Raw genomic sequence first — 115,343 nt, 5'->3', positions numbered from 1 at the left:
CAAAGGAAGACGTGGAAAAGAAAGAGACGGGAAAAGACGGAAATGAGGTCTCCTACCGTTCTTCCTATCATTTCACCACCCCTGACAAATGGAAAAACGATCCTCAAAAACCGATTTATTATAAGGGTGAATACCACTATTACTATCTCTATAACAAAGATTACCCTGATGGTAACGGTACTGAATGGCGTCATGCCGTCTCGAAAGATCTTGTCCACTGGAAGGATGAAGGTGTAGCCATTCCGAAGTATACCAATGATAACGGTGATCCCTGGTCCGGCTCAGTGGTCATAGACCGTGAGAATAAAGCTGGTTTCGGGAAAGATGCCTTCATCGCCATCGTGACCCAGCCGTCCAAAGAAACCGGCGCGCAGGAGCAGTATCTCTGGTATAGCACGGACGGAGGGAAAACGTTCAAGAATCACAGTGAAGACCCAGTCCTTGAGAATCCGGGAGTAGAGGATTTCCGCGATCCGAAGGTCGTATGGGATGATGAGCGGGATAAATGGGTGATGCTCATGGCGGAAGGAGCAAAGGTAGGATTCTATGAATCCGAAAACCTGAAGGACTGGTCATTCACCGGGGATTTTCAAACGGAGGACCTCGGTGTCCTTGAGTGTCCAGATCTCTTCCGGATGCGGACGGAGGACGGAATGGAGAAATGGGTTCTCGGAGTCAGTGCCAACGGGGAATCCGTCGGTAAACCGAATACGTACGCTTACTGGTCAGGTGAATTCAATGGTGATACATTCGAAGCCGACGAGGAAGAACCGAAGTGGCTTGATTACGGATTCGATTGGTACGGGGCCGTGACATTCGAAGACGGCGAGGCAGAAGACAAGATGGAGAAGCGCTATGCACTTGCGTGGATGAACAAATGGTCGTACGCGAACAACACCCCTAACATCGAGCATGATGATTTCAACGGGACGGACTCCATTGTCAGAGAAATCCGCCTGGAAGGGGATGACGAAGAGGGTTATACCCTTGTGTCCAACCCTGTTCCGGCCCTGGATGATCTGGTCACCTCTACAGAAGAAATCGGGGATATGACAGTGGAGGACGGGCGAGAGTCGCTTGACTCACTCGGCGAAACGTTCCGTCTTGAAGCCGACATTTCCTGGGAAGAGGCGGAGCGTATCGGAATGCGTGTCAGAGAATCGGAGGACAATGAACGCCATGTCGACGTCGGCTTCTCCCCTCGGGATGGCTATTCATTCGTCAACCGTTCCAAGACCGATCAACCGGATGAAGAAGGGGATTTCCTTGAGAGCAAAGCGCCCTACAAGCCCTTTGACCAAAAAGTCCATATGACGATCCTTGTGGATAAGACGAGTGTCGAACTCTTCATGGACAATGGCAGGACCGTGCATACGAATCTAGTATTCCCACGCCCCGATGATCAAGGGATTTCCTTATTTGTCGAAGGTGGAAGCGCCGCGTTTGAAAATGTGAAGATCGATCACTTGGGAGAAACAGAAGAGTAAACGAAGCAACACGCACTCATCCGGTGCGTGTTGTTTTTTACGTTTATAGCTGGATGCCCATTAGTACATTATCCACATACCGGCCGTCGTCGAACTTATACTGTCTGATTTCCCGGCCTTCTTCCACAAATCCGGCTTTTTTGTAGGAGGCGATGGCCCGTTCATTGGTAGCGAAGACACCGAGACAGATCTTTTCGATCTCCTCTTGATCCCTCGCCCAACTGATAAGATGCTGAAGCATGCGTGAACCGAGTCCCCGGTCGCGGTAGTCGGGCAGGATGCCGATACCGAATGACCCGTTATGCCTCATGCGCTTCATCCGGCTGCGGTTGAAGAACAGAAAGGCCACGACCTTTCCTTCGGCTTCCGCTACGAAGGTCATTCCGCCAGCTTCGGCCCGGTCGGCCATCTCCTTTACCTGTCCCGCGTGATCGAGGCTGAACTCCTCATCTGTGGTCAGAAAATATTCCTGCTCTGAAATCGTGTTGCGGCGGATGGCGATGATTGCCTCTGCATCTGATTCTGTTGCTTGTCTGATGATCATGATTGTCCTCCTGTGTGTATGTACTATTCCCGGATTCTTGGTGTTGAACAATGAGGCTGCCGGTGTTGGAAATATCTACATCTTTTATTTTGCCATGAAGAGATGAAACAGAAAACAATCATTTTTACTACTTTTAGTGGTATTGTGGGAATCGTCCACCTTGTTTTTCCCACAAAGGTAGGATAGCATTTTCCCAATAGCATAATTTTCAGGGGTGTAGCATGAATAGAGTCAATCACGGGAAAGAATCATTGCCTGAGAAGGTGTATCATCATCTGCTTCAACAAATTTTTAACGGCGTCATCAAAGCAGGCGAGAAAATCATAGAAGAGGATGTCGCCAGGGATCTTGGTACGAGCAGGGCTCCTGTCAGGGAGGCGCTATACCTATTGAAGGTAGACGGCATCGCCGAGCGTATCCCCAGGATCGGGACGATCGTAAAGGATTTCAGTGATAAGGAAATCATCGAATACAACGACGCCGTGATCGGACTGCTTCAATCGGCCATCGAACAGTCACAGCCCAAATGGGATGACACCAACCGCCACAGGCTTCAGGTTTTAGGCGACGAGGCCGACGAGGCTTGCAGGCTGGAAGACGTGCAGTTGTATCAATCGAGAGTGGAACAGCTGATTACCCACGTGTTCATTGTTTCGGATAATAAAGCGTTGATGCGCTTTTACAAAGAAGCCAACCATATCCTGATGGTCTTTGCCCAGGTTAAGTGGACCCGGGAGACGATGAAGAACTTCAATCGAGAGCTGAACGTGTTTACGTCATCCTTGGTTGAAGGGAAGTTCGATGATGCGAAGAAAGCAGTGAAGGTGACCCTTGATCAGGGAGTGATCTGATGACTGGGCACAATCAATATGGGATGGGAAGCAGGTAGGTAGCCTGCTTCTTTGTGTTGTGATGAAGAGTGTGGTTAAAAAGGCTTCCTGCAAAAATATAGTAAATTTGGCGGAGTTAAATTGTCGACAATTTGCATTTTTAGGCGTAAAATATAAGAGTATTACAAATTGTCGACAATACAGGAGGGGTTTTGATGTCAGAGTTAAAAGGTCAAGTTGTCGTAGTTACAGGGGGAGCAAGTGGAATCGGGAAGGAAGCTGCCCTTCAGTTATCCGGGAAAGGCGCATCCATTGTTGTCGCTGACTTTAACGAAAGCGGTGCAAAAGAAGTAGCCGAGCAGATCAATCAAGCGGGAGGAAATGCCGCTCATTATAAAGTAGATGTTTCAAAAGGTGAAGAAATCAAGGCGCTGATCGATTGGACTGCTGAGAAATTCGGCACATTCAACGGAATCTTCAACAATGCCGGTATCGGGTTGGTGAAACCATTCCTTGAAATGGACCCTGAATCGTATCACCGCGTCATCGATGTGGATCAGCACAGCGTTTATTATGGCATGTACTATGGCGCCAGGAAAATGGTGGAGTTGGGTACGACCGGAACGATCGTTAACACGGCATCCATTTATGGAACAGCTGCTGCGGTCGGAAGCTTCAACTACAACGCGGCAAAAGCGGCTGTCGTCATGATGTCCAAATCGGGAGCCCTCGAGCTTGCTGAACACGGCATCCGCGTGGTTGGTGTGGCACCTGGATTCATTGATACACCGATCCTTGGTGATGATCAGGATGCAAAAGATTATCTGGCCGGACAGCATATGCGCGGAGAGTTGATCAAGCCGGAGAAAGTGGCGAGCGTCGTCACCTTCTTATTCACGGATGCGGCCAGCGCCATTAACGGACAAACCATCCCGGTAGAAGATGGGTTCCTGAGCTATAAAATCCGATAAAATATGAAAAGACCGGAAGAAGGCGCACCTTCTTCCGGTCTTTTTGCGTTTAATGATGATGTCCGCTGCCTCCGCTTTGCTGTGGAGCGTTCCCGTTCAGGGCCTCGATATCTGCTTTTGACAGTTCACCGACGGCAAGGGGTTTGGTCGGCATGATGGTGGAGCCGTTACTGCCGGCGTGGACCTTTACATAATACAGCCCTTCTTCCTTCAAGTCTGTCTTGAAGGTATAGAGGCCTTTTCCTTCGTTCTCCGCTTCTTCCATCCCTTGCCGGAAGCTGCCGTCTGCCTTCCATACTTCCACATGGACGAAATTGGCGTTCTCCACTTTTTCCCCGTCCTGGGTGAGGACGATCTTGATCGGTTCCTTACTGGTATAAGGGTCTGGCAGGGACACATCCGCCTCAAGAGGGGATTCCTGCTTGTACAGGTCGGCTGCATCCTCTTTAGGGGCACATGCCCCCAATAGGATGAGGATCAGGGTAAAAGGTAGTAGTTTCAACAGGTATCTCATAGGTCGTCTCCTTTCTTATGCCGCTCCAAGGAATTCTTTTACTTTCGGGAGCCTTCTGATGATAAGCCAGTCCAGGAGCCAGACGACGATGAGACTCAACCCTACCAGCGGGAAGATGATCCCGAGTGCGATCATGACGGCGAGGAACGCCCTGAACCTCCAGATGCTTGGTCCCTTCGGTGCGCCCATCTCATGCTTCGGCTTCCGCTTCAGCCACAGATAGAATCCGCTCACGACCACAAGGATGATTCCAAGGCAGATGAGAAGGCTGAGAATCTGATTAAAGATCCCAAACTGTGTCCCTTTGTGCAGGGTGATGCCGAGTGCCACGGCTTTTCCGACAGGACCGTAATGGTCATACCTGTAATCGGCAAGGACCGCACCGGAATACCGATCGATATGGATCGTCAATTCATCCTGCGCCCTGGCAGGAAATGCCGAAAGGGTATACACGCCTGTCGGGTCCTGAGGGATGTACACCGTGTAGCTCGGATCAATATCCTGATTGTTGGCGATGTAGACTACGTCGTTGATGGAGAGGGGAGTGTATCCTTCAAGGGCCGATTTGGGAACGTCCAGGTTTTCTGCGCCCCATGGTACTTCAGCGATTTCCTTCGTTTTCACTTCTGATTGAGGTGCACTTCCCGTCCAGACCGATGGAGGGTAGCCTGCGCCTGAATTGGTGACGGCATTCTGGAAGTTCGTCCCCCAGAATCCTGACCACGGCAGTCCCGTCAGGATCAGGAACAGCATCCCTGCTGTGATCCAGAACGCAGGGACGGCATGAAGGTCACGGCGGAAGATTTTCTTCCCTTTATTGAACCGCGGGAACAATACCCCTGACAGTTTGTCCTTTTTGCGCGGGAACCAGAGAAAGAGTCCCGTTACGATGAGGACGACCGCCCAGCAGGCAGCAAGCTCCACGATCCGGTCGCCGAGTGTACCGGCCATTAATTCTCCATGGATCTCTTCAATTTTGTTCATGATCCGGTCGTCAGCCTTCAGTTCACCGAGGGATTTGCCTGTATAGGGGTCGATGAACACGGTTGATGAGCCTTCTTCCGTACTGATGCCCACTTCGCTGGAGCGATCGGCGCTTTCTCCTGGTCTATAAGAAGTGACGGTTGCATCGGGATGAAGCTTTTTCACTTCTTCGATCTGTTCGGCAGGTGCAATCTTGTCTCCTTGGGGCTGGACATCATAGTACTGGTTGTACAGCACAGCTTCGATCTGCGGTTTGAAAAGGTAAATCGAGCCGGTCACCGCCAGGATGAACAGGAAGGGGGCAAAGATGAGCCCTGCGTAAAAATGCCACCTCCAGATCGTTTGATAGGGAGATTTTTTAGGTTGGTTTTTCATAAATAGACTCCTTCTTAAGGGTGACAGCAGTCATGTCCTTGCATTGTATTCGAAATGGCTTGGATGGCCTCTTCAAATGTGTGCAGGGTACCGCCGAATCCAGTTTGGAATTTTTCTGCGTGCATGAGTGAACCGAAGGCGATGACCTGAGGCTGACAGCAATTCAGGTTCACTTCGGCACGGATGAGGAACGTAGCGGTCTTGGCGCTGATTGTGGCATCGGTCAGAAAATCACGGCACAGGATCTGAACGACCTCATCGCGGATGTCGTTGAAGCGAAGAAGTCCGCAATGTGGACAACAGGTTTGTTCGACACGGTGACTCGTCTTCACGAGCTGGACGGAGTACCTCGTTCCGATCGACTTCATGCAAAGGCTGCATCCGTTTAGGGGTAGCTCATGGCTCGAGGCGATGCCGTTTGACGTCTTTTGGACACTCCCTTCATCGACAAGGGGCTTGATGTCCCGGTAGACCGTCATCTCGGAGACACCGAGGCGTTCGCTGATATCCGATACCTTCAAGGTTTCTTCCTCTTCAAGCCAAGTCAGGATTTGTTGGCGGCGTTCAATGGGAAGCATGGGATCACTCCTTTTTTCATTCATAGTGTAAGAGTATGGGAGAAAGGGGCGGGGAACAAGGAGAAGATTGATGAAAAATGTGAAAATATGTTGACGTGTAACAAAGAAGACAAACAAACTTCTTTTTTTCCACACAAAGAAGAGCGGTACACGTTTATACACCGCTCTTCTTCCATTGGATCATCGCTTGAGTGATATATTTGGCCGGCCATGAGGAAAGCATGGCGAAGATCGATGTATCATTCAGCCCCATGCGCCTGATCTTGCTGGTGGCCTCTCCCTTTAACATTTGAACAAGCAGGTGGATGGGAATGTCTTTCGAACCGGGAGTGCCATTAATCTCTTCCGTCATTCCACGGGTGAGCTCATACCCTTTGACCTCTACCATCACATCATCCGGTGATGGGCGGTATTCCTGCGCTTTTTCTTCAAGATAGGAAAGGTGGTCTTCCAGTGTCTGCTGAAGATCTTCTCCTTCCAAGCTCATCTTAAGCAGTGAAATATCAGGAATATGGACACGGGACAGGCTCATTACATCCGGTTCCACATAGGTATCAGGCAAGCTACATTCCTTTAAGGTCTGATAGATGGAAAGGATGGGATGGGAGGCTGCACGTCCCCGAAGTTGTTCTTCAAGATCCCATGCCCGTTCGATCATGCCCTCAAAAGGTGTTAACGCTGCCTTAAGGTCTTGGAGGCGGCGGATTGCGTTCACGATGTCTTTTGTTTTTTCAGCCATGGCATTGAACTGCCTTTCGATGGTGGCGATGCGTTTACGCGCCTGCTCCATATTGACCTCGTTCGGCAGGGTCACACGGTCTGTTTCCGGAGAATAGTCGATTGTGTAGTTGCACTCATGACAGGTACAGGAGAGGACGCCTTCCTTTGCTTTCAGGACAAGCTCTTTCTCATGAGCGCACATGTCCCAGCGCCAATGGGGAGGAACGCTTCTATAGGGGCGAAGGACGATCTCCACCCGGTGTCTCCAGAAGGCCACATCCTCTGGTGAATTCAACAGGCCGAGAAGGGAAGAGGTATTAAGGACTTCCACTGCCTGAACGACGTCCTGTTTAGTACGTGCCAACCGGTTGAAAGGATGCCGGGAATAGGCCGACCGGATCGACTCCAGCCACTCGTTCTTCTCCCGCTGCTGAAGGATGGCGGCGAACGAGTAGTCAGTCATCACACGTTGCACATGATCGCCCAGCTCTTGAGCAGAAAGGGTTTCATATTCTACGGTATAAAAGGATTCCTTTTCTATGGGCAGCCCCCGCTGGTCGGAGTGCTTCTTCCACAGGAAGGATTCAGGTCTGATGAGGTGGGGATAAAGCTCTTCCTTCCGATAGATCGGGACGGGAAGGCGTGTACCGTTGGTGTCGGGGAAGAAAGCCTGTATGGCATGTCCCTCTTCGATGATCCCATCCACCGCGTGTTGAAGGCGGCTCAGGAGCCCCCGCTGCTTCTTGTGTCCGATGGACCTGACTTCGGGGAACTTCCTGCCAACGGGAATAATGAGGAGGGAGGGATAGTCAGTCAATTCAACATATCTCATAATGGGTCACCTCGTCTTAGTCTGTATTCCACATTATAATTTCCTGCCTTGCTGGAAGCGAATGTGCATGTGCAAAAAAAGAGCAGTCCCTTCTCCAGGACTGCTCTCCTCTTATGCTTCTTCTGCAAATAGACGTGCGATTTCCACGATCACATTCACGGATTTCTCCATATTGTCCACAGAAATGAATTCGAATTTCCCATGGAAGTTCTCTCCGCCTGTGAAGATATTCGGGGTCGGGAGTCCCATGTAGGAAAGCTGGGAACCGTCTGTCCCGCCGCGGATCGGTTCGACGATCGGGACGATGCCGTGGTTGGTCATGGCTTTATATGCCGTATCGACAATGAATTTCACGGGCTCGATCTTCTCGCGCATATTGTAATACTGATCTTTCATGGAGAGGGAAACGCGCTCTTGCCCGTATGTTTCCTGAAGTTCTTTCACGATGGAGGTCATAAGCTCCTTCCGCTCGGTGAATGTCTCACGGTCGAAATCACGGATGATATACGTGAGGGTCGTCTTCTCCACATCGCCCTCGAAGGAGAGGAGGTGGAAGAAGCCTTCATACCCTTCCGTATATTCAGGCGCTTCTTCTCGAGGCAGTCTGCTTTGGAGCTCCATGGCGATCTTCATGGAGTTGACCATCTTGCCTTTGGCCGTTCCTGGATGGATGTTCGTCCCGTTGATGGTGATGACGGCACCTGCCGCGCTGAAGCTTTCGTATTGGAGCTCACCGAGTGGGCCTCCGTCGACGGTATAGGCATACTGCGCATCGAATCGCTCCACATCGAATTGATGAGGGCCGCGTCCGATTTCTTCATCCGGTGTAAAGGCGACACGGATCCGTCCGTGCTCGATGTCAGGATGTTTCACGAGGTAGTCCATGGCGGTCATGATCTCGGCAATGCCCGCTTTATTATCGGCACCAAGGAGCGTCGTCCCATCCGTTGTGATCAAGGTATGGCCATGATAGTTTCCGAGGTTCGGAAATTCATGGGGTGATAGCGTGACGCCTCGGTCCTCATTCAGGACGATCTCGCCTCCGTCATATTCTTCATGAATCTGCGGATTGACATTCTTCCCGGTGAAGTCCGTCGCCGTATCCACATGCGCCAGGAATCCGATTGTTGGTACATCCTTTTTCGTATTGGCTGGCAGGGTGGCCATCACATATCCAAAGTCGTCCATGGAGGCATCGCTCAACCCGATCGACTTCAACTCTTCAACAAGCTGCTTCCCGAGTTCGAGCTGTCCGGGAGTGGAGGGGCAAGATTCATTTTGTTCGTTGGACTGGGTATCCATTTTCACATAAGACGTAAAGCGTTCAATGATTTCCTGCTTCAATGTTCATTTCCCCTTTCGATTATATACTCCTACCATTATATCAAACTGTGTCCTTTGAAGCGGGGAAGGAGTCTTCCGTTATATGTCTCCTTTTCTATTATTCCATAAAGTGTTAGAATTTTCTGCATCGGGGTGATGCGGGAGGGATGCAGATATGGAGAACAGATGGCCCCTCGAGCGGAAGATCATGGTGCTGGTCTGTACGCTGATCACGATCATCATGCTGATGGTGACGGTGGTGTATATGTATTTTGAGCGCAAGCAGGCACAGGACATCGTCGGCCAGCAGGCTCTTACAACGGCGATGACCGTATCGGAAATCCCTGAAGTGAAGAAAGTACTGATTACAAATGGGAACGCTTCACACATGCGGGAGATCGTTGAAGAAATACGGAAAAAATCCGGTGCTGAGTTTATCGTTGTCGGCGACATCGACGGGATCCGCTACAGCCATCCGATCCAGGAGAAGATTGGAAAGGTCATGGTCGGCGGGGATAACGACGAGGCTCTGGTGAACGGGAACAGTTATGTGTCTATGGCTGAAGGGTCAATCGGGGAATCGGTACGGGGCAAGACACCCGTCTACAGCGACGCGGGCGACATCATCGGGATCGTATCTGTCGGATTCCTGCTCTCAAAGGTCGATTCCACCTACCAGGAGGGCTTGATCGGGATTCTCTTATGGCTACTCTTTATCTTCATCATGGGTGTGGGAGGAAGCCTGATTCTCACTCGTAATATACGGAAGGACACCTTCGGACTCGAGCCGTATCAGATTGCCCGGATCTATAAGGAGAGGGGGGCGGTGCTGGAAGCAATTAGTGAAGGCGTGATTGCCACGGATCAATTCGGCAGGGTCACATTAATCAATCAATCGGCGAAAGATATATTGGGAGTGACAGAGGATGACATCGGCCGTCCGATCCAAGAAGTCCTTCCCGATTCTGATATTGCTCATGTATTGGGTCGTGAAGAAGCTGAAGGCCAATTTGAGACGGTCTACCAAGACCATCAGCTGGTTGTCCGGTATAAGCGTGTAGGGGAAGACGGCCGGTACGGGGGAAAGGTTGCGAGTTTCCAGAGACGCTCGGAGATACAGGAGCTGATCAGCACCCTTTCGGAGGTTCAGCAGTACTCACATGACCTCAGGGCACAGACCCACGAGTATACGAATAAATTGTATGCCATCTCGGGATGGTTGCAGCTTGGCAGGATAAACAAAGCGCTTAATTTCATACATGAAGAGACCGGCCAACAGAAAACATACGAACGGGTATTATTCGAGCAGATCCATGATCCGACAATTCAGGCCATCCTGATTGGCAAGCTGTCCAAAGCGTCCGAGAAGAAAATCAACTTCATCTTGGATGAGACCAGCTCCATAGAGTATGAGTGGCCGCAAAAGGCCGCATCCCCCCTCGTCACCATCATTGGGAACATCATTGATAATGCCTTTGAGGCAGTATCCGGTCAGGCACATCCAGAGGTGCAGGTCTATACAACAGATATGGCGGATGATCTGATCATCGAAGTGACGGATAACGGCAAGGGCATTCCTCCAGATCTATTGGAGCGGATCCATGAACAAGGTTTCTCTACCAAAGTAGGAAAGGACAGGGGATTTGGAATGGCGCTTGTTCAAGCATCGTTGCGAGAGCTCAATGGGAGCCTGGAGGTTTCTTCCGATGAACGGGAAGGAACCATTGTCACGATATATATTCCAAAAGGAGGTGGTGCCCGGTGAAAATTGTGATTGCAGAAGATGATTATCGTGTAGCGGATATTCATCAACAGTTTTTGGAGCGGGTCGGTGGAGTGGAAGTCCTCGCTTCAGCTTCAACAGCGGCCGAAACCCTGCACCTGGTGGGCAACCTCAAGCCTGATCTGCTCCTTCTCGATGTATACATGCCTGATAGCCTTGGAATCCATATCATTGGCGCCCTTAGAGAAGCATGTCCGGGTCTTCAAATCATTCTGATTACGGCTGCTACGGACCGGATGGTTCTTGAAAATGCGCTGAATCAAGGCGTCATTGATTATCTGATCAAGCCGATAGAACTGGAACGGTTATCGGTGGCCATTGCAAAAGCCCTCCATACGCGCAAGGTTCTTGAAGGGGGAGGGGAAGTGGATCAGACTCTAATTGACCGTCTGTTCCGGGTGGATGTCAAGCCGGAACCGGCCGATCTTCCGAAGGGAATCGACCAGCTGACCTTGGAAAAAGTGAAGGAGCTTCTGGGACAACAGGAGGAGGGGGTGACGGCAGAGGCACTGGGTCAATTGTTTGGGGCCTCACGAACGACGTCTCGGCGGTATCTGGAGTATCTGATTTCAATCGGGGAAGCGAAAGCAGAATTGGTATATGGGATTGTAGGTAGGCCAGAGAGGAAATACAAACGAAAATAAAAAAGCGGTTTTGAAAAGGATCATTCTTTTTCAAAACCGCTTTTTCTGTGAACTTTATGAACAAAAAACCCAGAAAGGAATCAAAAAACTTTAAATTGTAAACGGTTACAACTTTGTGAACACCCAGTAGAATGAATAAAAAATGGCAAGGAGGCGCTAGTGTTGCGAAAACGATTGATTATTCTACTTATGTTTTGCCTCATTTTAATGACAGGATGTTCCCTTCCGGTGCAAAAAGGTTCTGTTAACGCAGATGGACAATGGGAGCCCGACCGTTCCATTGAAGTGATTGCTCCTGCCGGTGCAGGTGGCGGTTGGGACACGACGGCCAGAATGATTGCCAAAAGCATTGAAGATGAAAATCTGGCCAATAACAGTTTTGGTGTGGTGAATAAGCCTGGTGGCGGCGGAGCGGTTGCCTGGTCCTATATTCATAAGCGGAATGATCCCCATAATATATTCATCAGTTCCCCGCCCCTTCACTTTGTTGCTTTGAATGGTCAATCTCCTTATGGATATGAGGATTTCACCCCGATTGCCAATCTGATTGCCGATTACGGAGCTTTCGCAGTAAGGGCGGATGCCAAGTGGGACACATTGGATGAGTTGTTTGAGGATATGAGGAAAGATCCTGAGAGCGTAACTGTTGTCGGTATCTCCTCACCTGGAAGCATGGACCATGTCCAGTTCATCATGTTTGCCCAGGCGGCCGGTGTGGATATTACTAAAATCCGATACGTGTCCGATCAGGACGGAGGATCGATGACTGCCGTCTTGAATGGAAGCGTGGACGTTGTATCCACCGGTGTGTCCGATGCCATGGATCAGGCCAGGGCCGAGAAGCTGAAGATTCTGGCGGTAACGTCGCCTGAGAGGCTTTCCGGGGACGATTTCCTTGAAACCTTGCCCACAGCAAAGGAACAGGGGATTGATGCTGAATTTATCGTATGGCGTGGATTGTTCGGTCCTCCTGATATGACCGATGAACAAATCGCTTACTATGAAAACATTGCAAAGGGTGTATCGGATTCCAAATCCTTTGATGAGGTAAGGAAGACGTATGGATGGGATGAACAATATATGGGAAGCGAAGACTTCAAACGCTTCCTGGATGAACAAGCAGAAGATCTGGCCAATGTTCTGAATGAACTTGGTTTTAAGAGAGATTAGGGGGTGCCGATAAAATGAAGTTGACGGTGAATAAAAGTATTTCCTTGGTGTTGATCCTGGTTTCGGCCATCTATCTGATCATGGCCTTCACTCTTCCTGAATACCCATTCGTGCCGGTCGATGCTGATCTGATTCCAAAGATGCTGGGCTTTTGCCTCCTGATCCTCGGGGTATGTTTCTTCTTCAGCAAGGATATCGACACAGACGAACAGAAGGCAAAGCGCGTCATTCCGAGGAAAGAGGTCCTTATGCTTCTCGCCGTGATGGGGTTGATCCTCATCTACATCACGTTCTTGGAAGTTGCAGGATTTATCCTGATGACAACCGCTTTTATCATTGTATGTTCAAGGCTACTGGGGTACCGGAAGTGGGTGACAAGCATTGTCACAGCGGTTCTTTTTTCTGGCTGTGCCTATGGCCTCTTTAACTACGCATTATCGATCCGACTGCCGGCAGGCATCCTGCCACTTTAAATAATGATAGATTGGAAGGAGTGGGAATATGGGTTCTTTTGACGGAATACTTCAAGGCTTTCAAGTAGCCTTCAGTCTACAGGGTATCCTGTTTGTATTTATCGGAGTCCTGATCGGGACCATTATCGGGATGATTCCTGGTCTGGGACCAATCAGTGCCATTGCAATCATGATCCCTGTGACATACGGGATGGATCCGACCATTGCCCTCGTCATGATGGCGGGAGTGTACTACGGATCGATGTATGGAGGATCGACGTCATCCATCCTCTTGAATGCCCCGGGGGTAGCGGGGACCGTGGCTGCGGCCTTCGATGGCTACCCTATGGCACAGCAAGGGAAGGCTGGTAAGGCGCTGGCAATCTCGGCCATCTGTTCATTCGTAGGTGGTACGGTCAGTGTTATTTTGTTGATGCTTTTTGCCCCTATGCTGGCAAGTGTCGCCATCATATTCGGACCGCCGGAGTATTTTGCCCTCATGTTGCTTGGGCTGACGGCCATTGCGAGTCTTTCGGAAGGGTCAACACTCAAGGCGCTTACGTCGGCTGTCCTAGGCTTCATGGTCGTGACCATCGGGATTGATTCCCAAACGGGGACGAGTCGTTTCACCATGGGCAACGTCAACCTCCTGGACGGAATCGACTTCCTCGTTATCGCTCTTGGAATCTTTGCCCTCGCTGAGGTATGTTTCCTGATCCTCAATCGTAATATGAAGATGAATGACTTTAAAAATATCGGAAGTTTGAAATTATCCAAATCGGATTTTAAGGAAATGAAGGGTCCAATGACGAGGCAATCGTTCATTGGCTTCCTGCTCGGCGTCCTTCCGGGGGCAGGTGCCACCATTTCGTCCTTTGTCGCCTATATTTCCGAGAAGAAGATGGCGAAGAAGCCTGAAGAGTTCGGGAAGGGCTCCATTAAAGGGCTTGCTGCTCCGGAAACGGCCAATAATGCCGCTACGAGCGGTGCTTTCGTTCCCCTCCTGAGTCTTGGGATTCCAGGGTCGGGTACGACAGCCGTCATGCTGGGGGCTTTCCTTGTGCTCGGGGTGCAACCGGGTCCCCTACTCATGACGGAGAATCCGACGATCTTCTGGGGAGTCATCGCCAGTATGTATATTGGAAATGTATTCCTTTTGATATTGAACCTGCCGTTGATCCCTTATTTCGTCAAAATCTTGGCGGTGCCGCGTCCGTTGTTGATCACCCTAGTCATCATATCCAGTCTTGTGGGGGTATACGCGGTTAGCTTCAGTACATTTGATCTGTATCTGCTCGTCATATTCGGGATCCTGGGGTATCTCATGCGGATTTTCGCCTTCCCGGCAGCACCGTTCATCCTCGCCTTTATTCTGGGAGGCATGATGGAACAGGCTCTGAGGCAGTCACTGACCATATCGGGGGGGAGCTGGAGTATTTTCTATACAAGCCCGCTTGCCGTCTCCCTCTTCGTCATTACGCTACTTGCCCTGATCATTCCTGCCTGGAGACAGCGTGTCAGAAAGCAAAAAGAAGATACGACCATCAATATGTAATGAAAAAAGAGCTCCTTCCAAAATGGAGGGGGCTCTTTCCTGCTTCGTCACTCTTCAGATAATGTATAGTTCACCCGTGCGAACATATTATTCACTTCCTGCCTCGTTTGATCGTAGAGAGCCTTGAATTCTTCTTTATCCTGCTCGGGCTTTTCATAGAGTCCCAGTTTTCCCCACAGGGCGTGGACAGTGCGGATGCTCTCGTACAACTCATAATCCAATGGCGTCTGCGGAGAAGGGAAAACCAGCATAGGATCACCAATTCGCTTGAACTCTGCCTGAGCCGTCTTGAATTGTTCCGTGTCGTACTCATCCTGTTCGATGGCATACTGGAGATAGTTCATGGGAACTGACAGCAGGATGGTCATCTGAATGATGCCCCGTTCCATATTGGTTGCTTCCTCCCATGATCTGTATTCAATTCCTTCCTTTCCTTGAAGCTGAACGGGGGGATGATCGATGAAAAGCTGATAGGCGATTTCAATCTCTTTGGGATCCTGAAGTTTATAGGACAGATTTTCGGAAAGATCAATGAAGGTATCGCTGTAGTTCATCACATTATCCACTTTACCCGTGCGCATGATGCTTTTGGGATCCTCATCCAGGTCGAATCGGATCAAATTATTCTCATCTGTGAAGTCCCGGGCAAGCTCCTTATCGGTGTGCACATATTTAAAATTGCCATCTTCACCATAAGGGGACTCCATAGGGACTGTCGGGATTTTCAACTCTTCCGGGGTCAGCTCGTCGAAGGTCTTCATCGGCTGCTCTTGCTCCGGCTCATCCGTCTCCGCTGTTGAAGCGCTTGCTTCCTTTTCATTTGTAGCCTTCTCCGTTTCTGAAACATTTGCCTTTTTTTCATCGGATGCAGCTTCAGTCTTTGAAGCTGTCTCTTTCTTTTCACCCAATCCGCAGGCGGTCAGCAACACGCATGCCACCAGGATCACCATCCATTTCTTCACCATCGAATTCCCTCCTGTTTTCTTGATCCTCCAGGACCCTGTTAATATGGAATATAGTGTAAAAAACCAACATCTTTCCTTTTATACCCAGATTCCCAAAAAGAAAACGCTGTGGAAGAGGTGGGATATATAAAACTAGTAAAAAGGATTGACATCCTTAAGGACCTGTGGCAAAATAAAGTAACCGTTTACAACTAACGATATAAAAACAGGATTGTTACTGCTTCGGGCAGGCAAAACCTAAATTTGCTGGTTACCTTTTGAGGTGACGTGTGGGCAGATTTGGGTTATTTTTGTTTCAGGGAATATGGATGGACGGGGCGAAGAGATATGGAGATTAGTAAAGTCATCAATAATAATGTGGTCCTGACCCACGACGATCAAGGGAAAGAACTGGTGGTCATGGGACGGGGACTGGCCTTCAAGAAGCGGCCGGGCGATCAGGTGGATACCGGACTGGTGGAGAAGACCTTCGTACTTGAGGGAGAAGGCGTATCTGCCAAACTTGCAGAGCTTTTGGCAGACGTGTCGGAGAAGTATCTCGTACTCTCTGAGAAAATCATGACGATGGCTGCGATGAAGCTCGGGGTCAAGCTGGATGACTATCTGTATGTCGCCTTGACCGACCATTTGAGCTTTGCCATCACCCGCTACAAGCAAGGAATCAAGCTTCAGAATGCTCTTGCATGGGAGATCAAGAAGTACTACCGGAAAGAATACCAAACCGCACTTGAGGCACTGACGATCATCGAGGAAGAGACAGGGATCATGATGGATGAGAATGAGGCTGCGTCCATTGCCATGCACCTTGTGAACAGTCAAGTGTCTGGTAAAGGGCTTGAATCCATCTCCAAAGTCGTGACGACGGTCAACGATATTTTGACCATCGTCAAGTATCACTTCAATGTGACACTCGATGAAGAATCCATGAATTACGAGCGCTTTCTCACCCATCTCCGCTTCTTTGCATGGAGGCTCATGAAAAAGGAGCAGATCGTCGAGGAGCAGAATGACGACTTTTTCTATCAGCAGGTCGAGCGTCAATATCCACAGGCATTCGAGTGCTCAGGGAAGATTGCCGTCTACATCCAGAAGGAGCTCCACTGGGTATTATCAAAAGACGAACGCATATACCTCACACTTCATATCCATCGCGTGACATCACGTCATGCGATGCAGCATAGTCCAAGAGGATAGTTACTGATCAAGCAGGCTAAACCTAGGTGACAGCAAGGGAAAAACATTGTTTTTTCTTTGCCGTTGTCTAGGTTTTTCTTTTTAAAAAATCAATGCCTTTAAATAAAGGAGGTTTTACAATGGATTTCGCAAAAACAGCAGAACTGATCATCCGCCATATCGGCGGGGAACAAAATGTCGCCTCGCTCGTGCATTGTGCCACAAGGCTCAGGTTCAAACTGAATCAGCGTGAAAAAGCAGACAAAAAGGCCATTATGGCACTTGATGGTGTAGTCACCGTCATGGAAAGCGGCGGGCAATTCCAAGTAGTCATCGGAAATGACGTCTCCCACGTCTACCGTGAGATCGGGAAACAAACATCCCTCCTATCGGATACGTCTTCAAAACAGACGGACGGAGAAGGGGATAAAGGATCCGCAGTCGGCAGAGTCATCGATATCATTGCCGGAATCTTCACACCGCTTCTTGGCATCATGGCCGGCGCAGGTGTTCTGAAGGGGGTCCTTCAGATTTTGACGAGCACCGGGGTGATGACTCCGGATAATACGACGTATATCATTCTATATGCTGCAGCGGACAGCTTATTTTACTTCTTGCCTGTGTTGTTAGCGTTTACAGCCGCGAGGAAATTTGATGCGAACCCATTCATTGCCGCTACGATTGCCGGGGCGTTGATCTATCCGTCCATCATTGAACTGGCCAACGGGAACGTTGAAACCACGTTCTTCGGCATCCCTGTCGTGATGATGAAATACTCATCAACCGTCATCCCAATCATCCTGGCGGTCCTCGTCATGGGGTATTTCGAGCGATTCCTTAACCGCAGGATCCATCAGTCCGTGCGTACATTCATTACGCCATTTGTCTTGTTGGTTACGATCCTGCCGTTGACGCTTCTCGCCTTTGGACCGTTCGGTGTGTATGTGGGGAATGGAATTGCAGCAGGCATCCTCTATGTATTCTCACTGAGCCCGATCATTGCCGGTGTCATTGTCGCCATGTCCTGGCAGGTACTTGTCATCTTCGGTGTTCACTGGGGGATCATTCCGATCTTCATCAACAATATCACCGTACAAGGCTATGATAACGTCAAGCCTGTAACCGCTCCGGCTATCTTTGCACAAGCAGGGGCAGCCCTTGGTGTCATGCTGAAGACGAAGAACAAAAAACTGAAGGCCCTCTCTGGTTCGACTGCGATCACCGGTCTATTCGGGATCACGGAACCAATCGTATACGGTGTCACCCTGCCGCTGAAAAAGCCATTCATCATGGCCACGATCAGTGCAGGTGTCGGGGGAGCCATCGTCGGCTATTCTCAAAGCGCCGCCATCGCTACGGGCCCTCCGGGATTATTGACCCTCCCGATCTTCTATGGCGAAGGCTTCATCGGTTTGATCATTGGAATCTCTGTATCCTTTATCTTGTCCATTGCCCTTACGTATATTGTCGGCTTTAAAGATCCCGTGGAAGAAGGGACGGACCAGGAAGTTTCTACTGATCAACACGTCACGCCATCTTCCACTATCGGCGCCGTCAGCCCGCTGACAGGCATCGTGATGCCCCTGTCTGACGTCAAAGATGCCGCCTTCTCTACAGAAGCCCTTGGAAAAGGAGTTGCCATCCTTCCGACAGAAGGCAAGCTGTACTCTCCGGTCACGGGTGTGATTGGCACCTTGTTTCCATCGAAGCACGCCGTCGGGATTGTAGGAGACGATGGAGCAGAGATCCTCGTCCATGTGGGTCTCAACACCGTCCAGCTGAATGGTGAGCATTTCACCGCACATATCTCCCAGGGGGACCGCGTCGAAGCGGGTCAGCTCCTTGTGGAATTCGATGTGAAGGCGATCCAGGAAGCCGGGTATGACCTGTCCACGCCGATCGTCGTGACCAATACGAATGAATTCATAGACGTCCTCTCAGAAGAACCGGGGGACATCAAAGCAGGAGAACGCCTGCTATCTTATATGAAAGAAAAGGAGCGAGTATCATGACAACGACTACATTTCCAAAGTCCTTCCTTTGGGGAGGGGCCATTGCAGCAAACCAGGCAGAAGGAGGATACCGCGAAGGCGGGAAGGGGTTGACCAACGTCGACCTCCTTCCACGCGGTGAAGAGAGATTCTCCTATATGAAGGGGAATATCCCACACCTGGAACTTCAAGATGACCTTTACTATCCGTCACATGAAGCCATCGATTTTTATCATCGCTACAAAGAAGATATCAAGCTGTTTGCCGAGATGGGCTTTACATGCCTTCGGGTTTCTGTATCATGGGCAAGGATCTTCCCGAACGGGAACGACGCTGAGCCGAATGAAGAAGGATTGACATTCTATGAAAACCTCTTCGCAGAGCTCAAAGCGAACGGAATCGAACCCGTTGTAACCATCGCCCATTTCGATGTGCCTGTCCATCTGATTGAAACGTTCGGAAGCTGGAAGGGCCGTGAGCTCGTCGGATTCTACGAAACGTATGCCCGCACTCTTTTCAATCGTTTTAAAGGAACCGTGAAATATTGGATGACGTTCAATGAAATCAATATGCTTTTCCATCTGCCTTTCCTTGGGGCAGGAATCGTGTTCAAAGAAGGTGAAAACCGGGATCAGGTCCTCTATCAGGCTGCTCATCATCAGCTTGTCGCCAGTGCCCTTGCCGTGAAGGCACTCCATGAGATCGATCCGGAGGCACAGATCGGGTGCATGCTGGCCGCAGGTGTCACGTATCCTTACTCCTGTAATCCGGAAGATATCTGGGCGGGAATCGAACGGGATCGCGAATCCTACTTCTTCATCGACGTTCAGTCCCGTGGAGCGTATCCGGGCTATGCGAAGCGCTTCTTCCGGGAGCAGGAGTGGGATCTCCAGATGGAAGAAGGAGATGAAGACATTCTTAAGGCTCATACGGTGGATTACATCGGATTCAGCTATTACTCCAGCCGCACGATCAGCCGTGATCCTGAAATCCTCGGGAAGATGACAGCAGGCAATGTGTTCCCTTCGGTCAAAAATCCTCATTTGAAAACATCGGAATGGGGATGGACCATCGATCCAAAAGGGATCCGGATTACGGCCAATCAATTGTATGATCGCTATCAAAAACCATTATTCGTCGTGGAAAACGGCCTCGGGGCCATCGACGAGCCCGGCGCAGATGGGGAAATCAACGATGCCTATCGAATCGATTATCTCTCAGCCCATCTCCGTGAGCTGAACGAAGCGATTAAGGACGGAGTACAATTGCTGGGCTACACATGCTGGGGACCGATTGATATCGTCAGCGCGTCAAGTGGCGAAATGAAAAAGCGATATGGCTATATCCATGTGGACAAAGACAACGAAGGCAATGGCACCCTCAACCGTTCTAAGAAGGCCAGCTTCGACTGGTACAGACAGGTGATCGAGACGAATGGAGCGGCATTGGAGAACGAAACCGTCAAAAGTTGAGCGGTTAATTTCCCTCATCCCATTGACAACAGGAGCTAAATCCTGAATAATTATTATATTGAGAAAATTAAATAGCGATATTCCTTATTAAGAGTGGTGGAGGGACTGGCCCTGTGAAACCCGGCAACCGCTGTTCAAACTTGAACAGAATGGTGCTAAATCCTTGAACGAGATTCGTTCGGAGATGAGGAAGAGACGAGAATCATCAGGCTCTTCCTTTTACCGGGAAGGGCCTTTTTATATGAAGAAAGGGAGAGGATTCAGATGACACACGTACAGACAAAAGGTAAGAAAGCAATAAAAGCCCCGTTCCGGGCAGATCAGGTGGGCAGCCTGCTGAGGTCGGAAAGAATCAAGGAAGCACGCGAACGGAGATTGAATGGAGAGCTATCCGCAGCTGAACTCCGACGAATCGAGGATGAAGAAATCATCCGCATCGTCGACAAGCAAAAGGAAATCGGCCTCCAAGTCGTGACCGATGGTGAATTCAGGAGGGCGTGGTGGCACTTCGACTTCCTTGAAGGTCTGGATGGCGTCGAAGGATATGAATCGGACCAGGGCATCAAGTTCCATAACACGACGACCAAGGCACGTGGCATCAAAGTGACGGGGAAAGTGGACTTCACGGATCATCCGATGCTGAAAGACTACGAATTCCTTCATGGCATTGCAGGCGATCACACAGCCAAGATGACGATTCCAAGTCCGAATATGCTTTTCTTCAGAGGCAAGATTGAAACTGACGTATACGGAGATGACTTGGAGGCATTCCATCGGGATGTAGCCGAAGCCTACAAAAAGGCAATCCGTGCTTTCTACGATGCAGGCTGCCGCTATCTGCAGCTCGACGATACGGCATGGTCGGTATTCTTCTCCGAACAGGGACATGAGCAGATCAAGGCATTTGGCCGCGAACCCGACGAACTCAGGGAATCCTTCGCCCGTACCATCAATGAGGCTGTGAAGGATCGCCCAGAGGACCTTGTCGTGACCATGCATATTTGCAGGGGGAATTTCAAATCGACATGGGCAGCTGAAGGCGGATATGAAGCGGCTGCCGAAACCATTTTCGGCGGGCTCGACCTCGACGGGCTATTCCTGGAGTTCGATGATGAGCGTTCCGGAGGCTTCGAACCGCTACGCTATGTGAAGAATCCGAATCTCCAGATCGTCCTCGGTCTTGTGACGTCGAAACATGGAGAGCTCGAGGCAACGGAAGACGTCGAGGCACGGATACAGGAAGCTGCGCGCTATGTGGACATCAACCAGCTCTGTATCAGTCCCCAATGTGGATTCGCCTCAACAGAAGAAGGAAATCTGTTGACGGAAGCAGAACAATGGAAGAAGCTGCAACACGTGATCACCATTGCCGATCGTGTGTGGGAATGAGATTTCCATTCAACCAGTAATCAATTAGGAGAGGGTTTCATTGCGGATACAGTATGCTCTCTTTATCCTCCTGGCCGCCATGCTGTGGGGAACAAATGGGACGGTACAGGCATTGGCACCGGAAGGCGTTCATCCGATTGCCATCGGAGCAGTGCGTCTGGCCATAGGAGGCTTATTTCTCCTTCTATTATCCTTGGGGAAAATACATTGGAGAGGGTGGCCTGTGAAAGGAACCGTGGCGGCCGCTCTTTGCATGGCACTTTACCAGCCTTTCTTTTTCTCGGCAGTCAGTATGACAGGGATTGCAATCGGGACCGTCATCGCCATCGGAAGCGCCCCGGTCATAGCAGGACTCCTTGAATGGGGGATAAAAAGGAAGGTCCCCCAAGCATCCTGGTGGGCCTCCACCGCCCTGGCCATCGCAGGCTGCATCCTTCTGTTCACGAATAGAGGGTCGGTCGTTGCCGACCCGCGCGGCATCCTCCTCGCACTGGGGGCGGGGGCTTCATTTGCCGGGTACACCATGATCAGCGGAACCCTTGTCAATAGAAGGGAAACACTTCCCGTGGTCGCTATCGTGTTCATGCTGAGTGCAATCTTCCTCACGCCCTTCCTCTTCCTCTATGATCTATCGTGGCTTATGGAGGTAAGGGGAGCCGGGGTCGCCCTGCACCTCGGGGTCGTGGCAACAGGACTTGCCTATCTTCTCTTTGCACGTGGACTGGTGAAGGTGCCTGCCTCAACCGCCGTGACGCTCTCCCTCGCCGAACCCCTCACCGCCACCATGCTCGGGGTCTTTCTGATCGGCGAATCCCTTGATGCCCTGTCATGGTTGGGCGTCGGTCTCCTCCTTCTAGGGATTGTGCTATTAGTGTGGGGACAGAGAGGGAAATCAGATCTAGATAAAGGACAAGTGAGATCAGCTTAGGCTGGTCTTTTTTTGAGGAGAAATGTGTATTGTAAGTAAGGTAATGCAAATTTCGGAGCGACTCTAAGTCAGTGAATAAAAAATATACATTAATGTTTATAATTGGAATTATTGTGGAATGTATGTAATGAAAAGGTGCTATTTTTGGTAAATTCTAACTTTTAGCTTGAGGCTCCTGCTACAATGCTTATAAAGAGTAGTGCATACATAAAAGGAGTGGGGATATGAGAAAGAAACTATTGATTATTGGCTTTATGGTTCTAATTATTATTGTATTAGGAGGTTGGTTTTTTATGAAAATGGCAGAACGTCCTACTGCTTTAAAAGATTCGTTGACAGCAAGTCATTTAGATAAGGAATCTAGAACGAGTGACGGATTTTTTAGATATACATCGAAGAAAAACGAATATTCTATGTTGTTTCCTGAAGAATTTGCAATTGAAGGAGGAACGTTTCAAGAAAAGAAAGGGTTTGAATCTTGGAACATGTCACCTAAAAGTAACGACAAAGAAGCACTACAGCGCTCCATAAAAATTTTATACACCAGTAGCGACAGTATTACTGATGCTTTTTTTGAACGTTATAGTTTTGAGGGAAAGTATGAAACAATTAATAAAAAGGGATTAAATGGAAAAGAAGTATATATTGGCTATGTTAACAACTACTTCGATAAAGATGCAAAATTAATTAAACGGGACCCGGCAAAGTATGGACCAAGTTTAGTGGTTAGCTTGATTAGAAATCCCAGCACAGGTGAGACAATAAAAGTTCATTCTTTAACGGTTTGTCCTGAAAATTCTTCGTGTGAAAAAGTAAGTCTGCAATCTGAAAAAAAATTCATATTACGGATAGCAAAAAGTATTAAATTCTAGAACATAAGGAGTGAAATTTATGGGTAATAGTTCATTTCTTGATGAAGATACTAGAAATAATTTATTGAAAATGGAAAATAAGGATGGTTTATCTAATGAGAATGTAATTGATATTATTACACATGGTAAGGGGGAATTAGATAACGGAGTTACAGTTAATGTATATAATCAAAATGATTTTAGTATTGGTAGTGTGTCCGGCTTAAATGTATCGGCGGTACATATCCTAGATATAAACGAAAACGTTAACGAGGTGTATTACTTTTTTAGGGGGACTGAGCCATCTAATTTTAATGATGTTTGGACAGATGTGGCAGGAATCGCTGTTGGTTCTAATACGGAACAATTAGAAGACTCAGTGAAATTCAAAGAAAATGTAAATAAAGTTATAGAAATTGATTCGGAGAAGGTTCTTCCAAAAAATTATGCAGATGCGTACTCTTTAGGAGTGAACAATGCATCTGGATTGATATTGATTAGTAAGGATTTTGAAGATTTAAGAGGTTTCAATGGTGCTCCCACTAACGCTTACCATTTAGCTGAAGCTGATTCATTGTTCAAAAGCTATTTAGTGGGAAAAGGATATTCTGATGCTAAAAAAATCCCTCCACAAAAAATGTCCCAATACATCTATGATTACTATGGTGAAGAAGTACATAAAATTATTAACTACCGACAAAAAGGTGAACCACTCTATGCTCAATCCTTTCCCGGAAAGATGTATCTTGGTAAAGTGGTAACGTTTGGAGAAGATTCTGGTGTAGATGATTTTGTAGACGTAGGAAGCTATCCTTATGAACCTGGTGTAATGAACCTTCCCCTTTTATATGATGAAATAAGTTATAACGGGAGAATAGAACGCTGGCTAAATGATCTTGGAGGAATAGATGAAAGAAACGGTGGCATTAAAGGTGTAGAAGAGTTAGGACAGTCCCCATTTAAATTGTTCGTGGAAGCAAGTAATACACAAACAGGGAAAGAAATGATCTTTAGCCCATTTAAAACTTTTCGAGATGTGATTTTTAGCCCGGGAGTTTGGAAGCAAACTAGTTCTATCAAAGACGCATGGGGGCAAATGGACCTTCATTCTTTGGAGATCGTTTTAAGTTCTTATGATAAAGAGAAAAGTAAAGCTAGGGTACGATATGTTAGGCTCGACCCAGTATCTAATAAACAAATTACGCTTGAACCTGAAACACTCTATCAATTTCTAAATCGCTGCGAGTTAGGTCTTACAGATAAAAAAGAAGTTCTAAATAACTTGAAAAATTATGAGAGTAATATAATGACTGAATTATACACTAAAGAACAGTCGGAAATAATAAAAAAAATTGATGCGAAGAGTGCCTCTCCACAAGCTTTTTTAATAGAAACAAATAATCAATATGGGTTCTGGGGGAAGCTTGGGAAAGATAGGGAAGCTAGGAGCGTTACATTTGATGAAGACTTCTCTCTTTTAGATGGAAGAATAAAAACCCCAATAATAGAATTGATTTCTTTATTTGAGGTAGAGATAAGTGAAATGGAAAACTTCCTTGAAAAGTTTAAAGAAACATATATAAAGATGTTTGAAAAAGATGAAGAGCTCTCAAAATATATAAATGTAATTAAATCTTAAAAGATGGAGGTGATACTTTCTTGCCGAGTGTAAAAGGGAAATATAAATTTAATTTTGATGAGAATGCATTTGGTGAAGAGTGTAAACATAGACTTTCTTCTATTAAGGAAGAGAATGAAGAAGCTACTAATACATTTTGTGGGTCTTCTCAAATTTTAAATAGCATGGAAGGAGCGTATATTGATTCAATAATTGAAGTTCTTGAGGAAGTAAATCGTAAAACAGAGGACAATTTAATAATGTATAACATCTACCAATTCACTCATGTAGATTCATTTGTTCGGTTTATTGAAGATGAGTATGAGCGCTCATATACAATTTACTATTCTGAAGTCGATTCATAAACTTAGAAGAAGCTACACTACAGTGGCCTTTAGGCCTTTTTTTAATCCACTCATACAACATAAATAAGAAAATATTAAAAGTTTTTTTAAAAAAAGTGATCCAAATACAAAACCCTCTCGTTATCTTAGTGTAAATATAAAAAACCAGGATAAAAGGAGAGGAATACATTGAAAAAATCAAAGCTTATGAAAAAAATCGCAGCACCTGTACTTGGGCTATCCCTACTGGCTGCACCGACAGCAAGTTTCGCAGCAGAGCAACCGACAGCCGTCACTCCGGCATCAGACTTGCGCTCCACTCTTGATCAACTTCTATCAGAGCACTTTGTGCTAGCGGTTGACGCAATGGTAAAAGATTATAACGACGCACCGGACGAAAAACAAGCCATGAAGGCACTGGATGACAACGCCAAGGATATGACGCCTGCGATCGAATCCATCTACGGTGAAGAAGGAGCGAAGGAATTCGAACGAATCTTCCGCGGACATAATGCTTACTCAGAAGACTTTGTAAAAGCCGCTCAATCTGGTGATGAAGATGCGAGAATGGCCGCTGAAAAAGAAGTGGATGAATTCGTAGAAGAGTTCTCGACTTTCCTTAGCACAGCAACGGAAGACAATCTTCCTAAAGATGCAGCCGCTGAAGTCCTGAAGGCACATGAAGAAGATGTCCTTAACGCATTTGATGCATATGTAGAAGAAGACTACAAAGGCTACTTCTCTTCATTCCGCGAAGGATATGACCGTATGTTCGACATCAGTAAAGCTCTTTCAACAGCAATCGTGACGCAAATGCCTGATAAATTCGAAGGGTCAAAAGCCGATTCTGCAGCTGCAGACCTTCGTTCTACATTGAACAATCTGGCAGCAGAGCACTTTGCCCTTGCAACAATGGGAATGCAAAAAGGCGTTGACGGAGCAGCTGACTATGACTTCGCCAACTGGGCTGAAGATGAGCACACAAAAGACTTCAAAGCAGCCATTGCTTCCATCTACGGAGATGAAGGTGCAGCACAATTCGAAAAGATCTGGACTGGCGAGCACATCAATGCCCAATCTGATCTAGTAGCAGCTGTATTGGCTGATGATAAAGAAAAAGAAGCAGCAGCTCGTGAAAGCCTGAGCATGTTCTCTGAAGACTTCGGTAACTTCCTTGGAACAGCAACAGAAGGAAATCTACCTGCTGAAGATGCCATCGCAGCAGTAAAAGGCCACGAAGAGCAAGTATTGAAAGCATTCGATGACTACTTAGCTGAAGACTACGATGCAAGCACTGCAGACTTCCGTGAAGGATATGCGTACATGTTCGGAGTAGGTAAAGCGCTTGGAGATGCCATCGTGAAACAAAACCCTGATATGTTCGCAGGTTCCGATATGCCATCTGCTATGCCTAACACAGGTATGGGTGGAGCTGCACAAGACTCTAATGCACCAATCATGGCTTGGACAGCAGGAATCACTGCTCTACTAGCAGCTGGAGTATTCCTTATCCGCAAAAAAGTATCAAACCAACAATAATTAAATGAAGAGAGAAGGGCTTTACCGCTCTTCTCTTTTTCCTACTAGAGGTGAGAAGATGAAAAAGAGACTATTGATCGTATTGACTGTCATGCTCCTCAGCATCATAAGCTTCCAGGTATTCGCCCAGGAAAATACCACACCTCAGCAGACGTCAGAGAAAAAACAGGTGAAAGCTGAGAAAGAGACAAAGCAAAAGACGAGACCGATTGGCCACAAAGGGGAAGAATTTGTTCTTCTTGACTCTTTACAGAAGAAGAAAGCCGAGCTGGAAGAACAATTAAAGGTTCAAGAAGAGGGAATTACTCCCGTAAGGATCCAAATCCCGAGCATGGATATCGATACCAAGGTGATCCCTGTCGGATTGAAGGAATCCGGTGAAATGGATGTTCCGGAGTCTACAGAAGTGACCGGATGGTATGACCGCGGTCCAAAGCCGGGCGGGAAAGGAAGTTCCGTCGTGGCAGGGCATGTCGACAGTAAAAAAGGTCCCGCCATCTTCTTTTATCTGAAGAACATCGAGGTCGGGGAAACGATTACCCTTACCGACGAAAACGGTAATGAGCGCACGTTCAAAGTAAAATCAAAAGAGAGCTACCCTTATAATGATGCACCAATCGAAAAGATTTTCGGTTCATCGGATAAACGGAAGCTCAATGTCATCACCTGTACCGGTACGTTCGATCACGATAAGCATGAGTATCCAGATCGGTTGGTCGTGTACACAGAGCTGATCAGTGAAAAGCAGAAGCAGGAGGAAAAAACGCCTGAGGCGCCGACCGACGTCACCCAGGAATCCAATGTAATCAATTGGCACGCCGTCCGTGCAGACGACGTCATCGGCTACCGCGTCTATAAAAAATCTGCTTCTGAAGAAGAGTACACCCACGTAGCCAGCATTTCTGCCCATGAACGGAAAAGCTTCTTCGATGAGAATCATGAAGAGGGTGACTCTTATTACGTCACCACCGTCAACATCCAGGAAAACGAATCCAAGCCATCTGAGAAGGTTCCTGGGGAATAACGGATAGAAATATAAAAAAAACCATAAGAGAAAAGCGGCCGATTACTAGAGTGAATCTCAAGTAATCGGCCATTTTTTGTGTAGATAGTATATTGGCTTTGGTGTTTAGCATATAGGGTGGAGCACATATCAGGACCGTTCCTTTTCGCTGCAGGCGCTTGCTTTCCGCGGGGAGGAAGTCGAGCTTCCTCGGCTGCGCCTGCGGGATCTCGACCTTTCCTCCTTTCCCGCAGGAGTCAAGCGCCTTTCGCTCCAATCCACTTTGTGATTCTAATTTTGTTGTGCATGTACCAGGGTTGAAATGAGAAAGCCCCTATATTGGTTGTGTTTGCTTACACAACCAATATAGGGGCATCAAGAACTGATCTTTATATTCTTTAGGTAGTGGATCTTCTCTTTTTCTTTTCGAATTAGCTCAATAACCTACCGATTTCAGTGCTTCGCTCATCGGATATCTTCTCCCAACTTCGTCTTCTTCAGATCTGGAACAGCCAGACTACAATCGGTCCGATGACGGAGCCGAGGAGGGCGCTCAGGGTCATGGAGACAGAGCTCATGGAGACGGAAAGCTCACCGTATTCCATGGCCTTTGAGGTGCCAAGGGCATGGGATGCACTTCCGAGGGCGATGCCCTGTCCCATTTTGCTTCGGATCCGTACCCATTTGAGGATCATCGGTCCGAGGATGACGCCTGAGAATCCGGCCACCATGACGAAGACGACGGTCATGGCCGGTACGCCGCCGATCCCTGAGGCGATCTGAATCGCTACAGGAGTCGTGATCGATTTAGGGATGATGGAGAGGATCAGATCATGATCCATCCCAAGGATCCGTGCGAACAGGAATCCACTCATCATGCCAGTGAGAAGGCCTGCCAAGACTCCTCCGATGATGGTCAGGCTGTACTTCAGGATGACGTCCCTCTGCTTATAGAGTGGATAGGCGAGTGCCACGACACCCGGGCCGAGCAGGGAATGAATCCACTGTCCACCGACCATGTAGTCTTCGTAAGGAATATGGAAGCCGACAAGGAGACCGACCACCATGATCGTGGAGGTCAAAACGGGGATCAGAACGGGAAGGGAGAAGCGTTTATAAATTCCCGCCATGACGATGTAGATCCCCACGGTTGCCGCAATGCTTACGATTGTGAGCAGGAATTGCTGCATCGTTTTTCCTCCTTCCGTTTTGATCTTTTCTCAAGGAGCTGGCTCGCATGTCCGGCTACAGCGATGGTCACGACGGTACTGACGATGACAATCAAGAATAAGGCGGCCCCGGTTGGTGATACAAGGCCTGGGTAATTCATGACGCCCGCCATTGCGGGAATGAATAATAGTGGAAGGATGGACAGGAGGAAGCTTGCTCCGTCTTCTACGACCACAACCGGGACGACTTTGATTGCAAGGCACAGAAGGAGAAGGAGCAGACCGACGATGCTCCCTGCAATCGGAAGGTCCAATGCCTGTTGAATCCAACCTCCTGCAAAGGAAAACACATATAAAATTCCGACTTGTAAAATAATGCGGAGTACTTTCATAACGTCGCTGTTAAAACAGCTTTGAACCCTTCTTTCACGTAAGTTTTCGGTAAGAAAACGCTTTACAAATCAGCGAATTGCTTGTACGATACAATTAATATATTTGTATTATACAAGCATTTGATCATTTGTCAACGAATCTGTCAGCTTTCATACCGAAAAGGAGCGAAAATATATGGATGAATTAAACCCTCTAGAGCGTGTTGAATATGAATTGACGACCTTTATCAGAAGAGCCGTCTACCTCGATCAGTCTGAACGGAAGATCGGGTTCCTGGAGCGTGCTTCCTATCTGCTCCTTCGCCAGCTCGATGAATTCGGGCCATCACGGGTCAAAGACCTCGCCGATACCTTCAAGCTTGATATTTCCACGTTATCCCGACAGGCAGGTGGGTTGGAGACGAAAGGACTCATCCAGCGCTTCTCCGATCCAGGTGACGGCCGCGTCAGGATGTTCAAGATCACGGAGCTCGGCAAAGAGAAGCTCGAAGCAGATAAGCGATTGAGGCTGGAGCGCTACAATGAATGGATGGACGGATGGAGTGAAGAGGAACGGGCGCTTTTCGGTGAATTCCTTACCAGGTTGAACAGGGGATTTGTTGATTGAGGCCTAAACATGAGAAAATAGGGGTACAGAATATAGGTCTGCCATCACAGAAAGGTACGAGTGAACATGAAAAAAACAGAGAAATTGTTTTTGGATTATGCAAGTGATCACGATCTGAACCCCTCGGAAGAAGAAATCCTCTCGTTTCTGATCGAATCACATGATAAAGGAGAACAGCTCAGCATCCGGAGGGCGGCGGATCAGCTGTTCGTCTCCACCACCTCCATCATCCGCCTGTGTAAGAAGCTCGGATTCAGCGGTTATAGCGAATTTATCTTCAACCTGGGCTTGAAAGTGAAAAATATGCAGGATCCCGGTCCCGCCACCAGCCTTCACGATCCCCTCGTCAGGAAAAAAGAAGAGTTTCTTTCAAATGCCCGTTGGACCCTTGATTCCATCGGGGAAGACAGCATCAAACAATTCCTCGATGAACTGAAGCAGCACAACCTCATCTACTTCTATGGAGCCGGATTCTCCACCCTGTTCTCCAATTACCTGGCAAAGAAGCTTGAGCTTTATGGTTACTATGTGTCCAACACGTCCACCAGTGACAGCAGGGCGATTTTCTTCAATAACATCCAGCGCTACAACCTCTTGATCATCTTCTCACGATCCGGGGAGACGGCCAAGGTCATTGAAAAGGTGCAGATCGCCAAGGACAAAGGCCTTAAGACCGTCCTCTTCACGGGGAATCGTCAAAGCACGACGGCTGCCCTTGCCGATATCGTCTTCCCCGTCTTCGACCCCACAATCGAGTCACAGCAGGAATTCCAGGTGACATCCTATGAGTCCAATATGTTCATGCTGATCGACATCCTCCTGAGCCTCGCCATTGAGCAGGGAATCATTGAAGAATATTAGATGTAACATGTTACATCTTTTGTTCACACTGTACAGATTCCCTGTAATCCCTTACATGAGCCGGTTATCCGCGCTATACTTTGGATGTAAATGATAGCGTTTACTTCACAGGAAAGGAAGGCTGCACATGAGAAGAGTCGTCAATGGTCTTCAAACATTCGGAAAATCATTATTTGCACCGATCTTAATCCTACCGATCATCGGTCTGTTCATTGCTTTCGGAAATGTGTTCGGGAATGGAAATCTTGCAGAATATGTACCGTTCCTTGCACATCCCTATATACAAAACTTCGGGACATTCATCTCGTCCTCAGCCGTATCGATCCTTCAGAATCTGGCGCTGATCTTCGCTGTCGGGATCCCCATCGGTCTTGCGCGGAAGGATAAGGGATATGCCGCTCTAACAGGGCTTGTCACCTTCGTGATCTTCATCAATGCCATGCACCAGGTATTGAAGATCTCAGGCAATCTTGTACCTGCTGAAGAGATGCAACTTGCGGGACAAGCCATGGTCCTGAACGTACAAGTCCTTGAAATGGGCGTGTTCGCCGGTATCCTGATCGGGGCCCTTGTAGGAATCCTTCACAACAAATACTGTAACACGGAATTCAAGGGTGTCCTCTCCATATACTCCGGACATCGCTTCGTCGCCATCCTGGCAATACCGAGTGCTATGATCCTCGGCTTCCTAGCCGCTGAATTTTGGCCATATGTCCAAAACGGGATCACGGCCATGGCCGGAGGGATCAAGAGCCTTGGGGACGTCGGTTTCTTGATTTATGGATTCCTTGAGAGGATCCTCATCCCAACGGGTCTCCACCACTTGGTTTATACGCCATTCCTTTACACGGAGCTAGGCGGAACGTCGACAGTGGCAGGGGAAGTCGTCTACGGGGCACGGAACATCTACTTTGCGGAAATGGCCGATGCCGGCACGAAGGTGCTGAGCAGCACGGTGAACTGGGATGCCAGGGGACTTGCAAAAATGTTCGGTCTCATGGGTGCGGCCCTTGCCATGTATGTAACGGCGAACAAGGACAAAAAGAAAATGGCCAAGGCCATCCTGCTTCCGGCAGCCGTCACGTCCTTCCTTCTCGGGGTGACAGAGCCGCTTGAGTTCGCCTTCTTATTCACGGCTCCGATCCTGTTCGTCGTCCATGCTGTCCTGACAGGAGCGGGCATGATGCTCCTGAATGTATTTGGGGTCCATGCCATCGGGGCAAACGGCATCATCGACTTCCTGCTCTACAATCTGCCCCTCGGTACGACCAAGTCGAACTGGCCGATGTTCATCCTCGTCGGACTGCTCATGTTTGCCGTGTACTTCGTCGTCTTCCGCTTCTTGATTCTGAAGCTTAATTTGAAGACACCGGGTCGCGAAGAAGAGACAGAGGCTCCGGTAGAGGAGAAGAGCGCTGGCACTGCTTCCCCTGGAACCGCAGCACCCCTTGGGGAAACGATCGTTGCCGCCCTTGGAGGCAGTGAAAACATTGAAAACGTCGACAACTGTTATACCCGGCTTCGCCTTGTCGTGAAGGATCCGGGAGCGGTCGATGAGCAGAAGCTAAAAGAAACCGGCTCTAAAGGAGTCATCAAGTCAGGTAATAACGTACAGGTAGTCTATGGTCTGAACGTGAAATCCGTACGGGATCAAGTCGATCAAAATCTAGGAGGAATGCAGCTATGAAAACATATAAACTAGCAATTGCAGGTGGAGGAAGCACATATACGCCAGGGATTGTAAGGAGTCTGATGGATCGTCTGGAGGACCTTCCGCTTGAGGAAATCAGATTTTACGATATTGATGGCGAGCGACAATCGAAGGTCGTCGTGGCAGCAACAGCCGTGATCCGTGAATACTCCGATTCCATCAAAGTCCTTGATACGACTGATCCAGAGACGGCCTTCACGGACGTGGACTTCGTTTTCGCCCAAATGCGGGTCGGGAAATATGCTATGAGGGAACTAGATGAAAAGATCCCCCTCTCCCATGACGTGGTAGGACAAGAAACATGCGGACCGGGTGGACTGGCGTACGGTCTGCGAACGATCTTCCCGATGGTGGAGCTGATCGATTTTGTTGAGCAGTATGCGAAGAAGGACTGTTGGATCGTGAACTACTCGAATCCGGCTTCGATTGTCGCTGAAGGGGTAAGGAAGCTGCGTCCTGATGCTCGCGTCCTCAATATCTGTGATATGCCTGTCGCCACCATGAGGAATATGAGTGCGATCCTCGGGGTTGAACGGGATGAGCTGAAAGTGGACTACTTCGGGTTGAATCACTTCGGCTGGTTCACCAGGGTGGAAGTGGACGGCGTCGACCGCCTTCCTGAGCTGAGGAAGCATGTGAGTGATCATGGCCTCCTGACGGAAGACGTATCGAAGATCGACTATCGACATGCGGATGCGTCATGGATTAAGACGTTCAAGAACATCAAGCCGATCATGGACTTCTTCCCGGATTATCTGCCGAATCCATACCTTCAATATTATCTGCTGCCGGAATACATCGTGGAGAATTCCAATAAGGAATACACCCGCGCCAATGAAGTCATGGATGGACGCGAGAAATCACTGTTTGAAACCGTCAGGAAGTATGAAGAGACGGGAGTCCTTGAAGACGCGTTCCATGTGGGCGTTCACGGCATCTTCATCGTGGATGTGACGGTCTCCCTTGCGAAAAACCTGGGAGAACGCCATCTCGTCATGGTAGAGAACAACGGGACGATCCCGAATCTGCCTGCTGATGCCATGATCGAAGTGCCTGCCTCCATCACGAGTGATGGTCCGGTACCGGAATATGTAGGAGAAATCCCTTATTTCCATAAAGCCATGATCGACCAGCAGCTTGCCTCTGAAAAGATCCTGGTGGAAGCCATCACAGAAGGATCCTATGAAAAGGCACTGCAGGCCTTCACCCTTAATAAAACGATTCCTTCAGCCATAGTGGCGAAAAAGATCCTCGATGATCTTATCGAAGCGAATCAAGCGTACTGGCCGACCCTGAACAAATCGTTCTCTGAAGGTGTATTGGTTTAATTCAATAGAAAAAGCGCATGCCGCGGGCATGCGCTTTTTTTGCTTACAAGGCTAGATTCGTATTCCAGCTCACCTTTCTTAAAGGACTGTTGGGAGCTGTCAGAACCCTTGTCAGCGTGAACTGCTGACTTTTCATGAAGGTTACTGTGGTTTCTTCGTTTTCTTTATTGAATTCTGCTCCTGCCGAGTGGGAGATCAAGTAATCGCTCCAGTTAGGGAAGTCCTTCTGAGCCTTTCTACCGGCTTGAAGGGCGTACTCATCCGAATCGTCGAGTGAGATGAACCCCATGCGAAACGCATTTTGAGCAAACATCACACAGAATCCATAATCTGCACCTGCAATGCTACTGCTGTTCAACTTGTGCAGGTACCGGTTTACGACCTTGAACTGGTTCCGGGTCTTTTCGTCTTCGAGGGAAGAGACCCAATGCTCCCTGTCAGCGTCTGACATAAATAAAAGGATGTTCCTTATACGATTGAAATCCTTGCGCAATCCTTCCTCAAGAAACCAGGTCAGTGTGGCATGGGCCGACTCAGTATCCACGATCCCCCAATACTCGAGGATTTTTTTGGCCTGGGAGTATGGAAGTTTACGGGGTTTGTAATGGAGTATGCCATAGTAAGATTGATCTCCAGTATAGTTCAAGGAAGCCATTGTATCGATAAACCGCTGTTGGTCTTTATTCATGGAAATCTCTCCTTTCTAAGCCACCAATGACCGTCTGATGCGATTCCACTGCTTGAAGATCTGTATCAGAGCCAAGAGAAGGATCGCTGTCCAGATCAGGGTCCAGATAATGGTTGACGTAGGCTGTCTGTATTCAGAGCCCATGCTGAAAATGGTCACCAATGTAAACGCAACACGATTCATATGGATCTCTTCAGCCAAATTGCCGAGCTGATGCCAGCTTACGAATAAGAATATATAGGAAAAGATCAGCTTCCATCTGAATTGGTTCCATAAGAACACTTTGAATTTCTTGCCGGGGGAGTACATATATAATTCCGCTTTGATATCTTTCATGGAGGCATTGAACTTCCCAGGATCCTCCCGCATGATCCGGTGGATGTTCGCCAGGTACACAAGGACTTCAGAATCTCCAATAGGATTGATGTGCTTGACCTTTTTAAATACCCTGCGGGCTTCCACAAGCTTTTTCTGCTTGAATAAGACCTTCCCGTAAAGGTTCAAGAAGTCCGTGTTTTCCGGTTCCAACTCTATCAGATAAGCAAGGACGGCGGCGGATTCCTCATAGGCGCCACCTTCGTAGAGGGCACGCGTCGAGGATAGCTGGGCATCCAGGTCATCGGGATCGAGCTTCGTTACTTCCACGAGGTGAGGAAGAGCGTGCTTCACCCGTCCTTGGTGGAGATGAAGCTGCCCGAGGAGCTTATGGACATCGGGATGACGGTCAAAGAGTGAAAGCGCCGTTTTCGCGTGTGCTTCAGATGCTTCGAAGTCTCCTTTGAACCATTCATCGTAAGCAGACTCAAGGGCATGGAAGAAGGCCTCATGATCCATTTCCTCACCGATGGTCCAGTCATAGCGTAGAGCCGGAAAATAGCCGATGCGCCGCTCATAGAAGCGGTAGAAATGTTCGGCGTCCTCCTCATCAAGTGAATGGTTTCCTTCCTTCAGCATCTGCTGCCAGCCGAACTGATTTTCAAGGAGGAGCCAGATCCTCTTCGGAAGGAGACAGTGATGCCAGATGAAAAAGAACATTTCTTCGCTCACCCGCTGTTGAAGCTCCATATTCCATAGTACATCTTGATCAAGGAGATCCATCCAGCGCCCCTCATCGAGCCTTGCTTCAAAGTCGACGTACAGGGCCTCGACCTGATCAAGGAGCAAAGCAACGTCACTCAAAGGCTCATGAAGGGAGCCGATGTGATCGGGGAAGGGACTGGTGGCAGGGACATACTCTTCGTCTTCTGTGATTGCTTCTTCCGGGATGTCCATTTCCATTTCCGCTTCGTCCGTTGTCGCGAAGGCTGCTTCCTTTTCCGCGCGTTTTTGCTGTTTCACCATCTTGGTGATGCTGTCATAGGCTTCCCTCAGGTTCTGATACCCTTCAGGATCGTCTTCAGGGTGATGATTCTTTAACTGCCTGGAGTAGGCTTTCTTTATGACGGAGAGGTCATCCGTCGGTTCGATGCCGAGCATTTCCCACTGTGTCATAGATTATTCCAGCTTTCGAATTGGTCTAGTGCTTCTTTGAATTCAGCCGATGCGCGCTTGATGAGTTGATCATCCTGGGTTCCAAGGGACATTTCGAACTGTTCGATGGCTCTTGCAATCACACTTCGTTTGTCTCCGAGTGCCTCCTCATAGAGGCGTTCTCCGCGGGCGACCAGGAGTCTGTTCTCCGTCCGCTCACGGGGGTGGATCTTGATGGTGGCAAGCTGCTCCATCCGTTCCTGCATTTCCTTATCGGACAGGCCGCTGTCGCTTTGTGCGATGATCATATTCTTCTTTTCCCCGGTACTGAGGATGGTCACCTCCACCTCGAGAAGACCGTTCACATCATACGTATAGCGCACGTCTACTTCTTCCTTTCCGGCAGGTCCGGGTGGGATATCGACTTTCAGTGAGCCCAACTTCAAATTGTTCTCCACCATGCGGCTTTCCCCTTGATAGACTTCAAGGGTGATCGTCTTTTGCTGATCTGCGATCGGGGCCAATCGTTCCACACGGCTGACCGGAATCGGGGTGTTCCTCTCGATGATGGGGAAGAAATGACCGTCGGAATACTGATCGTAGCCGACCTGTTTGGAAATCGCCGTTCCGAGGGAAAACGGACATACATCTGTCAGGATCAGTTCCTGGACGGCTTCGTTCCGCTCTTTCAGGGCTACTTGCACGGCCGTACCGAGAGCGACAGCTTCATCGGGGTGGATGGTCAGGAACGGGAGCTTGCCAAACATCTTGCTCACGGTCGATTTGATGATCGGCATCCTGGTGGCTCCACCGATGAGGATGATGGCGTCAATCTCATCCACCATGAGGTCCGCATCGCGAAGGGCCCGTTCGATCGGTTTTCGGAGCTTCAGCATGAGGGGCTGGCAAAGCTTCTCGAATCGCTTCCGACCCACTTCCATTTCCCGCACCCGTCCGTTCGCCTTGAGGGTCATGGTACATGACTGACCATTCCCTGATAGTGCTTTCTTGCATTCCTCCGCCTGTTTAAAGAGGAGGGAGAGTTTCTGGGAATCGAGTTCTTCCGCCTTGAGACCTTCCGATTGCAGAAAGGCATTCATGAGGATGGACGTGAAGTCCTCTCCGCCTAGGAAGTTATCGCCGGCTACCGACTTCACTTCCATAACCCCTTCGAACAGCTCGAGGATCGAAACGTCAAAGGTCCCTCCCCCAAGGTCGAAGACGAGGAATTTCGTATCTTCCTCCTCCTTGTGGAACCCGTAGGCGATGGCAGCGGCCGTCGGTTCACTGATTAGGCGTTCTACCTTCAGCCCCGCCATTTCCGCTGCCTGTTTTGTTGCTTTTCTTTGTTTATCATTGAAATATGCCGGTACGCTGATGACGGCTTTGGAAACATCCTCACCAAGATGACTCTCCGCGTCCCGCTTCAGCGATTGGAGGACGAAGGAAGATAATTCAACAGGGGAAAGGGTGTACGACCCAAGCCTGTAAGTCTTTTGTGTACCCATATGGCGTTTGAATGCGGCCACGGTCTCTTGAGGGTGTGTGATCAGTCGCTCCTCCGCCACCTGGCCAACGAGTATTTCTCCTGATTCATCCACACTGATGATGGAAGGGGTCAAATGGCTCCCCAGTACGTTTGGAATAAGTGCGGGACCGTCCTCGGTCCAGTAGGATACCAGACTATTGGACGTGCCCAAGTCAATGCCGATCGTCGTCATAGTTCTCTCTCCTTTTTCAGTCAGATCAGTGCCGGTCACTGATCATTTTTTGATCGTCGGGATTGGCATACCCCTTAAATGGAAAAGATGGGACGTGTATACCACTAAATAGTTTACTAGAATAACAATTGTTATGGATGAATCATATGACCTTTGTTCGATTAGGACAAAAGAATTATTTTACAATTAATAACAGGGATTTATACCCTTAATGACCCAGGTGTAAACCATTGTTTTGGGAATTTTCAAAGAAATAAGACTGGTTCCTATTTCGCGATGAAGTGAATGCAAAACAATAAAAAGAGAAAGGGATATAGAACAACCAATTGACTTTATTTCCTTAATTGGATATAGTTGGGTTACTACTTGGTAATGCAAAGTAGTGATTATATGCCCAACTACCTTGCATTACAACATACGGAGGTCCGCAATGGTATACCACTGGATAAAATGGAGATGGAAAGTCAGGATGAAGGATCAGTATCGGAGCCGATTTCTCACACCCTATCTGAGTTGGAAATGGCTATTGGCATGGGGCATCATGAAGGCAGTACTACTCTATGCTACAAGTTATGTGACAATGGGGCAAGTGATCATTAATGGGAAGTTCGATATTGGTTCAAATGTGTTTTATGCGGTGATGGATCATCTTATAAAAGCGATGAGGGAAGATCCTCATCTCATCTGGTCAGTCCTTTTCTTCATTATCTTCCTGAATGCAATCGTGTCCGGCAAGTCGACTGCCAAAAAGCAAAAGCAGTCTCTTGACGGTGAATGGCTACAGGTGAATTTGAAGCTCACTTTATCCCGGGCCAGGACAATGGTCGAGTCAGAGTTGCTACTCTGGGAATCCAAGAAATTTTTAATGGTCTACATACCGATCATGGCTGCCGTTCAGAGTTATTTTCCGGCCCCAGTGATCACCATGGTGCTTGCATGGCTCTTCTACATATTATTCGGATTTCTTGCTGCGTCTTACTATGGACTGGCTCTCAGTCGTCAAGCCACTAAACCATCATTCTTCATAAGGATGACATGTCAGCTTGCCATGCGGATTGCCTTTTTGGTCTTATCCGTACAGTTTGCCAGGAAGCTTGTCCCGTGGGTGGAGCAATTCCCCCTTACATCAAAGACCGTCGAGAAAGAGACCTACTTTGGGTGGCTGGATACGGGTAGTGCCTCCATCGTTTCGATGACTTCGTCGATTTCGATGGTATTCAACTGGCGTTTTTGGCCACATAACCTGCTTGCCGAGCTGGCAACGGGAAATGGAGGGCTTCCCTTCCTCACTGGGTTGTTGGTGGCAGGAGTGCTTCTCTATCTTCCCACCCGGTATCATTCAGATACAAAAAGAAGCTGGTATCCGTTCACTTTTTATGAAAAATGGATATCATTCCTCCTGATATGGTCGGGAGGAAAAGGGCATCTCCAGTTCATGACCCGGAACGATCTTCGTTCAACTTTTTTCCTTTCAAGGTTTCCCATTATCTTGGGTCCGTTTTCCTTTTGGATCTTTATGGGCCTCATATGGGGGTTTCTTGACGGCATCGATTACGGGAGCAAGATGTTCCATATGGTTCTCTCTTTTTATACTTTTTATTTCGTTTATTTTTATACCCAAGCCAGCTTTTCAGCGCTAAATGGCATCCATGCCATGGATGGTGTAGGAAAGAGAGTCCAATCCCATCTGCATCCCGATCAAGGGATTTGGCCCATCCTGCGCTTAAGGCTCCATCTCTTCCTTGTGATGACGGTCCCGCTACTGGTTGTCGGTGATGTCATCATGATTACGTTGGTCAAACCCGGAGTCACAGAGTCTATCATTCTCTTTCTCTCACATTTATGCGCTTGTATGCTATTCAGCTTGATCATGTACCTGCCATCTGTTCTGACTCCTCACTTTCACTATCCTTCCCTCGAAGAGCTTGAGGACTATCCGGATCAGGAGAAGATCCGGAATATGGCTAACGGAGCAGTTGTCGGTGTCATGATCCCGATGGTGTTCATGCTACCATGCGCCTTTTATCTTACAGATAGTCTTTCTTACCGGTCGTATCTCTGGGTGATCGGACCGGGGCTCCTATTGCTTATGGTTCTGTTTATCTTCGTCTTGTTATTCGCTATGCATAGACGCCTAACACGCATGACCCACCTTGATCAATTGAACCTCTAGGAGGAATGGAAATGAACGAACGTATCCAGCTCAGGAATATGACAAAAACCATCGGGGACAAGGCCATCATACGCGATGTCGGATTCTCGGTCTCCAGGGGAGAAATCGTCGCTTTCCTTGGTCAGAATGGAGCAGGGAAAACAACGACCCTTAAAGTTGCCGCAGGGCTTTACAAAGCAGATAAAGGAGAAATTTCCATCGATGGTACATCCGTATTCATACCTGATGATCCGCTTCTGTATGAAGAGCTGACGGTCCGGGAATATGTACAGATGATGAAGGAGCTCCACCGGGTGAACGCACTCCCGGATCACATAGCTTTCCGGTTGCAAGAAGAACTAGATAAGAAGATCAAAGAGTTGTCCCTCGGTAATAAGAAGAAGGTGGCCCTGTACGCTGCCCTTATCCCGAAGCCGAATGTACTGCTCCTTGATGAGTTCATCTCCGGTATCGATCCTTTGAACATGAGGCTGGTTAAGGATCTTCTGAGGGTGTATGCCGCCGAGGGCAATGCCATCTTGTTATCCACGCATCAACTCAGTGTCGCCCAGGAATTCTGTGACTCCTGCGTCCTTATTCAAGATGGAAGGATTCTCGGTGAAAAGGTACCGCTTAAAACCATTTCTGAGACCCATTCTAGCTTGGAAGATTACTTTATCCATATGATGCAGGAGGAGGTCAATTCATGAAGAAGAAACACCTATTCTTATCAAGCCTTTTGTTCGTCTTGTTTGCCGTTATTCCCCTCGCTTTCTCACTCTTTCAAGGGAATATGAAGGATTCGGTCATCATCTCGCTCATTCTGATCGCGGTCCTGGGTGTGACATTGACCGATTACCTTAAAAATAATAGGGCTTGATAACAAATTGGCAAACAGATGGAGAAGGAGCCGCCATCTCAAGCTAAATCCGGTTAATGATCGAGTGACCGGATTTTCAGGCTTTTTCTGTGAATAAGGCTGCATATAGGTTTTAACTACCCAATTCATGTGGTATAACCTTTAAATAATGTAAATAATTTGAATTTAGGGTATGGGAGAAATGAGGGATACATATGAAAAAGCTGCTCTTGATCCTCGGCTTATCGGCTATCATCACGTCTGGATGTCAGACGTATGAAGAACGTGTCAAGGAGTATACAGAAAAAGAACTCAGCGAAAAGTACGGAGAAGAGTTTGAGATGACATCGATGAAAAAGGATTACGGCATGGGATCTACGCTGATCATCGTATTGATGGCGATTTTCGGTGATACCCGCCTTCTTGAATTCCAATCGAAGGAGGATGATTTCACTTTCACAGGTAGCATCGAGTCCAGGTTGAAGAACTTTGAAGATGAGTATATTCGTGATAAACACGAATACTTAAGTGAAAACGATCAAGAGTACAAAGGATGGATGACCGATCTGGAAGGTGAAGGAATTGATTATCTCGAGGTGGTCGAGGAGACGCATCTTGAAGATCGACTTGGTAGTGAGGAGCCGGTCATTACTTATCGTGCTTCAACCGATGTCGACGAGTTTAATGCAGATAAGGTGGTAAGCCTGTTGAATTCCATGAGAGAGAAAATGGCTCCGGTCCCAACTAAAGCCGTCCTCCAACTGGAAGAAGGACAAAACAAACACCTTTTCGGTCCTTTCGGATCAGGGGATGAAGCTTCGTTCTCCGAAGAGGTGAATAACTACTTTAAGTTCAAAGAAGACGAAAGTAAGTTGGATTTAAATGAAGAGTTATATGAACTGGTTAAATCCTTATCGTATCAATATAAACCGAGGCTGGTTATGGCGAAGGCGGAACATGTAGATTTTCTGGAAGAGTCAGGAAGTGTCAATCCCTATTATTACATAGAAATGGCAACGGATTCTCCATCAGCAGCCCTTCCCGTCATTCAATACCTACAGGAGAATGGGTATGGGGCATATCCGATTTCGTCCACAAACATGTTTAACTTGGAAGAAGCACCACCATGCACTGTTGAAGATGTGAAAGCCCGTGAAGATTTCGATCGATGTTTTCCACCTGAAGAGGAATGAATGATCACAAAAGGCCTGTATGAACCTCCCCAAAAAAGTAAATTCTAAATAATACGGGGAGGTGAATGATATGGCACAAGATGTACTATGCGAAGTCAGTAACTGCCGCTACAATAAAGAAGGCAAACGCTGTTCGGCTGATCAGATCTTTGTGGTGAGTCACAGAGGAAATGAAGCCCATGACAGCAAGGAAACCGACTGTAAGACGTTCGAACCGGGTATGTAATGACCGAAAGCAAGGCAACCATGGGGTTGTCTTGTTTTTTAGTATTGATAATTATTCTCAATCTTATTCGTCTTCAAAAAATAAATCCGCCCGTCTTTTTAAGACGATGCGGATTTTTGTTTGTACCAATCATAGAATTCACCGGCTTCTTCCCTGGACACCCCGTAAAGCTCGCTGACGTGGGTGGGATCGGCCCTGTTGGTGAAGGAAAGAGTGGCAATCCCGAATCGGCGCTGTAGCCATGAGTGGGTGACGGTTGCCTGTTGGATCCTCCGTTTATGGGTTACAAAGGTTTCTGTTGTGAGGGCGCCGCTCCGGATCTGGATCAGGTCCCCGTGACGGATGTAGCTGGTAAAGGCGTAGTCGAATACCCTCAGAATGACAGCCAATATAAAGAGTATGGCCGATATCCATAGGAAGGCCGGTTTGAAAATGAGGAAGCCTGCAATGGACAGGACGGTCACATAATAGGGCCTGAGAAGCTTAGCCCAAAGGACCTGTCGTGGAAAGCGACCCATTTGTTCTTGGATCTCATAGTGGGGAAGCATGTCCTGGATGATCCGATAAGCTTCATGCTTCGGGAGGAATGGATAGAGTGAACTTGTTTCCTCGCTTTCAAGCTCAGATGATCCGGCGCTGATCAGCTTCACCGATGCCAGCCCCAGAAGACGCTTCAGGAGCGATTGTTCTACCACGACGGCCTGTACGTTCCGCTTCGGGATAGAGAAGTGGGTCACGTTTGCCACTCCTTTTTCGATGTAGATCTTGTCATGATCGTCGCTAATCGTGAACTTCCCGTATTTCAAATAGACCCTGACATAGCCGATGACCGATGAAATGAGAAGGGCAATGACAAAAAGAATGATCAGCATCCACCAGTGGAGGACCAGGTAATCCCAAGCTCCTTCCGCCCCGTCTTCTAGATTGAAGAACACGGCAAGGTTCGAATAAGCGGCACTTAGGAGCGGGAAGATCGCAAGAAAGCTCAAGGATGTAAAGGAGGCCCGTATCAGGTCTTTTTTCTTTGACTGGAAGCGCACTGTGCGCACGGCTTCAGCCTCAAAGATTTCATCCCCTTCCTCGCGTCCGGTCTCGCGCTGCTGCAATCCGATCAGGGAAAGGATCCGTTCTTTTTCTTCTTGGGTGATTACGGGAAACTCTATCTCCCCGTGATCACCGGAAGTCCCGGTCTCAAGTTTCAACGATGTGAGACCGAACCATTTGTGGACAAATGTCGTGTTGGAGGTCTGGTTATGAACGCGGTCCAGTCCTGCTGTCCTCTTTGTTTTCACCCATACCCCTTCATGAAGAACAATCGTCCTCTCGGTCACTTCGTAGCCGTGAAATCTCCATTTTAAGAAGATATTCACGATGGCCAAGACCGACCAGGCAATGAGGATGTATCTTCCCCATACTACCCACCCAGAAGTGGATTGGGCTTTCAGGACGAATAAGAAGAAGTAGATGAAGAACACGCCCTTTACAAAAGACACAAGCTCCACAACAAGAAAGGCAGGGTGGAACCGCTGGAAACCGCTCATATGGCTTCCTCCTCCTCATCCCGGACTTTCGCGTAGGTGGCGATGACGGCCTTCAGCCGCTCTGCTTCAGCCTGCGGGATGGCAGGGATCGTATGATTTGATGTGGTGGTCCCCACCTCTAAATCGTACAGCCCATATTTGCGTAAGAAAGGTCCCTGCTCCGTTCGTACATATTCGACTTTCTCCATGGGAATGACCACATGCTTCGTATTCCACTTCCCGTTCTTGAGCTGGATGAACTCTTCATCGATCCGGTAGCGCCAATGGCGCTGGACGAAAACTGGTTCCAGGAGAATGGAGTACAGGGCGGATAGGATCAGGAGTCCTCCCAAAATGTACAGGACAGGACTCACCCATCCATACCAGTGGAAATAATCCGTGCAGTACAGTAGCACTGCAATGATGATCAGTGCAATAGCATGCCCGATGGTATTGGTCAGCCGCCACATCTGGACGGCATCTTTTGATATCGTTTCGGTTGGTTCTTCAATATGTATGTACATTCCGTCTTTCACCTCTCCTGTTATACGGATAGATGGAATGAATGGTTTCAGGTTCATCCCATAATAATATTTCACATAAAAGGTTTAACTTTCCTTTAGAAGTGATATTTAACATGTAGTTCAAACTATTGAAGACTAAATGCTCAAGCATCGGCCCACTGATAAAAAAGAATCAGTTTCATTACGAAATAAAGTAAATGTAAGGATGTAGTCAGAAAGCCTTGCATTCTTATCAAGCATGCCCGGTGTAAGAAACAGTGGAAGGTAATCTCCTTCCAATCAACGGAATTTTTGAGACTAATAACCTAGGTGGAAGACATCCAAAAATAAACAAATGCTATCATAACAGTATTTTACCAATCATGCTATAGTTGAAAAGATTGGAATTTTTAGTGGTTGTGTCCCTGATGATCCAGGGATAAGCCATGATGACGCCAAAGCACCCTGGCCAAAGGGGAAATTGGCAGAAGCGAATCTTTAATTAATTGATTGCTGTCTCGCGTTCATGGATGAAGCGGAAGAAGCCATTGATTTCTTAAATAACCAAAACAATCTTGAGAGGATGGATCAGCGTGAAAAAATTAATCATCATGCTCGTGGCTTTATCATTCATCGTGATGGGCTGCAGCCAGAGCACGTCTTCTGACGAAAAGTCGGAGAAAAAAGAAAGCACTCAAACAGAGAAGAAGGAAGACAGCAAAAAAGAAGAAGCTACTAAAGACGAAAGCAAGGAAGAAACCGATAAAGAGGATACAGCAAAGAAAGAAGAGCCGAAAAAAGACCTCTCCGATGCTGAGAAACAGGAAGCCCTCATTACGTATATCAACGATGATGTACGGAAAATTGCCGATTATGAAACCGAGGCTGTTGTAGCTCTTCAAGGTGTATCAGGAGAGAACTATACAAACGATGAAGATATGTACGAAGTCTTGACCAAAGAGGTTATCCCGACTTATGAAAAAGCAGTGGACACGGCTGAAAACATTGAAAGCCCGTTTGATGAACTTGAGCCTATGACGGCTAAATTGAAAGATATTGTGGCCACTTACCATGAGGCCCTCATGCTCCAGAAAGAAGGGATCGAAAAGCAGGACGTTTCCTTGATTGAAGATTCCAATGCGAAGGCGCAGGAATACCTTCTGGCAGCACAGGAATATCATATGGCCATGAGCGATTTGGCAAAAAAATATGATGTGGATTACCAACCTGACAATCAACAGTTTTCTAACTGATTGTGACGCAGAAGCCCCTTCCCCAGGCGGAAGGGGCTTTTTTGCTCTTTGGATGACGAGGTGACAATGATGAAACGAGCGATTGCGATGATGGTGGCTGTTTGTCTCATGTCCTTTTTTCCTTATCAGTTAGGGCTGCCTTTTCCAAGCTCTTATCTTCCGGTCTTCTTTTTCATTAACGGGCTATGTGCTCTGTGGTCTGTTTATAATCAACTCGTGGTGATCGCTTTCTATGAATATCGGATTCATGACTATAAAGATACCTTTTTTCAAACAGTCCTGAAATTTGTCCTATGGCCGGGCATGATCCTGAATCACCACGTCCAGCTCGTGCTCTGTCGGCTTCCGTTTGTCGTCAATTAAGCATTGGGCATCTTATATGCATTGGTGTTGTTCATACTCAGTATGTTGGTATCATTCGTATTTGAAGGGTGAAGGAGGGGATGAGATGAAAAAGCTGACGCTCAGTGCATCAGACTTTGCATCGTTATTGAAAGAAGGAGGATACGGGCGACAATGGAAAAATGTAAAAAAGCAATACGGATTGAACGAGCTCCCTCCGGCATTAGGAAGTGATTTTTCTGATCGGGTCATATCATGTATCGGAAAAAGCAGCATGTCTATCTTTTATCATGCGGAAGAACGGAGGGGCATGGCTCTTCATGCTTCATCGGGGAAAGAGGCACTTGTGGAATGGGTTGAAGGTGATCAATACACCTTCTGGTTCCAACCTTACCATGAGGGTATGGAGGAGCTGTTCAAGGATTTCTTTGCCCTGCAGGAGGAACGGGAAGCTGTGCAGGTGGAGGAAGTGAAAATCCAGAAGTGGCTGATCTATGAGGATTCATTCGAAGAAGATGAATGGAATGAGCTTTTGGAAGAAGAAGGGGTTTCTGAAGAAGAACGAAAAACCGTGAGAGAGTTCAAGGAAAAAGGATACGGGGCCCCGAATGTGATGACAACCATCTTTCCGGATAGGCTGACTTCTTACCGGGAGGAAGCATTTATTGCAGGGGAAGGGTACGTATGGCTTCTTGACCCTGAGACGGTAGAGGACTCTTTCTTCCTGGGATTGAAGAAGATCGGGGTTGCAGAGTATGTGGAGCGGCTGGTCCTTCAGGCAAAAGAAGTCCTATCACCGCATACAGCGGAAGTGAAAAAGTTCTCGATTAAGCGCGGGATGATGTTCCAATTGAAGGGGCAGATACCGCTGCTTGTAGTGGTGGCCATCCTATGTATGAATATGCAGGTATGGGAAGCGGATGGCTGGCTAGAAATCGCAGTCATGGTGATTTTTTATGGATTTTTCCTGGGGTATCCTGCCTGTCTTAGACCCCGAAGATTGTTCTATATATAAACGAGAAAGAGGCAGGGACAACCTGTTTTAGTCATAGTAAAACCCGAAAACATTTGCATGCGATACGGCAAATGTTTTCGGGTTTTTAATTTGTTTCATGACAGGGAGTCCCTGATGACTTTCTGGTAATAGAGGACGGACAGGATGCCAAACATGGAATAAAGAACGGCATACACACCCATGACGATCAAGGTCGGAGCCCAAAAGTCATTCCCGAAGAAGAACCAGCCCGACTTGACGGCAAAGTAGCTGTGAAGGAGCCCGATCATGAGGGGGATTCCAAAATTGAACAGCTGTTTGAATTGAATCCCTCGGAGAAGATCTCCACGGGTATAGCCAAGCTTGCGCAGGATCGTGTAATTTGGTTTCTCATCTTCGCTTTCATCCATCTGCTTAAAGTAGAGGATACAGCCTGATGTGACAAGGAAGGCAAGTCCAAGGAACGCAACACAGAACATGGCGATCCCCATGTTGGACCGTTGTTGTTCTTTGCTGTTGAGTTGAGAGATGGACTGGGTGGTTTCCTGATTAAACGTTTGATTGAATAGCTTATTGGCATCTTTCAACTGGGACGTTTCTTTCACATCCAACCCTAGATATAGACTGGTTTCCTTTTGAATGGAATGATCCAGATCGTTTTTTAGCTGGGTGAATACCGTATCATCAACGATTCCAATGGGGAAACCTCCCCCTGTGAACTTCCAGGAAACATAGAAATCATCCTCCATGCTCAGGTAGTCCTCTTGGACCTTTGTCTGCTTCCCTTTATAGAGGATCGTGCCCGAATCCTTCATAGGAATAAAGCGGCTGAGCATATCACTGTAGCCCGTCAGGATCGTTTCGCCAGGAGAGAGATTCACTCCCTTCACGTCCTTATCGCTGATCACAGCCATCTGGGTATTACGGGTATCCATCTGGAACCCTTCGTTTTCTTTCTGCTTCATGATGGCAGACAAATCAGCGTTTACCTGGATGACCTCGATCTTCGTGACATCGTACGGAATTTCTTTCTGCTTCAGCGCCTCCTCAAAGATCTTCAGTTTGTTTTCATCTTGAAGGGCAAAGTGGTTCGGCGTCTGGCTGATCGCGGTTTTATCGGCTGAATAATACGAGATATACGTCAGCGATAAGAGACCGATGGCAAGGGCCGATACCGTGGTGATGACGGTAAGGAGCAGGGAGTTGGACTTCATACGGAACATGATCGATGAGAGGGACAGCACCTGATTGATGCTGAGGTAGCCTCCTTGCTGTTTCCTGATCACGTTAAAGATGAAGCTGACAGACCCTTTATAAAAGAAATAGGTTCCAATGATGACAGACCCAAGGATGAACGCCATGGCCATGAATAATTCGGTCATGGAGGTGAAGTCGCCTCCGAAGAGCCTGGTAGATACATAGTAACCCGCCGCTATAAGTCCGATTCCACAAAGCCCCATGAAGACTTCCCAAATCGACATGCCCTTCATTGAATTCTCCGTTGATGACTTCACGTTGAATAAGGCCAGGATCGATTGTTTTTTGATAAAGAAGGCATTCATCATCATTATGAGAAGATAGATGCCGATGAATACAATGATCGTCTGGAGAAGTGCGTCTCCGGAGAAGCGGAGCTCTGCAGTTGAAGACACCCCGGTCACCTTGAAAAGGACCATCAGGATCAACTTTGAGAAGGAGAATCCGGCAAAGATCCCGATCACCATCGAACCGAAGTAAAGGATGGCGTTTTCTACGGTCAACAGCTTGAAGATCCGGTTCTTAGTCATCCCGATGAGCTGGAACAGCCCGATTTCCTTGCTCCTTCTCTTGATGAAAATGGTATTCGCATAAAGCAGAAAGACTGCCACGATGATCACCAGAAGATAGGATGAAACCTTGATGGCGGCTGCGCCCTTCACGTCCCCCTTTGTTTGATCGAGTGCCGGGTCGAACTGCAGCGTCACGAAGGCAAAATACAGGGCGACACCGAATACAAGGGCAAATACATAGAGATAGTAGTTCTTGATGTTCTTCTTCAGATTCTTCAGGATCAGCGAATTAACGTTCATGCTGTACCCCGCTCAGGAGGCCCTGGGTCTTCATGATATCCTGGAAGAAGGCTTGTCGCTCCTGGAGGCCCTTATTCAACTGGGTATAGATCTGCCCGTCTTTGATGAAAATCACCCGGCTGCAGTAGCTTGCCGCCACTGGATCGTGGGTGACCATTACGATGGTTGACTTCAGCTTTTCGTTCAGGTCGCTCAGCTTGTTCAAAAGATCGGATGCCGATTTGGAATCCAGGGCTCCTGTCGGTTCATCGGCGAAGATGATGCTCGGGTCATGGATGAAGGCCCGTGCGGCCGACGTGCGCTGTTTTTGCCCGCCTGAAATCTGATTCGGATACTTGTTCTTTAATTCGTTGATCCCAAGCTGTGAGGCGAGAGCAGAGAATTTTTGATCGGCCACCTTTCTTGGTGTCTTGGTGATGGAGAGGGGAAGCATGATGTTTTCCTTTACGGTCAAGGTATCGAGAAGGTTATAGTCCTGGAAGATGAAGCCCAAATGATTCTTGCGGAACTCGGCCAGCTGCTTCTCTTTCATACGGGTCATTTCGTTGCCTTCGATCTTAATGGATCCTTCTGTTACGTTATCGATGGAGGACAGTACGTTCAACAGTGTCGTCTTACCTGAACCCGATGCCCCCATTATGCTGACGAACTCACCTTTTTCAATCGTGAGATCGATCCCCTTCAAAACCTCTTGTTTATTGAATTTGTTCCCATAGCTTTTATGCAATTTGACGGCTTCCAGTATGCTCATTAGTCAAAACTCCTTTGCGTTGGTTGATAATTTCATTATAGGAAGCATGGAGTTCCGTTTCCTTTCATTCAGCGAACAAAATAGAAAAGCATGTGACAATGTTGTCACATGCCCATCACATGGTGAATCTCATTGCGATCCGGGAAGATCAGGGTAAAGGTCGATCCTTCACCTGGAGTGGAGTCGACTTCAATTTTGATCAGGAGGGAATCGGTGATGACCTTCGTCAAGTAGAGCCCCATGCCGGTGGAGGCAGAATGGTTATGGTGGACCGTCGATGTGAACCCTTTATCGAAGATCCGAGGCAGATCTTGAGGCTCAATTCCTCTGCCCTTGTCCCTGATAGACAAGGACATTTGATCGCCGGCAGTGCCAGTGATCTCGATGTCTGTTGCTTCACTGTATTTGACGGCGTTGGTGAGGAGTTGCCTGAATACGAACGAAAGCCATTTGGAGTCGCTTAGCACTTCGGTGGAGGCAAGGTCGATATCGAAACCGATCCCTTTCTGTATGCACCAAGACTGCAACGTCTTAATTTCTTGATAGAGGAGGTCTTCTACATCAATCTTCTCAATATAAAGGTCATTCTCCATGATATCCATGCGCTTCTGATGGAGTTGCTGGTCAAGCAGCAGATGAATCCTCAACCACTCATATTTCAAAGGGGCCTTGAGAGCATCGTTCTCCATGCGTTCCATGATGAGATGCATCGCTGTAAGAGGCGTCTTGACCTCATGGATCCAGGCGAGAAGGTCATCCTTTTCCTGATCGAGACGCCTCCTGTTTTCCGACGCGGCCTCTTTCAGGCTTTGACCCTGCTCAGTGAGGATGGTGTAGAGGATATGCTCAAAAGGAGAGTCCGGTTCCGGGACCCCGCTGATCGTGAAATTCCGGCTCCATTCCTCCAATCCCTTATAAAAACGGGTCTCCCTCTGATAGCGGAAGAAAAGGAACCCGAGGAAGAAAAGAGAGGACAGGAAGGAAACATAGAGAACGGAGGCTACCGGTATGTCTGCATCGAGAAAGGCGATCCCGAGATAGAAAAACTGGAGGAAGATGAACATGAGGATCCAGCTTTTCCTCTCCCACAGGAATGCCCTGATCATGAAAGCTCTCCTTCCACGGCCATATATCCCTGCCCCACCTTTGTCAGGATGTTTTGCCCCAGGCCGATCTCATCCAGGCGTTTCCGCAGGCGGTTCACATTCACCGTCAGGGTATTGTCACTGATGAATCGCTTATCGTCCCACAGCTTGTTGATCAGCTCATCCCGGGTGACGATCCGGTTTTTATGCTCGATCAGGAGCTTCAGGATGAACATTTCATTTTTCGTCAGCTCGATTTCCCCTTCATCGTTGTCCACGGTATTCCGCTCATAATCGACCTTTGCCCCGCACCAGGTCTTCAGATTGACCACCTCGGCATTATAGTTGTAGACCCTCCTGAGCGTTGCCTGCACCTTTGCCACCAGTACATCAAAGTGGAAAGGCTTCTGGATGAAGTCATCGGCCCCTAGCTGCATCGACATCACCATATCCATCGGATGGTCCCGTGAAGACAGGAAGAGGATCGGTACATTGGAGTGGGAACGGATCATCCGGCACCAGTGGAAACCATCGAACTTCGGCAGCTGGATATCAATGATCACCAAGTCCGGCTGAACCGCTGCGAATTCCTCCATCACCAGACTGAAATCCTTCACACCGTGGACTTCATACGACCATTGAGTCAATCGGTCACGGATCTCATTGAATAAACTTGTATCATCTTCGATCAAAAGCAATGTAAACAATTAAACCACCACAATACTGTTTTTTAAAAATTTTACCGAATAATGAAAGGTTTTACCAGATATATCAGCCATTTTATATAGGAATCCTAGAGTATGGAAAGGAGTGAAAAGCCTGTGAAGAATTTGGTCCCCCATCCTTTGAACCAAAAAGTTTAACAATTTCTGAAAATTGCGGTTTATAAAAGTAAATATCAGGATATATAGTAAGTACTTGTAACCGTTAGGGGCTGAGTGTGGCATCATTTCCCGACGTCCAAACCGGTGTCTGTCGATATCTGTCGTTTCGACGGGTCTGAAAGACCTAATCGACAAAGCATGACATTACATTATTCCTAAGGAAACAGAGATTTTAATAGTTATAAAGTTTCCTTTTCTGAGTAAAATCTGTGTTTTTATGTAAGATTGTAATACTATGTTAGATGAAGTTGTCAGTAAAAGGAATCTATTCTTTGTTATGGGTATTCAGACTTTATATAGATGATTACCAACTAAAAACGTTATAAGGGAGAGGAAATTACATGTCAGGAAGAATTCGCGTAACCCCAGCAGAATTGGATGGTATGTCAGGCCGTTATTCAAACGAAAAAGGTAAACTAGAAAGCCAAATCGGCGATCTTGATGGAATGATCCGTGAACTTGAATCAATGTGGGAAGGTGAATCAAGCCGTGCCTTCAGTGATCAATATGAGCGACTTCGCCCGTCCTTCGTTGAAATGCAGGAATTGCTAGGAGATATCTCACTGCAACTCAGAAATACTGCAAGAGCCATAGAAGATGCAGACAATCAAATCGCCAGCCAAATTCGTGGATAATCATTTCCGACGACATTTCAATCAAGGAGCGCTTAACGTGTTGAGGCGCTCCTTCTTTATGAGGTGAATGAACGATGTACATAGAAATCACCGTCGATCTCAATCGATATCAGAAGGGGAAGGTCCTTGACCTTCGTCTCTCCAATTACCATACGGTCAAGAAGCTCATCGACCTCGTATGGCAGTCCCAAAAGCTCACCTCGGAACCAAGGGAAGGGTACTGGATCAGGATTTCCAATAAGGACCTGGTCATTTCAGGAAACGCCCGCCTGAATGAAGCCGGGATTCTCTCGGGTGACCGGGTTGAAATTTTATAAAGGAGATCAATGACCATGGCCGAAACGAAACGGACGTACCTAGAAGAAAAGCTTGATATTGTTGTGAACCGGACTGACGACGTCATCACGTTCGTGTTTCAAAATGAAAAAATCAAACTGGATCATGTCAGAGAAATCATGTTTCTTAAAGACCTGGATCCGACCATTCAAAAAGAAATCAGGATGGAAAATGATGAACTTAGCATTTCCCACACCATCCCTGCCTCATATATTGCCTCTGACAAGCTGAATATCGGTGAGAAGGAAAGGCTGATAACGGCACTCCAACTTGTCCATAGGGTGCAGCAGCACCGACTCTCAAGGATTCATTTAGTAGTAAGCCCGGGGAATATTGTTTTCGACCAGGGATTGAGCCCTCACTTCCTGCATTACGGAGTAAAAGAAAGCCTGCCTCCATATGAAAAGGACGGAGACACCCTGTTCAAGGAAACGAAGGCAATGGCTGCCTTCATCTCAGAGCCGAAACTATCATTCGATGACTATATCAAATTCAGTGAAACGATCAAACTTTCCGAAGTGACACGGGCCATCATGGAAACCGCCACCTTCGAAGAACTGGAAGACGTGCTGAATAAGAGTATCCTGGATGCGAAGGAAGTGGCTGCTTCCTACATGTCCATCAGTAAAAAGAAGTGGAAGACCAACCGTTATATCCTGCTGGGTGTATCCATACTATTGGTTCCAGCCATCATCTATTCAATCTATTCATTCTTCTTCATCAACCCGAAGCAGGAGAGCATTGTTTCCGCTCAGGAAAATTTCTTACTGAACAAGTACAGTGATGTTGTCACGGAATTGGAGCCTTATGAGATTGATGATATTCCAAAGGTGGCCCAGTACCAGCTGGCCCTCTCCTATATTGTGAATGAATCCCTGTCAGAGGATCAGAAGGAGAATGTCAGGAATACGATCTCCCTCCAGTCCGATCCCATGTACTACGAGTACTGGATCAACATAGGGCGCGGAAAGGCGAAGGAAGCCCTTGATACAGCCCGTTTCCTCGAAGATAGGGATTTGATCCTGTTTGGCCTGCTTAAGTATCGTGAACAGGTAAAATCCGATAGCGAACTGGATAGTGAAGAAAGACAACAAAAGCTGAACGATATTGAAAGTGAAATCAATGAGTATGAGGAAGAAATGAAGAAGCTTGAGGAAGAAAAAGCGGCTGAAGAAGAGCAGGCGAAGGAAGCTGAGGCTGCTCCTCAGGAAGAACAGGATGCCGGACAGCAAGAAAAAGAGGCACCTAAAGCGGATAATCAGAAAAAAGAAGACCAGAAAAAAGATCAGCAGAAGAAAGATGATAAAAAAACAGACTGAGTGGGTGATTGAATGTATGCCCTGTGGATTTTATATAAAGAACAGTATCAATATTACAGAATCAATACGGACAGGGAAACGGTAACGATCGGGCGCAATCTCACAGATTCTGTGACCCTGTCTTCACTCCCGGCCGAGTGGGAAACGCTGTCTATTGAAAAGCTCGGCTCATCGTTCCGGATCAAAGGAGATCTGGAAGAGGATATCAAGCCCGGAAAGGAATGGACGTGCCAAGCTGGTAGTGAGAAACTTTCCATTCTCATAGCCCCGCTCACGGAAGAAGACAATGTGTACTTCATAGGTCATTTGGAAGAGATGTTCTTAGGTTCCCGAAAGGGTGCACATATCTCAATCCCTCATCACGAGGGAGAATGGTACAGGGGTGAGAACGGACGATGGATACTGCATCCAGACTCCGGATCGTATTATTTGAACGGGGAGCGGATTAGAAAAAAAACGGAGATACGCACGGGAGATATGATTTTCACCCCCTATGTGACCATCACCCTGTTGGAGGATGATCTCATTTCTATCCACGGAGTAGGGGAGATGGAGATTCATTTGCCCGAGTCCCGGCGTCCACTGTCCGAGATGAAGAAGAAGTATCCAAATTATCGTCGTACACCACGGATGGTCTATGACCTCCCGGAAGAAAAAGTACAGCTGTCGTTCCCGAGTCAGGAATCCGATGACTCGGGCCGAAGCTTGTGGATCATCATCCTGCCGCCCCTTGTCATGCTTGTTGTGATGGGCTTCATTGCCCTTGTCATTCCCAGGGGGATCTTCATCATCATCTCGCTTGTCATGTTCACCACGACATTGATTACGTCCACCGTTCAGTTCTTCAAGGATAAATCAACTAGGAAAAAGGCAAAAGAAAAGCGGGAGCGCGTATACACGAGCTATTTGAAAAACAAACGGCAGGAGCTTCAGGATCTCGCTGAGAAGCAGACCGATGTGCTCCGATTCCATTATCCGTCATATGAACGGATCAAGTATCTGACGGAAGAGCTCTCGGACCGTTTGTGGGAAAGGACCCTGGACAGCCCGGATTTCCTTGAATTCCGCCTTGGTACAGGGAAGGTTCCTGCAAGTTATACCATTTCATTGAGCTCAAGCGATATGGCCAACAGGGAAATGGATGATCTCTTGGAGCAATCTCAGAAAATGAAAGATGTCTACAGTGAAATCGACCACCTACCGGTCAAAGCGGAACTCAGTCTTGGGGCAATCGGCTTGATCGGAAAGGAAGCTGTCTACAAGAACGAAATTCATCAGATGGTTGGTCAACTTGCGTTTTTCCATAGCTATCACGATCTTCGCTTCGTGTTCATTTTTGACGAAGAAGAATATAACGAGTGGGAATGGATGAAGTATCTTCCCCACTTCCAACTCCCGCAATCCTATGCAAAAGGATTCATTTATAACGAAAAGACCCGTGATCAGATCCTGTCTTCCATCTATGAAGTGCTGAGGGAGCGGGATATAGATGATGACGCCAAGGAAAAGGTGATTTATTCACCCAACTATGTGTTCATCGTCACGAACCATCAGCTGATTTCCGACCATGTGATCCTTCAGTATCTTGAAGGGGAATATGCCCATCTCGGGATGTCCGTCATTTTCGCGGCGGAAGCAAAGGAGAGCCTGTCGGAAAATATCCATACCCTTGTCCGGTACATCAATGATCAGCAGGGTGATATCCTGATTCAAAAGAAGAAAGCGGTCAAGATCCCGTTCCGATTGGATGCTTACGACCGGGAAGGCAATGAGCGTTATGCCCGCATGCTAAGGACGCTGAACCATCAGATCGGGATGACCAATTCAATCCCGACCAGTGTATCGTTCCTGAGTATGCTCGGAACGAACGATGTTCAGCAACTTCCGATCAAGGAAAACTGGCTGACAAGGGAATCGGCCAAGTCACTCGCCGTACCGGTGGGACTGAAAGGAAAGGAAGACCTTGTGGAGTTGAATCTTCACGAAAAAGCCCATGGTCCCCACGGACTCCTTGCAGGGACTACGGGTTCAGGGAAAAGTGAGTTCCTGCAAACCTATATCCTTTCACTGGCGGTCCATTTCCACCCTCACGAAGTAGCCTTCCTCCTCATCGACTATAAGGGGGGAGGAATGGCGCAACCGTTCAAGGATATCCCGCATTTGTTGGGGACCATCACCAATATCGAAGGAAGCAAGAACTTCAGTAACCGGGCCCTTGCTTCCATCAAAAGCGAGCTGAAGCGGCGCCAGCGCCTGTTCGACCGCTATGAAGTCAACCATATCAATGATTACACCCGTTTATATAAGCAAGGGAAAACCGAAGTGCCACTTCCGCATCTCTTCCTCATTTCCGATGAGTTTGCAGAGTTGAAAAGCGAAGAACCTGACTTCATCAAAGAGCTGGTCTCCGCTGCCCGTATCGGGCGGAGCCTTGGTGTCCACTTGATCCTGGCGACTCAAAAACCTGGCGGCGTCATCGATAACCAGATCTGGAGTAATGCCCGGTTCAGGGTGGCACTGAAAGTGCAGAACTCGGAAGATAGTCGGGAAATCCTTAAAAATTCCGATGCGGCTGCCATTACCGTGACAGGCCGTGGTTATCTCCAAGTCGGAAACAATGAAGTGTACGATTTATTCCAATCGGCATGGAGCGGCGCCCCGTACCAGGAGGATTCCTTTGAAGCGGAAGATGAAGTGGCCATCGTGACCGACCTTGGTCTGATTCCACTCTCCGAGGTATCATCAAGCCCGGGCGGTCAAAAAGATGTCCAAACAGAGATCGATGCCGTCGTGGATCGCATCGAAGAAATGCAGGCCACGATGAAAATCGAGAAACTCCAGAGCCCTTGGCTCCCGCCATTGGCTGATCGATTGTACCTGCCAAGGGGGACTTCGCCAAAAGAAAACCAAGTGTTCCTGGCAACGATCGATGAACCGGAGAAACAAAGTCAATCGCCTTACTGGTATACAGTGGTCGAGGACGGCAATGTTGGCATCTTCGGATCATCCGGCTACGGGAAGACGCAAACGGCCATCACGCTCCTCATGGGGATGGCCAGGAGCCTGACCCCGGAAGAGGTTCATTATTATCTCCTCGACTTCGGCAATGGGGGCCTTCTTCCATTGAAACAGCTTCCGCACACGGCCGATTACTTCCTTATCGATCAAGAGAGGAAGATTGAAAAGTTCGTGTCGATCCTGGATGAAGAAATGGCCCACCGAAAACGCTTATTCCAGCAAAAAGAGGTAAGCTCCATCAAGATGTACAACACGGTCAGCGAAGAGAAGCTACCCCTCCTCTTCGTGACCATTGATAATTATGACATCGTCAAAGATGAAATGATGGACTTTGAAATACAGATGAATCAGCTGGCCAGGGACGGGCAATCCCTCGGGGTTTATATGCTTCTTACAGCGACCCGGGTGAACTCCGTCCGTCAATCACTGATGAATAACCTGAAGACGAAGATTGCTCACTATCTGATGGACCAAACGGAAACCCAGACCCTGGTAGGGCGCGTCGACTTCGAACCGGAAGCCATTCCGGGCCGTGCCATCGTCAAAAAGGACACGGCCTTCTTCTCCCAGATCTTCCTCCCTTCAGAAGGGAAGGACGACTATGAGCAATTGAACCGATTAAAAGAAGACGTACAGTTCCTCCGGGAGAAATATTCCGGTATGACCCTTCCAGATCCGGTTCCGATGCTTCCGACAGAGCTGACCATGGTCAATTTCACACAGTATACAGACCAAACCCAGCGGCAAGGACTGTTGCCTGTCGGCTTGAACGAAGAGACGGTCAAGCCGGTCTACGTCAATTTCCAGAAGACCAAACACTGCCTCGTCCTTGGACAAGCCCAAAAAGGGAAGACGAACGTCTTGAAGGTGATGGCCAATACGATCCTTCAACAGGATACGGAACATCTGGCTATTTTCGATTCCATCGACAGGGGTCTTATCCACATGATGAAAGAGGACAAGGTGGTTTATATGGAAAACCGCGAGCATATCGATATTTGGCTGACAAAAGCCGAAGAGATCTTCGCTGCAAGGGAAGAACAATACAACCAGTCCATCACCGACGGAAACTCCCTTCCTCAATTCCCGCCAATCTATCTCATGGCGGATGGGTATGGAAGATTCCTTCAGAATGTGGATACCAAGCTGCAGGATCGCATCGTCAAATGCATGAAGAACTACTCCCACCTGGGCTTTTATATCATCATGAGCGGCAGCAATAACGAGCTGTCCAAAGGGTATGACGCACTCACGACCGAGTTGAAGCAGATCAGGCAGGCCATCGTACTGATGAAGAAGTCCGAGCAGACCCTTTATACGCTCAGCTACGACCGTAAGGAACCCGAGATACAACCGGGCTTCGGCTATTATGTCGAAAACAGTAAGGAAATCAAATTACAAATACCACTCATGGTAACAGAAAGGAAAGTACTCGCATGACACAGAAAGTAAGCATGGTCAAACTTTTGGTAGCCATTTTAATGATCCTGGCCACACCGTTACTCTTCTTTCGTTCTGTCGGTGATAACCCCCTGAAGGTAGAGAAGAATGCCACCCAATCGATTGCCATCGTCAATGAAGATGCGGGTACGGAAGTGGAGGGGGAATCCCTGCAGTTCGGGGGTGACGTCACATCATTACTCGGTGATGATTCTTCCTACGAATGGACGGTCGTCGGAAGGAGTGCGGGGGAGAACGGCCTCGAAACATCGAAGTACGATGCAGTGGTCTACATCCCCTCCGACTTTTCCGAAAAGATCATGACCTATGATGAAGAACGCCCGGTCAAAACAAACCTGAACTTCAAAGTGCAAACCCAACTGAACTCAGTGAATAAAGAAAAGGTTCTCCGTGAAATCGAAACGGCCAGTAAAAAAGTGAACAACAAAATGTCCACCCTATACTGGAACTACGTGTCTGCGGATATGGAGAACGTCAGGGATGAATTCGATCAAATCCTTGAAAAGGAGCAAACGTTCCAGCAAACGATGCTCGCTTTCTACAAGCCGTCGTCTAAGGATCTTGCCGGCCAGATCGAACAGCAACAAAACATGCTTCTCGGCCTCCAGGAGTCCATCAAGCAGGCAGACAGCCGTGTGCCTGAACAGGAAAATACCCTTGAGTCATTCCAGAATAGGCTGACTCAATTCGTTGAGTATGTCGACCAATACCGGGAATACCAGGATAATCAAAAGCAGCTCCTTGCCGAGGTGCAATCCCAGTCGGTACAAATGATCGACGAATCCACTCAAAACGCCCAGCCGATGTATATGAAGCAAAAAGAGCTGTTCGGACAGCAGGGCAGCCAAATCGATAACGGCATGGAGCAGCTGAATGCCAAAATGAAAGACAATCAGAATGCGTTTGCTGCGCTGAAGGAGAATCGAATGGCAGAGGTCGACCGCCAAGTACAAGACTTCTACAGCTTCCAGAACCGAGTATTGGATTATTACCAGCAACTGCAGGATACAAGGAAATTGGATAATCTGCAGGGTACGATCCAGGAATGGAACAATAAAATTTCCTCCGGGGACGGAGTAATCTTTGATCCACCAGTAAAGCCAGAAATGCCAGAGGAATCCGAGGGTGAGAATGAAAACCCGGGCAATCCAGGAAACCCTGATGCACCTGGTGAAGACAACGGTGAAACCCCAGAGGAAGGAGATGGACCGGGTAAACCGGGAGATTCTGCACCTTTACCGCCTGACTTGAATCCGGAGATTGTAGAGCTTAATGAGATTTCCGCAGGGATGACAGCCATTCAAGGAATACTTACCGGGGAGGAATTACCTACTCCTGAACAGTTGACCGAAACGGTAAAAAATCTGACGTCACTCAGTGAGCGCCTGGCCGGCGTGAAGTCAAGCCTCGACCAAAAGAACACGAACACAGAAAATCCCCTTCAGAAAGAAGTGGATAAACTTCTTAAGGAAGTAGAGGCTCTAACAAATCAGAACAGCGGTCTCGGTGAGCGTATCAAAGAGCTCGAAGCAAGGGTGACCGGACTGCTAGCAGATAAAGAAGCGTTGAAAAAGCATATCGAAGAACTGAACGAGAACAATGACATTCTGACGAAGCAACTGGAAATGTTCTCGGACAACATCATGAATATCGTCGGAGAGATTGATGCCAAGGAAGCATCCATTCTTCAGTCACCGGCACTTTCCTCCAAGCGAAAAGAAGATCTTGGCGGCTATTTCGCAAGGGACATCAATAATTATAAGCTCATGGACTTGATCAAATACTATGCGTACTTGGATCAGTATGAAGCTGTATTGAATGGGATGCTCAAGGAAAATGGAGTGAAGAAGACCGTACTGGATGATGAAGATGTACGAAAAGAAGTCATGGGGATCCTTTCTGTAACGGATGGAGAAAAAGCCATGTGGGAAGACATGAATACGAATAGGCTTCTTACAACCCAGGATGGACTCAATACACTTCAGGACTCCTTCACCGTCTTCATGGCAGAGTATAATGAAACGCTCAATAATAACCAAAAACAACTCACAGAAAACCTGAACGCCATCAGCCAGGATGCCGGGAAAGTGCTTCAGCGCATCCAACAGCCTGACCAAACCGCTCCGGCTCCGAATAATGGGGCATCAGGCACGGAAGTTGTTGGAAATCAGCAGCAGGTTGTGAGTGAAGTCAAGATGATCCATTCGTTCCTGACGAATGTGCAGGATAATCAAAGTACGATTGTATCCTATACGACGGATCTGCAATCCAATGTCGCCAACGTGCAAAATGATGCCGATACGCTGAACAATAAGTGGGCGACGAATGTCGCATCGACACAAATGGTGCGGGATGATGTATTCAGCATCCTTGGAAATGCATTTGTGGACGGACAATCCAATGGATACGTATATGACTTCCTGACTAATCCATTGAAGGTGAGCGGAGATGTTCCTCAGGAGAAGAAGGACAGCGTGATTCCTCCGGTCGTCATCCTGTTCATCATCCTGATCTCGAGCCTTATGATCGGCTATACAAGCTATTACTTCCAGCGTGTACCGCTCTGGCTCCAGGGAGTGCTGTTCCTCCTGCTGAATTTGATTGTAGGATTCCTGATCAGTCTTTACGGACTTGATATCTATTCCCTCGGAGAATCGCGCGAAGTGGAGTGGACGGTCTTCACCATCCTGCTCCTGCTAACAGGTTCAGGACTTGTCCGGATGGGCTTTGTCACTCATCGCCTCTTGGGCTGGTTCATCTCAGTCGCGATCGTTGCTCTGTTTGTCACGCCGCTTCTCGCTCTTTCAACGCCGAACTTCAGCTTTAAAGATCCGATGTCGACGGTGTATCTATCGATTCAATACGGCACGGATTCCAAGTTCGGACAGGCCGCTCTCATCATGGGCCTCATCCTGGCAGCGCTTGTCGTTCTACAAGTGCTCCTGGGGCGCAATAAGGGCCATGGAGGGGACGCCAAGGGTAATGAAGCCTATGAAGGTTAAAATCCTTCTGGTGGCCATTCTCGCGAGCCTCTTCATTATGGGGGCTCCGGTACAGGCCAATACGGATATCGAAGACCTCGTCCCGAATGATTATCAGGACAATAAGTTCCGGAAAAATACAGACCTGATCCATGAAAGGAATCTGTATAACAACGAACGAAGCAATATTCCTGAAGAGCAAAAGGGATTGACCTTTGATGGCACCGGGAGTGATACATCGGAAGAAAGATTGGAAGCCCTCTTTCAGGGGACGGAAAAAGATACGAATACCATCAAGGCAAAAGCCGATAATCTCAAGCTCTTCAGTGAAACTGAAACGGCCAAATTGGGCTCGTTGGAAGAGCAGGGTGAGAATTCATCCTCTCTTTCTCTTCTCATCATCATTTTTGCAGGGATTTGTATCGTGCTCCTCATTGTGGTGATGATCGCCTGGGCACGTACAGGTCAGAACGTGAAAAAAGCGTAGTCGAATATGAAAAAGCCGGGAATCGAACCACGATTCCCGGCTTTTTCACTTTTTCGTGCTATTCAGCTCTTTCTTCACTCATAAAAGCATGTGTATTCCCTTCAGAATCCCTGAAAAAACACATCCACGTTTCAACACCATCCATCTTGGACACCACATGTGGTTCCCCGGAGACTTCCACACCTTTATTCCTTAACTCCAAATAAGCTGTACGTGTACTCTCCACATTGAAATAAACAACGGAGCTAGGATGGTCGTATTCCTGCTTCTCCGGCAAGGTGAGGAGGATCCTAACGTCGCCTGATTGCAGGAAGGCCATTGTATTCGTATGGAAGAGAAGCGGGAGCCCCAGGGTTCCCTGGTAAAAGGCTGTCGCTCTCTCGATATTTTTGACGGGTATCCCGACTTGTCCGACTGAATTGATCATGATATGTCCACCTTTCATGTGTTTCTCACATCGTAATTGATTTTTGCACCCGGTTCTTATCAAAAATCACCTTTTTTAAAATATTGCCTGGGTGATAATCCCGTATGCTGCCTAAAAGAACGGCTGAAGGATGCCGAATTTGTAAACCCGAGATCATATGCCATCTCCGTGTAGGATGTAGAGGATTCTTTCAGAAGGCGTTTGGCACTTTCCATTCGGTACAATAACAGGTGCTGTTTTGGCGTGACTCCGAACAATTGCCTGTAGGTTCTCAGCAAGTGATTGGCAGAGAGGCAGGCAATCCTTGAAATGTCCTCTAGGGTAATGGCTGTTTGGCAGTAGGCACGTATGTATTCGTTGGCCAGGATGAGCCTTTTGAATAGTTCTTCACGGGTCGACCGCTTTAAAGAAGATAATCGTTCCAGCTCTTGAGGAATAGTGGTTTGATCGGCCAGGATGGCTTCCATGACGGGATAAAAAGACTCTTCAAGTTCTCTTTCGCGATGGGTATGCTTCATCAGCTTAAGCATCTTCTCAAAATGAGGCCCGAGACGATAGGTCTTTTCAAAAAATCCATCACCTCCGACCGGTTTGAAAGGATCTGTGAGCAATTGGTCCTGTGAGGCTTCCAGGCTCCGAGACACTTCTGAAGTAAAGCCTGATCGGAAGAAGAGGCAGAAGGATTCAACAGGCTCCTTTTCCTCGATATGTAGGGAATATTCGCCCTCATTCACGAGAAGATATCGGTTTCCTTCTACGCTGTAGAAGCCGCCGTTCGCTTCATAGAGAGCCCGTCCTCCTCGGAAGGTTTTAATGGACATCTGTCCCGTTCCTTCCCAATGAAAATCCTTCCCCCACGCATGAAGTACATAGTTTCGATTCATGATCCTCACCTCTTCCATCATTATACAATAATGATTGCTCCAAAGAATGAAAAATGCGCCCCTTCATAGGACGCTACGCGGTATTATTTTTCTTCTTTTCGCATGGTGAAGACCTTCTTGTCCACTTCCAGGGCATTCAGGACGCGGGGGAAGCCTGTGTATGGAATCAAATGGATGATGGCTTCTACAATTTCCTTTGCCGTCAGTCCGGATGCCTTAAATTGCTTCCCGAGCATTCATCCTTCCTCATAATGGTGCACTCCTGACGCTTCTGGCAGTCACTGGGGTCACGCATAAGGAAACCTATAAAGACGGATTCATCGTAGGGGTGTCATTCCTACAATCGCCGTCATCGTTGCCATCATCATTTAGAACAGACTGTAAGTATTGGCCAAAAGGAAAAATGGGTAAAAGAAAACAGATATCTAACCTATAAGGAGTGTTTGAATCATGGTAAACGACAAAGTAGTAGTCATCACAGGATCAGCAAGTGGAATTGGATACGAGATTGGTAAAACCTTCGCCGAAAATGGAAGTAAAGTCGTATTGACCGACCTCAACGAAGATTGTGTCAAAGCTTCAGCGCATGAATTGAAAGATCTTGGATATGAAGCTCTCGGTTTGAAAGCAGATGTCACCAGTGAAGAAGACATTAAGAATATGATCCAGGCAGCGCATAAAGAATATTGTCGCATCGACGTTCTCATCAACAATGCCGGTCTTCAACACGTATCCCCAATTGAAGAATTCCCGACAGAGAAATTCGAGTTGATGATCAAAATCATGCTGACAGCGCCATTTGTCGCTATTAAACACGTTCTTCCCATCATGAAAGAGCAGAAGTTCGGACGCATCCTCAATATCTCTTCCATCAATGGATTGATCGGATTTGCAGGTAAAGCAGCCTATAATAGTGCCAAACACGGTGTCATCGGGCTTACGAAAGTAGCGGCTCTTGAATCCGCAGCTGATGGTGTAACCGTCAATTCGATCTGTCCGGGATATGTGGACACACCCCTCGTTCGTGGACAAATGAAGGATATTGCAAACTCTAGAAATGTACCAGTAGAAAAAGTCCTTGAAGAAGTCATCTATCCTCTCGTTCCACAAAAACGGTTGTTGGATGTAAAAGAAATCGCTGATTACGCTATGTTCCTATCTAGCGATCAAGCAAAAAGTGTAACAGGCCAAGCCGTTGTCATCGATGGTGGATATACAGCTCAATAATTCAAAAGAAGGCCGTCGTAAAAGGTTTGCACCCTTTTCGGCGGGCTTTTTTTGTTGACTTGATGTAGATGATTTTCTAGGTCGACTATTCACCATACTGAATCTTTACTACACTGGTGTGAGGTTGTGAAAAATGGGAGGAATTAAATTGAGGATTGTATACTCAGGGACGTTAAAAACATCGCATATTCCCTTTCTAGTAAATGTGATACCAGGGGAGGGGAGTGGGGAACTGCTCTCCTTACAGGAATCTGTCCGAACTGCACTGAAGGAACCTGCCATACTTCAGCCTCTCTCTGAAGAGGAGTTCGACCATATTCTGGCTGGAAACGGGTTGATTTTTGGGGTCTAAGTCGAAGGTGAGCTCGTTGGAGCAAGAGCGGTCATATTTTCTGCCATCGATGAAGATCACTTGGGCAATGATGTGGGGATTCCACGTTCGGAATGGCCAAAAGTAGTGTATCAGGAGATCTCTCTTGTATCTGAGAATGTACGCGGCAATGGATTGAAGAAACTCCTAGGCCAACTGATCATGGAAGAACTGAAGAGCCGGACGGATGAATTTAAGTATGTCTGCTGTACCGTTGCCCTATATAATATTCCAAGTTTAAAAGATAAATTTAATCAGGGACTGGCCATTGGCGACCTTAAACAAAAATACGGAGGCAATTGGCGATACATCTTCTTCAAGAATCTCAAGGAGGAGTTTGAAATTCTTCTTCCTTTTAAGGAAGTATCCATGAAGAAATTCAAGGAACAACAGGATCTGCTAAAAGCAGGGTGGAGGGGGGTCTCTTTAACCGAAGATCATGGGGAATGGAAATTGATTTTCGGTAAAAACAAGAACGGATAACCCTTCCATTTTAATGAAAAAAACACCCTTAGATCACATGTAAACAAAAAAGTTTACATGTTTACAAAAATGTACACGGTTGTATTCAAAAATGTATACAAGTATACAAAGAAGTACACAATTTGATTTGAAAGCATGTGTACAAAAAACGTATACAACGAGACAAAATTGTAAACAAGTACAGGATGCTTCTTCCAAAATTAAAGATAGAAAGTAGGATTGACCGCGCTCTTTCTATCCATTACTCTGAAAGTAAGAGTTCTAATTTTACAAATTCTTACTCGGGAAAGGATGGCTAGTATGACAACGACTCGTATTGCCGCTATTGATGTAGGTAACGACTCTCTTAAAGGTGTATTCGGAAAATTGGAAGCAGAAGTAAACATCCCTAATGTCATTGCAAGGGATATTGAAGATCGTCCCATCATCGGGATTGAAGAGCTGGACGCTCAAAGTCCACTAGACGGTATACATATCCGTGTCCACTCCCCTACTCTCAAAGATAACAATGCAATCTATCGTGTAGGAAATCTTGCAACAAAAAGCACGAACTCTACAGAACTCGATCCAGGAAGCAGCAAATCGGAAGAAGATCAAACGCTCGTCATGCTCTTCGCTTCCCTTGCATTGGATGCAGCTGGACACGATGGATTTAAAAAGAATAATAAAGTAATTGAAGCAAATTATACCCTTGGTACCGGACTTCCGCTTCGTGAAGTAAAGGAAGGGAAGGATGTTGGATACCGTTCAAAACTTCTTGGGTCTGTCCATCAGGTAGAATTCCTTGTGACACCTCAATATCAGGGTGTGAAGGTCAATATACGCTTTGATGAAGTGAAGGTCTATCCGGAAGGTTTCGCGGCGTTCATTAATTTGGTAATGGATAACAACGGGAACATCATTAATAAAGAACTGATCGATAAGCGCATCCTGATTCAGGATATCGGAGGTCTCTCGACTGATATCGCCGTCATTAAAGACCGTAAAGTCGACGATGACAAAGCCCAAGGATTTAATCTAGGGGTCTCTGAGTCACTCGAATTGATCAGGGAAGAAATCCGTTCCCGTCACGGCGTGGAGCTTGACAGCAGACGCGACGTCGTAGAAATCATAACGAAGAAAAGCGACCGCAATCACATTATGGTGAAGGGAAGCAGGACAAGTGTCCACGATATAGTGGATCGCATCATGCTTGAACTGGCCAAAAAGCAATATCGCCATCTCAGAAATATGTGGCAAAAGAATTCTCAAACCGAAATATGCTATTTCATCGGGGGCGGTTCAAGTGTCCTGAAGGAATATATCAAGACGTTGAACAACAATCTTGATGGCTATAACATCGACTTTTTCGAGGATGAAAAAGAGAGTATCTGGATGATGGTCCATGCCTACTACAAGCTCATCTCTGACTATGTAAGAAAGAGTGAAAAAGCCGATAAAGTGAAAGAAGAACAAAAACTGGCGAAATCAAAATAGGGTGATGATATGAACGGAAAAGGGATGTCGAGAGGGCAACCAATTACTTTCAGGATTCCTTCAGATACTCCGGATCACATATTGAAACATCTTCAGAAGCTCAAAGAAACGGAGAGGCGCAATTTCTCCAGTCGTATCGCTGAGCTCGTTGTTAACGGCGTGAACGAGAACCTCTCCAAACAGCGGGAAGCCATCACGATTCCCTTGCCGAAGGGGCTTGATAAGTCTCAACGAGATTGGTTGAAACATGAGCATTCGGAGGCGCTGCTTGGCAGCATTGTGTACCAGTTGCTGTCGAATCCTGTTAGAACAGCTTCATTACTCGCATCCTTGAACAGCAGTTCCCTCAATATAGACGAGGCGCTCTATCTTCAAGAAGAGGCGGCTGGTGCCACCTTCGAACCTGTGGAAGAAGATGCCTCGGTTGAGGAATTCAATCCTCCTCCATCGGATGAAGATCTTGATCAATTCGACTGGGAAAGTGCGATGAAACCTGAGGAACCGGTAGCGGATGAATCTGAAGAAGAGAGTCTCGACGATCTTCTGGGTGATTTCTTATCACAAATGAATAAATGAAAGAAGGCTGCATCCTTTTGGGTGCAGCCTTTTTTCTTTAGATCAAACGATTTACTGATAGAGGCATTCTACGAAGATGAACCCATTCAATGAGCAGGAAATTTGATTGTTGATATTTGTAACGTATTTGTAATATAACTGTCTGAACGCATGAAAGTGCGAGTATTCGCAAGGGTTTGTAAGCCTTGGAATATTACATGTCGACTGGATTCGTCAAAAGATGCATCTGAAATAGTCTTTACCCATTATTTTCTGGTTTAGGGGTAGATGATATGGAGGTAAACATCGACTAAATTGAATAGATACTTGAGCATGACGAATTGGAGGGTCAGTTTGAATGAGCATTCAAAAGAGCACAGACAGTTCGAGCCTGGCAGAGGTGATCGACCGGATATTGGATAAAGGCATTGTCATCGATGCATTTGCAAGAGTATCCCTGGTCGGGATAGAGATCCTCACCGTGGAGGCCAGGGTGGTCATCGCTAGTGTGGATACGTGGCTTCGATATGCAGAAGCAGTGGGCCTCCTGCGGGATGAAGTCGAAAAAGAAGGAATCGGGAACCGGACCTCATCGAATGAATCATTCAGCGTGTAAAGCAGTATATGAAATACAACAAAATACGACGAGAAAAGAGGATGGGCATGGCAAGTAACAAACAATCAGAAGAAAAGAAGCAGACAGAATCTACAGAAGAAAACACGAACGGATCAATGCAATATGCCATCATCGGCGGAGTGGTCGGAGCCGGACTTGGATTGCTCTCGAATCCGGGTACGACGAAAAAGATGGCAGCAAGCCTTGGGAAATCTGAACTGATGAAGGCAGCTACAAAGGAACTAAGAAGGACGGCCCAGGAGTTCGTCACAGAACAGGCGATGATCTCCCTCAGACAAACAGCTTCGGGCTACTTCAGCAAAATGGACAGTGGGGTTCTGTCCCCACTGAAGAATAAGCTGACTGAAAAGAAGGACTCGGGTGAAAACGAATCCCAAAACGACGAAATCAAGCAGATCAAAGAAGATAATCAGGATTTGAATGAACGCCTCGAACGAATTGAAGAAATGTTGAATAAACTTGTCGACTCCAAGAAATAGTAGGTGATCCCGTGGGGAATCCCATTAAAAAAGCAGCGACAAAAACGGCGAAAAAAGCCTATGAACATGCTCCGGAATCCGTAAAGGATAAGCTCAAGGACAAGGCCAAGGAAAAAGCGGTCGAAAAAGTGGAAGAAACCGTCCAATCCAAAGCAAAGAAAGCATCCGGAAAGCTCAAGGACGCCAAGGAGAAGAACGCTGATAAAGTCCATGGCAAAGCAGATAATGCAGAAGACAAGGTGCAGGATGTCCTGTTATCTGTACGTGAAAAATTAAAGAAGGCCAAGGAAGCGGGCGAAGCATTTCAGGAAAAGATGTCTTCTTCGGATGACCGGGGTGGAAAGGGCGCCAAGAACTTAAAAGGCGTCAGTAGCATCAAAAGCTCGCAGTCTATCAAGAGCTCTACGGATATCAAAAGCTCGGAAAACATCAAATCGTCCAAGGATATTAAAACCATTACTTCATAAGGAGGAATTTAGGTATGGCGATTCAAAAAAGTACGGATAGTTCCAGTTTGGCAGAGGTCATTGACCGCATTTTGGATAAGGGGATCGTAATTGACGCATTCGCGAGGGTTTCGGTTGTTGGGATAGAGATCTTGACCATCGAGGCGAGAGTCGTGATAGCGAGTGTAGATACGTGGTTGCGTTACGCAGAAGCTGTCGGGTTGCTCCGTGATGAAGTACAGGAAGAAGGATTGGCAACGCAGTCCAATGAACGGAACTCACAGTTCAGCATCTAACCTATTTCACCTGATGCAGTCAGGCGTTCAAGCTGGGAGGACATTATGGAAATCACTGAAATCATGAAAAGTGTAAAAGGATTCTTCGAAGAACATGTAGCTCCGGTCCATAAGGTTACATCTGTTGAAATGACGGAAGATGAGGGCTGGAGGCTCACAGTGGAAGTAGTCGAAGAGAAAGAATATATGAAACGATACGCAAAAGATGAAATGCTCGGAACGTATGATGTCCTCCTCAATCAAGACAAGGAGGTCATCTCCTTCAAACGGAAGGACGTCAGGTACAGGAGTGCCATCGGGCAGGAAATGTAGATTCGGGAGGAATGGGTAGTGACGGTTTTAACCCAGAAGATCCAAAAAGGCAGCAAATCGTATGTCCAAGATGAAGGGACCACCGACTTGATCAGCCGCTCAATGAGTTATTTGAAGCTTGGTTATCCTGTCCATTTCACGGGGCCATCCGGTACAGGGAAGACGTCCCTCGCCCTCACGCTGGCAAAGAAAAGAAGGCGTCCGGTCATGCTGATGCATGGAAATCACGAACTGAACAACAGTGATCTTATCGGTGATTTCATTGGTTATTCAAGCAAACAGACAGTGGATAACTACGTCAGATCTGTTTATAAGAAAGATGAACAGGTCACAGAGAACTGGAGGGACGGTCGTCTCCTGGAAGCTGTCAAAAATGGATATACGCTTGTATACGATGAATTCACCCGTTCCGAACCGACAACGAATAATCTTTTCCTCTCCATATTGGAAGAAGGGATCATTCCACTCTACGGTTCGAAACGGACGGAGCCATTCATCAGGGTTCATCCTGAATTCCGGATGATCTTCACAAGCAACCCATCTGAGTATGCAGGCGTATACAAAACACAGGATGCCCTTCTGGACCGTTTGATCACGATCCCGATCGGTTTCAAGACCAGTGAGGAAGAAGCACATATCGTTTCTGAGAAAGTGGATCTTGTGCTTTCAGAAGCTCGTGAGATTACGGAATTGATTGCAGAGCTTCGCAGTCATTGCCGCGATGGACTCGGCGGGCCAAGCCTGCGCGCCTCCCTGATGATCGCACGGATCGCACTGGAACAGGACATTCCCATACAAGGGGAAGATCAGGATTTTCAGCGCCTTTGTTTGGATATTACGACCCATTCACTGAGCCGCAGTATTGAATCCGATCACCCTGAAGAAGAAGCGAAGAAAATCGTATTGGAAGCTTGCAAGAACATGACGTCAAAGGAGAATTCAGATGAGTGAAGAAACAGGGATTTATATCTTTTGTGCCATCGGGCATGAAGGGGAAATGGATTTAGGCAAAGTGGAACTGGAAGGGGAAGATCGGGACACCTTCCTGATTTCCTATAAAGATGCATCCATGGTGGCAGCAGAGGTCCCTCAGAAAATCTATCATCCCAAACGGGAGAACCTCATGATGCATCAACAAGTCATCTCCAGGGTGATGGAACAGAGTGACACGGTCGTTCCCATCAGCTTTGGGAACGTATTCCGATCTAAGGAAGACGTGGAGGCCCTCCTTGAAAACCTTTATCCGCAGTTTGAAACGTTATTCCCTGCCATTAAAGGAAAAATCGAGATTGGCTTAAAAGTCATCGGGAAATCTGAGTGGCTGGAATCAGTCGTAAAAGAATCTCCCGGTGTCGAAAAAATGTCGACATCACTGAAAGGGAAATCTGAATCTGCTGGGTACTATGAACGCATTCAGCTTGGTGGGATGGCTCAAAAAGTATTCCAGAACCTTCAGACAGAGGTGAAATCAGACATTTTTGCTCCTCTCCAGGAAGCAGCTGAATCGGCAAAAGCCAATGATCCATCAAGTGAGCGTATGCTTCTGAATGCAGCCTTCTTGATTGACCGGGGTAAAGAAAAGGAATTCGATGAATTGGTCAACAAGGCACATGAGGCCTGGAAGGATAAAGCGGATTTCAATTACAGCGGTCCATGGCCAGCCTATAACTTCGTCAATATCAGATTGAAGGTGGAGGAAGCCTAATGCTTCACAAACTTGTATCGGCACCCTTGAATCTCGTCATAAAGGTCGGTGAGAAAATCAAGGAAGAAGCAGATAAAGAGCTCTACGACCTGCCGACCATCCAGCAAAAGCTGATTCAGTTACAGATGATGTTCGAACTCGGAGAGATTTCTGAAGAAGCCTTTCAAGTTAAAGAAGATGAACTTCTGATGCGATATGAAATAGCGAAAACAAAGGAAATGGAACAATGGGAAGATTTAACCAAGAAGAAAGGAGGTTAGCTCGTATGCTCTACTTGTACGCATTGGTCCCTTCAAGTGAAGTGGAGGTTGAGCCCGTCCCGACCATGAAGGGATTCGACGGGGAACATGATATTTATGCGTTGGATATAAAGGGGATTACAGCCATCGTATGTGGCCTACCCGATGAAGAGTACTCAGAATCGGTCCTCCAGGACAAGATTGAAAACGACATGGAGTGGCTGCAGGATAAGGCGTTCCATCATCACGAAACGGTTTTGATGATGTCGAAGCGTTATACCATCATTCCCCTGAAGTTCTGCACGATCTACAAGCATGAAGACAGTTTGAAAGAAAAAGTAGGGAAGCATCTTTCCTCTCTGAAGGACGCATTCACGGATTTAGAAGGCAAGGAAGAATGGAATGTAAAAATCTATTGTGACGATAAACGCCTTAAGGAAACAATCAGTCATCCCTCCATCACGGAGAAGTGGGAGGAAATCAAACAGCTCCCTAAGGGAAGACAGTTTTTCGAAAAAAAGAAAATGCAACAGCTTGAAAATAAAGTGATTGAAAATGAAAAGAACCGTATGTGCGAGGAGTTTCATGAACGGCTGAAATCATACGCAACCGAGGGAACGGTGAAAAAAAACTGGGGTAAGGATGTTACTGGCCGAGCTGAACAGATGGCTTGGAATAGCGTCTACTTCCTTCCAAAAGAGGGAGTCGATCGGTTCGTTGATGAAATCAAACAGTCTGAAAGCAAGTGGAAGGAAGCGGGCTGGACATTCGAAGCAACAGGTCCCTGGCCACCCTATCATTTTTCAAGTTTCTCATAGAATGGGGATGAGCATATGACCGTCAGGGAATCAATCGAGAATAAGGATGTCGCTCTGATCGACATTTTGGATATCATTTTGGACAAAGGTGTTGCCATCAAAGGGGATTTGGTCATCTCGATCGCAGGAGTGGACCTTGTATACCTTGATCTCCGCGTGCTGATCTCTTCAGTGGAAACGCTGGTTCAACATAAAAATGGAACGCGTAAAACCATATCTTCAGAACAATTGGAACACGAAAGGAAGGGATTGATCCATGCAACCGGCCAGCCAGACAAGTGGACGGATTAACTTCGACCCCGATAAGGCAGAGCAAGGCTTGGCACAGCTAGTGTTGACGGTTGTGGAGCTTCTCAGGCAAATCGTTGAAAGGCATGCCATGCGCAGGGTGGAAGGCGGCACACTGACCGATCAGCAAATTGAAGATCTCGGAGTCGCGTTGATGAACCTGGAAGGAAAAATGGAAGAACTGAAGGAAGTATTCGGTCTTGATGCAGAGGATCTGAACATCGATCTTGGACCATTAGGAAGCCTGATGTAAGAGAGGAGGAGACATGATGGAACATTCCATGCAATCAAGCACCATCGTGGATGTGTTAGAGAAAGTCCTTGATAAAGGTGTGGTCATCGCTGGTGATATCACCGTAGGAATTGCAGATGTGGAGCTATTGACCATCAAGATCCGACTTATCGTAGCGTCCGTTGATAAAGCGAAAGAAATCGGGATGGACTGGTGGGAAAACGATCCTTACCTAAGTTCCAAAGCCGAAAATCAGCAGGCAAAAGCCCTTGAAGAAGAAAACCGGAAGTTAAACGAACGATTGGAATCTCTGGAAAAGCAGCTTAGCAGTTCGAATCGTCTCAACCAAGTGTAATAAGGGCAAGCAGAAATCATCATCTAACTTTTTTTCGTAGTTGAAAGAACCGATTTGATTATCGGATAAACCATAAAATGATTAATATATTGGAGGGAACTATAATGGCAGAAAAAAACACTGAATTAGAAAACACGACTCAATCAAAGAAAGAAGAAGAGAAAAAGACACGTAAGAGCGGCCCTATTACACGTACTGTGGCCGGAAGCCTCCTTGGAGCTACAGTAGGATACTTGGCAACACCTGAAAATGGTAAAAAGCTTCTTAGCAAGATCGATCAAGAGAAGCTTAAGAGCAAAGGGTTGGAAATTGGGAACTCTGCAAAAGAAACATCAAGAAAAGCTGTTGTATCATTGAAGCAATCAACCGCCAATCTGTTCAAGCGTGATCAAACTGATGAAGAACAGGAAGATCAAGAAGAAGTGAATGAAAGCGGGGAAGGGTCAGATTATGAAGCTCTGAAAGAAGAAAACAACACTCTTCAAAATCGCCTTCAACAGCTTGAGGAAAAATTGAATCAACTGACTCAATCAAGCGAAGAAGATGATGAGGAGGAAGAAGACGACGAGGAAGAGGACGAAAAGGAAGAAGCAAAGTCCGATAAGAAAAGCAAAGCGGCTAAAGATGCGGATGAGGACGAAGAGGAAGACGATGAGGAAGATGATGAAGAAGAAGATGACGAGGATGAGGAACCATCCAGTAAGAAAAAATCAACTAAATCCAAGTCATCTAAGGCAAAGAAAGGTTCAACAAAGAAATCTTCTTCAAAGTCTAAAAAGAAATCTTCCAAAAAAGATGATGACGATGATACAACGCTATCAAGTGATGACGACACACTTTCATGATTGGCTACAATTGACCGACTATGACAGAAGGAAAGGAGCGGTGACCGGATGAGTGGGCATACAGATAAGGATAGCATCCTGGAGTTTTTCGCAATTGCTGCCAATAAGCATGATTTCTCCCTAGATATATCTTTGAACCTTAAGGGAGCAGTGGTGACGGGTACCATGATCTCTGCCACCGAGTATTTCTCGTCGTTAAGCGAGGCGTTCGAGGAGGGAAGTGAAGTAGCCCAGAAAGTGAGTGAAGAACTTTCTGGCGCCGGAGAAGCGGTTGAAGAAAATCAGCCGTCAGAAGCGAATTTCATTCACCTTAAAAACGCCAAGATCTACTGTGGTGACAGCAAACCCACCCCTTCCAAAGGGAAAATCCTCTGGCGTGGAAAGTTATCCGAAATCGATGGATTCTTCCTTGGGAAAATCTCAGAGTCAAAAAGTAAGTAAACCCCAGGGTATGGAAGGTTTTTCATACAGGTTTCCTCCATACCCAATGCGGGTAAATGGTAAGTATAAAGGAGGTTACATGAATGAAACGACTCGTTAAAAACGTGATTAAATGGGCTCCAGTCGTGTATCCTGTAGTAAGAAAGATCATGAACGAACGAAAAGCCAAGAAGACCAAAGCAGCCTGATCGGGGCTGCTTTTTATTATGTTTCGAAAGCTCTCTGGACATCACCATTTTATTAAAGAAGATGCACTTTATCTATTCCCTTACTGCATGTAAGTGGGGATTCGAACGAAAGGAGCAATCATTATTTTCTCTACACCCCGCAAAAGAAGCGAGATGGTTTTTTTCCATACTGATTGAATAAAGATTTAAGTATGTACCAACGATATCTACAATCAATAATAAAGAGTGAATTGGAGCGGAAGGGACTTGACTCCTGCGGAAAAGGAGGGAAGCTCGAGACCCCGGAAGCGTAGCTGAGGAGGCTCGACTACCTCCCCGCGGAAAGCAAGTCCCTGCAGCGGAAAGGAACGGTCTGCCTCTTCTCTACACCCCCGCATAGAGAAGCAAGATGACTTTTTTATACTGATTGATTAAAGACATAAGTACATTCCAACAAATATCAACGACCAAAAATAAAGAGTGGATTTGAGTGAAAGGAACTTGAATCCTGAGGAAAAGGAGGGAAGTTCGAGACCCCGGAAGCGCAGCTGAGGAGGCTCGACTGCCTCCCCTCGGAAAGCAAGACCCTGCAGCGGAAAGCAACGGTCTGCTTCTATCATAACCTCGCATGTAAATCGAGATGCTACATACTCACCATGTATATACTCAACAAAAAAACGCGATCAGAATATTCTCTGACCGCGTTTTGCTCAGGGATTTAAACCCCTTTATTAGTGTGCTGCTCTTCTAGTGGAGCGTAAGATGATGCTCAAAATAAATACGAAGATGATGGCTCCCAACAATGCTGGGATGATAGCCATTCCTCCTACGACAGGTCCAAGGCTTCCAAGTAGCTTTCCACCAATCCATGCTCCGATGATTCCTGCGATGATGTTCCCGATGATTCCGCCTGGTACATTTTTACCTAGAATTAGTCCTGCCAGCCAACCGATGATGCCTCCGACAATCAAGAAAATAATTAGTCCCATGTTTGTCTCTCCTTTATGATGTATTATTGGTATTACTTTATATATTCCCCATTTAGAAGGGTTTAAACCCTAATACGTGGTGACTTGGAATACTTTTTGAAGGACATACATGATGTATTTGAAGATTGGTAATTTATCTTGATATTTCTTGTACTCGACGGTATACGTTCCGTTTTCGTTATTCCAGATGCGCTGGAAGTAGTCATCCACATCTGTCATGAGACGGCTGTCCGGGGCTCCTGTGAAAAGAATGTTTTCTTCAAGATTATAGTCATCTAGGTTTCTTGACGTATAGTTGCTTGAGCCTCCAATGACGGTCGAGTTGTCTTTTCCTTTTACATAAATGAACTTGGTGTGATACTGCTCTTTGTTGGTGTTGTACCAGCGGATGGTGATATGCTCGTTATCCAACTTGTTCAGTTCTGATGCGACGGGGAGGTTTGGCAATCCGATTTTCTCCTGTCCAAACGCATTCTGGTTCGGGTCCAGGACGATGTGCAAGTCCACCTTTCGATCTGCTGCGTTTTCGATGGCATCGATGATGTCACGATCTGCTAGATAGAACATGCCGATCCAAACCTCGTCTCCTTCCTTCGCCTTATCGAGTGCCTTCACGACATTGGTCTGGACCTTTCTCTCTGTAAGGATCTGGGCTTTTACTTCTTTACCTCCCGATGATTGTGACGGGTTTATAAGGTCATCCACTTCCTTATCAGAAGGGAACGCCTTCATATCTCCCCCAGAGAAAGCAGCGACGGCTTTTTCGGCCTTGATCATATCTTTGAGGATATCCCCTTTCACCCTGAAGGCGATATTGGAATGGAATCCGCTAGCGTCGTGAGGATTGGCGCTGAGGACCATGCCTTCCTTCTCGCTGATCACCACTTTTCGGTGATTCGCTTTCACGTTCAGCAGTTTGAGGTACGATCGTGCCGTTACTTCAGGAGCAGATGGGGCCATGGGATTCGGCAACCACCCGTTTCCTTTTTGTCCGAACCATTGAATCCCGGCTCTCCATACGCCTGAATACAGGAGATTCGGGTCCCGGAGTCGATCCAAATCAGTGAAGATTACTTCGGCACCGAGCTCTTTCAAAGGTTCGAGCTGATCGGGCGTATGGGAACCGTATGTGGTATTGACATCATCGCTGATGAAGACGACTTTGAGATCGGGTTTTTCTTTCATGCGTTCCTGGATCGTCTTTGATAGCTCTTCGCTGATCTTAGGGTAATTCCGGTCGTTTTTCGTGTAGCCGTTGAAGAGGAATAGATCGAGTATGAGGAAATCTTCTGCTTCACTAACGGTTTTGTTGACTTCGTCAAATATGGAATGATCGTATTCTTCCTTTCCATCCTTTTGATAGGTGAGGTCATAGATGAACTCGACATCTTCTTCGGGAATGGAATGGATATCGCCTGCATATGAAACACCGTCAGGCAGAGGTTTGGTGCGCTGATAAAACATGATGGATGATAAAAGGATGACAATCGCAAGACCGATCACCCATCGTTTCTTTTTGTACCACGGGCGTTTTTTCAAATGGACTCCCCTATTCTATATATAATGTCCTTCCTACTATACCCACAAAGGTAAGAAGGGAATCCAGGCTTTGTCATTTTATTCAGTACGTGTCCTACCGATAGAAAAAAGCCCTGCGCTTGTGGGCGCAGGGCTTTGAGGATCAAACGGCTTTCTTTAATTGACGATGATAGAACATGAGGATCAGGAAAGATAGGATCATGGCGATGATGAGGACAAGGAACGTATTCCTGAACGCATCGACACCATAATTCACTCCGCCCATTTCTACGATCAGGCCACCAATGACCGAACCGGAAGCACTGCCGACGTAGTGGAGGAGCTGTTTCATACCCATTCCGGATCCGACAAGATCCCTGTTCACCACGCGGGAGACTTCGTTTGTGGTACTCGAAGAGAGACTGGAGAACCCGAAGCTCGTGAACATATAGGCGAGCATGATCATGTATTCGTTGATCGGTGACAGGAAGAAGAACAGGATGGTCGAAATGAGGAGAAGGCAGTGGGCCATCACCATCACCCGCATGTTCCCGTACTTGTCGATCAGTCTGCCCACATAGATGGCAGCAACTGCCGAGAGCATGGCACCAGGGAAGATGATCAGTCCCATGGTGGTCGGATTTTTATCGAAAATGCTTTTAAGCATCAGGGGCATGACGAGCAGGATGGCAAAATGCGTAACGAACCCCATATAGCTCATGTATAAGATCTTCCTGTATCCTTTATCCCGGATCAATTTTGGCTGGATGAAAGGAAGTTCGACTTTATGGATCCTGATCCACAGGGCCGCAAAGAATACTAGTGCTACGGCGAGATGGATCCAGTTGAATCCGGAAATGAAGAGGAGGAAGAATGTGACACCCACTCCCGTCATGATGGCTCCCCATATGTCGAATGCACCTTTTCGGATTGTTTCGGCTGGCAACATTTTATAAAGGACGGGAATCATGACGATCACGAGGAGCGTAACCAGGAAAAGATAATTCCAGTTAAGATAATCGGTGATGACTCCTCCTACTACAGGCCCCAGTCCGAATCCGAGGGAAGATGCCGAAGCAATCATGGCCAGGGCACGTCCACGCACGGCCATTGGAATGAATCTGCTGGCAAAGACCATGGACAAGCCTGGAATGGCTGCGGCTCCGGCTGCCTGGAACAAGCGGGATAGCAGCAACCATAAGAAAGAATTGGCAAAGAATCCTGAAAGGGAACCCAATCCGAACACAATGATCCCGATGATGATCAAGCGTCTGATCGGAAGATAGTCAGACAGACGCGTATACGTAATCGTCCCGATCGCCAAGACGATGGAATAGCCCGATACGATCCACGCACCCTCTGAAGGCTTCAGGGAAAACTCATGCAGGATATTCGGAAGGGCGACATTGAACATGGTTGTGTTCATGACGACCAGCCATATGGTCAGGCTGAGGAATGCAACCGTCTTTGTGTAAGAAGGAGCGGTCTTGGTCGGTTGTTCAGTCTTGATAAGACCACCTCCGTAGTTGATTTTGTTTAGACACTCGAAGTAATATACCACAAAACCAACTTGTCTGAAAACCTTTTGCTTTCACGAAGGGAAATGCACTGTAAGGAATGAGGGTGGGTGGTGAGGACTCCGGGGTTCACCCGGAAAATCCTTCAGTAGGAGAGGCCGATGGATGCGTTGAAATACGCATCGTGGTCGAGGCTTTCCAGCAGGAAATGGGCAACGTCCGCCCTGGATATTTTCTTTCCGCCTTCGGGTATGGAGGCGGGATGGGTGCGGTATTCCCCTGTGAAAGGCCCGTTGATCAGTTGCATGGGACGGGCAATGGTATAGCGAAATCCACTATCCTTGATTAGGGAAACGGCTTCTCGGTGATCCTTCAGCACGTTCCGTAGAATGAATTGGGCCAACTTACCTTGGAACCCTGTTATTTCATGGTCAATGCCTGCAGAGGCGACATAATGGACGGATCTCGCTCCTTGAAGCTGCATGCCTGAGAGGATATGACCCGTCATGGTGCTGAGCTGGGTGGTCTTTCCGAGCCCAGAGGCCCCTAGGCAAGAGATGACCGCATCTTGTCCCTGCAGCGCTGCATGGACAGCCTGTCTATCTGTGGCATCTCCCTGGATGAACGGTGAATGGTCAGGAAGTTTGGCGGGATCCCGCACAAATGCTGTCAGATCCAATCCCCGTTCCTTTGCCTGCTTCACCACTTCTGTTCCAGTGGAACCCGTAGCGCCGAAGACGATGATTTTCATTTTGTTTCCCTCCTTCTTTAAGAATATTGTATAGTATGGGGGAAGAGAATGACGAATCTGAACGGGGGATGAATATGTCCAAGCGTGCAATTAAAGGCATAAACGTCGATGAAGAAACAAGATGCGATCATTACCATACAGAAAAGGATATTATCGCTATTAAATTCAAATGCTGTGACACCTATTATCCATGTCACAAATGCCATGATGAAGTAGCTGACCATGAGCCCGTATTATGGGGACGTGAAGAGTGGAACGAGAAGGCCGTCCTTTGTGGAAAGTGTCGATCGGAATTGAGCATCCTCCAGTATATGAACTGTCAGTCCTCCTGCCCTCATTGTCATGCTTCATTCAATCCGGGCTGCAGCAATCATTATCATTTATATTTCGAAGGGTAGGGATTCCGGTGGAAAAAGCAACATTTGCAGGAGGATGCTTCTGGTGCTTGGTCGAGCCTTTTGATCAATTAGAGGGGATTGAATCCGTTACTTCAGGTTATATCGGAGGAGAAGGTGATTCACCGTCCTATAAAGAAGTCGTGAGGGGCGAAAGCGGACATGTGGAGGCGGTCGAAATCCTCTTTGATCCCTCTCTTTTCTCGTACGAACGCCTTCTGGATGTGTATTGGAAGCAGATCGATCCCACAGATGCTGAAGGGCAGTTCAATGATCGGGGTACACCCTATCGAACGGTAATCTTTTATCACTCCGAGGAACAGCATGCCGCAGCAGTGAAATCCCGTGATGAGCTTCAACGAAGCGGGAAGTTCTCGAAACCGATTGTAACAGAAATCCTTCCTGCTCCTGTCTTTTACAAAGCGGAGGAGTACCACCAAGATTTCTATAAAAAAAATATGTTCCGTTATGCCCTTTATAAACGGGGGTCTGGAAGGGACGGGTTTATAAAGGAACATTGGCCGGAAGACCGTTCTTATCTGAAAGAAACGCTCACTCCCATGCAATACCGTGTCACACAGGAAAATGGAACGGAACCTCCTTATGAAAATGAGTACTGGGCTAACAAGGAAGAGGGCATCTATGTCGATATCGTCTCAGGGGAGCCTTTGTTCACCTCGAGGGATCAGTATGACAGTGGTTGCGGATGGCCGAGCTTTACAAAACCTGTCATGAAGGCGAGTGTCACGGAACGATATGACCTCAGTCATCGTTCGACACGTATGGAAGTCCGCAGCAGGGAAGCCAACTCCCATCTTGGTCACGTGTTCACCGACGGACCAGGACCTGACGGGGTGAGGTACTGCATCAATTCAGCAGCTCTCCGGTTCATCCCGAAAGATTTGCTTGAGGAAGAAGGGTATGGGGATTTCAAAATCTTATTTAATTGAAAAGGGACCGCCTGAGCGGTCCCTTTTCAATTAGTTTTGTCATATCCTGCGATAAATATTTCCCGGGTCATAGATTATTCATCAATCGATGGAAGCGGCTTTTGGGCTGGTCCTTCAATGACTGTACCTTCAGGAGAAAAACGCGATCCGTGACAAGGGCAATCCCATGTCAGATCCCCCTGGTTCCATGCGGTCTCGCAGCCTAAGTGGGTACAGGTGTTATCTACGAGATGGAGTTTGCCGTCGGTGTCACGATATCCGCCGCATTTCTTCCCTTCATGCCAGACCACACCTCCTTCTCCGCTCTTCAAATCCCCTGAAGACTTGAATGGAATCTGAAGTTTTCCTTTTACAAGATGCTTGGCCACATCGGCATTCTGCGAGATGAAATGTTTGATGCTTGGATCGGCGACAAATCGTGAAGGGGCGTAGAGGTCGGCGTAAATATTATGATTCCCGAGTATCAAATCGGACAGGATCATTCCCGATAAGGTCCCAGTCGTCATCCCCCATTTTTTGAATCCAGTGGCTACGAATATGGTTGGGTGCTTCGGCGAGAGAGTCCCGATATAAGGAACTTTATCAACTGAAATCAAGTCCTGGGCCGACCACCTGTGAAGGGTTTCCATATCCCCGAACACCGATTGTCCGCATTTCTCCAAAGCTTCATAGTGTTCCCGGGTGTCTTTGCCCTGCCCGGCTTTATGGTTCTCTCCTCCGATGAGGATCAGTTCTCCACCTTCTTGGACGACCGAGCGGAAGGATCGAGAAGGATCCTCCGCATTGATATACATGCCACCAGGGAACTTTTTCTCCGATTTGATTCCGATGATATAGGAACGCTCTGCATACATCTTGGTGAAGTATAGCCCCATTCCATCAAAGAAAGGGAAGTGGGTGCAGATCGCAATCTTCTCACATTCAAGATGGAAGCCGTTCGCCGTCATGACCTTTGTTATCGTGTCGTCTTCGATGGTCTCGGCAGGGGTTTGTTCGAATACTTGACCGCCAAGGCCTATAAAGGATTCCAAAAGATGCTTGAAGAATTTCAAAGGGTGGAATTCGGCTTGCCCTTTCATCATGATGGCCTGCTTGATGGGAATATCGAGGGGGATGGTTTCCACCAGTTCTCCGTCGATTCCAAGTTCGAGATACGCTTCGTATTCTTTTTGTACCTTTTGAAGGTATTCATTCGTTTCGGCATAGACATAGGCATCCTGTTCCCTGAGATCGCAGTCGAGTCCTTTCCCTATCTCTTTGATCCAGTTCAATGCCTTCATGTTTGATTCATAATAGTGCCTTGCGTATTCTGTACCAAAATGTTGCATCAGTTCATCGTATACCAGTCCATGCTGCGCGGTGATCTTGGCTGTCGTGTGACCGGTTGTCCCATTCAATACTCGGTCTGCTTCGATCAGTGCGACCTTCTTTCCACCTTTGGCAAGGAAATAAGCAGTGGTGATTCCGGCGATGCCACCACCGACCACGACCGCATCCACTTTCAGGTTCCGGTCAAGCTTCGGATACGACTGGAGATGAGTGTCCTTCCTCCAGTAAGGTTCCGGATGCTGAAAATTCATGAATTCACGCTCCTTTTCATTACGTCCCTATCATGATGGCCAAACTGGTTGGAAAACATAAGTCGTTGGGAGAGCAAAATAAAAAAACCGCCCTTTAGGGGCGGTCGAGTGTATCATGAATTGGTTTTTCCGTATTTTTCAGCTGCGTCCACCGTCTGCTTCAACAGCATAGAGATTGTCACGGGGCCGACACCACCAGGGACGGGTGTAATGGCGGATGCTTTTGCATAGCAGCTTTCATAATCGATGTCGCCCACATTTCCGGGGTTGTATCCGGCGTCGAGGACAATGGCTCCCTCTTTCAACCAATCTCCTTGAATGAAGTTTGGCTTGCCTACTGCTGCTACGACGATGTCTGCATCAGCAACGAGGGCGGGGAGGTTCTCTGTATAGGAATGACACGTGGTGACCGTGGCGTTCCGGTTCAATAGCATCATGGAGACAGGCTTACCCAGGATCGGACTCCTACCTACCACTACAGCGTGCTTTCCTTGAGGGTCTACATTGTAGTAATCGATGATTTCCATGATCGCTGCCGGGGTGCAGGACGGGAATTCACCAAAGCCCAATGCGTTTTGGCCAAAGCCGTGGCTGGTTACACCGTCTACATCCTTTTCAATGGAGATGCGTTCAAAAGCAGCTCGCTCATCGATTTGGGACGGGACAGGGTGCTGAAGAAGGATGCCGTGGACCGTAGCATCATCATTGAGTCCATCAAGGACGTCCAATAACTCCTCTGTCGTCGTTTCGGACGGTAGATGTATCTTTCTTGATTCCATGCCGATTTTCGCGCAGGCATTCCCCTTCATCTTCACATATGTGGCGGAGGACGGGTCGTCTCCTACCAGTACCGTGACGAGACATGGAGTAACCCCTTCTTCTTTCAATGCTTCAACACGTATTTTTAATTGTTCCTTTACGTCTGTTGCGACTTTGCTTCCGTTTAAGATCAATGGTTCCATTGCGATCCCTCCTGAATGTTTTAAGGCTGTTATCGTGTAGCTCATGGATATGGCCCAATCATTATGCCCAGGCGAACGGCAAATGGGTATATGAATGCAGCTCCCTTGTGGTCATTTCCACATTTTCGCCAGTCACTGCTTGATAGATGCAAAACGATTATAACACGAATATAAAATAAGAATCTAGTCGTATCGTTCGGTTTTGGGAGATTCCTATTTGGGAAATGAAGGCATAGAGGAGAAAACGTATTCAAAACTTCTTCGCCGAATGTGAATTCCCCCTCGCCAAAAACATATATCCCACAAACCCAATCGGCATGGTGAAATTTCTTTGAAGGTGAATATGTGGTAAAGTGGGTGCATTATGAAAGAGAGAAAGAGTGATAGAAAATGAAAAGGGAACGGATGACCCGTTGGGGATTTTTCTTTGTCGGGTTGATCATCATGGCGTTCGGCATTACGTTGACCATTAAAGGGAAGGATCTTGGCATCGGTCCATGGGACGTCCTTCATTATGGGCTCTTCCTGAATGCCGGTTTTAGCATCGGAGCCTGGTCGATCATTGCGGGTATCGTCATCCTCTCCTTCACCGGGATCATGACAAAGTCAATACCGAAGCTGGGGGCATTCATCAATATGCTCCTTGTGGGGATTTTTATAGACATCTTCAACTATCTTCTTCCTGACCCTTCGTCTTTATGGATACAGGCAGGTGTACTATGTATCGGGATCATCATCATGGGTATCGGGATCGGCATTTATGTAGCTGCTGGACTTGGGGCAGGCCCCAGGGACAGCCTTATGCTCTTAATCGTGGATAAGACCGGCTGGCGCGTCCAGTGGGTGAGGAACGGCATGGAACTGGTCGTATTGATTGCAGGCTGGCTGCTTGGCGGCCCCGTCGGGATCGGTACGATCGTGATCGCCCTCGGTGTCGGACAGGTGGTTGGAATGTCCTTGCCTATGAGCAGGAATTGGGTAGAGGCAACGATTGCACGTCAGCGAGAGGATGCACCTCTTGCAGGATAGCTCGAGTAGGATGAGGAGGAACCGGGGTGAGGGAGCTTGTGACAAACTGTGCAGCATGCGGTGGCACCATTTATTGTGAAAACGGCTTTTATAAAGGTGATGAGGAGCTCGGATTATGTCTGGAGTGTTCTAACAATGTGAGAACATATACCGAAGCCCTCCTCCTGCACTTCAAAGAGATGGGGACGGAAGAAAATCGTGAATCGATGGAAGCGTATATGCGGAATCAGTTTTCGTTCTATGGCATCAGGACTCCCGAGCGCAATGCTGCTCTCAAGGACTTTGTCAAACAGTATGGTGATCCTCCTCTGGAAGAGCTGCCTTCTGTCACGAAATTGCTTTGGGACGGACCGGAGCGGGAGTGTCAGTATGCCGCTCTCTCCCTCCTTTCCAGGCAGGTCAAGAAGCTGACCCTTGACCATCTACCGCTCCTTGAAGAGCTCATCGTCAAAAAGTCCTGGTGGGATACGATTGATGGCATCGCCCCGAACCTTGTAGGATCCATTTTCCTGAAACATGGAGGTGGAGGATATCCTGAACGGTGGATCATATCAGATAATATATGGCTGAACCGGTCGGCAATCCTTTATCAGTTGAAATATAAGGATAAGACCGAAGAGGACCGACTATTCGGCTATATCAGGAAAAAACAAGATTCCAAGGAATTCTTCATCCAAAAAGCGATCGGCTGGGCTCTCCGGGAGTACTCGAAGACAAACCCGACGGCGGTGGAGGATTTTATAGAAAACGAAGATCTCGCACCGCTCAGTGAGCGCGAGGGAATGAAGCATATCAACAGAAACAGGGGGTAAGGAAACATGAACTGGAATGATTGCATCGAGAGAACGAATACCCACTCGGTTAAATGGTCGTATCCACAGGAGGATGTCATACCGATGTGCATAGCAGATATGGATTTTCAGGTTTCCCCTTCCATCGTGGAGGCGCTGCAAAAGAAAGCTGCTCATGGAATTTATGGGTATACCACCTTCAGTGACCGGTACTTCAACTCGATTATCGACTGGTGGGACAAGCAGTATGGCATCAAGATCCAGAAGGAATGGATTTCATTCAGTCCTGGTATCATTCCGGGTATCAACGTCCTTCTCTCGGTCCTTACAGAGCCAGGGGATGCCGTCATCCTGCAGGATCCCGTGTACTATCCGTTCTACAGCACGATTGAGGTACATGGATGCACGGTGCTGAAGAATACGCTTCTCTATGAAAATGGTCGCTATGAGATGGACTTTGATGACTTGGAGAAAAAAGCGCGTTCCTCAAAAGCAAAGGTTCTGATCCTCTGCAGTCCCCATAATCCTGTCGGCAGGGTGTGGACAAAAGAAGAGCTTGAGCGGGTGGCGTCGATTGCGAAAGAACATGATCTGTGGATCATTTCAGATGAAATGCATGGCGACCTCGTGTTCGAGGGACATCGGCATCTTCCCTTTATCCAGGCAGATCCTTCCGTGAGGGACCGTACCATCGTCTGCTCAGCCCCGAGCAAAACGTTTAACATTGCCGGTCTTCAGACGTCCATTCTCATGATCCCGAATAAGGAATTGCAGCAGCGTTATCAAGAGAAGCTTACATCCTTCGGGCTGATGCGTCCCAATGTATTCGGGATCGAAGGGACGATCGCTGCCTATGAGGAAGGGACTCCATGGCTTGAAGAACTCCTGATGGTATTGGAGGATAACAAAGAGTATGTATTGAATTACATCAAGGAATACATGCCTGAACTTCAGGCGATTCAGTCGGAAGCCACCCACCTGATCTGGATCGACTGTCAGAAACTCGGTATGAGCGGAGAAGAGCTTTGTACCTTCTTCCTGGAGAAGGCTCGAGTGAAATTCGATGAAGGATTCAAATTCGGAGAGACCGGCATTTCGTTCATCCGAATGAACATTGCCTGTCCCAAGGAGCGCATCGATATGGCGTTGCGGCGGATGAATGAAGCTTTGCTTGAGCATAGAATAAGAAAACAGTCTTAATAAGGCTGTTTTTTTGTTTTGTCCTGTAATCCTAACATCAACCGACAGATATCCCCATTTTCAATTAATTGTTGCAGTTGAGAATGAAATATCGTCGAGGGGATGGGTGTAAAGACCTGGATTTAAGCGTGTCAACTTATGAGGATCATCGAACTATGTCGAAAGTATAGGGAGTATGGTTCGTTACTAGGTGGGATAGTCGAAAATGTCATAAATAACGAAGGAAGAGAAGAAACTTCCGGCTTATATATTCTGAAAATTTAGTGTGTTATGATTATTTCGCTTATATTATAACTATTCTCATAGAGAGGGGATTATGTATTTGAAAACTAAATTGTTTTCCATTCTTTCGACCGGTGCTTTGGCACTGGGGCTGTTGGCACCATTTTCACAGGAGGTCTCGGCTGAGTCCACTCCGACAACGGCCAACTGGAATACCGAGCGATATGGTGATCGCATTGATATCGATGGTCATCTCGAGTCACTGTCTGAAAATGAAAATTTCCTGAATAAGGCTGAGGGTAAGCTGAAAAAACAGGTGAAAGAGTTCAAGTTTGATCAAAAAGGGGAAGTAAAGGCTCAAAGCAATAAACAGACGAATGAATTTACATACGACGGAGGCACAAAGCTGTTCCTTGATCGGGATCTGGAATTTAAACAATTCACCCTGAGAAGTGTAGGGGACAACGTGGAGATCTGGGTGGCGAATGATCTGGCCTTCCCTGAAGGAGATCCCCGTCCTCCTCACGTGGTCACTCAGGAGCAGGTAGATAAGCTGAAGGATGAGTTCGATTCGAACATCTATCCGACTGCAACGGATTTCTTCGGCATGCCGGATGAGCTGGATGGATCGAATGCAACCGTCCCAGGAATGGTAGGACTGCCGGATAACTATTACGAAGGCAGCGACAAGGTGATCATGCTCGTCGACAATATCAAGGATGACGGCTACTACGATCCTAGCTATCCGTTCTTCGTGGCAGGATTCTTCTGGCAGACCCTTGAAAACTATACGGACCGGAACATCATCACGATTGATACGAACAGCTGGGAAACCAGGCTCGAGAATACGTTCTTCGGTACGACCATCCATGAGCTTCAGCATTTGATCCATGCCGATAATGACCCGGCTGAAGAGACATGGCTGAATGAAGGGATGTCCACATTCTCCGAGTTCCTTGGTGGGTACGGATCCAATGAGGGTTCTGTGAACTTCTATCTTGATCACCCTGAAAACTCCCTCGTGAACTGGGATGAACACCGCAGTACGGCAACAGGGCCAGAAACGATCGCGGACTATGGTCAGGTCTATCTCTTCACCCTCTATATGTACGATAAGTATGGGCAAGAATTCATCAGGGATCTTGCCACTGACGAAAAGCATGGAATTGAAAGTGTCGATCACATGCTGAAAGAATATGGAGCGAAGGAAGACTTCACCACCCTCTATCAACACTTTATTACGGCCCTCGCCATTGATGACGGATCTGGAGGGAAGTATGATTTCGACAGCATCGATCTGAGGGATCTTCCGGTCGACAGTAAAGGCACGAAGCGAGGCAAGACCGTCGACTATGAAAAAGCACTCGAGTATGAAAAAGAAGGGGTCCCTGCATGGGGAGGGGACTTCAAAGAGCTTGATTTCAAAGGAAAGGTCGACACGATCAATTTTGATGGAGTGGACTTCCTTCCGGTCAACTGGAAAAGCGTTGATGATCCCAAAGGGTCGGGCAACAAAGTCCTATGGGCTAATGAAGGCGACGAACTGGACAGTGCCATCGTATTAGAAGCAGATCTATCAAAAGTGGGCAAAGCCACTCTCACCTTCGACAACTTCATCGATATTGAAGAAGCATGGGATTACGCCATGGTCCAAGTTTCTGAAGATAATGGGAAGACCTGGACATCCCTTGAAAATGAAAATACCCGTTCGGATGTCGATGGGCAGGGATATCCTAAGATTAAAGATAATGTCCCGGGCTTCACTGGTCACTATGAAGACTGGAAAAAAGAAACCTTTGATTTGAGCCAATACGCCGGTAAGGACATCCTGATCTCCTTCCGCTATCTGACGGACTGGGGTTACAATGACTCAGGCTGGTTCATTGATAATATTGAGATCCCGGAAATCGGATTCAAGCAGGACGGATCCAATCTGGATGTATTCAAATCGAAAGCGGAAATCCTTGGAGAGTACGTGGAATATACGGTCACATTCATCAATGAGAGACAGGTAGGCAACAAAAAGAACCCGAAAACCAAGTATAAAGTCATTCAGGTCGACCCGTTCAATGTGACGGAAACCAATGCCTTGAAGCTTCGACAACTCTTCAAGGATGGAAGTAACTATATGATTACTTCCTATGCAGCTCCACCACACGATAAAAACCCGGTCGATTTCACGTATGAAGTCAAACTGAAGGATAAGAAAAAACCGAAGAAAAAGCATTGATCTTCATGAAGCGGGCCTTAGGGCCAGCTTCTTTTTTTATAGGAATCAATTTGATTGGCCAACCGCATACTAGAGACATCATCAGACACAGAGAATCAACCATTTCCGCAAGAATTATTTTGTCCATCACGGAGAAACATGTTAAACTAATCTGTGTGAAATAGTACGAAAAACGCTAACATTATACCGGCGACTGTCTTTCTCGAGTGTACAATTGTCTATAAAACGCTTACATAAACAAGGAGGTCACAAAGATGACAAGTAAAACCCTGGACCATTTCTTACAGGACAATCTGCAGGATCTAAAATCAAAAGGTCTCTATAATGAAATCGATCCGTTGGAAGGGGCAAACGGACCCGTCATTACGATTAAAGGCAAGGAGCTTGTGAATCTCTCTTCCAATAATTATCTAGGACTTGCAACAGATGAGCGCTTGAAAAAGGTGGCCATTGAAGCGGTGAAAGAATATGGTGTCGGAGCAGGTGCTGTCCGGACAATCAACGGAACACTTGACCTTCACGTGAAACTGGAAGAAAAGCTTGCTGAATTCAAGGGAACCGAAGCGGCCATCGCGTATCAATCGGGCTTCAATTGCAATATGGCAGCCATTTCTGCGGTCATGGATAAACATGATGCCATTCTTTCCGATGAATTGAACCATGCGTCCATCATCGACGGATGCCGTCTGTCCCGTGCCAAGATCATCCGATTCAACCACTCGGATATGGAAGATTTGCGTGCAAAGGCGAAGGAAGCCAAAGAATCAGGTCTTTACGCGAAAATCATGATCATCACAGATGGGGTCTTCTCTATGGATGGAGACGTATGCAAGCTACCTGAAATCGTCGAAATCGCAGAGGAATTCGATATCATGACCTATGTGGATGATGCCCATGGTTCCGGTGTTCTTGGTAAAGGTGCCGGTACGGTGAAGCATTTCGGTCTCTCTCATAAAGTCGATTTCCAAATGGGTACGCTGTCTAAAGCCATCGGGGTAGTAGGTGGCTATGTGGCTGGTACTCAAAATCTGATCGACTGGTTGAAGGTGCGATCCCGCCCGTTCTTATTCTCCACTTCCCTGACACCTGCGGATGTGACTGCGTGTACGGAAGCGCTGGACTTGTTGATGAACAGTACGGAACTGCAGGACAAAATGTGGGAAAATAGTGCCTACCTCAAGGAAAAACTTTCAGGGCTTGGCTTTGATATCGGGAAATCTGAAACGCCGATCACTCCTGTCATCATCGGTGATGAGCAGGCTACCCAAAATTTCAGTAAGCGCCTGTATGAAGAAGGGGTTTATGCGAAGTCCATCGTATTCCCTACAGTGCCCCGCGGAACGGGTCGGGTACGGAATATGCCATCGGCAGCCCATACGAAAGAGATGCTTGATCAAGCGGTCGAAGCATATGAAAAAGTCGGAAAAGAGCTGGGAATCCTTTAATTCCCTTATCATCAACGATATACAGGAGGAACTAAGATGAAGAAGATTCTTGTCACCGGTGCGTTGGGACAGATTGGCTCGGAACTTACGACCCGTCTCCGCGAGGTTTACGGCGCGGATCACGTATTGGCAACAGATATCAGGGAGACCGACAGTCCAGTCGTGACCGGAGGACCCTTCGCCCAGCTGGATGTAACCGATGAAAAGCGCATGTTCGAGCTAGCCAAGACGAACAAGGTTGATACCATCATCCATCTTGCCGCTCTTTTGTCGGCTACAGCTGAAGCTAAGCCGCTTCTTGCATGGAACTTGAATATGGGAGGACTCGTCAATGCCCTCGAAACGGCCAGGGAATTGGATTGTCAATTCTTCACCCCAAGCTCGATCGGAGCATTCGGTCCAAGTACCCCTAAAAAGGCGACACCGCAGGATACCATCATGCGACCGACGACGATGTACGGGGTGAATAAAGTGTCCGGTGAATTATTGTCGGATTATTATTTCACGAAATTCGGTGTGGACACCAGGGGTCTGCGGTTCCCTGGATTGATTTCATACGAAACGCTTCCAGGTGGGGGAACGACGGATTATGCAGTAGAAATCTACTATGAAGCCATCAAGCAGAATCGTTATACTTCCTATATCGGTGAGGGCACCTTCATGGATATGATGTATATGCCGGACGCCCTAGATGCCATTATCAATTTGATGGAGGCGGATGGATCGAAGCTCATCCACCGCAATTCTTTCAACGTGAGTGCCATGAGTGCAGCGCCTGAGCATTTTGAGAAAGCGATACAGGTTCACCAGCCTGACTTCAAGATTGACTATCAGGTCGATCCCGTCAGGCAGGCCATTGCCGAAAGCTGGCCGGATGCCATCGATTCTTCTGCTGCAGTGGAAGAGTGGGGATTCAGCTGTTCGTACGACCTTTCGAAGATGACAGCCAATATGCTCCATAAGCTAAAGGCCGAAAAAAGAATATAAGAAAATGAAAACCGCTCCGATATGAATAGGGAGCGGTTTTTTTTCGACATATTATGGGAGATGTGGTATATGTAATATAGCCCTTACTCTCTATTTAATACCTAAATATGGAAAAATAAGTGAATATAGGCACTAATTGTGCTAAAATTCAGAAGTATAAGTAGAGAACATGCTTTAAAGCAGGGGGAATGAGAAGTGAAAGAAAAGCTGAAGGTATGGGGTATTCCGATGACATTGGTCATCCTCATAATAGGAGGGATGTTCCTCCATCAGTTGCTGAAGGTGAAAGAGCCTCCTCAGAAGGATTGGAGCCGTTCGGTATACCTTGATCAATCATTTAAGGATAGACCGCAATTGTTCAATGGAAGCGGGGATCTCTTCATCTCCAGTGGAGGAAAGATCCATGGGCTAACCGTTAAGGAAGGACTCCAGGTCGAGGAGAAACAGTCACTCGATGTCGATGTTTCCGGTAGCAACCCTTATTGGACCGATGGCAAGAAGGTCATCTACTATGAGGGTGAGGAACTACTATCACATGAAGGCGGGAAGGTTTCCATCCTCTCAGAAGGAGTCACAGGCATTGAGACGAATACTAGCAGTGTGTATTATTGGACGGGTGGCACACTCTACAAAATGGATCCTCTCTCAATGGATGCCAGGAAGATTCATTCATTTAGGCAGGAGATCGATGGAGTAACCATCGGAAAAGATGGGGATGCCCTTGTTCAGACCAAGGCAGATGATACGCATGTGCAATTCCACTATATTGATAGAGAGCAACGTGTAAGTGCTCCTTTCCTGCTTCTGGAGAAGAATTCAAGCAAGCAGGTTGAAAATGCGACGTATGAAATATCAGAAGGTCAACTAACGTTATTCTACAGTGAAACAGCACACTCACAAGGACAATTGACTACGGCGACATACAAGGTCAAGCTACCTGTGGACGAGGTGGGAGATGAGCTTCAAAAGGCGGAAAAAGTCCGATTCGTCAATGCAGACAACGGGCTTGATCTGGAGTCTCCGGGCGATATTCAATTGGCGGAGATCGATGGGGAAGTCACATTGTTGCTTACTGCTGAGGGGCAGGAGATCGGGGATTTCAACGCAATCGCCTTATATAAGGCCGTTCCGAATGAAGATGGCTCTTATCAGGCGTTGCGCCTGAACACCACGAGACATTTGACCCAATCACCTCTTCCATTATTAGACAATGAAGTGGTTTGGTTCAATTACAATGGTGGTACATATGAACTATATGGGACCTCGCAGAATGACGAGGTCATCAAATCGAGTCTGCACTGGACGAAAGCATCCGTAAAAGAAGCTTTACTCAATGGGACTCTTATGCTATTTTCAAGTTTGGTAACGGGACTGACCTCATTCTATTGGGTGCTTCCTTCTTTATTTATCCTGATCCTCTTGAATATCTTCAAACCGAATGTATTTGAGAGGGAAGGCATCAGCATGGCGGAATATGTCACCATTTTGATCTTCTTGATCATGCCGTTCACCTATACAGGAAAGGCGATGGGGGATTATTTTCATCAAGTCGCACCGGGCTTCTTGAGCTTCAACGGCAGTGGCTATGCAGTGATGATCGTAATCAGCTTACTGACGGCCCTTGTATGGAAGTTTGGAAGAAATGAGGAGTGGGGTCCGTTTGCCGGAGTGTTTTACTTCATGGGAACCTACATCCTTCTATATATATCACTTATCGGACCGTATATGTTCAATCTATTCTAAGGTGAAAGGAGAGGAAGGCACGTGCGCTCATATGACATTTCTTATATCATTATGCGACTGGTCCTGTCAGCCGTGCTGTTCCTCTCCGCTATGATCATGGTGTTTGTTCTTGAGGGGGTGGCCCTTTTGATCGCCATTCCCGTAGTTGCGAGCATCGGTTTAAGTTTACTCTATCAGTCTATCAAGAAAGCCCTTACGTTTTCTTCTGTCCACGAGACCCTCCTGGAGGAAGAGAATCAACTTTCCACCCTCCTTCACTCCCTGCCGGACTTTGTATCGTTCAAAGATGGAGAGGGAAGATGGATGAAAGTGAACCAGTTTGGGAGGGAGCTCTATAACCTGGAAGGCATCGATTATATCGGAAAGACCGACAAGGAGCTGGGAGAGCTGGTCCCCTTCTTCAAAGACGCCTTTGATTTCTGTATTGAATCGGATGAAAGGGCCTGGGGTGAAAAAGGGACCCGCTGCGAAGAGAGCTTTGTCCTGCCTTCCGGTGAGCATAAGACATTTGATGTCATCAAGGTCCCCTTGTTCCATTCATCCGGGGAGAGGAAGGGCCTTGTCATCATCGGCCGGGATATTACCCAGCAAAAGGTGGCAGAAGAGATGCTTCTTCGAAATGAAAAACTGTCTGTCGTGGGTGAACTGGCAGCCGGGATCGCTCATGAAATCCGTAATCCACTTACAAGCATAAAAGGATTCATTCAGCTTTTGGAGGAAAACGAACATGTTTCAGACCGTTACTTAACCATCATGAGCACCGAGATGGACCGCATCAATCAGATTGTCGGAGAGCTACTCATTTTGTCGAAGCCGCATCTGAGGGAATCACGTCCGTTCGATATAAGGGAAGTGTTGGACTACGTCGGCAAAGTAATGGGACATGAGGCACTGATGAAAGGGATCAATCTGAAAGTGGACCTGCCCCAGGAGCCTATTGAGATCATCGGGGACAGGAACCAATGCATACAAGTCGTGATCAACATCACGAAGAATGCCATCGAGGCCATGGAAGAGGGCCTCATCAGCATCAAAGCCCACTGCTTGGAAGAAGAAATATTGATCACCATACAGGATCAGGGAGCGGGCATTCCTGCAGACAGGCTGGAACGACTGGGAGAACCGTTTTTCACCCTCAAGGAAAAAGGTATGGGCCTTGGACTCACCATCAGTCAGAAAATTATCGAAGGTCATAAAGGAAGTTTAAAGATCGAATCAGAATTGGGGGAAGGGACCCGTGTCACGATCGGGTTCCCCATCCATGCACGCCTGCCGTCAGCACCATGATGGCAGGCTTTTCAATTCTTTTAAAGGAGGATGACGATGAAGATGATCGAAGCAGTCATTTTCGATATGGACGGGGTCCTGACGGATACAATGCCCCTTTATTACGAAGCAACCAGGGCTACCCTTCTTCCATTCGGTATCGACTATACATGGGAGCAGAATGATCGAATGAAGGGAATCAGCAGGCGGGAGACCATCCGAACCGTTTGGGAGGAAGCGGGAAGGAAGATTGAAGAGGACTTGGAAATCCGACTCGCGGAGGAGAGGAATCGACGCTACCTGCAACTGATGGACAGCCTGACGCCTGATCATGTCCTCCCTGGTATGGAATCATTCCTGAAGGAACTAAAGGAGAATGGAATCCGGATGGCTGTTGCCTCTTCCAGCCGGAACGCACCGGAGGTACTGAAGAAAACCGGTCTTTCTTGGGCATTTGAATACACCATCGATCCACTTTCCCTTACCAGGGGGAAGCCGGATCCCGAGATTTTCCTGAAGGCGCGGGAGGTGCTGGGAGTCGAAGAAAGGAGGTGTGTCGGGATCGAGGACGGGGAGGCTGGATTAAGAGGCCTTCTTGAGACAGGGATGTTCACGGTAGGGGTCGGAAGCGATCCCTTCATGAGAAATGCAGACTGGTCGATTGCTTTCACTGGGGACCTGACGCTGGAGGCACTGCAGGAACAATATTACAAATGGTGCGTGACGTAAGGAAGACGCGTGCACTGGCACTCACCACATCATAAAAAGGAGTACCCGGTTCGTTCCGGGTACTCCTTTCGTATAAGTCAGAATAACAGGTGGGCAATTCCGACAATGATGAGTAGAGTCAAAATCGTCCGTTGCAGGAAGATGACCACGAGATCCCAGAAGGAAACAGGGATTTTCGATCCAAGGAGGAGTCCTCCGACTTCTGATAGGTAGATCAGCTGAGTGACGGACAGGCAGGCGATGATGAATCGGGTCATATCGCTCTCGATGCCCGCACCGAAAATCGTAGGAAGGAACATATCCGCAAATCCGACCAGGATCGTCTTCGAAGCCTCTGCTGCTTCAGGGATTTGAAGGAGATCGAGTACCGGGATGAAGGGGATACCGATCCATTCGAAGAACTTTGTGTTCTCCGCTACGATGAGTGCCGTCGTTCCAATGGCCATGACGATCGGTGCTACGCCCATCCACATATCCAATACATTCTTCATGCCATCAGTGATGAATTTTGACACACTGTTGTTCTTCTTTGCTTGAAGGACAGCCTGCTCATAGCCATAGCCTGCACGGGTATAGCCCTCAGGAATGGTCTCCGCTGTGTCCTTCCCTTCCTGATCGTTGAAATACGTATCAGGCTTGCGGGACAAAGGCGGGATACGCGGCAGGATGATTGCCGCGACGAGTCCGGAGAACGTCACCGTAAGATAGAATGGGAAGAAGAATTCACTCAGGTTGACCGTTGAAATGACTACTAGACAGAAGGTGATGGATACAACGGAAAACGTCGTCCCGATGACAGCTGCTTCCCGCTTCGTATAAAAACCCTCCTCGTACTGCTTGCTGGTCAGCAGGACCCCGATGGTCCCGTCGCCAAGCCATGAAGCCAGACAGTCGATGGAGGAGCGGCCAGGCAGATTGAAGATCGGCCTCATGACCTTCGTCAGGATGGAGCCGAAAAACTCAAGAAGACCAAAATTCAAGAGTAATGGTAGAAGGAGTCCTGCGAATAAAAAGACACAGAACAAGATGGAAATCAGCCCGTCCGCGCTCAGGAGCAGTCCCCCAGTGTCTTCTGACCATATCCACTCCGGCCCTAATTGGAAAAGGGTCATGACAGCATAGATACCGCCGACGACCCTGATCACGAACCAGACGGGCGTCACATTGAACAGCGTTTTGAAAAATGGTGAGTCCATGATAATCACCGGTTTGAAAACCTTCGTGATGAACGTCCCGATGATCGTCAAGGAGATAAGGATCGTCATGACATATGGGATTACGGGGCTAATTGCACCGAGTAGTCCATTCGATAAGACGGCAATCGGGATCGTCACTTCACCATTGACCGGTAAAGGAACTATAAATAATAAAATTCCCAACAAGGAGGGAATGATAAAACGTAACTGTTGTCCGAGTGTAAATCGTTGTTGCGAATTCATAGGTTCACCTCAAAAAAGTAATGACGAAAAATGAAACATTATTCATTCTAATGCATACATATTTAATTGTCCATACTCTACTGCAAACTGGTTAACAATAGATGCCTTTGATTATCTTCCCAAAAAAATTCGCGGATAAACAACCTTTGTAGAAATCCTATGCTCAATCCCCTATTTTATATGGTAAGCGCTCGCAAAAATAGTTTACCTCATAGTTCTTTCAATTCAACTCTTTTTCAAAACACATTCAAAAGTCCTCCTGTAAGCCGATAAAAAAAGTAGTAAAAGGAAATATATTATATTTTTCTGGTAAATAGGTTTAATGGGGATTATTAGGGGTAAAGGGAACCCATAACCAGGTTAGTCAGGGGTGTAGTAGATGCAATCACTAACATTACTTACTGAAGAGCAATTAACCAATGCCCACCGAATGGCACAAAAAGAAGGACTGGAAGAAGAATTCATCGAGATGTTGGAAGTGGAGCTATTGAGAAGAAGAGAGAGTGAAATGTAATTTTCACCGAACCTCGTAAATGATAGGTAAAAGGCTGCTCACCAAATGAGAACAGCCTTTTTTGTGTGTAATTATAAAATCAGGAGTCCGACTGAAATGACGACACCGCTCACAATCAAAATCAGAACGCAAAAGCCCATGATATCCTTCGCTTTAAGTCCGGCGATGGCTAGAGCCGGCAGGGCCCAGAACGGCTGGATGAGGTTCGTCCAGGCATCACCCCACGCCACAGCCATGGCCGTCTTGGGAATTGAAGCATTGAGGGCCTGTGCGGCATCAAGCATGATGGGTGCTTGTACGGCCCACTGGCCGCCTCCAGAAGGGATAAAGAAATTGACAATCCCTGCTGAAAGGAAGGCAAAGAAATAAAAGGTTGTCTCATTTGCAATGGAAACGAAAACTTCGGACACGAGGACGGCGAGTCCCGAAGCCCCCATCATGCCCATGATCCCCGCATAGAACGGGAACTGGATAACGATGCCGCTTGCCCCTTTGATAGCTTCCTGAACGGAATTCAGGTAGCTTTTAGGGGTCCCGTGGAAGAGTATGCCAAGGAACAGGAAGAGGAAATTGACAATATCCAAGTTCAACGCGAAGCCGTTATTGATGAAATAGTAGACGATGAACCCTATTCCAAGAAGGGATATAATGACCGAAAGGATTGAGCTGTTCTCCAAGCGTTCAGCGGGAGTAGGGTCGACCACTTCCGCGGTGGCTGCAGATTCATTGAACAAGGATGGATCAACGGAAACGGTATCTTCCTTTGAGGGCATGAGCAGCCTGTTAGCGATGGGGAGAATGATGAAGAGGGCAATGACTATAAAGATATTGAAGGCCGCAAACATCGTTTCACTTGTTGGGATCACGCCCACCTTATCTTCGAATGGATGTCCCGCTGTCGCAATCGATAAAGGGATGGAACCGGAAAATCCTCCGTGCCACACGACAAATCCCGAATAAGCACTCGCGATGAGAAGGCGGTAATCAACCCCTTTGACCCGTTTAGCCAATTCCTTTGCAAATAGGGCACCGATGACCAGGCCGAACCCCCAGTTGATCCAGCTCGCTGCGAGAGAGATGAGGGTAACGATTATGATGGAAGATCCGGGTGATTTTGCCAGGGAAGCAAGAAAGCCCAGCAGTCTTTTGAATAAAGGACTGCTTGCCAGAACATACCCTGTTACAAGCACAAGCACCATTTGCATGGAAAAGGCAAGGAGCCCCCAAAAGCCTTCACCCCAATATTGAACCATGTCGACGGGTGAACTCTTTGTGAAAATGATTCCCGAAGCAAAAACAAAGAGGGTAAGGATGATGACGAATAAGAACGGATCTGGTAGGTAGCGTTGCATAATTCGGTTCGATAGGGCTGTGAGTTTCTTCAATGAATGTCCTCCTTTAGGCTATTAGATAGTTGGTGTCCTTACTTAGTTCTATAAAAGGTTTGAAAACCCTTTCATTTAAAGGGATATTCTTGAAGTGGAGTGGTGCAAACTAATAAATGATAGCGGTTCATGATACAATGACCTAATTAAGAATATTTTCCTGAAAGAAAGGTGTCTGACCAATGATTACAAGCATAGCAAGCGATATGGATGGAACATTATTGAATGAAAAACAAGAAATCAGCGAAGGGAACAAAGAAGCGATCCTGAAAGCCCAACAAGCTGGGATCGAAGTGATTGTGGCAACAGGCCGCTCTTACGAAGAAGCCTCCTATGTTGTGAAAGAGGCAGGGATCGACTGCGATATCATCTGTGCCAATGGAGCCGAGGTCCGGGATGCTGATGGGGAAATCGTCTATCAAGCGGGCATCGAGGATGATCGTTCGAGGCAAATCGCGGCAGAACTGAACGAGCTCGGTATCTATTTCGAGGTGTATACGAATCAGGGTACATATACAGAAGATTATGAGAAGGGGATCGATCTCATCATCGACATCTTCAAGACATCGAATCCCGACGTATCAGAAGCACAGGTGAGGCAGGCTGCGAAGGAAAGGTACGACGAAGGTCGCATCAATGTCGTGGAGGATTATGAAGTCCTTTTCGAAGATTCGGAGCATCTTGTCTTCAAATTCCTCGTATTCTCCAAAGATCGGGAAAAGCTTCAGCAGGCCCAATCTGTGCTGGCAGAACTGAAGGATCTTGCCGTCAGCTCTTCAGGTAAGAACAATCTTGAGATCAATAGCATCCACGCACAAAAAGGGGTAGCCCTTGAAAAAGTATTATCATCAAAAGGGTTGAATGTGAAAGACGCCATGGCCATAGGGGATAATTTGAACGACCTGTCCATGATGAAGGTTGTGGGTCGTCCGGTCGCCATGGGGAATGGCCTCCCTGAAGTGAAGGAATTCTGTTCCCACGTGACGGCTACTAACCGTGAAGATGGTGTGGCAAAAGCAATCCTGGCCGCGATGGAGCAGTCGGAACAGGACTGAAATGAAGAAAAACAGGCTATACTGGTGAAAAATCATAAAGGGAGCTGAATGCATGAAACATCCATTCATATGGATCATCTTCAGCTTGGTCCTGATAGCGGGATGTGCCGATCAGGAGGAAAAACAGCAGGAAGAACATGCATCAGTCGAAAAACCAAGCGTTGAATATGAAGTCGTAGCCGATTCGCTCTCCATTCCATGGTCCATCGACCAAGACGGAGAGACGCTATATGTAACCGAGAGGACAGGTTCTATCGTAGAAGTACGGGACGGGAAGAAAGATAAGATTGACGTTTCCTTGGAAAAACCGTTATCGGACAACCCTGAAGCAGGTCTGTTGGGCTTTGTCCTTCACCCGGATTTTGCTCAAAATCAGCAAGCGTATGCCTATTACACCTATGATGACAGCGGAACTCCTTATAACAGTGTCATCCTTCTTGAAAGGCAGAATCAATCTTGGAACGAGAAAAACGTCCTTTTAGACCGGATTCCGAGCGGCCAGTTCCATCATGGGGGGCGTCTTGAAATCGGACCGGATGAGAAGCTTTACATCACCACAGGAGATGCCACAAATGACGAGAAGGCTCAAGATCCCGAATACCTTGGTGGGAAAATTTTGAGGATGAATCTCGACGGAAGCACTCCGGACGACAATCCTTCCGATAGCTATCTGTATAGTTATGGTCATCGGAATCCCCAGGGCTTGGCCTGGGATGGTGAGACCCTGTATGCGACGGAGCATGGACCGAAAGGCTATGATGAAGTCAATCGGATTGAAAAAGGGGCCAACTACGGCTGGCCGGATGTAACGGGTGACGAAGAAAAGAAAGGGACCATTCCTCCTCTCGCTCATTCAGGTGAGCCATCATGGGCCCCGTCGGGAGCCGATTTCAGTGAAGGGAAGCTGCTGTTTGCGACCCTCGCAGGACAGAGTATCAAGCAGTTCGACCCGGACACCAAAGAGGTCACTGATCTGCTGGATGGCTTTGGAAGGATCCGCGATGTCCATGTAGATGGGGATACTCTCTATTTCACAACGAATAATACGGACGGAAGGGGCATCCCGCGAGAGCAGGATGACAAACTGTATAAAGTGGACCTTTCCGCCATTGAAGGAAAGCAATAGATAAAGAGGCCGTTCAGGTCTCTTTTTTTTGCAACAAAAAAAGGGCAGAGCCCCGGCGCTCAACCCTTCTTATCCATTCTTAACATCAGCACGCTTCCGATCAGAAGCAGCACAGCCATCCATGCATGGAACTGACTCAACCAAAGTCCGATCCCCACCATGCCGATCCCGATGGCGACCAAATTGGATACATATGATATCACATTCATGAACCTCCTTACTGCCTGTCTTCTTTGGAGAAAGTCTGGGACAGGGCCTGAATGGCCTGCTCCAACTGCTCAAGCTTCTTCTCCAATTTAACGAGCAGGAAAAGGGTGACGGCGATCGGGAATCCGAAGTTACCGAGCAATTGGACGAACACAGAATAATCCATGATCATTCCTCCTTATAAGAAAGCGGGCGGGAAGCCCGCCCTGGATTTACAGATTAAGTGCTTTGGCAATGCCAAGGCCGATGGCATTCGATAATCCCTGGATGAACGATGCACTTTTTAATAGATTCGTGTCATTCACGCTGTCCATGAACAGATTCTCGAGGAGGATCGCCGGCATGGACGTTCCACGCAGTACGGCGAAGTTAGCTTCTTTTTTACCACGATCACGAAGGCCATATTGGGAATAAAATTTCATGATCTCAGCATGGACGACATCCTGCCTGCGACCGGTTTCTGTATTTCTGGTGCCGGTATAGACGAAGCTTTCGAACCCTGTTCCACCACCTGCATTATGGTGAAGAGAGACAAAGTAAGAAGCACCGAGTCCATTGGCAAAAGCGGACCGCTGGGATAATTCGATAAAGACGTCGGTGGAGCGGGTCATGCGGACATCCGCGCCGTAATTGGATTCGAGATAGGCTTTCACCTTAAGTCCGATCGTTAAAGCAAGATTCTTTTCTTGAAGACCGTTTCCGATGGCTCCTGGATCAGAGCCGCCGTGTCCCGGGTCTAGTACGATGATTGGCATAATGGTATCCCTCCTGTTTTTTTAAGATTGATTTAAGCCCAGTAGTACGTTTGGGCGCCGTATGAGTATTCCGCGCGGCTGTCGACGTGCAGGAACGTATTGTATTTGATGATTCCGCTGAATCCGCATGTTTTGGCCACTTCCGCCACCTGTGAAGGGGTCTTTCCGGAAGGGTTGATATCCGCTGCGATCCCGTAGGTGTGCTGGGAGTTCGAGGCTCCTCCTACACTGCGGTTATGACTGATGCTTCGGAATCCTGAGTTGATGGTGACGGGAGGGTTCCCGAGCTTTTTGCGAAGTGCTTCCAGCTTGTACATAAGGCGGCGGATATTCTCCCTGACCTGAGTGGATCCGACGTTCCCTCCATTGAAGGTGCTTCCGTCTTTGGAATAAAATTCAGAGAAGTTGAAGTGGGCAGTCGATCCGTCACTTGCTTCCAGTGCGTTCAATTGAGTATGGCTCTGAGGACCGGCAACGCCGTCTGCTGTCAGGCCATAAGCGCTTTGGAATCGCTTGACGGCTGCAGCAGTCCCTGCACCGAATACGCCATCAACGGCCACATGAGTCTTTGCCGGCGAGGCAGCTGCCCATCCTGCCACCCGGATTTGCAATTCTCGAACATCGTTACCAGAGTCACCTTGCTTCATTGTCCTTGTCCAGTTCATGTAACATCTCTCCCTATGATATGAATGGTAAGAGACAAACCAAAGGGATGCGGTACGGCGATTGAAGTCATCCCAACCTCATCGCGACCGTTTCGTTTGCCTTACACTTACTAAAGAAAGGGAAGGGAGCAGAACTACAACCTCCCTGGAAAAATTCGAAAACAAGGCATAAAAAAACCGGCTGGATTCAGCCGGTCGATCATTGTCATTACTCCAAATCAAACAGTCCTGGAATGCGGTCCATCGAATACTCCCTCACATAGTGAATAATCTTGATTTTAAGCTCCTGCTCAAGATCATCACGGTTTTCAGCACGGGTCATGTAGAGGGATTTCTTGATTTTCGGTTCGAATGTCGTAATCACCTTTGTTTCATATTCACCTGTAGCCTGTGCTTCTTTTACCATTTCATAAAGTGCGCCCATTGCATCTACTCCTTTTTCTGTAATAGGATTCGTAATGCATTCAAAGCCTTTTTATGGCTCTTGGATATGGCCTGCTGGGATACCCCCATGCTCCTAGCGATTTCCGTGTCGCTCCATTCCTGAACGTAAGCGAGGTCAAGGATCCTTTGCTGTCTCTCTGTAAGTGCCCTGTAGCCTGTGAGAAGATCGTCGTCCTCAAGGCATTCTGCCAGTGTCGAGTAATTCATGAATGGCGACAGGCTGTCCGACTGATCAGGAACAAGATCGATGAACGCCTGCCCGTCCCCCTGATCGGTTTTCTTATCAAGAGTGAGAGGATGCCGCTCGGAATACGTCCGATGCTTCTTATCAAAATTAACACTATGGAAATACAGGGAGGAACTCACATAGGCCGTAAAACGGATATCAAAATAATGGGACTTGAATGCTTCGTTCAATTCGTATTCCCTTTCAGCGTTCGGTTCAAGGAGGAACTGTTCGATCAATGTTCTGTTTTCCTGCTTGCTGATAAACGAATCGACCGCTTTGTTATGCTTGAGATGAGGGTAATGCTTGTAAAACCGGGTCATCAATGTGTCCATTTTTTTCACCACCATTAGAACGTATGTTCGGTTTTGTAGTAAAAAAAAGAGAGAGAAATCTCGCTTTTACTATATAAAGAATAAAAAGGGTATAAAAAAACAACCTGCCAACCACTATTCATACCAATGTACTACTAATTAAACCATATTAAGGCATGAGCTGAAAGTGAGGATGGCACTAATTTCATTTCTTTTCCCGAAAAGAAGGCTTTTTCACATGGAAAGTAGAAGTTTACTAGACAGTCCTTTGAAAGGGAGTGCTTGCATGAAAACGCGCTTGATCCTCTCTGGTGTCATGAGTCTGGCCGTCATCCTCAGCGGGTGCGGTACAGATGGATCATCTAAAGAAAAGCCGAAGGACGATGCTGAAGAAACCGTCGTTCCCGAGGCAGAGAAGGGTGTTGAACATTTGGATATGATAGCCAACGATGAACAGATCATCAAAACGCTGAAAGAATCAGGCAAGATACCTGAGAACGCCACGAAAGAAGACATTGAGAAAGCACTGCAGGACTATATAAAAGATAAAAATGCCGACACGCTGAAAAATGAAAAAGAAAAACAGAAATACATCGAGGAGCTTAAAGAAAAGATCAAAAACGAACAATGAGAGAAGCCACCGAAGCAATCGGCGGCTTCCTTTTTTTATCTCATGACGCTTCCGCCTGAAATTTTCATGGACTCGCCTACCACATTGAAGGCGGCATCGCTTAGCAGGAAAAGAATGACGTTCGCCACTTCGCAGGGAGAAGTCAGCCGGTTGGATGGAATTCCTGACTTTGCGACTTCCAGCTGCTCTTCATATGTGCGGTTTTCCCGTTTACCTTTTGAGGCGATGGCTTCACGACCCATCTCGGTATCGACATAGCCTGGACACACTGCATTGACCCTCACGCCGTGCTCGATGGCTTCATGAGCGAATGCCTGGGTGAAGCCAGTGACCGCGAATTTGGATGCACTGTAGGCGCTGTTGCCGTGTGTTCCCCGTAAGCCAGAGAGGGATGATAGATTAACGATGGACCCTTCCCCATGTTCCTTCATGCCGTGATACACGTCCTGGGTGATGGAGACGAGGGAAAAGTAGTTAAGCTCCATGATGGTGCGCATATCTTCATCGGAGAGTTTCTCAACAAGATCACCGCCCCCGATCCCGGCAGAGTTGACCAGTCCTGTAATCGGACCGGATGCTTCGATTGCATGGGAGATGAGCTGTTGACGGTCTTCCTCCTTGGTCAGGTCTGCAGGGAAGACGTGGAGATTGTTTGGGGACTGGACGGATTCTTTGAGCCTGGCAAGTTTGTCTTCGTTCCGCCCGGTAACGGTGACCTTCGCCCCTGCATCAATGGCAGCGATGGCCGTTTCGTGACCAATGCCTCCTGTGGCACCGGTGATGAGGATGTGCTGGTTTTGCAGTGCTTGGTTGTGAAAAATGGTCATGTTTTTCCTCCTTGTGGTTTAGGGTTACCCTGTCGGGGAGGGGTGAAAACCATTTTGGGCAGTCTGGTGGGTGGATAGCTTCAAAGATTAGAGGTTGAAGAACCCATCCTGTTTTTAAATTTGATAGGTGATGGAAGATGGGTTCGTTCCGTTTCGCTACGGTCGACCGCTTTCCTGCGGGGTGGTCGGTGAGCCGCTTCGGCTGTGCCTGCAGGGTCTCACCTGCCCACTATTCCCGCGGGAGTCGGTCGTCCTTCGCTGCACTGCACTGAGCGGTTTTGAAGGGTGGATAGCTTCAAAGATTAGAGGTTGAAGAACCCATCCTGTTATAAAATTGGTGGATGATGGAAGATGGGTTCGTTTCGCTCCGTTGCGGCCACCCGCTTTCCATGGGGCGTGCGGTGAGCCGCTTCGGCAAGCCTGCAGGGTCTCACCCTGCCCGCTTCTCCCATAGGAGTCGGGTGGCCTTCGCTGCACTGCACTTTGTGCTTTTCAAAGCGTGATTGCTATTGTGCACGGAAAGATAAACATTACATTGTGAATGTAAGTAGAGGGGGTTGCGATATTATTTATCGAGATGGAGCTAAAATAAATAATCATTTGATTTTTACATAATAACGTAAGGGAATTGGTATTCATCATCCTTATAGTCATAATAGTCAAATGGAATCTCACTTTGCTTAAAACTACAGAGTGGATTGTAGCGGAAGGTGCTTGACTCCAGCGGAAAAGGAGGAGTGGCGAGACCCCGCAGGCACGAGGAGGCTCGACGCCCTCCCCGCAGGAAAGCAAGCACCTGCAGCGGAAAGGAACGCCCCTGTGCCTCATACACACGTTTATACACCCCGTTTTTACTGGAAACTAAAAAAACTATACCATCTTTTATGCAAACGAAAAAAGAGCCCACCACGCGTATAGAAATGTTTGGATCCTCATGAAAACTTAAAAGTGGATTGAAGTGGAGGGGACTTAACTTCAGTGGAAAAGGACCGGTCCCCATCTTAAGTAATCCTCTCCTCAAAAAGAACGCAAACAACCCCCAAGACCGCTGAAATCCCGGACTTGGGGGTTGTGTATTATTATTACGACATACCGTTATTCCACTGAATCGATTTCCCACTGATAGCTCCAGAATCGTTCGTTGGTTACCCAGCGAAGGGCTTCAGGATCATTTTGCTCGATGCCTTTGTCCAAATCTTTCAGCATCCAAGCGGTTTGGGAGATATGGGCTCTCATCGTGTTGAGCTTTTGCTCCTTCACAGCAGAAATATCCACTGTGATATCGGGTTGGCCGAGTTCCTTTTCGCATCCGTTCGAGAAAGCCAGGCAGTGAAGCTTTGGACGGGAAGCTTTTGGCAAACGGCGTACGGCCCTGATGACAGCGCGGGCGGTTGCCTCGTGGTCTGGATGGACGGAATAGCCAGGGTAGAATGTGATGATCAGGGAAGGGGCGAGCTCTTCGATCAGTTCTGTCACCATATTTGCTAGCTTTTCATCATTTTCGAATTCGACCGTCTTATCACGGTAGCCCATCATGCGAAGGTCTTGAATTCCCATGACTTCTGCCGCTTTTTGAAGTTCCTTCTTACGGATGAGAGGAAGGGACTCGCGTGTAGCAAATGGTGGGTTACCCAAATTACGGCCCATTTCACCAAGGGTCAGGCATGCATATGTGACAGGGGTTCCGTTATTGACATGAGATGAAATCGTTCCGGATACACCGAACGCTTCATCGTCGGGATGGGGAAAGATTACGAGTAATTGTCTTTCTTTTTCCATTTTGAAATCTCCTTTATCGAAAAATCGTTCTACTTGAATGGGGTAGGGCTGATCTCGAGGGCCACGGCCAGTTTTCCATCGGCTCCGTGTCCGGCCATCAGTAGCCTGCCTTCCTCATCTTGTTCATAATGGGTCAAGCCTTCGGCGTAGATCCAGCCGATCTCCAGCTTCAACCCGACACGGAAAGGACCGTCACCGACGATTTTTCCATGTTCGTAATTGACCTTGGCGTTACGGATGTAGGCACCTGCTGAGAAGAAATTCTCATTGAAGTGGGATGCATAGGCACCGTTCGTCGTCTCTAGATGTATATATATATCTTGACGTGCAAACTGATTGATCAATCCTTGCACATCCGCTAATTGAATAGGCTTCATATCATATCCTCCTCATAATGAAAAAACCATTATGTACTATCTTACTAAATTTAGTGGCCGAAAGCGAAAACTCTGTTTGATAATCCGCATATGCGGAGTCTAGTATTCCCTTCCAGAATCGTCTGCATCCGTATGAGGGGCTAATGGAACAAAAAAGAGACCGTCTTGATGCTGCTCACAGCTTCAAAACGGTCCCTTGGGAGATTCTTATTTTTCAAATCGATTGTAAGCGCCATGCATGACAGGCCCTACATACTCGTTCAACTTAAATCCGTGCTTAATGGCAGCTGTTACGAATGATTTTGCATTTGTCACAGCTTCTTTTACATCCTGGCCATTGGCAAGATTCGCCGTGATGGCAGCCGCGAATGTGCAGCCTGCTCCGTGGTTGTATGTGGTATCCACTTTATCTTCTTCTAGGATGGTGAAGTCCGTTCCATCATAGAAGAGATCAAGGGCTTTTGTGTGCTCGAGCTGCTTTCCGCCTTTGATGACTACGTTCTTCGCTCCGAGGTCATGAATTTTCTTTGCGGCTTCTTTCATGCCTTCGATGGTTTTGATTGGACCGGTCTGAGCAAGCTGTCCAGCTTCGAAAAGATTGGGAGTCACCACCGTGGCGCGCTGAAGGAGATGCTCTCTCATAGCGTCGGTTGTTTCGGGGTGAAGAACTTCATCTTCACCTTTACAGACCATCACCGGATCAATGACAACTTTATTCAAGCCGTACTGATCGATTTTTTTTGCCGCAAGCTCGATGACTTCCACTGTACCGAGCATCCCGGTTTTCATTGCATCGATGCCGACAGAAAGGACGGTCTCAAGCTGAGCTTCCAAAGTGCTTACCGGAAGGGGATGTACGTTGTGGTGCCAGTGATCGGCAGGATCCATCGTGACGACAGTGGTAAGGGCGGTCATGCCGTAAACGCCGTGCTCCTGGAAGGTCTTCAGGTCCGCCTGGATGCCTGCGCCCCCACTTGTATCAGAACCAGCAATGGTTAGTGTTTTTTTCAATGTCATCGTAGTATTCCTCCTAATTAGTGCGGGTGTAAATGTAAAAGTCTGACTAAAGAATATACTATCACATAGGGAATATCAAATTGTACATTTTCATTACATACGAAAGAAGACACCGGTGGCCGGTGTCTTCTTCGTCTCCTGGTTTAGAGGACGCCTTGGTTATGATCGACTCCGTGTTTGGAAGCGACAATGACTAATTTCCCCTTGTCAAGTTCTTCCTCATACGTATCAGCTTCTGCCTGATTGAGTCCGACTGCTTTCATCTTGGAGCGCAGCTCGTCTCCGCGTTTTTGGAACAGGTTCCCGATGGCGTCGAATATGCCTTGTTCTTTAAGTCCTACCGATTCAGTATCCGTCCCATCGGTGATATGCTGGGAACGATTCTTATCATGTGCAAATATGAAGATATCGTCCTTTGTATACCCTTGGCCGGTCAGCATTTCAATTTCTCTTTTAGCTTCGACTACGTTTTCTACCGTGTGTACTTTGTACATGAATGAATACCCTCCAATAAAAAGTTGTGATTTCTTATGAGTACTGTTCCCGCTGTACATAGAGTTAAACGTCAGGGGGGGCAGTCCGTACAAATGAACCCCACTGGCAGGGAGTAGTGGATTTACATGTGTTCTGCCATAAAGTTATAGTAGAAGAGCAGATAACCAAATTGAGAGAGTGGAAAGGAGTCTGTCATGATTTTTCAAAATGACTGGGCCGATTTGTTAGATGATGAGTTGAATAAGGACTATTACCAATCCCTTAGGGAGTGGCTCAAGAAAGAATATGACGAGCATACGGTCTACCCGCCCATGTTCGATATCTTCAATGCCTTCCACTACACTTCATATGACGACGTCAAGGTAGTCCTGCTGGGGCAGGATCCTTATCATGGACCGAATCAAGCAGAGGGCATGAGCTTTTCTGTGAAGAAAGGGGTCAAGATTCCCCCGTCCCTCCGGAATATGTACAAGGAACTTGAAAGCGACATCGGCTGTCCTGTGCCGGAACATGGCTCGTTGGTGAAATGGGCAAAAGAGGGCGTCCTCCTCTTGAATACGGTATTGACGGTGAGGGACGGGGAAGCGCACTCTCATCGGAACAAAGGATGGGAGCGTCTGACGGATCATGTGATCAAAACGTTGAATGAACGTGAAAAGCCAGTCGTATTCATCTTGTGGGGGAAACCTGCTCAATCAAAAGAAAAGCTGATTGATCAATCCGTCCATTTCATCCTTAAATCCCCTCATCCGAGCCCGCTGTCAGCACATCGAGGGTTCTTTGGAAGCAGACCTTACTCTAAGACCAATCAGTTCTTGAAAAAGCACAATATCACTGAAATCGATTGGTGTATCGAATAACGTGTTTCACGTGGAACATCCGGTGAGGAGTGGGTTCCTTACAATTCTGTGAACATTGAGAAAGGGAAGTGGAGGAATGAAGTCAAAGGCGACTCAAGTGAACTGTTTTCAATGCGCCTATTTCTATACAACTTGGGAACCGGCGCATCCGCGTGGCTGCAGGGGATACGGCTTCAAAACGAAGTCGATGCCCTCGGCTGTCGTCCGCCAATCCTCAGGACATCCATGTTTGAAATTCGTTGAGAAAAGGAAGGGTCCGACGAGTTGCTAATTTCATCACGAACAATTAGGATTATGGAGTAGGTAAACGAATTCATGAGGATGTTGAAAGGAGTACGACAACATGAATATCCCTCATCAGTCTTTAATCAAGAAAATGGAGATGGAGATCGGGAAGGCAAAGAATGCAGAAAAGGCCAGCCAGATTCGGGAACACATCTATTCCATCAAGGCGATGTGCGAGTTGCTCCTTGAAGAGCAGACAGGAGAAACATCTGCGGTCTTCCAGCAGTCAGCCGTTCAATATGTCCCGCAGCCGGAGCCGATATCCAAGCCGGTTACCATCCAGAAGGAAGAGCCGCTGGAAACGGATGATGGCGCAAATGGTTCATCCCTTTTTGATTTCTAATAAAAGCATCAATGGAAGAAAGGACGAAGAGCAATGAAGACATTCATCATCATCGGAGCGATCAATGCTTTCTTATCGGTGGCACTTGGTGCGTTCGGTGCCCATGCACTTGAAGGAAAGATTTCCGCTAAATATATTGAGACCTGGAATACAGGTGTTCAATATCAGATGTTCCATGCCATCGGAATCTTGATCATTGGGGTCATGCTTGGGAACCTTGCACCAAGCTCACTCTTATCATGGTCGGGTTGGTTGATGCTGATCGGAACGATTCTGTTCTCTGGAAGCCTGTATGTTTTGAGTCTATCAGGAATCAAGGTGCTCGGAGCCATCACTCCACTTGGAGGAGTCAGCTTCCTTGTAGCATGGGTGCTCCTGATCATTTTTGCCGCGAAAAATCTGTAAAACGGAAAGCCGCCATCCCGCTGAGGATGACGGCTTTTTCATTATCTTCGAGGAGTATACCCTTGAGCATATGGATATTCATACTCGATTTCTTCATCAAACGTGATGTAATCCAAATAGATCATCGGGATAAGGTAGCGCATGCCGGTCTGGGGATCGGTGAGTATGAGATGATCCCTCCCCGCAGCCTCAATGATTCCTTTGAAGACTTTCGCATTCCATTCTTTATTATTCTCAAATGTGGTATAGACCGTGGCGACTTTTCCTTTGTTCAACCGGAGGATGTTCTCGATGTACGATTCTTCCATCGGAAGCATGCCGGGAACATTCTGTGACGATGGTGCCGGGGCATTTGTCGGGGAAGGGATGTAATTTCCCCCTGCTTGCGGCATATTGAAGTTCTGTCCTTGACTCTGCTGGCCTCCATACTGACTATACGGATTATACTGGTTGTATCCTTGTCCTTGCCCATAGTTAGGATAATTAGACAACGCGTTGACCTCCCTTTATTCTCCAGATGCCCATTAATCAGCATCTTGATTCCTATACTCTGCGGACCGTTTTGGAGCTTACGGTACCTGACTGTCTCACTAATTCACTCTATGAGGGGAGAAAGGAGATTATTCATGAAAATCCTTTTTTATCGGAGGAGGGAGCTTCTTACATATGAAAAACGCGTCCTGGGTTCCAGGACGCGTTTGATTTAGTTTACATACAGGAACGTTTCGATTTTTTCTTCAGGCAGGAGGTTCCCTACATAGAAAGCACCGAATTCCCCGTAACGTGCGCTGACTTCATCAAAGCGCATTTCGTATACAAGCTTTTTGAATTGAAGGACATCATCTGCAAATAGTGTGACGCCCCACTCGTAGTCGTCGAAACCGACAGAGCCTGTGATGATCTGTTTCACTTTGCCGGCATATTGACGGCCGATCATCCCGTGACTTCTCATCATATCGCGACGGTCTTCCATCGGAAGCATATACCAGTTATCGTTTCCTTGGCGACGCTTGTCCATCGGATAGAAGCAAACGTGATTCGCTTTAGGTAGGATTGGATAAAGACGCTCTTTCACATATGGGTTATCATATGGATCGCCTTCTGAAGGCATGTAGTTACCCAATTCGACTACTGAGACATATGAGAAGGTCGGAACGGTAAATTCAGCGATCTTCAGCTTGTTGAACTCGTTCTCAAGCTCGTTCAGTTCTTCCATGGTAGGACGCAGGATCATCAGCATGAAATCAGCTTTCTGACCGACGATCGAATAGAGGGCGTGGCTGCCTTTCTTCGCATCCTGTGTGCTGTTCAACTTATCTAAAAAGCGGTGGAACTCCGCAATGGCTTCCGTACGATCTTCGCTGGAGAGCATTTTCCATGTCGTCCAATCAATCGCCCGGAAATCATGAAGGGAATACCAACCATCCAGTGTTTGTGCCGGTTCTGCCAACTTGATCACTCCTTTAATCAATATCCATCCATTACTATATCATAGTTTCACCAATGAAAGCGCATACCCATACTTGAATGTCGTAAAAATGGCACAATCAGGGATAAAGGGAAACACGCGGGAACAGACTATATGAGTATTCATAGAGATTCCCGGGTAAAGAAATAGCGTTCCGTTTTTTGAAAACAAAGAATTTTATAGTGGAAGCGATACCAAATCGACTTTCCCTTGAATTCCTCTATGAGAAGAGTATTCTAAGATTGGATATGTATAAATCAAGGAGGTTCCTCTATTGAGTAATTTATTTGCGACATTGACAGATAAAGTAAAAGGTAAAGAGTTGAAGATCGTTTTCCCTGAAGGTACTGATGAGCGCATCCTTACTGCCGCTTCCCGCCTTGCTGCAGACGGCATCCTGACGCCGATCGTGATCGGAAACAAAGAGCAGGTCGAAGCGAAAGCACATGAACAGAACGTGAAGCTTGAAGGTTGCGAAATCATCGACCCTTCAACATTTGCAGGCATGGACGATTTGGTGAAATCTTTCGTGGAACGCCGCAAAGGCAAAGCAACAGAAGAGGACGCGAAAAAGATCCTTCTTGATGAAAACTACTTCGGAACCATGCTTGTATACACTGGACAAGCTCACGGTCTTGTAAGCGGAGCGGCTCATTCAACAGCAGACACTGTGCGCCCTGCCCTTCAGATCATCAAAACAAAAGAAGGCGTGCGCAAAACGTCCGGCGTCTTCATCATGGTACGTGAAGAAGAGAAATATGTATTTGCAGATTGCGCAATCAATATTTCCCCTGACAGCCAAGACCTTGCTGAGATTGCCATCGAAAGTGCAAAAACAGCGGAAATGTTCGATATCGATCCTCGTGTTGCTATGTTGAGCTTCTCGACAAAAGGATCTGCTAAATCACCTGAAACAGAAAAAGTGGTTGAAGCCGTAACCATCGCAAAAGAAAAAGCACCTTCCATCACAGTGGATGGAGAATTCCAATTTGATGCAGCATTTGTTCCTTCTGTTGCTGAGAAAAAGGCTCCAGGTGCCGATATCCAAGGAAATGCCAACGTCTTCGTATTCCCAAGCCTTGAAGCAGGGAATATCGGATACAAAATCGCTCAACGCCTTGGTAACTTTGAAGCAGTCGGGCCGATCCTTCAAGGATTGAACGCACCGGTGAACGACCTTTCACGCGGTTGTAACGAAGAAGACGTGTACAAGCTTGCCCTCATCACGGCAGCTCAAGCACTGTAAGAGTTTTAGACCGGTTCCCACGGTGGGAACCGGTCTTTTTTGCTTTATAGGGGCTATGCTATAATGGACAAATCGAAGATAAACGAAGGAGAAACATGATGGAGAAAGATAAAGTATATGAGCTCCTCCGCCAAGACCGGTGGAGGGTGATTGATCAATCGAGCCTCGGACCTACCTTCGGTGCCCTGCAGTCGTTCGCCATGGATGATACGTTATGCACCGTCACAGGATCAGGAGACTCCGACCCCACTGCCCGTTCGTGGGTCCACCACCAGACCGTGGTCCTCGGCATCCAGGACACGAAGCTTCCATTTCTGGATGAAGCCCTTGAAGTGCTTGAAGAGGCAGGGTACCACTATATTGTCCGGAACTCAGGTGGCCTGGCAGTCGTCCTGGATGAAGGTGTACTCAACCTGTCCCTCGTCTTCCCAGATTCGGAGAAAGGAATCGACATCAACAGAGGATATGATGCCATGTGGCTACTCATCAAGGAGATGTTCCCGGAAGTAAGCGAGCAGATCGAAGCGAAGGAGATCACTCGCTCCTACTGCCCCGGCGGCTATGATCTGAGTATCAACGACCGGAAGTTCGCCGGCATCTCCCAGCGCAGGATCCGCGGGGGAGTGGCGGTCCAGATCTACCTTTGCGTCAATGGAAGCGGATCGGAACGGGCAGAGCTCATCCGCCGCTTCTATGAGGTGGGGTTGCAGGGTGAACCATCGAAATTCACCTTCCCTGATATCGACCCAAGCGTCATGGCGAGTCTTGCAGAACTGTTGGGGATCGAGCTCACGGTCCAGGATGTGATGATGAGGTTCCTGACGTCTCTCCACTCATTCAGCGGGCAGCTTTACAATTCATCCCTCCAAGGAGAAGAATACGCCATGTATGAAGCGTACTACGAGCGCGTCTTGGACAGGAATGCGAAGGTACTGGGAATGAAATAAGAGGGTGGACCCGATTGACGGGGCCACCCTCTTTTATCATCCTTCTGCCACTTTTTCCAGATTGCCGTTGCGATCCATTTTGAAGCGCGGTGATTTTGCAGCCTCATCTTCATCGAACAGGACGAGCTTTCGTGCCCGGTTCATGATCTGCATGAGGGTTTCATAATCTTCCTGCATGGTCACGGTGTTATTCTCCAGCTCATTCACCTTTTTAGCCAATGCCTCATTTTCTTTCCTGAGTTCATGGATTTCACCCTTCAAACGTTGATTCTCGATCTTATACACATCAGAATTGGAAAGGGCGTATTGCTGCAGGAACGCAATGACCTTCTCGATGCTCATCTCGCCTTTAGAGCCAACAGGCACTGCTTCATGTACCGGTTCCGGCTGTCCTGCTTCTTCTACCTGTGGCTTGTGGGTGAACTCATCAAGGGAGAAGGGAACATCATCCTCAGGCATTGATAGAGACATAGCATCCAGATCATCGAACGAAGGTGTAGGCGGCTGATACAAGAGCTTCTTCTTCCCACCCTGATCTTTCCCCAGGATACGGTGACGCTGCTTTCTTTGTTTTTTTGCTAGTTGAAGAGCTTTCTCATACTGATGGCGGACAACTGCGTTCCAACGGAATCCACATGCTGCCGACGTACGATTCAATTGATCTCCTACTTCTTCGAAAGCATTAAGCTGAGTGCTTCCCTCCCGCACATGACGAAGGACGGTTTCTGCCAATAAAAGATCATTTTCTTCAGTCCAGGCATCTTGTCTTGATTTAACTGTCATTTCCTCTCAACCCCCATATAATAATATGTCGTTGATATCATCATTGACAGCTCCGGGCATTTTTATACGAATATGCTAAAAAAATTCTGGTCTGCTAGTTTCGTTGCTTGGGTGAACCTCCCTTGCAAAACAAAGCCGAAAAGAGTATCGTATGGAACGGTATTGTGTCAAAGGTAGAAAAACCGTCTGAAAAGGACAAATCAATGCCAATTCCAGACGGCTGGGCTATCTGGATTTCTGGCCTTGCACCGACTCCCAAACCCTTTGTGGAAAGTCCGTACACCGACCCAAATAGTCCAAAACTTCCCTCGCTAAGAAGGAAGTTTTATTGTTTATGAAGAAGAGCATATCGGGTTTGGATATTGACCAGATGATAAGACAGTCGAAGTCACAATGACCATAGCTGCTAGTGTAAGAAAAAGAATATCCGAATAAGCAGAATGCAAGAAAGAATGAAATCTAACATAAAATCCATTCTCCAATAACACGAAGTGAAAGACAGATAGAGAATCTTGAATTAAAAGCTTAGAAAGTTATCCTGAGTCCTTACCAAGAGTGAAAAGAAGCGAAGGGATCCGGACTCCTTCGGAAAAGAGGGATGACCGAGACCCCGCAGGCACGAGGAGCATTCCTGTTATAAAGGAATATGAGGATAAAGTGGGATTTTAGCGATGTGCATAAAAAAAGCTCCCTTGGTACGATAGAGAGTGTCAT

Annotated in this window: 119 protein-coding genes, 3 pseudogenes and 2 riboswitches (1 of these 124 running past the window's edge); of the genes and pseudogenes, 78 read left to right on the top strand and 44 right to left on the bottom strand. The window is 47.5% G+C overall.

Annotated elements, in window-relative coordinates:
- Positions 1-1,487 carry the 3' portion of a glycoside hydrolase family 32 protein gene (locus ABJ225_RS16855; RefSeq protein ID WP_481900636.1) on the top strand. It extends 85 nt beyond the left edge of the window, so the window shows 1,487 of its 1,572 coding nt (coding positions 86-1,572); its start codon lies beyond the left edge, outside the window; the stop codon is at positions 1,485-1,487.
- Between the two features lie 43 nt (positions 1,488-1,530).
- On the opposite strand, the gene ABJ225_RS16850 is transcribed toward ABJ225_RS16855, so the two are convergent.
- Complete coding sequence (locus ABJ225_RS16850; protein WP_053072143.1) at positions 1,531-2,031, bottom strand: GNAT family N-acetyltransferase; 501 nt, start codon at positions 2,029-2,031, stop codon at positions 1,531-1,533.
- A 221-nt stretch (positions 2,032-2,252) separates the two neighbouring features.
- Here ABJ225_RS16850 and ABJ225_RS16845 point away from each other — a divergent pair, with 221 nt between their 5' ends.
- Together ABJ225_RS16845 and ABJ225_RS16840 are read left to right on the top strand one after the other, a co-directional pair.
- Positions 2,253-2,882 carry a GntR family transcriptional regulator gene (locus tag ABJ225_RS16845; protein WP_347321155.1) on the top strand — a complete coding sequence of 210 codons (630 nt, stop codon included), beginning with the start codon at positions 2,253-2,255 and terminating at the stop codon, positions 2,880-2,882.
- Between the two features lie 194 nt (positions 2,883-3,076).
- On the top strand, positions 3,077-3,832 hold the full coding sequence (locus ABJ225_RS16840) for an SDR family NAD(P)-dependent oxidoreductase (protein ID WP_048004706.1): 756 nt from the start codon (positions 3,077-3,079) through the stop codon (positions 3,830-3,832).
- 49 nt (positions 3,833-3,881) lie between these two features.
- Here the strand turns inward: ABJ225_RS16840 and ABJ225_RS16835 are convergent, their stop codons facing one another.
- The 5 genes from ABJ225_RS16835 to pepT form a co-directional block, all read right to left on the bottom strand.
- Positions 3,882-4,334, bottom strand: coding sequence for a FixH family protein (locus ABJ225_RS16835; RefSeq protein WP_347321154.1), 453 nt, complete (start codon positions 4,332-4,334; stop codon positions 3,882-3,884).
- 27 nt (positions 4,335-4,361) lie between these two features.
- Complete coding sequence (locus ABJ225_RS16830) at positions 4,362-5,705, bottom strand: PepSY-associated TM helix domain-containing protein (RefSeq protein WP_347321153.1); 1,344 nt, start codon at positions 5,703-5,705, stop codon at positions 4,362-4,364.
- 14 nt (positions 5,706-5,719) lie between these two features.
- Entirely contained in the window at positions 5,720-6,283 is a 564-nt protein-coding gene (locus ABJ225_RS16825; protein WP_347321152.1) for a DeoR family transcriptional regulator, read from the bottom strand.
- 154 nt (positions 6,284-6,437) lie between these two features.
- A complete protein-coding gene (locus ABJ225_RS16820) occupies positions 6,438-7,835 on the bottom strand; it encodes an RQC-minor-2 family DNA-binding protein (protein WP_347321151.1) in 1,398 nt (465 codons plus the stop codon).
- 111 nt (positions 7,836-7,946) lie between these two features.
- Positions 7,947-9,179 (bottom strand): peptidase T, encoded by a 1,233-nt coding sequence (gene pepT, locus ABJ225_RS16815; protein WP_347321150.1) that lies wholly within the window; start codon positions 9,177-9,179, stop codon positions 7,947-7,949.
- Positions 9,180-9,333: 154 nt separating this feature from the next.
- Between pepT and ABJ225_RS16810 the strand changes: the two genes are divergently transcribed.
- From ABJ225_RS16810 to ABJ225_RS16790, 5 genes are all read left to right on the top strand, one after another.
- Positions 9,334-10,923, top strand: coding sequence for an ATP-binding protein (locus ABJ225_RS16810; protein WP_347321149.1), 1,590 nt, complete (start codon positions 9,334-9,336; stop codon positions 10,921-10,923).
- The gene (locus tag ABJ225_RS16805) at positions 10,920-11,585 is read left to right on the top strand and encodes a response regulator (RefSeq protein WP_347321148.1); all 666 of its coding nucleotides are present in this window, start codon (positions 10,920-10,922) and stop codon (positions 11,583-11,585) included. The genes ABJ225_RS16810 and ABJ225_RS16805 overlap by 4 nt, the downstream gene beginning before the upstream one ends.
- Positions 11,586-11,792: 207 nt before the next feature.
- Positions 11,793-12,755, top strand: coding sequence for a tripartite tricarboxylate transporter substrate binding protein (locus ABJ225_RS16800; protein ID WP_286188328.1), 963 nt, complete (start codon positions 11,793-11,795; stop codon positions 12,753-12,755).
- Between the two features lie 14 nt (positions 12,756-12,769).
- The gene (locus ABJ225_RS16795) at positions 12,770-13,228 is read left to right on the top strand and encodes a tripartite tricarboxylate transporter TctB family protein (protein ID WP_218246758.1); all 459 of its coding nucleotides are present in this window, start codon (positions 12,770-12,772) and stop codon (positions 13,226-13,228) included.
- Positions 13,229-13,256: 28 nt separating this feature from the next.
- Complete coding sequence (locus ABJ225_RS16790; RefSeq protein ID WP_218246757.1) at positions 13,257-14,762, top strand: tripartite tricarboxylate transporter permease; 1,506 nt, start codon at positions 13,257-13,259, stop codon at positions 14,760-14,762.
- Between the two features lie 47 nt (positions 14,763-14,809).
- Here ABJ225_RS16790 and ABJ225_RS16785 read toward each other — a convergent pair whose 3' ends face one another.
- The gene (locus ABJ225_RS16785; protein ID WP_347321147.1) at positions 14,810-15,727 is read right to left on the bottom strand and encodes a hypothetical protein; all 918 of its coding nucleotides are present in this window, start codon (positions 15,725-15,727) and stop codon (positions 14,810-14,812) included.
- 327 nt (positions 15,728-16,054) lie between these two features.
- Here ABJ225_RS16785 and licT point away from each other — a divergent pair, with 327 nt between their 5' ends.
- The 10 genes from licT (at position 16,055) to ABJ225_RS16735 (ending at position 28,056) form a co-directional block, all read left to right on the top strand.
- Entirely contained in the window at positions 16,055-16,921 is an 867-nt protein-coding gene (gene licT / locus ABJ225_RS16780) for a BglG family transcription antiterminator LicT (protein WP_347321146.1), read from the top strand.
- Positions 16,922-17,040: 119 nt separating this feature from the next.
- Positions 17,041-18,912: a beta-glucoside-specific PTS transporter subunit IIABC gene (locus tag ABJ225_RS16775; RefSeq protein WP_347321145.1), complete on the top strand. Its 1,872-nt coding sequence runs from the start codon at positions 17,041-17,043 to the stop codon at positions 18,910-18,912.
- Positions 18,909-20,363 (top strand): 6-phospho-beta-glucosidase, encoded by a 1,455-nt coding sequence (locus ABJ225_RS16770; RefSeq protein ID WP_218246754.1) that lies wholly within the window; start codon positions 18,909-18,911, stop codon positions 20,361-20,363. The genes ABJ225_RS16775 and ABJ225_RS16770 overlap by 4 nt, the downstream gene beginning before the upstream one ends.
- A gap of 81 nt (positions 20,364-20,444) precedes the next feature.
- Positions 20,445-20,554, top strand: a riboswitch (SAM riboswitch).
- Between the two features lie 73 nt (positions 20,555-20,627).
- Positions 20,628-21,752: a 5-methyltetrahydropteroyltriglutamate--homocysteine S-methyltransferase gene (locus ABJ225_RS16765; protein ID WP_347321144.1), complete on the top strand. Its 1,125-nt coding sequence runs from the start codon at positions 20,628-20,630 to the stop codon at positions 21,750-21,752.
- A gap of 40 nt (positions 21,753-21,792) precedes the next feature.
- Positions 21,793-22,680: an EamA family transporter gene (locus tag ABJ225_RS16760; RefSeq protein WP_347321143.1), complete on the top strand. Its 888-nt coding sequence runs from the start codon at positions 21,793-21,795 to the stop codon at positions 22,678-22,680.
- Positions 22,681-22,904: 224 nt separating this feature from the next.
- The gene (locus tag ABJ225_RS16755; RefSeq protein WP_347321142.1) at positions 22,905-23,552 is read left to right on the top strand and encodes a hypothetical protein; all 648 of its coding nucleotides are present in this window, start codon (positions 22,905-22,907) and stop codon (positions 23,550-23,552) included.
- Between the two features lie 19 nt (positions 23,553-23,571).
- Positions 23,572-25,170, top strand: a complete 1,599-nt coding sequence (locus tag ABJ225_RS16750) for a DUF6792 domain-containing protein (protein WP_347321141.1) — start codon at positions 23,572-23,574, stop codon at positions 25,168-25,170.
- Positions 25,171-25,190: 20 nt separating this feature from the next.
- Positions 25,191-25,514, top strand: coding sequence for a hypothetical protein (locus ABJ225_RS16745; protein WP_347321140.1), 324 nt, complete (start codon positions 25,191-25,193; stop codon positions 25,512-25,514).
- A 186-nt stretch (positions 25,515-25,700) separates the two neighbouring features.
- Complete coding sequence (locus ABJ225_RS16740; protein ID WP_347321139.1) at positions 25,701-27,032, top strand: copper amine oxidase; 1,332 nt, start codon at positions 25,701-25,703, stop codon at positions 27,030-27,032.
- A 58-nt stretch (positions 27,033-27,090) separates the two neighbouring features.
- Entirely contained in the window at positions 27,091-28,056 is a 966-nt protein-coding gene (locus ABJ225_RS16735) for a class F sortase (protein ID WP_347321138.1), read from the top strand.
- A 476-nt stretch (positions 28,057-28,532) separates the two neighbouring features.
- Here ABJ225_RS16735 and ABJ225_RS16730 read toward each other — a convergent pair whose 3' ends face one another.
- Together ABJ225_RS16730 and ABJ225_RS16725 are read right to left on the bottom strand one after the other, a co-directional pair.
- On the bottom strand, positions 28,533-29,225 hold the full coding sequence (locus tag ABJ225_RS16730; RefSeq protein WP_218246749.1) for an LrgB family protein: 693 nt from the start codon (positions 29,223-29,225) through the stop codon (positions 28,533-28,535).
- The gene (locus ABJ225_RS16725) at positions 29,198-29,596 is read right to left on the bottom strand and encodes a CidA/LrgA family holin-like protein (protein WP_053429765.1); all 399 of its coding nucleotides are present in this window, start codon (positions 29,594-29,596) and stop codon (positions 29,198-29,200) included. Before ABJ225_RS16725 ends, ABJ225_RS16730 begins: the two co-directional genes overlap by 28 nt.
- 175 nt (positions 29,597-29,771) lie before the next feature.
- Here ABJ225_RS16725 and ABJ225_RS16720 point away from each other — a divergent pair, with 175 nt between their 5' ends.
- The 4 genes from ABJ225_RS16720 to ABJ225_RS16705 all read left to right on the top strand — a co-directional run bounded on the left by ABJ225_RS16720 (position 29,772) and on the right by ABJ225_RS16705 (position 34,103).
- Positions 29,772-30,203: a MarR family winged helix-turn-helix transcriptional regulator gene (locus ABJ225_RS16720; protein ID WP_063191277.1), complete on the top strand. Its 432-nt coding sequence runs from the start codon at positions 29,772-29,774 to the stop codon at positions 30,201-30,203.
- A gap of 66 nt (positions 30,204-30,269) precedes the next feature.
- Positions 30,270-31,064, top strand: a complete 795-nt coding sequence (locus ABJ225_RS16715) for a MurR/RpiR family transcriptional regulator (RefSeq protein ID WP_159642820.1) — start codon at positions 30,270-30,272, stop codon at positions 31,062-31,064.
- A 127-nt stretch (positions 31,065-31,191) separates the two neighbouring features.
- Positions 31,192-32,751 (top strand): PTS transporter subunit EIIC, encoded by a 1,560-nt coding sequence (locus ABJ225_RS16710; protein ID WP_347321137.1) that lies wholly within the window; start codon positions 31,192-31,194, stop codon positions 32,749-32,751.
- Positions 32,748-34,103 (top strand): 6-phospho-alpha-glucosidase, encoded by a 1,356-nt coding sequence (locus tag ABJ225_RS16705; RefSeq protein WP_218246746.1) that lies wholly within the window; start codon positions 32,748-32,750, stop codon positions 34,101-34,103. The genes ABJ225_RS16710 and ABJ225_RS16705 overlap by 4 nt, the downstream gene beginning before the upstream one ends.
- A gap of 43 nt (positions 34,104-34,146) precedes the next feature.
- On the opposite strand, the gene ABJ225_RS16700 is transcribed toward ABJ225_RS16705, so the two are convergent.
- From ABJ225_RS16700 to ABJ225_RS16690, 3 genes are read right to left on the bottom strand one after another with little or no spacing between them, the layout of a single operon-like run.
- The gene (locus ABJ225_RS16700) at positions 34,147-34,791 is read right to left on the bottom strand and encodes a DUF1266 domain-containing protein (protein WP_347321136.1); all 645 of its coding nucleotides are present in this window, start codon (positions 34,789-34,791) and stop codon (positions 34,147-34,149) included.
- Positions 34,792-34,806: 15 nt separating this feature from the next.
- Entirely contained in the window at positions 34,807-36,282 is a 1,476-nt protein-coding gene (locus ABJ225_RS16695; RefSeq protein WP_347321135.1) for a J domain-containing protein, read from the bottom strand.
- Entirely contained in the window at positions 36,279-37,982 is a 1,704-nt protein-coding gene (locus ABJ225_RS16690; protein WP_347321134.1) for a molecular chaperone HscC, read from the bottom strand. Before ABJ225_RS16690 ends, ABJ225_RS16695 begins: the two co-directional genes overlap by 4 nt.
- Positions 37,983-38,451: 469 nt before the next feature.
- On the opposite strand from ABJ225_RS16690, the gene ABJ225_RS16685 reads away from it, so the two are divergent.
- The 5 genes from ABJ225_RS16685 (at position 38,452) to ABJ225_RS16665 (ending at position 42,412) form a co-directional block, all read left to right on the top strand.
- Positions 38,452-40,155: a hypothetical protein gene (locus ABJ225_RS16685; RefSeq protein ID WP_347321133.1), complete on the top strand. Its 1,704-nt coding sequence runs from the start codon at positions 38,452-38,454 to the stop codon at positions 40,153-40,155.
- Between the two features lie 11 nt (positions 40,156-40,166).
- Positions 40,167-40,844: an ABC transporter ATP-binding protein gene (locus tag ABJ225_RS16680; protein WP_347321132.1), complete on the top strand. Its 678-nt coding sequence runs from the start codon at positions 40,167-40,169 to the stop codon at positions 40,842-40,844.
- Positions 40,841-41,014, top strand: a complete 174-nt coding sequence (locus ABJ225_RS16675; RefSeq protein WP_218246740.1) for a hypothetical protein — start codon at positions 40,841-40,843, stop codon at positions 41,012-41,014. Before ABJ225_RS16680 ends, ABJ225_RS16675 begins: the two co-directional genes overlap by 4 nt.
- A 194-nt stretch (positions 41,015-41,208) precedes the next feature.
- Positions 41,209-42,186: a hypothetical protein gene (locus ABJ225_RS16670; RefSeq protein WP_347321131.1), complete on the top strand. Its 978-nt coding sequence runs from the start codon at positions 41,209-41,211 to the stop codon at positions 42,184-42,186.
- Positions 42,187-42,256: 70 nt separating this feature from the next.
- Positions 42,257-42,412, top strand: a complete 156-nt coding sequence (locus ABJ225_RS16665; protein ID WP_079514148.1) for a DUF1540 domain-containing protein — start codon at positions 42,257-42,259, stop codon at positions 42,410-42,412.
- Positions 42,413-42,510: 98 nt separating this feature from the next.
- On the opposite strand, the gene ABJ225_RS16660 is transcribed toward ABJ225_RS16665, so the two are convergent.
- Both ABJ225_RS16660 and ABJ225_RS16655 read right to left on the bottom strand, forming a co-directional pair.
- Positions 42,511-43,953: a PH domain-containing protein gene (locus ABJ225_RS16660; protein WP_347321130.1), complete on the bottom strand. Its 1,443-nt coding sequence runs from the start codon at positions 43,951-43,953 to the stop codon at positions 42,511-42,513.
- The gene (locus ABJ225_RS16655; RefSeq protein ID WP_347321129.1) at positions 43,950-44,456 is read right to left on the bottom strand and encodes a PH domain-containing protein; all 507 of its coding nucleotides are present in this window, start codon (positions 44,454-44,456) and stop codon (positions 43,950-43,952) included. The genes ABJ225_RS16660 and ABJ225_RS16655 overlap by 4 nt, the downstream gene beginning before the upstream one ends.
- Before the next feature lie 572 nt (positions 44,457-45,028).
- Between ABJ225_RS16655 and ABJ225_RS16650 the strand changes: the two genes are divergently transcribed.
- The 3 genes from ABJ225_RS16650 to ABJ225_RS16640 all read left to right on the top strand — a co-directional run bounded on the left by ABJ225_RS16650 (position 45,029) and on the right by ABJ225_RS16640 (position 47,045).
- Complete coding sequence (locus ABJ225_RS16650; protein ID WP_347321128.1) at positions 45,029-45,688, top strand: hypothetical protein; 660 nt, start codon at positions 45,029-45,031, stop codon at positions 45,686-45,688.
- A 69-nt stretch (positions 45,689-45,757) separates the two neighbouring features.
- A complete protein-coding gene (locus tag ABJ225_RS16645; protein WP_347321127.1) occupies positions 45,758-46,051 on the top strand; it encodes a hypothetical protein in 294 nt (97 codons plus the stop codon).
- Between the two features lie 85 nt (positions 46,052-46,136).
- Positions 46,137-47,045 carry a hypothetical protein gene (locus tag ABJ225_RS16640; protein WP_347321126.1) on the top strand — a complete coding sequence of 303 codons (909 nt, stop codon included), beginning with the start codon at positions 46,137-46,139 and terminating at the stop codon, positions 47,043-47,045.
- Between the two features lie 95 nt (positions 47,046-47,140).
- On the opposite strand, the gene ABJ225_RS16635 is transcribed toward ABJ225_RS16640, so the two are convergent.
- The 4 genes from ABJ225_RS16635 to ABJ225_RS16620 form a co-directional block, all read right to left on the bottom strand.
- On the bottom strand, positions 47,141-49,093 hold the full coding sequence (locus ABJ225_RS16635; RefSeq protein ID WP_347321125.1) for an ABC transporter permease: 1,953 nt from the start codon (positions 49,091-49,093) through the stop codon (positions 47,141-47,143).
- Complete coding sequence (locus ABJ225_RS16630; protein ID WP_218246732.1) at positions 49,083-49,844, bottom strand: ABC transporter ATP-binding protein; 762 nt, start codon at positions 49,842-49,844, stop codon at positions 49,083-49,085. The genes ABJ225_RS16635 and ABJ225_RS16630 overlap by 11 nt, the downstream gene beginning before the upstream one ends.
- A 104-nt stretch (positions 49,845-49,948) precedes the next feature.
- Positions 49,949-50,950 carry a sensor histidine kinase gene (locus tag ABJ225_RS16625; protein ID WP_218246731.1) on the bottom strand — a complete coding sequence of 334 codons (1,002 nt, stop codon included), beginning with the start codon at positions 50,948-50,950 and terminating at the stop codon, positions 49,949-49,951.
- Positions 50,947-51,636, bottom strand: coding sequence for a response regulator transcription factor (locus tag ABJ225_RS16620; protein WP_290031793.1), 690 nt, complete (start codon positions 51,634-51,636; stop codon positions 50,947-50,949). The genes ABJ225_RS16625 and ABJ225_RS16620 overlap by 4 nt, the downstream gene beginning before the upstream one ends.
- A 518-nt stretch (positions 51,637-52,154) precedes the next feature.
- Here ABJ225_RS16620 and ABJ225_RS16615 point away from each other — a divergent pair.
- From ABJ225_RS16615 to essA, 6 genes are all read left to right on the top strand, one after another.
- Entirely contained in the window at positions 52,155-52,448 is a 294-nt protein-coding gene (locus tag ABJ225_RS16615) for a WXG100 family type VII secretion target (protein WP_048012098.1), read from the top strand.
- A 74-nt stretch (positions 52,449-52,522) separates the two neighbouring features.
- The gene (gene yukD / locus ABJ225_RS16610) at positions 52,523-52,765 is read left to right on the top strand and encodes an ESX secretion system protein YukD (protein WP_053429740.1); all 243 of its coding nucleotides are present in this window, start codon (positions 52,523-52,525) and stop codon (positions 52,763-52,765) included.
- Positions 52,766-52,780: 15 nt separating this feature from the next.
- Complete coding sequence (gene essB / locus ABJ225_RS16605) at positions 52,781-54,103, top strand: type VII secretion protein EssB (RefSeq protein WP_218246729.1); 1,323 nt, start codon at positions 52,781-52,783, stop codon at positions 54,101-54,103.
- Positions 54,104-54,115: 12 nt separating this feature from the next.
- Complete coding sequence (essC, locus tag ABJ225_RS16600; protein WP_347321124.1) at positions 54,116-58,561, top strand: type VII secretion protein EssC; 4,446 nt, start codon at positions 54,116-54,118, stop codon at positions 58,559-58,561.
- Positions 58,558-61,584: a type VII secretion protein EsaA gene (gene esaA / locus ABJ225_RS16595; protein WP_347321123.1), complete on the top strand. Its 3,027-nt coding sequence runs from the start codon at positions 58,558-58,560 to the stop codon at positions 61,582-61,584. The genes essC and esaA overlap by 4 nt, the downstream gene beginning before the upstream one ends.
- Complete coding sequence (gene essA, locus ABJ225_RS16590; protein WP_347321122.1) at positions 61,574-62,050, top strand: type VII secretion protein EssA; 477 nt, start codon at positions 61,574-61,576, stop codon at positions 62,048-62,050. The genes esaA and essA overlap by 11 nt, the downstream gene beginning before the upstream one ends.
- Positions 62,051-62,108: 58 nt before the next feature.
- On the opposite strand, the gene ABJ225_RS16585 is transcribed toward essA, so the two are convergent.
- The 3 genes and pseudogenes from ABJ225_RS16585 to ABJ225_RS16575 form a co-directional block, all read right to left on the bottom strand.
- The gene (locus ABJ225_RS16585; protein ID WP_347321121.1) at positions 62,109-62,477 is read right to left on the bottom strand and encodes a VOC family protein; all 369 of its coding nucleotides are present in this window, start codon (positions 62,475-62,477) and stop codon (positions 62,109-62,111) included.
- A 59-nt stretch (positions 62,478-62,536) separates the two neighbouring features.
- Positions 62,537-63,361: a helix-turn-helix domain-containing protein gene (locus tag ABJ225_RS16580; protein WP_347321120.1), complete on the bottom strand. Its 825-nt coding sequence runs from the start codon at positions 63,359-63,361 to the stop codon at positions 62,537-62,539.
- 83 nt (positions 63,362-63,444) lie between these two features.
- Positions 63,445-63,573, bottom strand: a pseudogene (locus ABJ225_RS16575) (carboxymuconolactone decarboxylase family protein); the annotation flags it as partial.
- A gap of 8 nt (positions 63,574-63,581) precedes the next feature.
- Here ABJ225_RS16575 and ABJ225_RS16570 point away from each other — a divergent pair.
- The 20 genes and pseudogenes from ABJ225_RS16570 to ABJ225_RS22415 form a co-directional block, all read left to right on the top strand.
- Positions 63,582-63,733 (top strand): annotated as a pseudogene (locus ABJ225_RS16570) (GntP family permease); the annotation flags it as partial.
- 78 nt (positions 63,734-63,811) lie between these two features.
- Complete coding sequence (locus ABJ225_RS16565; protein ID WP_347321119.1) at positions 63,812-64,588, top strand: 3-hydroxybutyrate dehydrogenase; 777 nt, start codon at positions 63,812-63,814, stop codon at positions 64,586-64,588.
- A gap of 412 nt (positions 64,589-65,000) precedes the next feature.
- Positions 65,001-65,441 (top strand): hypothetical protein, encoded by a 441-nt coding sequence (locus ABJ225_RS16560; RefSeq protein ID WP_347321118.1) that lies wholly within the window; start codon positions 65,001-65,003, stop codon positions 65,439-65,441.
- Between the two features lie 300 nt (positions 65,442-65,741).
- On the top strand, positions 65,742-66,917 hold the full coding sequence (locus ABJ225_RS16555; RefSeq protein ID WP_218246720.1) for a ParM/StbA family protein: 1,176 nt from the start codon (positions 65,742-65,744) through the stop codon (positions 66,915-66,917).
- A 9-nt stretch (positions 66,918-66,926) separates the two neighbouring features.
- Complete coding sequence (locus ABJ225_RS16550) at positions 66,927-67,493, top strand: hypothetical protein (protein ID WP_218246719.1); 567 nt, start codon at positions 66,927-66,929, stop codon at positions 67,491-67,493.
- Between the two features lie 337 nt (positions 67,494-67,830).
- Positions 67,831-68,088, top strand: a complete 258-nt coding sequence (gene gvpJ / locus ABJ225_RS16545) for a gas vesicle protein GvpJ (protein WP_056539406.1) — start codon at positions 67,831-67,833, stop codon at positions 68,086-68,088.
- Positions 68,089-68,135: 47 nt separating this feature from the next.
- Positions 68,136-68,588 carry a GvpT/GvpP family gas vesicle accessory protein gene (gene gvpT, locus ABJ225_RS16540; protein ID WP_079514184.1) on the top strand — a complete coding sequence of 151 codons (453 nt, stop codon included), beginning with the start codon at positions 68,136-68,138 and terminating at the stop codon, positions 68,586-68,588.
- Positions 68,589-68,599: 11 nt separating this feature from the next.
- Positions 68,600-69,055, top strand: coding sequence for a gas vesicle protein GvpQ (gene gvpQ, locus ABJ225_RS16535; RefSeq protein WP_218246718.1), 456 nt, complete (start codon positions 68,600-68,602; stop codon positions 69,053-69,055).
- Between the two features lie 14 nt (positions 69,056-69,069).
- Positions 69,070-69,330, top strand: coding sequence for a gas vesicle protein GvpJ (gene gvpJ, locus ABJ225_RS16530; RefSeq protein WP_048004757.1), 261 nt, complete (start codon positions 69,070-69,072; stop codon positions 69,328-69,330).
- Between the two features lie 45 nt (positions 69,331-69,375).
- Positions 69,376-69,642 carry a gas vesicle protein GvpO gene (gene gvpO, locus ABJ225_RS16525; RefSeq protein ID WP_048004758.1) on the top strand — a complete coding sequence of 89 codons (267 nt, stop codon included), beginning with the start codon at positions 69,376-69,378 and terminating at the stop codon, positions 69,640-69,642.
- Between the two features lie 18 nt (positions 69,643-69,660).
- The gene (gene gvpN, locus ABJ225_RS16520; protein WP_053429726.1) at positions 69,661-70,593 is read left to right on the top strand and encodes a gas vesicle protein GvpN; all 933 of its coding nucleotides are present in this window, start codon (positions 69,661-69,663) and stop codon (positions 70,591-70,593) included.
- On the top strand, positions 70,586-71,347 hold the full coding sequence (locus tag ABJ225_RS16515) for a GvpL/GvpF family gas vesicle protein (RefSeq protein WP_347321117.1): 762 nt from the start codon (positions 70,586-70,588) through the stop codon (positions 71,345-71,347). The genes gvpN and ABJ225_RS16515 overlap by 8 nt, the downstream gene beginning before the upstream one ends.
- On the top strand, positions 71,347-71,607 hold the full coding sequence (locus ABJ225_RS16510; RefSeq protein ID WP_048004761.1) for a gas vesicle protein GvpG: 261 nt from the start codon (positions 71,347-71,349) through the stop codon (positions 71,605-71,607). The genes ABJ225_RS16515 and ABJ225_RS16510 overlap by 1 nt, the downstream gene beginning before the upstream one ends.
- A gap of 5 nt (positions 71,608-71,612) precedes the next feature.
- Positions 71,613-72,404, top strand: coding sequence for a GvpL/GvpF family gas vesicle protein (locus ABJ225_RS16505; RefSeq protein WP_286188324.1), 792 nt, complete (start codon positions 71,613-71,615; stop codon positions 72,402-72,404).
- 15 nt (positions 72,405-72,419) lie between these two features.
- A complete protein-coding gene (locus ABJ225_RS16500; protein ID WP_048004763.1) occupies positions 72,420-72,695 on the top strand; it encodes a gas vesicle protein in 276 nt (91 codons plus the stop codon).
- The gene (locus tag ABJ225_RS16495; protein ID WP_347321116.1) at positions 72,661-72,945 is read left to right on the top strand and encodes a gas vesicle protein K; all 285 of its coding nucleotides are present in this window, start codon (positions 72,661-72,663) and stop codon (positions 72,943-72,945) included. The genes ABJ225_RS16500 and ABJ225_RS16495 overlap by 35 nt, the downstream gene beginning before the upstream one ends.
- A 16-nt stretch (positions 72,946-72,961) precedes the next feature.
- The gene (locus ABJ225_RS16490) at positions 72,962-73,279 is read left to right on the top strand and encodes a gas vesicle protein (protein ID WP_079514190.1); all 318 of its coding nucleotides are present in this window, start codon (positions 72,962-72,964) and stop codon (positions 73,277-73,279) included.
- A gap of 104 nt (positions 73,280-73,383) precedes the next feature.
- Positions 73,384-74,124, top strand: a complete 741-nt coding sequence (locus tag ABJ225_RS16485) for a YtxH domain-containing protein (RefSeq protein ID WP_218246713.1) — start codon at positions 73,384-73,386, stop codon at positions 74,122-74,124.
- A 48-nt stretch (positions 74,125-74,172) separates the two neighbouring features.
- Positions 74,173-74,565, top strand: a complete 393-nt coding sequence (gene gvpU, locus ABJ225_RS16480; protein WP_053429721.1) for a gas vesicle accessory protein GvpU — start codon at positions 74,173-74,175, stop codon at positions 74,563-74,565.
- Between the two features lie 83 nt (positions 74,566-74,648).
- Entirely contained in the window at positions 74,649-74,753 is a 105-nt protein-coding gene (locus ABJ225_RS22415; RefSeq protein WP_231578687.1) for a hypothetical protein, read from the top strand.
- A gap of 710 nt (positions 74,754-75,463) precedes the next feature.
- Here ABJ225_RS22415 and ABJ225_RS16475 read toward each other — a convergent pair.
- The 4 genes from ABJ225_RS16475 to ABJ225_RS16460 form a co-directional block, all read right to left on the bottom strand.
- Entirely contained in the window at positions 75,464-75,721 is a 258-nt protein-coding gene (locus ABJ225_RS16475; RefSeq protein ID WP_056539385.1) for a GlsB/YeaQ/YmgE family stress response membrane protein, read from the bottom strand.
- A 69-nt stretch (positions 75,722-75,790) separates the two neighbouring features.
- Complete coding sequence (locus ABJ225_RS16470) at positions 75,791-77,260, bottom strand: phospholipase D family protein (RefSeq protein ID WP_347321115.1); 1,470 nt, start codon at positions 77,258-77,260, stop codon at positions 75,791-75,793.
- 142 nt (positions 77,261-77,402) lie between these two features.
- Positions 77,403-78,800 (bottom strand): MFS transporter, encoded by a 1,398-nt coding sequence (locus tag ABJ225_RS16465; protein ID WP_235563675.1) that lies wholly within the window; start codon positions 78,798-78,800, stop codon positions 77,403-77,405.
- A gap of 101 nt (positions 78,801-78,901) precedes the next feature.
- Positions 78,902-79,507 (bottom strand): NAD(P)-dependent oxidoreductase, encoded by a 606-nt coding sequence (locus ABJ225_RS16460; RefSeq protein ID WP_347321114.1) that lies wholly within the window; start codon positions 79,505-79,507, stop codon positions 78,902-78,904.
- Between the two features lie 68 nt (positions 79,508-79,575).
- Between ABJ225_RS16460 and ABJ225_RS16455 the strand changes: the two genes are divergently transcribed.
- Positions 79,576-79,905, top strand: coding sequence for a CHY zinc finger protein (locus ABJ225_RS16455; RefSeq protein WP_079514535.1), 330 nt, complete (start codon positions 79,576-79,578; stop codon positions 79,903-79,905).
- A gap of 2 nt (positions 79,906-79,907) precedes the next feature.
- Positions 79,908-80,852, top strand: coding sequence for a peptide-methionine (R)-S-oxide reductase MsrB (gene msrB, locus ABJ225_RS16450; protein WP_347321221.1), 945 nt, complete (start codon positions 79,908-79,910; stop codon positions 80,850-80,852).
- A 74-nt stretch (positions 80,853-80,926) separates the two neighbouring features.
- Here msrB and ABJ225_RS16445 read toward each other — a convergent pair whose 3' ends face one another.
- Positions 80,927-82,432, bottom strand: coding sequence for an FAD-dependent oxidoreductase (locus tag ABJ225_RS16445; RefSeq protein WP_347321113.1), 1,506 nt, complete (start codon positions 82,430-82,432; stop codon positions 80,927-80,929).
- A gap of 113 nt (positions 82,433-82,545) precedes the next feature.
- On the bottom strand, positions 82,546-83,394 hold the full coding sequence (locus ABJ225_RS16440; RefSeq protein WP_218246709.1) for a bifunctional 5,10-methylenetetrahydrofolate dehydrogenase/5,10-methenyltetrahydrofolate cyclohydrolase: 849 nt from the start codon (positions 83,392-83,394) through the stop codon (positions 82,546-82,548).
- A 58-nt stretch (positions 83,395-83,452) separates the two neighbouring features.
- Positions 83,453-83,540: riboswitch (ZMP/ZTP riboswitch) on the bottom strand.
- Between the two features lie 244 nt (positions 83,541-83,784).
- Between ABJ225_RS16440 and ABJ225_RS16435 the strand changes: the two genes are divergently transcribed.
- The 9 genes from ABJ225_RS16435 to pgmB all read left to right on the top strand — a co-directional run bounded on the left by ABJ225_RS16435 (position 83,785) and on the right by pgmB (position 95,036).
- Positions 83,785-84,423 (top strand): YczE/YyaS/YitT family protein, encoded by a 639-nt coding sequence (locus tag ABJ225_RS16435; protein ID WP_347321112.1) that lies wholly within the window; start codon positions 83,785-83,787, stop codon positions 84,421-84,423.
- A 26-nt stretch (positions 84,424-84,449) separates the two neighbouring features.
- A complete protein-coding gene (locus tag ABJ225_RS16430; RefSeq protein WP_347321111.1) occupies positions 84,450-85,235 on the top strand; it encodes a DNA alkylation repair protein in 786 nt (261 codons plus the stop codon).
- Positions 85,236-85,241: 6 nt separating this feature from the next.
- Complete coding sequence (locus ABJ225_RS16425; protein ID WP_347321110.1) at positions 85,242-86,414, top strand: MalY/PatB family protein; 1,173 nt, start codon at positions 85,242-85,244, stop codon at positions 86,412-86,414.
- A 316-nt stretch (positions 86,415-86,730) separates the two neighbouring features.
- Positions 86,731-88,866 carry a gluzincin family metallopeptidase gene (locus ABJ225_RS16420; RefSeq protein WP_481900635.1) on the top strand — a complete coding sequence of 712 codons (2,136 nt, stop codon included), beginning with the start codon at positions 86,731-86,733 and terminating at the stop codon, positions 88,864-88,866.
- 254 nt (positions 88,867-89,120) lie between these two features.
- The gene (locus ABJ225_RS16415; protein WP_048004778.1) at positions 89,121-90,311 is read left to right on the top strand and encodes a glycine C-acetyltransferase; all 1,191 of its coding nucleotides are present in this window, start codon (positions 89,121-89,123) and stop codon (positions 90,309-90,311) included.
- 36 nt (positions 90,312-90,347) lie between these two features.
- Positions 90,348-91,298, top strand: coding sequence for an L-threonine 3-dehydrogenase (locus ABJ225_RS16410; RefSeq protein ID WP_347321108.1), 951 nt, complete (start codon positions 90,348-90,350; stop codon positions 91,296-91,298).
- 195 nt (positions 91,299-91,493) lie between these two features.
- Positions 91,494-93,041: a hypothetical protein gene (locus tag ABJ225_RS16405; protein ID WP_347321107.1), complete on the top strand. Its 1,548-nt coding sequence runs from the start codon at positions 91,494-91,496 to the stop codon at positions 93,039-93,041.
- 21 nt (positions 93,042-93,062) lie between these two features.
- Entirely contained in the window at positions 93,063-94,328 is a 1,266-nt protein-coding gene (locus tag ABJ225_RS16400; RefSeq protein WP_347321106.1) for an ATP-binding protein, read from the top strand.
- 36 nt (positions 94,329-94,364) lie between these two features.
- A complete protein-coding gene (gene pgmB, locus ABJ225_RS16395) occupies positions 94,365-95,036 on the top strand; it encodes a beta-phosphoglucomutase (RefSeq protein WP_347321105.1) in 672 nt (223 codons plus the stop codon).
- Between the two features lie 77 nt (positions 95,037-95,113).
- On the opposite strand, the gene ABJ225_RS16390 is transcribed toward pgmB, so the two are convergent.
- A complete protein-coding gene (locus ABJ225_RS16390; protein ID WP_347321104.1) occupies positions 95,114-96,475 on the bottom strand; it encodes a YjiH family protein in 1,362 nt (453 codons plus the stop codon).
- Positions 96,476-96,854: 379 nt separating this feature from the next.
- Here ABJ225_RS16390 and sda point away from each other — a divergent pair, with 379 nt between their 5' ends.
- Positions 96,855-96,989, top strand: coding sequence for a sporulation histidine kinase inhibitor Sda (gene sda / locus ABJ225_RS16385; RefSeq protein ID WP_079514210.1), 135 nt, complete (start codon positions 96,855-96,857; stop codon positions 96,987-96,989).
- A gap of 71 nt (positions 96,990-97,060) precedes the next feature.
- Here the strand turns inward: sda and ABJ225_RS16380 are convergent, their stop codons facing one another.
- Positions 97,061-98,374: a short-chain fatty acid transporter gene (locus ABJ225_RS16380; RefSeq protein ID WP_347321103.1), complete on the bottom strand. Its 1,314-nt coding sequence runs from the start codon at positions 98,372-98,374 to the stop codon at positions 97,061-97,063.
- Positions 98,375-98,556: 182 nt separating this feature from the next.
- Between ABJ225_RS16380 and ABJ225_RS16375 the strand changes: the two genes are divergently transcribed.
- Complete coding sequence (locus tag ABJ225_RS16375) at positions 98,557-99,429, top strand: Cof-type HAD-IIB family hydrolase (protein ID WP_218246700.1); 873 nt, start codon at positions 98,557-98,559, stop codon at positions 99,427-99,429.
- A gap of 52 nt (positions 99,430-99,481) precedes the next feature.
- Complete coding sequence (locus tag ABJ225_RS16370) at positions 99,482-100,555, top strand: PQQ-dependent sugar dehydrogenase (protein ID WP_347321102.1); 1,074 nt, start codon at positions 99,482-99,484, stop codon at positions 100,553-100,555.
- Between the two features lie 59 nt (positions 100,556-100,614).
- Here ABJ225_RS16370 and ABJ225_RS16365 read toward each other — a convergent pair whose 3' ends face one another.
- The 7 genes and pseudogenes from ABJ225_RS16365 to ABJ225_RS16340 form a co-directional block, all read right to left on the bottom strand.
- Positions 100,615-100,758 (bottom strand): hypothetical protein, encoded by a 144-nt coding sequence (locus ABJ225_RS16365; protein WP_160140928.1) that lies wholly within the window; start codon positions 100,756-100,758, stop codon positions 100,615-100,617.
- A 14-nt stretch (positions 100,759-100,772) separates the two neighbouring features.
- Positions 100,773-100,928: a YvrJ family protein gene (locus tag ABJ225_RS16360; protein WP_048004785.1), complete on the bottom strand. Its 156-nt coding sequence runs from the start codon at positions 100,926-100,928 to the stop codon at positions 100,773-100,775.
- Between the two features lie 46 nt (positions 100,929-100,974).
- A complete protein-coding gene (locus tag ABJ225_RS16355) occupies positions 100,975-101,517 on the bottom strand; it encodes an N-acetylmuramoyl-L-alanine amidase family protein (RefSeq protein WP_218246697.1) in 543 nt (180 codons plus the stop codon).
- A 32-nt stretch (positions 101,518-101,549) separates the two neighbouring features.
- Positions 101,550-101,966 (bottom strand): YcbK family protein, encoded by a 417-nt coding sequence (locus tag ABJ225_RS16350; RefSeq protein WP_373921157.1) that lies wholly within the window; start codon positions 101,964-101,966, stop codon positions 101,550-101,552.
- Positions 101,967-102,035: 69 nt separating this feature from the next.
- A pseudogene (locus ABJ225_RS22410) lies at positions 102,036-102,164 on the bottom strand (peptidoglycan-binding domain-containing protein); the annotation flags it as partial.
- 226 nt (positions 102,165-102,390) lie between these two features.
- Positions 102,391-102,606, bottom strand: a complete 216-nt coding sequence (locus ABJ225_RS16345; RefSeq protein ID WP_053429700.1) for a hypothetical protein — start codon at positions 102,604-102,606, stop codon at positions 102,391-102,393.
- A 5-nt stretch (positions 102,607-102,611) separates the two neighbouring features.
- Entirely contained in the window at positions 102,612-103,187 is a 576-nt protein-coding gene (locus ABJ225_RS16340; protein ID WP_347321101.1) for a sigma factor-like helix-turn-helix DNA-binding protein, read from the bottom strand.
- Between the two features lie 265 nt (positions 103,188-103,452).
- On the opposite strand from ABJ225_RS16340, the gene ABJ225_RS16335 reads away from it, so the two are divergent.
- Positions 103,453-103,797, top strand: coding sequence for a hypothetical protein (locus ABJ225_RS16335; protein ID WP_056539326.1), 345 nt, complete (start codon positions 103,453-103,455; stop codon positions 103,795-103,797).
- A gap of 35 nt (positions 103,798-103,832) precedes the next feature.
- Here the strand turns inward: ABJ225_RS16335 and ABJ225_RS16330 are convergent, their stop codons facing one another.
- Entirely contained in the window at positions 103,833-104,624 is a 792-nt protein-coding gene (locus tag ABJ225_RS16330) for an SDR family NAD(P)-dependent oxidoreductase (protein ID WP_347321100.1), read from the bottom strand.
- A gap of 137 nt (positions 104,625-104,761) precedes the next feature.
- On the opposite strand from ABJ225_RS16330, the gene ABJ225_RS16325 reads away from it, so the two are divergent.
- A complete protein-coding gene (locus ABJ225_RS16325) occupies positions 104,762-104,896 on the top strand; it encodes a hypothetical protein (RefSeq protein ID WP_347321099.1) in 135 nt (44 codons plus the stop codon).
- An 823-nt stretch (positions 104,897-105,719) separates the two neighbouring features.
- Here the strand turns inward: ABJ225_RS16325 and bshB2 are convergent.
- The 4 genes from bshB2 to ABJ225_RS16305 form a co-directional block, all read right to left on the bottom strand.
- Positions 105,720-106,403, bottom strand: coding sequence for a bacillithiol biosynthesis deacetylase BshB2 (bshB2, locus tag ABJ225_RS16320; RefSeq protein WP_347321098.1), 684 nt, complete (start codon positions 106,401-106,403; stop codon positions 105,720-105,722).
- A 29-nt stretch (positions 106,404-106,432) separates the two neighbouring features.
- Positions 106,433-106,780, bottom strand: a complete 348-nt coding sequence (locus tag ABJ225_RS16315) for a YojF family protein (protein ID WP_056539315.1) — start codon at positions 106,778-106,780, stop codon at positions 106,433-106,435.
- 207 nt (positions 106,781-106,987) lie between these two features.
- Positions 106,988-107,797, bottom strand: coding sequence for a pyridoxine/pyridoxal/pyridoxamine kinase (pdxK, locus tag ABJ225_RS16310; protein ID WP_056539310.1), 810 nt, complete (start codon positions 107,795-107,797; stop codon positions 106,988-106,990).
- A 143-nt stretch (positions 107,798-107,940) separates the two neighbouring features.
- Positions 107,941-108,291, bottom strand: a complete 351-nt coding sequence (locus tag ABJ225_RS16305) for a YflT domain-containing protein (RefSeq protein ID WP_347321097.1) — start codon at positions 108,289-108,291, stop codon at positions 107,941-107,943.
- 195 nt (positions 108,292-108,486) lie between these two features.
- Between ABJ225_RS16305 and ABJ225_RS16300 the strand changes: the two genes are divergently transcribed.
- The 4 genes from ABJ225_RS16300 (at position 108,487) to ABJ225_RS16285 (ending at position 110,185) form a co-directional block, all read left to right on the top strand.
- The gene (locus ABJ225_RS16300; protein ID WP_347321096.1) at positions 108,487-109,152 is read left to right on the top strand and encodes a uracil-DNA glycosylase; all 666 of its coding nucleotides are present in this window, start codon (positions 108,487-108,489) and stop codon (positions 109,150-109,152) included.
- A gap of 48 nt (positions 109,153-109,200) precedes the next feature.
- A complete protein-coding gene (locus ABJ225_RS16295; protein ID WP_481900634.1) occupies positions 109,201-109,395 on the top strand; it encodes a hypothetical protein in 195 nt (64 codons plus the stop codon).
- 100 nt (positions 109,396-109,495) lie between these two features.
- Complete coding sequence (locus ABJ225_RS16290; RefSeq protein WP_053429691.1) at positions 109,496-109,780, top strand: YwdI family protein; 285 nt, start codon at positions 109,496-109,498, stop codon at positions 109,778-109,780.
- Positions 109,781-109,813: 33 nt separating this feature from the next.
- The gene (locus tag ABJ225_RS16285) at positions 109,814-110,185 is read left to right on the top strand and encodes a DUF423 domain-containing protein (protein ID WP_218246688.1); all 372 of its coding nucleotides are present in this window, start codon (positions 109,814-109,816) and stop codon (positions 110,183-110,185) included.
- 41 nt (positions 110,186-110,226) lie between these two features.
- Here the strand turns inward: ABJ225_RS16285 and gerQ are convergent, their stop codons facing one another.
- Entirely contained in the window at positions 110,227-110,676 is a 450-nt protein-coding gene (gerQ, locus tag ABJ225_RS16280) for a spore coat protein GerQ (RefSeq protein WP_235563670.1), read from the bottom strand.
- Between the two features lie 212 nt (positions 110,677-110,888).
- Positions 110,889-111,635: a hydrogen peroxide-dependent heme synthase gene (gene hemQ, locus ABJ225_RS16275; RefSeq protein ID WP_347321095.1), complete on the bottom strand. Its 747-nt coding sequence runs from the start codon at positions 111,633-111,635 to the stop codon at positions 110,889-110,891.
- 292 nt (positions 111,636-111,927) lie between these two features.
- Between hemQ and pta the strand changes: the two genes are divergently transcribed.
- Positions 111,928-112,899 (top strand): phosphate acetyltransferase, encoded by a 972-nt coding sequence (pta, locus tag ABJ225_RS16270; RefSeq protein ID WP_053429688.1) that lies wholly within the window; start codon positions 111,928-111,930, stop codon positions 112,897-112,899.
- 98 nt (positions 112,900-112,997) lie between these two features.
- Complete coding sequence (lipL, locus tag ABJ225_RS16265) at positions 112,998-113,846, top strand: octanoyl-[GcvH]:protein N-octanoyltransferase (RefSeq protein WP_347321094.1); 849 nt, start codon at positions 112,998-113,000, stop codon at positions 113,844-113,846.
- 36 nt (positions 113,847-113,882) lie between these two features.
- Here the strand turns inward: lipL and ABJ225_RS16260 are convergent, their stop codons facing one another.
- Positions 113,883-114,629, bottom strand: coding sequence for an RsfA family transcriptional regulator (locus ABJ225_RS16260; RefSeq protein WP_290031818.1), 747 nt, complete (start codon positions 114,627-114,629; stop codon positions 113,883-113,885).
- Positions 114,630-115,343: the final 714 nt, after the last annotated feature.

It is taken from the genome of Rossellomorea sp. RS05, from assembly GCF_039822645.1.
GTDB classification, from domain to species: Bacteria; Bacillota; Bacilli; order Bacillales; family Bacillaceae_B; genus Rossellomorea; species Rossellomorea marisflavi_B.
The sequence above is the reverse complement of the archived record's forward strand: the minus strand, read 5'-3'. Positions and strand labels throughout refer to the sequence as shown.

Bases quoted from the DNA above. Each gene is read 5' to 3' on its own strand.
- ABJ225_RS16850 (WP_053072143.1), bottom strand. From the start codon at position 2,031: ATGATCATCAGACAAGCAACAGAATCAGATGCAGAGGCAATCATCGCC.
- ABJ225_RS16845 (WP_347321155.1), top strand. From the start codon at position 2,253: ATGAATAGAGTCAATCACGGGAAAGAATCATTGCCTGAGAAGGTGTAT.
- ABJ225_RS16840 (WP_048004706.1), top strand. From the start codon at position 3,077: ATGTCAGAGTTAAAAGGTCAAGTTGTCGTAGTTACAGGGGGAGCAAGT.
- ABJ225_RS16830 (WP_347321153.1), bottom strand. From the start codon at position 5,705: ATGAAAAACCAACCTAAAAAATCTCCCTATCAAACGATCTGGAGGTGG.
- ABJ225_RS16825 (WP_347321152.1), bottom strand. From the start codon at position 6,283: ATGCTTCCCATTGAACGCCGCCAACAAATCCTGACTTGGCTTGAAGAG.
- ABJ225_RS16820 (WP_347321151.1), bottom strand. From the start codon at position 7,835: ATGAGATATGTTGAATTGACTGACTATCCCTCCCTCCTCATTATTCCC.
- ABJ225_RS16810 (WP_347321149.1), top strand. From the start codon at position 9,334: ATGGAGAACAGATGGCCCCTCGAGCGGAAGATCATGGTGCTGGTCTGT.
- ABJ225_RS16800 (WP_286188328.1), top strand. From the start codon at position 11,793: ATGACAGGATGTTCCCTTCCGGTGCAAAAAGGTTCTGTTAACGCAGAT.
- ABJ225_RS16795 (WP_218246758.1), top strand. From the start codon at position 12,770: ATGAAGTTGACGGTGAATAAAAGTATTTCCTTGGTGTTGATCCTGGTT.
- ABJ225_RS16790 (WP_218246757.1), top strand. From the start codon at position 13,257: ATGGGTTCTTTTGACGGAATACTTCAAGGCTTTCAAGTAGCCTTCAGT.
- ABJ225_RS16785 (WP_347321147.1), bottom strand. From the start codon at position 15,727: ATGGTGAAGAAATGGATGGTGATCCTGGTGGCATGCGTGTTGCTGACC.
- licT (WP_347321146.1), top strand. From the start codon at position 16,055: ATGGAGATTAGTAAAGTCATCAATAATAATGTGGTCCTGACCCACGAC.
- ABJ225_RS16775 (WP_347321145.1), top strand. From the start codon at position 17,041: ATGGATTTCGCAAAAACAGCAGAACTGATCATCCGCCATATCGGCGGG.
- ABJ225_RS16770 (WP_218246754.1), top strand. From the start codon at position 18,909: ATGACAACGACTACATTTCCAAAGTCCTTCCTTTGGGGAGGGGCCATT.
- ABJ225_RS16765 (WP_347321144.1), top strand. From the start codon at position 20,628: ATGACACACGTACAGACAAAAGGTAAGAAAGCAATAAAAGCCCCGTTC.
- ABJ225_RS16755 (WP_347321142.1), top strand. From the start codon at position 22,905: ATGAGAAAGAAACTATTGATTATTGGCTTTATGGTTCTAATTATTATT.
- ABJ225_RS16750 (WP_347321141.1), top strand. From the start codon at position 23,572: ATGGGTAATAGTTCATTTCTTGATGAAGATACTAGAAATAATTTATTG.
- ABJ225_RS16740 (WP_347321139.1), top strand. From the start codon at position 25,701: ATGAAAAAAATCGCAGCACCTGTACTTGGGCTATCCCTACTGGCTGCA.
- ABJ225_RS16735 (WP_347321138.1), top strand. From the start codon at position 27,091: ATGAAAAAGAGACTATTGATCGTATTGACTGTCATGCTCCTCAGCATC.
- ABJ225_RS16730 (WP_218246749.1), bottom strand. From the start codon at position 29,225: ATGCAGCAATTCCTGCTCACAATCGTAAGCATTGCGGCAACCGTGGGG.
- ABJ225_RS16725 (WP_053429765.1), bottom strand. From the start codon at position 29,596: ATGAAAGTACTCCGCATTATTTTACAAGTCGGAATTTTATATGTGTTT.
- ABJ225_RS16720 (WP_063191277.1), top strand. From the start codon at position 29,772: ATGGATGAATTAAACCCTCTAGAGCGTGTTGAATATGAATTGACGACC.
- ABJ225_RS16715 (WP_159642820.1), top strand. From the start codon at position 30,270: ATGAAAAAAACAGAGAAATTGTTTTTGGATTATGCAAGTGATCACGAT.
- ABJ225_RS16710 (WP_347321137.1), top strand. From the start codon at position 31,192: ATGAGAAGAGTCGTCAATGGTCTTCAAACATTCGGAAAATCATTATTT.
- ABJ225_RS16705 (WP_218246746.1), top strand. From the start codon at position 32,748: ATGAAAACATATAAACTAGCAATTGCAGGTGGAGGAAGCACATATACG.
- ABJ225_RS16700 (WP_347321136.1), bottom strand. From the start codon at position 34,791: ATGAATAAAGACCAACAGCGGTTTATCGATACAATGGCTTCCTTGAAC.
- ABJ225_RS16695 (WP_347321135.1), bottom strand. From the start codon at position 36,282: ATGACACAGTGGGAAATGCTCGGCATCGAACCGACGGATGACCTCTCC.
- ABJ225_RS16690 (WP_347321134.1), bottom strand. From the start codon at position 37,982: ATGACGACGATCGGCATTGACTTGGGCACGTCCAATAGTCTGGTATCC.
- ABJ225_RS16685 (WP_347321133.1), top strand. From the start codon at position 38,452: ATGAAGGATCAGTATCGGAGCCGATTTCTCACACCCTATCTGAGTTGG.
- ABJ225_RS16680 (WP_347321132.1), top strand. From the start codon at position 40,167: ATGAACGAACGTATCCAGCTCAGGAATATGACAAAAACCATCGGGGAC.
- ABJ225_RS16675 (WP_218246740.1), top strand. From the start codon at position 40,841: ATGAAGAAGAAACACCTATTCTTATCAAGCCTTTTGTTCGTCTTGTTT.
- ABJ225_RS16670 (WP_347321131.1), top strand. From the start codon at position 41,209: ATGAAAAAGCTGCTCTTGATCCTCGGCTTATCGGCTATCATCACGTCT.
- ABJ225_RS16665 (WP_079514148.1), top strand. From the start codon at position 42,257: ATGGCACAAGATGTACTATGCGAAGTCAGTAACTGCCGCTACAATAAA.
- ABJ225_RS16660 (WP_347321130.1), bottom strand. From the start codon at position 43,953: ATGAGCGGTTTCCAGCGGTTCCACCCTGCCTTTCTTGTTGTGGAGCTT.
- ABJ225_RS16655 (WP_347321129.1), bottom strand. From the start codon at position 44,456: ATGTACATACATATTGAAGAACCAACCGAAACGATATCAAAAGATGCC.
- ABJ225_RS16645 (WP_347321127.1), top strand. From the start codon at position 45,758: ATGAAACGAGCGATTGCGATGATGGTGGCTGTTTGTCTCATGTCCTTT.
- ABJ225_RS16640 (WP_347321126.1), top strand. From the start codon at position 46,137: ATGAAAAAGCTGACGCTCAGTGCATCAGACTTTGCATCGTTATTGAAA.
- ABJ225_RS16635 (WP_347321125.1), bottom strand. From the start codon at position 49,093: ATGAACGTTAATTCGCTGATCCTGAAGAATCTGAAGAAGAACATCAAG.
- ABJ225_RS16630 (WP_218246732.1), bottom strand. From the start codon at position 49,844: ATGAGCATACTGGAAGCCGTCAAATTGCATAAAAGCTATGGGAACAAA.
- ABJ225_RS16625 (WP_218246731.1), bottom strand. From the start codon at position 50,950: ATGATCAGGGCATTCCTGTGGGAGAGGAAAAGCTGGATCCTCATGTTC.
- ABJ225_RS16615 (WP_048012098.1), top strand. From the start codon at position 52,155: ATGTCAGGAAGAATTCGCGTAACCCCAGCAGAATTGGATGGTATGTCA.
- yukD (WP_053429740.1), top strand. From the start codon at position 52,523: ATGTACATAGAAATCACCGTCGATCTCAATCGATATCAGAAGGGGAAG.
- essB (WP_218246729.1), top strand. From the start codon at position 52,781: ATGGCCGAAACGAAACGGACGTACCTAGAAGAAAAGCTTGATATTGTT.
- essC (WP_347321124.1), top strand. From the start codon at position 54,116: ATGTATGCCCTGTGGATTTTATATAAAGAACAGTATCAATATTACAGA.
- esaA (WP_347321123.1), top strand. From the start codon at position 58,558: ATGACACAGAAAGTAAGCATGGTCAAACTTTTGGTAGCCATTTTAATG.
- essA (WP_347321122.1), top strand. From the start codon at position 61,574: ATGAAGGTTAAAATCCTTCTGGTGGCCATTCTCGCGAGCCTCTTCATT.
- ABJ225_RS16585 (WP_347321121.1), bottom strand. From the start codon at position 62,477: ATGATCAATTCAGTCGGACAAGTCGGGATACCCGTCAAAAATATCGAG.
- ABJ225_RS16580 (WP_347321120.1), bottom strand. From the start codon at position 63,361: ATGAATCGAAACTATGTACTTCATGCGTGGGGGAAGGATTTTCATTGG.
- ABJ225_RS16565 (WP_347321119.1), top strand. From the start codon at position 63,812: ATGGTAAACGACAAAGTAGTAGTCATCACAGGATCAGCAAGTGGAATT.
- ABJ225_RS16555 (WP_218246720.1), top strand. From the start codon at position 65,742: ATGACAACGACTCGTATTGCCGCTATTGATGTAGGTAACGACTCTCTT.
- ABJ225_RS16550 (WP_218246719.1), top strand. From the start codon at position 66,927: ATGAACGGAAAAGGGATGTCGAGAGGGCAACCAATTACTTTCAGGATT.
- gvpJ (WP_056539406.1), top strand. From the start codon at position 67,831: ATGAGCATTCAAAAGAGCACAGACAGTTCGAGCCTGGCAGAGGTGATC.
- gvpT (WP_079514184.1), top strand. From the start codon at position 68,136: ATGGCAAGTAACAAACAATCAGAAGAAAAGAAGCAGACAGAATCTACA.
- gvpJ (WP_048004757.1), top strand. From the start codon at position 69,070: ATGGCGATTCAAAAAAGTACGGATAGTTCCAGTTTGGCAGAGGTCATT.
- gvpO (WP_048004758.1), top strand. From the start codon at position 69,376: ATGGAAATCACTGAAATCATGAAAAGTGTAAAAGGATTCTTCGAAGAA.
- ABJ225_RS16515 (WP_347321117.1), top strand. From the start codon at position 70,586: ATGAGTGAAGAAACAGGGATTTATATCTTTTGTGCCATCGGGCATGAA.
- ABJ225_RS16510 (WP_048004761.1), top strand. From the start codon at position 71,347: ATGCTTCACAAACTTGTATCGGCACCCTTGAATCTCGTCATAAAGGTC.
- ABJ225_RS16505 (WP_286188324.1), top strand. From the start codon at position 71,613: ATGCTCTACTTGTACGCATTGGTCCCTTCAAGTGAAGTGGAGGTTGAG.
- ABJ225_RS16500 (WP_048004763.1), top strand. From the start codon at position 72,420: ATGACCGTCAGGGAATCAATCGAGAATAAGGATGTCGCTCTGATCGAC.
- ABJ225_RS16495 (WP_347321116.1), top strand. From the start codon at position 72,661: ATGCAACCGGCCAGCCAGACAAGTGGACGGATTAACTTCGACCCCGAT.
- ABJ225_RS16490 (WP_079514190.1), top strand. From the start codon at position 72,962: ATGGAACATTCCATGCAATCAAGCACCATCGTGGATGTGTTAGAGAAA.
- ABJ225_RS16485 (WP_218246713.1), top strand. From the start codon at position 73,384: ATGGCAGAAAAAAACACTGAATTAGAAAACACGACTCAATCAAAGAAA.
- gvpU (WP_053429721.1), top strand. From the start codon at position 74,173: ATGAGTGGGCATACAGATAAGGATAGCATCCTGGAGTTTTTCGCAATT.
- ABJ225_RS22415 (WP_231578687.1), top strand. From the start codon at position 74,649: ATGAAACGACTCGTTAAAAACGTGATTAAATGGGCTCCAGTCGTGTAT.
- ABJ225_RS16475 (WP_056539385.1), bottom strand. From the start codon at position 75,721: ATGGGACTAATTATTTTCTTGATTGTCGGAGGCATCATCGGTTGGCTG.
- ABJ225_RS16460 (WP_347321114.1), bottom strand. From the start codon at position 79,507: ATGAAAATCATCGTCTTCGGCGCTACGGGTTCCACTGGAACAGAAGTG.
- ABJ225_RS16455 (WP_079514535.1), top strand. From the start codon at position 79,576: ATGAATATGTCCAAGCGTGCAATTAAAGGCATAAACGTCGATGAAGAA.
- ABJ225_RS16445 (WP_347321113.1), bottom strand. From the start codon at position 82,432: ATGAATTTTCAGCATCCGGAACCTTACTGGAGGAAGGACACTCATCTC.
- ABJ225_RS16440 (WP_218246709.1), bottom strand. From the start codon at position 83,394: ATGGAACCATTGATCTTAAACGGAAGCAAAGTCGCAACAGACGTAAAG.
- ABJ225_RS16435 (WP_347321112.1), top strand. From the start codon at position 83,785: ATGAAAAGGGAACGGATGACCCGTTGGGGATTTTTCTTTGTCGGGTTG.
- ABJ225_RS16425 (WP_347321110.1), top strand. From the start codon at position 85,242: ATGAACTGGAATGATTGCATCGAGAGAACGAATACCCACTCGGTTAAA.
- ABJ225_RS16420 (WP_481900635.1), top strand. From the start codon at position 86,731: ATGTATTTGAAAACTAAATTGTTTTCCATTCTTTCGACCGGTGCTTTG.
- ABJ225_RS16415 (WP_048004778.1), top strand. From the start codon at position 89,121: ATGACAAGTAAAACCCTGGACCATTTCTTACAGGACAATCTGCAGGAT.
- ABJ225_RS16410 (WP_347321108.1), top strand. From the start codon at position 90,348: ATGAAGAAGATTCTTGTCACCGGTGCGTTGGGACAGATTGGCTCGGAA.
- pgmB (WP_347321105.1), top strand. From the start codon at position 94,365: ATGAAGATGATCGAAGCAGTCATTTTCGATATGGACGGGGTCCTGACG.
- ABJ225_RS16390 (WP_347321104.1), bottom strand. From the start codon at position 96,475: ATGAATTCGCAACAACGATTTACACTCGGACAACAGTTACGTTTTATC.
- sda (WP_079514210.1), top strand. From the start codon at position 96,855: ATGCAATCACTAACATTACTTACTGAAGAGCAATTAACCAATGCCCAC.
- ABJ225_RS16375 (WP_218246700.1), top strand. From the start codon at position 98,557: ATGATTACAAGCATAGCAAGCGATATGGATGGAACATTATTGAATGAA.
- ABJ225_RS16370 (WP_347321102.1), top strand. From the start codon at position 99,482: ATGAAACATCCATTCATATGGATCATCTTCAGCTTGGTCCTGATAGCG.
- ABJ225_RS16360 (WP_048004785.1), bottom strand. From the start codon at position 100,928: ATGGATTATTCTGTGTTCGTCCAATTGCTCGGTAACTTCGGATTCCCG.
- ABJ225_RS16355 (WP_218246697.1), bottom strand. From the start codon at position 101,517: ATGCCAATCATCGTACTAGACCCGGGACACGGCGGCTCTGATCCAGGA.
- ABJ225_RS16345 (WP_053429700.1), bottom strand. From the start codon at position 102,606: ATGGGCGCACTTTATGAAATGGTAAAAGAAGCACAGGCTACAGGTGAA.
- ABJ225_RS16340 (WP_347321101.1), bottom strand. From the start codon at position 103,187: ATGGACACATTGATGACCCGGTTTTACAAGCATTACCCTCATCTCAAG.
- ABJ225_RS16335 (WP_056539326.1), top strand. From the start codon at position 103,453: ATGAAAACGCGCTTGATCCTCTCTGGTGTCATGAGTCTGGCCGTCATC.
- ABJ225_RS16330 (WP_347321100.1), bottom strand. From the start codon at position 104,624: ATGACCATTTTTCACAACCAAGCACTGCAAAACCAGCACATCCTCATC.
- ABJ225_RS16325 (WP_347321099.1), top strand. From the start codon at position 104,762: ATGGGTTCGTTCCGTTTCGCTACGGTCGACCGCTTTCCTGCGGGGTGG.
- bshB2 (WP_347321098.1), bottom strand. From the start codon at position 106,403: ATGGAAAAAGAAAGACAATTACTCGTAATCTTTCCCCATCCCGACGAT.
- ABJ225_RS16315 (WP_056539315.1), bottom strand. From the start codon at position 106,780: ATGAAGCCTATTCAATTAGCGGATGTGCAAGGATTGATCAATCAGTTT.
- pdxK (WP_056539310.1), bottom strand. From the start codon at position 107,797: ATGACATTGAAAAAAACACTAACCATTGCTGGTTCTGATACAAGTGGG.
- ABJ225_RS16305 (WP_347321097.1), bottom strand. From the start codon at position 108,291: ATGTACAAAGTACACACGGTAGAAAACGTAGTCGAAGCTAAAAGAGAA.
- ABJ225_RS16300 (WP_347321096.1), top strand. From the start codon at position 108,487: ATGATTTTTCAAAATGACTGGGCCGATTTGTTAGATGATGAGTTGAAT.
- ABJ225_RS16290 (WP_053429691.1), top strand. From the start codon at position 109,496: ATGAATATCCCTCATCAGTCTTTAATCAAGAAAATGGAGATGGAGATC.
- ABJ225_RS16285 (WP_218246688.1), top strand. From the start codon at position 109,814: ATGAAGACATTCATCATCATCGGAGCGATCAATGCTTTCTTATCGGTG.
- lipL (WP_347321094.1), top strand. From the start codon at position 112,998: ATGGAGAAAGATAAAGTATATGAGCTCCTCCGCCAAGACCGGTGGAGG.
- ABJ225_RS16260 (WP_290031818.1), bottom strand. From the start codon at position 114,629: ATGACAGTTAAATCAAGACAAGATGCCTGGACTGAAGAAAATGATCTT.